95 protein-coding genes (1 of these 95 running past the window's edge) are annotated in these 115,343 nt (G+C 63.8%); 42 read left to right on the top strand and 53 right to left on the bottom strand.

Going from position 1 to position 115,343, the window contains the following annotated elements:
- The 4 genes from ACFX5Q_RS14605 to ACFX5Q_RS14590 form a co-directional block, all read right to left on the bottom strand.
- Positions 1-247, bottom strand: partial view of an alcohol dehydrogenase family protein gene (locus tag ACFX5Q_RS14605; RefSeq protein WP_404278954.1) — the 5' end (the start) only. The gene continues 863 nt to the left of window position 1, outside the view; only the first 247 of its 1,110 coding nucleotides appear in the window; its start codon is at positions 245-247; its stop codon lies beyond the left edge, outside the window.
- A gap of 9 nt (positions 248-256) precedes the next feature.
- Complete coding sequence (locus ACFX5Q_RS14600; protein ID WP_404278952.1) at positions 257-1,636, bottom strand: aspartate aminotransferase family protein; 1,380 nt, start codon at positions 1,634-1,636, stop codon at positions 257-259.
- 33 nt (positions 1,637-1,669) lie between these two features.
- Entirely contained in the window at positions 1,670-3,163 is a 1,494-nt protein-coding gene (locus ACFX5Q_RS14595; RefSeq protein WP_404278950.1) for an NAD-dependent succinate-semialdehyde dehydrogenase, read from the bottom strand.
- A gap of 128 nt (positions 3,164-3,291) precedes the next feature.
- Positions 3,292-3,783: an Lrp/AsnC family transcriptional regulator gene (locus tag ACFX5Q_RS14590; RefSeq protein ID WP_404278948.1), complete on the bottom strand. Its 492-nt coding sequence runs from the start codon at positions 3,781-3,783 to the stop codon at positions 3,292-3,294.
- Between the two features lie 83 nt (positions 3,784-3,866).
- Here ACFX5Q_RS14590 and ACFX5Q_RS14585 point away from each other — a divergent pair, with 83 nt between their 5' ends.
- The 10 genes from ACFX5Q_RS14585 to doeB all read left to right on the top strand — a co-directional run bounded on the left by ACFX5Q_RS14585 (position 3,867) and on the right by doeB (position 13,653).
- Entirely contained in the window at positions 3,867-5,252 is a 1,386-nt protein-coding gene (locus ACFX5Q_RS14585) for a PLP-dependent aminotransferase family protein (protein ID WP_404278946.1), read from the top strand.
- Between the two features lie 158 nt (positions 5,253-5,410).
- Entirely contained in the window at positions 5,411-6,196 is a 786-nt protein-coding gene (gene ehuA / locus ACFX5Q_RS14580) for an ectoine/hydroxyectoine ABC transporter ATP-binding protein EhuA (protein WP_006206685.1), read from the top strand.
- A gap of 147 nt (positions 6,197-6,343) precedes the next feature.
- On the top strand, positions 6,344-7,177 hold the full coding sequence (gene ehuB / locus ACFX5Q_RS14575) for an ectoine/hydroxyectoine ABC transporter substrate-binding protein EhuB (protein ID WP_404279056.1): 834 nt from the start codon (positions 6,344-6,346) through the stop codon (positions 7,175-7,177).
- A 167-nt stretch (positions 7,178-7,344) separates the two neighbouring features.
- Complete coding sequence (gene ehuC, locus ACFX5Q_RS14570) at positions 7,345-8,004, top strand: ectoine/hydroxyectoine ABC transporter permease subunit EhuC (protein WP_404278944.1); 660 nt, start codon at positions 7,345-7,347, stop codon at positions 8,002-8,004.
- The gene (gene ehuD / locus ACFX5Q_RS14565; RefSeq protein ID WP_404278942.1) at positions 8,004-8,663 is read left to right on the top strand and encodes an ectoine/hydroxyectoine ABC transporter permease subunit EhuD; all 660 of its coding nucleotides are present in this window, start codon (positions 8,004-8,006) and stop codon (positions 8,661-8,663) included. The genes ehuC and ehuD overlap by 1 nt, the downstream gene beginning before the upstream one ends.
- A 6-nt stretch (positions 8,664-8,669) precedes the next feature.
- Positions 8,670-9,443, top strand: a complete 774-nt coding sequence (gene eutA, locus ACFX5Q_RS14560; RefSeq protein ID WP_404278940.1) for an ectoine utilization protein EutA — start codon at positions 8,670-8,672, stop codon at positions 9,441-9,443.
- Positions 9,444-9,447: 4 nt separating this feature from the next.
- On the top strand, positions 9,448-10,440 hold the full coding sequence (gene eutB, locus ACFX5Q_RS14555) for a hydroxyectoine utilization dehydratase EutB (protein ID WP_404278938.1): 993 nt from the start codon (positions 9,448-9,450) through the stop codon (positions 10,438-10,440).
- Positions 10,437-11,429, top strand: a complete 993-nt coding sequence (eutC, locus tag ACFX5Q_RS14550) for an ectoine utilization protein EutC (protein ID WP_404278936.1) — start codon at positions 10,437-10,439, stop codon at positions 11,427-11,429. The genes eutB and eutC overlap by 4 nt, the downstream gene beginning before the upstream one ends.
- A 38-nt stretch (positions 11,430-11,467) precedes the next feature.
- On the top strand, positions 11,468-12,646 hold the full coding sequence (doeA, locus tag ACFX5Q_RS14545; RefSeq protein WP_404278934.1) for an ectoine hydrolase DoeA: 1,179 nt from the start codon (positions 11,468-11,470) through the stop codon (positions 12,644-12,646).
- Between the two features lie 5 nt (positions 12,647-12,651).
- Positions 12,652-13,653: a N(2)-acetyl-L-2,4-diaminobutanoate deacetylase DoeB gene (gene doeB, locus ACFX5Q_RS14540; RefSeq protein WP_404278932.1), complete on the top strand. Its 1,002-nt coding sequence runs from the start codon at positions 12,652-12,654 to the stop codon at positions 13,651-13,653.
- 81 nt (positions 13,654-13,734) lie between these two features.
- Here doeB and ACFX5Q_RS14535 read toward each other — a convergent pair whose 3' ends face one another.
- Together ACFX5Q_RS14535 and ACFX5Q_RS14530 are read right to left on the bottom strand one after the other, a co-directional pair.
- Positions 13,735-14,952, bottom strand: a complete 1,218-nt coding sequence (locus ACFX5Q_RS14535; RefSeq protein WP_404278930.1) for an NAD(P)/FAD-dependent oxidoreductase — start codon at positions 14,950-14,952, stop codon at positions 13,735-13,737.
- 13 nt (positions 14,953-14,965) lie between these two features.
- Entirely contained in the window at positions 14,966-15,730 is a 765-nt protein-coding gene (locus tag ACFX5Q_RS14530) for an HpcH/HpaI aldolase/citrate lyase family protein (protein WP_404278928.1), read from the bottom strand.
- A gap of 194 nt (positions 15,731-15,924) precedes the next feature.
- Between ACFX5Q_RS14530 and ACFX5Q_RS14525 the strand changes: the two genes are divergently transcribed.
- The 18 genes from ACFX5Q_RS14525 (at position 15,925) to ACFX5Q_RS14440 (ending at position 35,958) form a co-directional block, all read left to right on the top strand.
- A complete protein-coding gene (locus ACFX5Q_RS14525) occupies positions 15,925-16,746 on the top strand; it encodes a shikimate dehydrogenase family protein (RefSeq protein WP_404278926.1) in 822 nt (273 codons plus the stop codon).
- Positions 16,739-17,545 (top strand): SDR family NAD(P)-dependent oxidoreductase, encoded by an 807-nt coding sequence (locus ACFX5Q_RS14520; RefSeq protein ID WP_404278924.1) that lies wholly within the window; start codon positions 16,739-16,741, stop codon positions 17,543-17,545. The genes ACFX5Q_RS14525 and ACFX5Q_RS14520 overlap by 8 nt, the downstream gene beginning before the upstream one ends.
- Positions 17,546-17,556: 11 nt before the next feature.
- Positions 17,557-17,904 (top strand): RidA family protein, encoded by a 348-nt coding sequence (locus ACFX5Q_RS14515; RefSeq protein ID WP_404278922.1) that lies wholly within the window; start codon positions 17,557-17,559, stop codon positions 17,902-17,904.
- Between the two features lie 76 nt (positions 17,905-17,980).
- Entirely contained in the window at positions 17,981-18,769 is a 789-nt protein-coding gene (locus tag ACFX5Q_RS14510) for a FadR/GntR family transcriptional regulator (RefSeq protein WP_404278920.1), read from the top strand.
- 291 nt (positions 18,770-19,060) lie between these two features.
- Positions 19,061-19,774: an SDR family oxidoreductase gene (locus tag ACFX5Q_RS14505; protein ID WP_404278918.1), complete on the top strand. Its 714-nt coding sequence runs from the start codon at positions 19,061-19,063 to the stop codon at positions 19,772-19,774.
- A gap of 11 nt (positions 19,775-19,785) precedes the next feature.
- A complete protein-coding gene (locus ACFX5Q_RS14500; RefSeq protein ID WP_404278916.1) occupies positions 19,786-20,535 on the top strand; it encodes an SDR family NAD(P)-dependent oxidoreductase in 750 nt (249 codons plus the stop codon).
- A gap of 77 nt (positions 20,536-20,612) precedes the next feature.
- Positions 20,613-21,563 (top strand): LysR substrate-binding domain-containing protein, encoded by a 951-nt coding sequence (locus ACFX5Q_RS14495; protein ID WP_404278914.1) that lies wholly within the window; start codon positions 20,613-20,615, stop codon positions 21,561-21,563.
- A 73-nt stretch (positions 21,564-21,636) separates the two neighbouring features.
- Entirely contained in the window at positions 21,637-22,674 is a 1,038-nt protein-coding gene (locus tag ACFX5Q_RS14490) for an amino acid ABC transporter substrate-binding protein (protein WP_404278912.1), read from the top strand.
- A 57-nt stretch (positions 22,675-22,731) separates the two neighbouring features.
- Complete coding sequence (locus ACFX5Q_RS14485; protein ID WP_404278910.1) at positions 22,732-23,895, top strand: ABC transporter permease subunit; 1,164 nt, start codon at positions 22,732-22,734, stop codon at positions 23,893-23,895.
- A gap of 9 nt (positions 23,896-23,904) precedes the next feature.
- Positions 23,905-24,978: an amino acid ABC transporter permease gene (locus ACFX5Q_RS14480; protein ID WP_404278908.1), complete on the top strand. Its 1,074-nt coding sequence runs from the start codon at positions 23,905-23,907 to the stop codon at positions 24,976-24,978.
- 11 nt (positions 24,979-24,989) lie between these two features.
- Positions 24,990-25,745, top strand: coding sequence for an amino acid ABC transporter ATP-binding protein (locus ACFX5Q_RS14475; RefSeq protein ID WP_404278906.1), 756 nt, complete (start codon positions 24,990-24,992; stop codon positions 25,743-25,745).
- A gap of 68 nt (positions 25,746-25,813) precedes the next feature.
- Positions 25,814-27,238, top strand: a complete 1,425-nt coding sequence (locus ACFX5Q_RS14470) for an FAD-binding oxidoreductase (protein ID WP_404278904.1) — start codon at positions 25,814-25,816, stop codon at positions 27,236-27,238.
- Positions 27,239-27,358: 120 nt separating this feature from the next.
- Positions 27,359-29,029, top strand: a complete 1,671-nt coding sequence (locus tag ACFX5Q_RS14465) for a thiamine pyrophosphate-binding protein (protein ID WP_404278902.1) — start codon at positions 27,359-27,361, stop codon at positions 29,027-29,029.
- Positions 29,026-31,122 carry a hydantoinase/oxoprolinase family protein gene (locus ACFX5Q_RS14460; RefSeq protein WP_404278900.1) on the top strand — a complete coding sequence of 699 codons (2,097 nt, stop codon included), beginning with the start codon at positions 29,026-29,028 and terminating at the stop codon, positions 31,120-31,122. The genes ACFX5Q_RS14465 and ACFX5Q_RS14460 overlap by 4 nt, the downstream gene beginning before the upstream one ends.
- Entirely contained in the window at positions 31,119-32,738 is a 1,620-nt protein-coding gene (locus ACFX5Q_RS14455) for a hydantoinase B/oxoprolinase family protein (RefSeq protein WP_404278898.1), read from the top strand. The genes ACFX5Q_RS14460 and ACFX5Q_RS14455 overlap by 4 nt, the downstream gene beginning before the upstream one ends.
- Entirely contained in the window at positions 32,735-33,937 is a 1,203-nt protein-coding gene (locus ACFX5Q_RS14450) for a pyridoxal phosphate-dependent aminotransferase (protein WP_404278896.1), read from the top strand. The genes ACFX5Q_RS14455 and ACFX5Q_RS14450 overlap by 4 nt, the downstream gene beginning before the upstream one ends.
- A gap of 3 nt (positions 33,938-33,940) precedes the next feature.
- The gene (locus ACFX5Q_RS14445; RefSeq protein WP_404278894.1) at positions 33,941-34,756 is read left to right on the top strand and encodes an NAD-dependent epimerase/dehydratase family protein; all 816 of its coding nucleotides are present in this window, start codon (positions 33,941-33,943) and stop codon (positions 34,754-34,756) included.
- The gene (locus tag ACFX5Q_RS14440) at positions 34,753-35,958 is read left to right on the top strand and encodes an NAD(P)/FAD-dependent oxidoreductase (RefSeq protein WP_404278892.1); all 1,206 of its coding nucleotides are present in this window, start codon (positions 34,753-34,755) and stop codon (positions 35,956-35,958) included. The genes ACFX5Q_RS14445 and ACFX5Q_RS14440 overlap by 4 nt, the downstream gene beginning before the upstream one ends.
- Positions 35,959-36,020: 62 nt before the next feature.
- Here the strand turns inward: ACFX5Q_RS14440 and dhaL (ACFX5Q_RS14435) are convergent, their stop codons facing one another.
- The 8 genes from dhaL (ACFX5Q_RS14435) to ACFX5Q_RS14400 all read right to left on the bottom strand — a co-directional run bounded on the left by dhaL (ACFX5Q_RS14435) (position 36,021) and on the right by ACFX5Q_RS14400 (position 45,160).
- A complete protein-coding gene (gene dhaL / locus ACFX5Q_RS14435; protein ID WP_404278890.1) occupies positions 36,021-36,677 on the bottom strand; it encodes a dihydroxyacetone kinase subunit DhaL in 657 nt (218 codons plus the stop codon).
- A 63-nt stretch (positions 36,678-36,740) separates the two neighbouring features.
- Positions 36,741-38,837, bottom strand: a complete 2,097-nt coding sequence (locus ACFX5Q_RS14430) for a bifunctional sugar-binding transcriptional regulator/dihydroxyacetone kinase subunit DhaK (protein WP_404278888.1) — start codon at positions 38,835-38,837, stop codon at positions 36,741-36,743.
- A 160-nt stretch (positions 38,838-38,997) separates the two neighbouring features.
- Positions 38,998-39,657, bottom strand: a complete 660-nt coding sequence (gene dhaL / locus ACFX5Q_RS14425) for a dihydroxyacetone kinase subunit DhaL (protein ID WP_404278886.1) — start codon at positions 39,655-39,657, stop codon at positions 38,998-39,000.
- A gap of 11 nt (positions 39,658-39,668) precedes the next feature.
- The gene (locus ACFX5Q_RS14420) at positions 39,669-40,661 is read right to left on the bottom strand and encodes a dihydroxyacetone kinase subunit DhaK (protein ID WP_006206719.1); all 993 of its coding nucleotides are present in this window, start codon (positions 40,659-40,661) and stop codon (positions 39,669-39,671) included.
- Between the two features lie 22 nt (positions 40,662-40,683).
- Positions 40,684-41,454 (bottom strand): SDR family oxidoreductase, encoded by a 771-nt coding sequence (locus ACFX5Q_RS14415; RefSeq protein WP_404278883.1) that lies wholly within the window; start codon positions 41,452-41,454, stop codon positions 40,684-40,686.
- A 62-nt stretch (positions 41,455-41,516) separates the two neighbouring features.
- Positions 41,517-42,503, bottom strand: coding sequence for a substrate-binding domain-containing protein (locus ACFX5Q_RS14410; protein ID WP_404278881.1), 987 nt, complete (start codon positions 42,501-42,503; stop codon positions 41,517-41,519).
- Positions 42,504-42,636: 133 nt separating this feature from the next.
- Positions 42,637-43,641 (bottom strand): ABC transporter permease, encoded by a 1,005-nt coding sequence (locus ACFX5Q_RS14405; RefSeq protein WP_404278879.1) that lies wholly within the window; start codon positions 43,639-43,641, stop codon positions 42,637-42,639.
- A gap of 40 nt (positions 43,642-43,681) precedes the next feature.
- Complete coding sequence (locus ACFX5Q_RS14400; RefSeq protein ID WP_404278877.1) at positions 43,682-45,160, bottom strand: sugar ABC transporter ATP-binding protein; 1,479 nt, start codon at positions 45,158-45,160, stop codon at positions 43,682-43,684.
- Between the two features lie 94 nt (positions 45,161-45,254).
- On the opposite strand from ACFX5Q_RS14400, the gene ACFX5Q_RS14395 reads away from it, so the two are divergent.
- From ACFX5Q_RS14395 to ACFX5Q_RS14380, 4 genes are all read left to right on the top strand, one after another.
- On the top strand, positions 45,255-45,422 hold the full coding sequence (locus tag ACFX5Q_RS14395; RefSeq protein ID WP_404278875.1) for a hypothetical protein: 168 nt from the start codon (positions 45,255-45,257) through the stop codon (positions 45,420-45,422).
- Positions 45,419-46,816 carry an FAD-binding oxidoreductase gene (locus tag ACFX5Q_RS14390; protein ID WP_404278872.1) on the top strand — a complete coding sequence of 466 codons (1,398 nt, stop codon included), beginning with the start codon at positions 45,419-45,421 and terminating at the stop codon, positions 46,814-46,816. The genes ACFX5Q_RS14395 and ACFX5Q_RS14390 overlap by 4 nt, the downstream gene beginning before the upstream one ends.
- Positions 46,817-47,091: 275 nt before the next feature.
- Positions 47,092-49,641, top strand: a complete 2,550-nt coding sequence (locus tag ACFX5Q_RS14385; protein WP_404278870.1) for a caspase family protein — start codon at positions 47,092-47,094, stop codon at positions 49,639-49,641.
- Positions 49,638-49,958 (top strand): hypothetical protein, encoded by a 321-nt coding sequence (locus ACFX5Q_RS14380; protein ID WP_404278868.1) that lies wholly within the window; start codon positions 49,638-49,640, stop codon positions 49,956-49,958. The genes ACFX5Q_RS14385 and ACFX5Q_RS14380 overlap by 4 nt, the downstream gene beginning before the upstream one ends.
- Before the next feature lie 258 nt (positions 49,959-50,216).
- Here ACFX5Q_RS14380 and ACFX5Q_RS14375 read toward each other — a convergent pair whose 3' ends face one another.
- Positions 50,217-50,798 (bottom strand): DUF6931 family protein, encoded by a 582-nt coding sequence (locus ACFX5Q_RS14375; protein ID WP_404278866.1) that lies wholly within the window; start codon positions 50,796-50,798, stop codon positions 50,217-50,219.
- Between the two features lie 182 nt (positions 50,799-50,980).
- Between ACFX5Q_RS14375 and ACFX5Q_RS14370 the strand changes: the two genes are divergently transcribed.
- Positions 50,981-51,517, top strand: coding sequence for an OmpA family protein (locus ACFX5Q_RS14370; protein ID WP_404278864.1), 537 nt, complete (start codon positions 50,981-50,983; stop codon positions 51,515-51,517).
- Positions 51,518-51,579: 62 nt separating this feature from the next.
- Here ACFX5Q_RS14370 and ACFX5Q_RS14365 read toward each other — a convergent pair whose 3' ends face one another.
- The 8 genes from ACFX5Q_RS14365 to tagH (ACFX5Q_RS14330) form a co-directional block, all read right to left on the bottom strand.
- Positions 51,580-53,223 (bottom strand): caspase family protein, encoded by a 1,644-nt coding sequence (locus ACFX5Q_RS14365; RefSeq protein WP_404278862.1) that lies wholly within the window; start codon positions 53,221-53,223, stop codon positions 51,580-51,582.
- A gap of 211 nt (positions 53,224-53,434) precedes the next feature.
- Positions 53,435-55,798, bottom strand: coding sequence for a M23 family metallopeptidase (locus ACFX5Q_RS14360; RefSeq protein ID WP_404278860.1), 2,364 nt, complete (start codon positions 55,796-55,798; stop codon positions 53,435-53,437).
- A complete protein-coding gene (locus ACFX5Q_RS14355) occupies positions 55,795-56,205 on the bottom strand; it encodes a DUF1036 domain-containing protein (protein ID WP_192182784.1) in 411 nt (136 codons plus the stop codon). Before ACFX5Q_RS14355 ends, ACFX5Q_RS14360 begins: the two co-directional genes overlap by 4 nt.
- 165 nt (positions 56,206-56,370) lie before the next feature.
- On the bottom strand, positions 56,371-58,824 hold the full coding sequence (locus ACFX5Q_RS14350) for a protein kinase (protein WP_404278858.1): 2,454 nt from the start codon (positions 58,822-58,824) through the stop codon (positions 56,371-56,373).
- The gene (locus tag ACFX5Q_RS14345; protein WP_404278855.1) at positions 58,824-59,603 is read right to left on the bottom strand and encodes a PP2C family protein-serine/threonine phosphatase; all 780 of its coding nucleotides are present in this window, start codon (positions 59,601-59,603) and stop codon (positions 58,824-58,826) included. The genes ACFX5Q_RS14350 and ACFX5Q_RS14345 overlap by 1 nt, the downstream gene beginning before the upstream one ends.
- 153 nt (positions 59,604-59,756) lie before the next feature.
- Complete coding sequence (tssM, locus tag ACFX5Q_RS14340) at positions 59,757-63,308, bottom strand: type VI secretion system membrane subunit TssM (RefSeq protein ID WP_404278853.1); 3,552 nt, start codon at positions 63,306-63,308, stop codon at positions 59,757-59,759.
- A 25-nt stretch (positions 63,309-63,333) separates the two neighbouring features.
- Positions 63,334-64,857 carry a type VI secretion system protein TssL, long form gene (tssL, locus tag ACFX5Q_RS14335; protein ID WP_404278851.1) on the bottom strand — a complete coding sequence of 508 codons (1,524 nt, stop codon included), beginning with the start codon at positions 64,855-64,857 and terminating at the stop codon, positions 63,334-63,336.
- A gap of 315 nt (positions 64,858-65,172) precedes the next feature.
- Positions 65,173-66,216 (bottom strand): type VI secretion system-associated FHA domain protein TagH, encoded by a 1,044-nt coding sequence (tagH, locus tag ACFX5Q_RS14330; protein WP_404278849.1) that lies wholly within the window; start codon positions 66,214-66,216, stop codon positions 65,173-65,175.
- 290 nt (positions 66,217-66,506) lie between these two features.
- Between tagH (ACFX5Q_RS14330) and ACFX5Q_RS14325 the strand changes: the two genes are divergently transcribed.
- From ACFX5Q_RS14325 to ACFX5Q_RS14315, 3 genes are read left to right on the top strand one after another with little or no spacing between them, the layout of a single operon-like run.
- Positions 66,507-68,834 carry a type VI secretion system Vgr family protein gene (locus tag ACFX5Q_RS14325; RefSeq protein ID WP_404278847.1) on the top strand — a complete coding sequence of 776 codons (2,328 nt, stop codon included), beginning with the start codon at positions 66,507-66,509 and terminating at the stop codon, positions 68,832-68,834.
- 1 nt (position 68,835) lies between these two features.
- The gene (locus ACFX5Q_RS14320) at positions 68,836-69,270 is read left to right on the top strand and encodes a DUF6484 domain-containing protein (RefSeq protein ID WP_404278845.1); all 435 of its coding nucleotides are present in this window, start codon (positions 68,836-68,838) and stop codon (positions 69,268-69,270) included.
- 7 nt (positions 69,271-69,277) lie between these two features.
- A complete protein-coding gene (locus ACFX5Q_RS14315; RefSeq protein ID WP_404278843.1) occupies positions 69,278-70,441 on the top strand; it encodes a hypothetical protein in 1,164 nt (387 codons plus the stop codon).
- 30 nt (positions 70,442-70,471) lie between these two features.
- Here ACFX5Q_RS14315 and ACFX5Q_RS14310 read toward each other — a convergent pair whose 3' ends face one another.
- The 18 genes from ACFX5Q_RS14310 to tssA are packed head-to-tail and all read right to left on the bottom strand — an operon-like array spanning position 70,472 to position 90,315.
- Positions 70,472-71,476, bottom strand: a complete 1,005-nt coding sequence (locus ACFX5Q_RS14310; RefSeq protein WP_404278841.1) for a hypothetical protein — start codon at positions 71,474-71,476, stop codon at positions 70,472-70,474.
- A gap of 32 nt (positions 71,477-71,508) precedes the next feature.
- Entirely contained in the window at positions 71,509-72,594 is a 1,086-nt protein-coding gene (locus ACFX5Q_RS14305; RefSeq protein WP_404279054.1) for a DUF2169 domain-containing protein, read from the bottom strand.
- A gap of 6 nt (positions 72,595-72,600) precedes the next feature.
- Complete coding sequence (locus ACFX5Q_RS14300) at positions 72,601-73,089, bottom strand: hypothetical protein (RefSeq protein ID WP_404278838.1); 489 nt, start codon at positions 73,087-73,089, stop codon at positions 72,601-72,603.
- Positions 73,089-73,481: a hypothetical protein gene (locus ACFX5Q_RS14295; protein WP_404278836.1), complete on the bottom strand. Its 393-nt coding sequence runs from the start codon at positions 73,479-73,481 to the stop codon at positions 73,089-73,091. Before ACFX5Q_RS14295 ends, ACFX5Q_RS14300 begins: the two co-directional genes overlap by 1 nt.
- A 6-nt stretch (positions 73,482-73,487) precedes the next feature.
- Positions 73,488-74,321, bottom strand: a complete 834-nt coding sequence (locus ACFX5Q_RS14290) for a DUF4150 domain-containing protein (RefSeq protein ID WP_404278834.1) — start codon at positions 74,319-74,321, stop codon at positions 73,488-73,490.
- A 2-nt stretch (positions 74,322-74,323) separates the two neighbouring features.
- Positions 74,324-74,866: a type VI secretion system-associated protein TagF gene (gene tagF / locus ACFX5Q_RS14285; protein ID WP_404278832.1), complete on the bottom strand. Its 543-nt coding sequence runs from the start codon at positions 74,864-74,866 to the stop codon at positions 74,324-74,326.
- A complete protein-coding gene (gene tssM, locus ACFX5Q_RS14280; RefSeq protein ID WP_404278830.1) occupies positions 74,848-78,387 on the bottom strand; it encodes a type VI secretion system membrane subunit TssM in 3,540 nt (1,179 codons plus the stop codon). The genes tagF and tssM (ACFX5Q_RS14280) overlap by 19 nt, the downstream gene beginning before the upstream one ends.
- A 1-nt stretch (position 78,388) precedes the next feature.
- Positions 78,389-79,717, bottom strand: coding sequence for a type IVB secretion system protein IcmH/DotU (icmH, locus tag ACFX5Q_RS14275; protein WP_404278828.1), 1,329 nt, complete (start codon positions 79,715-79,717; stop codon positions 78,389-78,391).
- Between the two features lie 4 nt (positions 79,718-79,721).
- A complete protein-coding gene (tssK, locus tag ACFX5Q_RS14270; protein ID WP_404278826.1) occupies positions 79,722-81,056 on the bottom strand; it encodes a type VI secretion system baseplate subunit TssK in 1,335 nt (444 codons plus the stop codon).
- Between the two features lie 39 nt (positions 81,057-81,095).
- A complete protein-coding gene (tssJ, locus tag ACFX5Q_RS14265) occupies positions 81,096-81,548 on the bottom strand; it encodes a type VI secretion system lipoprotein TssJ (protein ID WP_006204793.1) in 453 nt (150 codons plus the stop codon).
- 3 nt (positions 81,549-81,551) lie between these two features.
- Positions 81,552-82,937 (bottom strand): type VI secretion system-associated FHA domain protein TagH, encoded by a 1,386-nt coding sequence (tagH, locus tag ACFX5Q_RS14260; protein ID WP_404278823.1) that lies wholly within the window; start codon positions 82,935-82,937, stop codon positions 81,552-81,554.
- Positions 82,934-84,001, bottom strand: a complete 1,068-nt coding sequence (gene tssG / locus ACFX5Q_RS14255) for a type VI secretion system baseplate subunit TssG (protein ID WP_404278821.1) — start codon at positions 83,999-84,001, stop codon at positions 82,934-82,936. Before tssG ends, tagH (ACFX5Q_RS14260) begins: the two co-directional genes overlap by 4 nt.
- Complete coding sequence (gene tssF, locus ACFX5Q_RS14250; RefSeq protein ID WP_404278819.1) at positions 83,965-85,839, bottom strand: type VI secretion system baseplate subunit TssF; 1,875 nt, start codon at positions 85,837-85,839, stop codon at positions 83,965-83,967. The genes tssG and tssF overlap by 37 nt, the downstream gene beginning before the upstream one ends.
- 1 nt (position 85,840) lies before the next feature.
- Complete coding sequence (tssE, locus tag ACFX5Q_RS14245; protein ID WP_404279052.1) at positions 85,841-86,596, bottom strand: type VI secretion system baseplate subunit TssE; 756 nt, start codon at positions 86,594-86,596, stop codon at positions 85,841-85,843.
- Complete coding sequence (locus ACFX5Q_RS14240) at positions 86,583-87,038, bottom strand: type VI secretion system tube protein TssD (protein ID WP_006204798.1); 456 nt, start codon at positions 87,036-87,038, stop codon at positions 86,583-86,585. The genes tssE and ACFX5Q_RS14240 overlap by 14 nt, the downstream gene beginning before the upstream one ends.
- A gap of 47 nt (positions 87,039-87,085) precedes the next feature.
- On the bottom strand, positions 87,086-88,591 hold the full coding sequence (gene tssC, locus ACFX5Q_RS14235; RefSeq protein ID WP_006204799.1) for a type VI secretion system contractile sheath large subunit: 1,506 nt from the start codon (positions 88,589-88,591) through the stop codon (positions 87,086-87,088).
- A 3-nt stretch (positions 88,592-88,594) separates the two neighbouring features.
- Entirely contained in the window at positions 88,595-89,134 is a 540-nt protein-coding gene (gene tssB / locus ACFX5Q_RS14230) for a type VI secretion system contractile sheath small subunit (protein ID WP_192182804.1), read from the bottom strand.
- A gap of 8 nt (positions 89,135-89,142) precedes the next feature.
- Positions 89,143-90,315, bottom strand: coding sequence for a type VI secretion system protein TssA (gene tssA, locus ACFX5Q_RS14225; RefSeq protein WP_404278815.1), 1,173 nt, complete (start codon positions 90,313-90,315; stop codon positions 89,143-89,145).
- Between the two features lie 334 nt (positions 90,316-90,649).
- Here tssA and tssH point away from each other — a divergent pair, with 334 nt between their 5' ends.
- Positions 90,650-93,433, top strand: a complete 2,784-nt coding sequence (gene tssH / locus ACFX5Q_RS14220) for a type VI secretion system ATPase TssH (protein WP_404278813.1) — start codon at positions 90,650-90,652, stop codon at positions 93,431-93,433.
- Between the two features lie 172 nt (positions 93,434-93,605).
- Here tssH and ftsZ read toward each other — a convergent pair whose 3' ends face one another.
- Positions 93,606-94,613, bottom strand: coding sequence for a cell division protein FtsZ (gene ftsZ / locus ACFX5Q_RS14215; RefSeq protein ID WP_192182807.1), 1,008 nt, complete (start codon positions 94,611-94,613; stop codon positions 93,606-93,608).
- Positions 94,614-94,939: 326 nt separating this feature from the next.
- Between ftsZ and ACFX5Q_RS14210 the strand changes: the two genes are divergently transcribed.
- Positions 94,940-95,905, top strand: coding sequence for a hypothetical protein (locus ACFX5Q_RS14210; protein ID WP_404278811.1), 966 nt, complete (start codon positions 94,940-94,942; stop codon positions 95,903-95,905).
- Here the strand turns inward: ACFX5Q_RS14210 and ACFX5Q_RS14205 are convergent.
- The 3 genes from ACFX5Q_RS14205 to ACFX5Q_RS14195 are packed head-to-tail and all read right to left on the bottom strand — an operon-like array spanning position 95,820 to position 100,709.
- Positions 95,820-97,349 carry a hypothetical protein gene (locus tag ACFX5Q_RS14205; RefSeq protein WP_404278809.1) on the bottom strand — a complete coding sequence of 510 codons (1,530 nt, stop codon included), beginning with the start codon at positions 97,347-97,349 and terminating at the stop codon, positions 95,820-95,822. The genes ACFX5Q_RS14210 and ACFX5Q_RS14205 overlap by 86 nt on opposite strands.
- A 60-nt stretch (positions 97,350-97,409) precedes the next feature.
- Entirely contained in the window at positions 97,410-98,543 is a 1,134-nt protein-coding gene (locus ACFX5Q_RS14200) for a glycoside hydrolase family 5 protein (protein ID WP_404278807.1), read from the bottom strand.
- 3 nt (positions 98,544-98,546) lie between these two features.
- Positions 98,547-100,709 (bottom strand): GumC family protein, encoded by a 2,163-nt coding sequence (locus ACFX5Q_RS14195; protein WP_404278805.1) that lies wholly within the window; start codon positions 100,707-100,709, stop codon positions 98,547-98,549.
- A gap of 312 nt (positions 100,710-101,021) precedes the next feature.
- Between ACFX5Q_RS14195 and ACFX5Q_RS14190 the strand changes: the two genes are divergently transcribed.
- The gene (locus tag ACFX5Q_RS14190; protein WP_404278803.1) at positions 101,022-102,365 is read left to right on the top strand and encodes a lipopolysaccharide biosynthesis protein; all 1,344 of its coding nucleotides are present in this window, start codon (positions 101,022-101,024) and stop codon (positions 102,363-102,365) included.
- Positions 102,362-103,456 (top strand): glycosyltransferase family 4 protein, encoded by a 1,095-nt coding sequence (locus ACFX5Q_RS14185; RefSeq protein ID WP_404278801.1) that lies wholly within the window; start codon positions 102,362-102,364, stop codon positions 103,454-103,456. Before ACFX5Q_RS14190 ends, ACFX5Q_RS14185 begins: the two co-directional genes overlap by 4 nt.
- On the opposite strand, the gene ACFX5Q_RS14180 is transcribed toward ACFX5Q_RS14185, so the two are convergent.
- Positions 103,442-104,920 carry a hypothetical protein gene (locus tag ACFX5Q_RS14180; protein ID WP_404278799.1) on the bottom strand — a complete coding sequence of 493 codons (1,479 nt, stop codon included), beginning with the start codon at positions 104,918-104,920 and terminating at the stop codon, positions 103,442-103,444. The genes ACFX5Q_RS14185 and ACFX5Q_RS14180 overlap by 15 nt on opposite strands.
- Positions 104,921-105,211: 291 nt before the next feature.
- Between ACFX5Q_RS14180 and ACFX5Q_RS14175 the strand changes: the two genes are divergently transcribed.
- A complete protein-coding gene (locus tag ACFX5Q_RS14175) occupies positions 105,212-106,366 on the top strand; it encodes a GNAT family N-acetyltransferase (RefSeq protein WP_404278797.1) in 1,155 nt (384 codons plus the stop codon).
- Between the two features lie 76 nt (positions 106,367-106,442).
- On the opposite strand, the gene ACFX5Q_RS14170 is transcribed toward ACFX5Q_RS14175, so the two are convergent.
- The 4 genes from ACFX5Q_RS14170 to ACFX5Q_RS14155 form a co-directional block, all read right to left on the bottom strand.
- On the bottom strand, positions 106,443-107,669 hold the full coding sequence (locus tag ACFX5Q_RS14170) for an FAD-dependent oxidoreductase (RefSeq protein ID WP_404278795.1): 1,227 nt from the start codon (positions 107,667-107,669) through the stop codon (positions 106,443-106,445).
- Positions 107,666-108,616, bottom strand: coding sequence for a WecB/TagA/CpsF family glycosyltransferase (locus tag ACFX5Q_RS14165; RefSeq protein ID WP_404278793.1), 951 nt, complete (start codon positions 108,614-108,616; stop codon positions 107,666-107,668). The genes ACFX5Q_RS14170 and ACFX5Q_RS14165 overlap by 4 nt, the downstream gene beginning before the upstream one ends.
- Before the next feature lie 276 nt (positions 108,617-108,892).
- Positions 108,893-109,699 (bottom strand): SapC family protein, encoded by an 807-nt coding sequence (locus ACFX5Q_RS14160; RefSeq protein ID WP_404278791.1) that lies wholly within the window; start codon positions 109,697-109,699, stop codon positions 108,893-108,895.
- A 104-nt stretch (positions 109,700-109,803) separates the two neighbouring features.
- Positions 109,804-109,959, bottom strand: coding sequence for a hypothetical protein (locus tag ACFX5Q_RS14155; RefSeq protein ID WP_404278789.1), 156 nt, complete (start codon positions 109,957-109,959; stop codon positions 109,804-109,806).
- A gap of 130 nt (positions 109,960-110,089) precedes the next feature.
- Between ACFX5Q_RS14155 and ACFX5Q_RS14150 the strand changes: the two genes are divergently transcribed.
- Positions 110,090-110,209, top strand: a complete 120-nt coding sequence (locus ACFX5Q_RS14150; protein WP_404278787.1) for an invasion associated locus B family protein — start codon at positions 110,090-110,092, stop codon at positions 110,207-110,209.
- Between the two features lie 107 nt (positions 110,210-110,316).
- Here the strand turns inward: ACFX5Q_RS14150 and ACFX5Q_RS14145 are convergent, their stop codons facing one another.
- From ACFX5Q_RS14145 to ACFX5Q_RS14135, 3 genes are all read right to left on the bottom strand, one after another.
- Positions 110,317-111,654 (bottom strand): HlyD family type I secretion periplasmic adaptor subunit, encoded by a 1,338-nt coding sequence (locus ACFX5Q_RS14145; protein ID WP_404278785.1) that lies wholly within the window; start codon positions 111,652-111,654, stop codon positions 110,317-110,319.
- Between the two features lie 19 nt (positions 111,655-111,673).
- Entirely contained in the window at positions 111,674-113,347 is a 1,674-nt protein-coding gene (locus tag ACFX5Q_RS14140) for a type I secretion system permease/ATPase (RefSeq protein ID WP_404278783.1), read from the bottom strand.
- A 193-nt stretch (positions 113,348-113,540) separates the two neighbouring features.
- On the bottom strand, positions 113,541-115,343 hold a 1,803-nt coding region (locus ACFX5Q_RS14135), incomplete at its 5' end, for a VCBS domain-containing protein (protein WP_404278781.1).

Raw genomic sequence — 115,343 nt, 5'->3', positions numbered from 1 at the left:
TCAGCGTGTTGCCTTGGCGCCTCCATGTCGACACCGCCGCCGCATCCTCCTCGGTGCCATAGGCGCCCTGCCGCACCCAGACATCGGTGTTGTTCATGCCGCAGGCGCTGACCTTGACCAGCACTTCGCCGGCGGTAGGCGAGGGCACCTTCACATCGGTGCGGTAGACGAGCTTTTCCGGTCCGCCATGGCCGGTGAGCAGTACGGCTGACATGGTTGCGGGGAGGGTTTTGGTCATGGCGTTCATGGGTCGATATCAGAGATTGGCAAATACGCTCTTCACCGCATCCGCCGTCTTCGAAACGACGATGTCGGCTTCCTCGCGGGTCAGGCACAGCGGCGGTGCGAAGCCGAGGATATCGCCCTGCGGCATCGCACGGCCGATGACGCCGCGTTCGGCGAGTGCTGTCGCGATCTGCGGACCGATCTTCTGCGATGGATCGAAGAAGGCGCGGTCGTCGCGGTCCTTGACGAACTCGACCGCCGCCAGCATGCCGTCGCCGCGAACTTCGCCGACATGCTTGTGGCCGCCAACGGCCTTGGCAAGCTCGGCGCGGAAGTAGGCGCCGGTCTCGCCGGCGTTCTTCACCAGATCCATCTCGTCGATCAGTTCGAGATTGGCGACAGCCGCGGCAACGCAGATCGGATGCGCGGAATAGGTCCAGCCATGGCCGAGGGAACCCAGCTTGTCGGAACCCTGCACCAGCACCTGCCACATCTTGTCGGCGACGATGACGCCCGACAGCGGCGCATAGGCCGAGGTCAGGCCCTTGGCGATGGTGATCAGATCCGGCTTGAGGCCGTAATGGTCGGAGCCGAACATCGTGCCCAGCCGGCCGAAGCCGGTCACCACCTCGTCGGCGACCAGCAGCACGTCGTACTTCTTCAGCACACCTTGGATCTTGTCCCAATAACCGGCCGGCGGCGGCACGATGCCGCCGGTTCCGAGGATCGGCTCGCCGATGAAGGCAGCGACCGTATCCGGCCCTTCGGCGAGGATCATCTCCTCGAGCTTGTCGGCGCAGTGCTGCGAGAACTGCTCCTCACTCTGTGAGCGGTCGGCGCGGCGGAAATAGTAGGGCGCCTCGGTGTGCAGGATCGGTGCGCGCGGCAGGTCGAAGGCGTTGTGGAACAGGTCGAGCCCGGTCAGCGACCCGGTCATCACGCCGGAGCCGTGATAGCCGCGCCAGCGCGAGATGATCTTCTTCTTCTCCGGCCAGCCAAGCACGTTGTTGTAGTACCAGATCAGCTTGATGTTGGTCTCGTTGGCATCGGAGCCGGAAAGGCCGAAATAGACGCGGCTCATGCCCTTTGGCGCGCGGTCGATGATCATCTTGGCAAGCGTGATCGAGGCCTCCGTGCCGTGGCCGACATAGGCATGATAGTAGGCGAGGTTCTTCGCCTGGGCGGCGATCGCATCCGATATCTTCTGGCGACCATAGCCGACATTGACGCAATAGAGGCCGGCAAAGGCATCGATGCTCTTCTTGCCATTGTTATCCCAGACGGTGACGCCTTCGCCGCCGGCCATGACGCGCGCCGGCGATTCACCCCGCGCGTGCATGCCCATATGGGTCGAGGGATGGAAGAAGTGGTCGCGGTCCCAGGCGGCGAGTTCGTTGGACTGTTCGAGCATTTTTTTGACTCCTGAAAGGAAGGTCGGCGCAGCCTAGGCTACATCGAGACAAAGGTATTTGAGATCGGTGAAGGCTTCGAGCCCGTGGCGAGACCCTTCGCGGCCGATGCCGGACTGCTTGACGCCGCCGAACGGGATCGGCGCGCCTGTGATCTTCACCCGGTTGATGGCGACCATGCCGTAGTCGAGCGCGCGGCCCAGGCGCAGCTGCCGGGCACCGTTCTCGGTCACGACATAGGCGACGAGACCGTACTCAGTGGCATTGGCGCGCGAGATGACCTCCTCCTCGTCGACGAACGGCGTCACCGCCGCGACCGGACCAAAAATCTCCTCGCGCATGATCAGCGCTTCGTCGGGCACATCAACAAGCAGCGTTGGTTGGTAGAACAGCGGCCCCGCCGCATGGCGCTTGCCGCCCGCCAGGCACCGCGCGCCGAGGGCAAGGGCGTCAACGACCTGCTCTTCGACTTTGTTGACGGCACGCTCGTGCATCAGCGGTCCGATGTCGGTTTCATCAGCCAGACCATTGCCCGTCCGCAGCGTATCTATTCGCTTGGCGAAGGCGGCGCAGAAACGATCGTAGATCGGACGCTGCACATAGATGCGATTGGCGGCCAGGCAGTCCTGGCCGGAGGTGGCGAATTTGGCGTCGAGCGCGATCGCCACTGCCTTGTCAACATCGGCGTCGTCGAACACGATCAGCGGCGCGTGGCCGCCGAGTTCCATCACCAGCCGTTTCATCGTCGGCGCACTCTGCGCGGCGATCAGCCGGCCGATTTCGGTCGAGCCGGTGAAGCTCATGGCGCGGACGCGGGCGTCCTCGCACATTGCGCCGACGATAGTGCGGGCATTGCCGGTGAGGACGTTGAAAACACCGGCGGGCAGGCCGGCGCGCTCGCCGAGTTCGGCCAACGCCAGCGCCGACAGCGGCGTTTCAGAAGAGGGATGCGCAACAATGGTGCAGCCGGCAGCAAGTGCCGCTGCAGCCTTGCGCGTCAGCATTGCCGACGGAAAGTTCCACGGCGTGACGACGCCGACGACGCCGAGCGGCTCGCGCCGCACCATCATCTCGGCGCCAGGCAAATGGCTGGTGACGCTCTCGGCGTTGAGGCGTTTTGCCTCTTCCGCATACCACTCGACGAAGGAGGCGGCGTAGCCGATCTCGCCGAGCGACTCCTTCAGCGGCTTGCCTTGTTCCAGCGTCATCAGCAGCGCCAAATCCTCCTTGGCGGCGATGATCAGCTTGAACCATTTTCGCAAGATCTTCGAGCGCTCCTGCGGCAGCAGCGCCCGCCAGGCCGGAAAGGCGCGCGAGGCGACATCGATCGCTTTCGTCGTCTGCCCGGCATCGAGCGCGGCGACGAAGGCGACGGTGGCGCCGGTCGCCGGATCGGTGACCTCGAAACTCTCGGCCGTGTCGCTCGCCGTCCAGTGGCCGTCGACATAGGCGAGGCCGCGCAGCAGCCGGCGGTCGGCGAGGCGGTCGAGCGCTTCATGGCGGTTCGTGCGGGCAAAATGCGCGGACATCGATGGTCTCCCGGTGCCGAGGCGATGCGGAAAGACTATTCGCGCGGTTGAGACAGAGAGACTGTTTCGGCGTCGGCACGTAGAGAGATTGTCTCTATTCGCCCCGCGAAGCAGACGTTCTCTCTGCCTCACGCCTGCAGCGGCAGCAGATCGGCCACCGGCAGCACCGTCTCGTCCTTCACCGTCTTGGTGACGATATAGGTGAAGTAGCGGTCGATGCCGATCTCGCGCTCGAGCAACTCGTCGACCAGCCGCTGATAGGCGTCGATGTCGCGCGCCATCACCTTCAGCACATAGTCGACGCCGCCGCCGACTGACCAGCAGGCGACGATCTCCGGAATGTCGCGGATGACGCGTTCGAAGCGGTCGAAGTCGGCCTGGCGGTGGCTGGCCAATGTCACCTCCATCAGCACGGTGGCGACCGGGGCGACGGCGCGCATGGCGATCGAAGCATGGTAGCCGGAGACGATGCCGGCCTTTTCCAGCTTGCGCAGCCGCATCCAGCACGGCGTCGGCGACAGGCCGACCTTGTCGGCCAGCGCCAGCTTGGTGATGCGCCCGTCGCGCTGGATGGCGTCGAGGATTTTGAGATCGATCGGATCGAGTTTCGCTGCGGCCATGGGCGTCCACTTTTTGCTGCACGCCACCATGGGGGCGCATGATTTCGATTGTCAATTGCACTGATTTCGATCTCTAATAAGTCATGACATTGTGGCAACCCGATCCCGCGCTCATTCGCCGCCCGGCCTACCAGTCGCTCGCCGACCAGTTCGCCCGCGCCATCCATGACGGGCGGCTGGCCAACGGTGCCCGGCTGCCGACGCATCGCCGCCTGGCCGACGAGCTGAAGCTGTCGGTGCAGACCGTCAGCCGCGCCTATGAGGAATTGATCCGCCGCGGCCTGATATCAGGCGAGATCGGCCGCGGCAGCTTCGTGCAGACGCAGCGCCGCGAGCCGGAGCCGCCCTATCTGCCGGAGCGGCTCGGCGAAGTCATCGACCTCTCGATCCTGAAGCCGGTCTGCGAGCCGATGCATCTGGAACGGCTGAAGCAGGCGCTGGGCTGGCTGGCCGAGAACCTGCCGTCGAGTTCGGCGTTGTCGTTCCGCCCGAATATGGTGTTCCCGCGCCATCGGGCGGTGGCGGTGGAATGGCTGAGGCTCTGCGGCCTCGAAGCCTCGCCGCAGAACATCAGCCTGACCAATGGCGCCACCGCCGGCATGACCGTGGCGCTGATGAGCGTGGCGCCGCCCGGCTCGACGGTCGCCACCGAGGCCATCGGCCACCACACGCTGGTGCCGCTCGCCCGTTACCTCGGCTTCAACCTCGAGGGTCTGCCGATCGATGGCAACGGCCTGATCCCGGAAGCGCTCGACGAAGCCTGCAGGCTCTCCGATATCCGCGCCGTGTTCGTGCAGCCTTCGGTGATCAACCCGACGGCAACGCTGATGGACGCCGTGCGGCGGGAGCAGATCGCCGCGGTCGCGCGCAAGCACGACATCGCCATCATCGAGAACGATGTGCTCGGCCCACTGGTCGAGAACCGGCCGCCGCCGGTCGCCGCCTTCGCGCCCGAGCGCACGCTCTACGTCACCTCCTTCACCAAGATCACCGTGCCCGGCCTGCGCATCGGCTATCTCGCCGCGCCCGACCGCTATGTCGCCGCCGTCGCCAACCGCCATCTCGTTTCCAACTGGATGGCGACGCCGCTGGTAGCCGAGATCGCCACGAAATGGGTGACCGACGGCACGGCGATGGAGTTGGTGCGCTGGCAGCGTGACGCGCTCAGGCGGCGCCAGGATATCGCCGCGGAAGTGCTGGCCGGCGTCGACTATCGCGTCCACCGCGACGGGCTGCATCTGTGGCTCGAGCTTTCCGGCGACCGCGCCGAAGAGAGCTTTGTCTCGCAGGCCCGTCTGCAAGGGGTGGCGATTGCGCCGGGAACATCCTTCCGCATTGCCGACGCGCCTTGGCACCCCGCCGTGCGCATCTCGCTGGGATCGACCACCGAAGGGGAACTGCGCGCGGGCCTGAGCGTTGTCGCCAAGCTTCTGCTTGGCGATCCGGAACATCTCCTGCTTGCTATCTGATGCATACCGCCTAAAAACCGCAGCGCGCTTTTGGGCACAGATTGCCCTGAAATTGGGCGGCGCCGGAAATATTGTCATGATATTATTTTCCTAATTGACATGATTTCGCGCGTTCCGCATCGTTAAGGGCATAGGCTTCTCCAGAACGGGGAAATTGATTGCCCGCACCCATCATCAAGGTCGACGCCATTTCGAAAAGCTTCGGCGCCTTCAAGGTGCTGGACGGCCTGTCGATGCAGGTCATGCCCGGCGAGAAGCTGGCGCTGATCGGCCCGTCCGGCTCCGGCAAGACGACCATCCTGCGCATCCTGATGACCCTGGAGAAGATCGACGGCGGCCATATCCAGATCGACGGCGAACAGCTCTATCACATGGAGCGCAACGGACAGCTGCTGGCCGCCGACGAGCGCCATCTGGCGAAGATGCGGCAGAAGATCGGCATGGTCTTCCAGCTGTTCAACCTGTTTCCGCACAAATGCGTCATGGACAACGTCACGCTGGCGCCGATGCTGACCAAGGGTGTGGCGCGCGCCGCCGCCGAGAAGCGGGCGATGGAATTGCTTGAGATGGTCGGCATGGCCGACAAGGCGAAGGCGATGCCGGCGCAGCTTTCCGGCGGCCAGAAGCAGCGCGTGGCGATTGCCCGCGCACTGGCGCTGTCGCCGAAGATCATGCTGTTCGACGAAGTCACCTCGGCGCTCGACCCTGAGCTGGTCGAGGAGGTGCTGAACGTCATGCGCAAGCTCGCCGCCGAGACCGACATGACGATGCTTCTGGTCACCCACGAGATGGGCTTCGCCCACGACTTCGCCGACCGGGTGCTGTTCTTCGACCGCGGCAGGATCGTCGAGGAAGGCAAGCCCGACGAGATTTTCCGCCACCCCAAGCAGGAGCGCACGCAGGGGTTCCTGAAGAAGATCATCGCGGCCGGACACCGTGTCTGACCGCTATGCAACGGGCGGCGAACGCCGTCCCGAGGCGATGAAGTCGTCCTTAGAGGCGGCGAAGCCGTCCTCAGGGCTTAAACGCCCAAATCGAGCAAACCGAGAAGACAGAACAAGGAGTTGGGAACAGTGAAAAAACTTGGCATTCTGGCCGGCGTCGCCGGCCTTGCACTGACGGCCGTTCTTGCCGCCTCGAGCGCCGGCTCGGCCGACGACAGCAAGCTCGAGCAGTTGAAGGCACAGGGCTTTGCCCGCGTCGCCATCGCCAACGAGCCGCCCTATACGGCGGTCGCCGCCGACGGCAAGGTCTCGGGCGCGGCCCCCGACGTGGCGCGCGAGATCTTCAAGCGCCTCGGCGTCGGCGATATCGTCGCCTCGATCTCAGAATATGGCGCCATGATCCCCGGCCTGCAAGCCGGCCGCTTCGACGTCGTCACCGCCGGCCTGTTCATGAAGCCGGAGCGCTGCGCGGCGGTCGCCTATTCCGAGCCGGTGCTGTGCGATGCCGAGGCGATGCTGGTCAAGAAGGGCAACCCGAAGGGCTTCAAGAGCTATGAGGATGTCGCCAGGGACACGACCGCGACCATCGGCGCGCCGGGCGGCGGTACCGAGGAGAAGCTGGCGCTCAATGCCGGCGTGCCGCGCGAGCGCGTCATCGTCGTGCCGGACGGCCAGAGCGGGTTGAAGATGCTGCAGGACGGTCGCATCGATGCCTATTCGCTCCCCGTCCTGTCGATCAACGACCTGGTCAAGAAGGCCAACGATCCGAACCTCGAAGTCATCGCCCCGGTGCAGGGCGCGCCGGTCTATTGCGATGGTGCGGCCTTCAAGAAGGGCGACGAGGCGCTGCGCGACGCCTATGACGTCGAGCTTGCCAAGCTGAAGAAGTCGGGCGAGTTCGCCAAGATCATCGAGCCCTACGGCTTCTCGGCAGCAGCGGCGATGTCGACGACGCGCGACAAGCTCTGCGCCGCGAAGTAGGGCGCGCCTACTTCCTTCTCCCCGTTCACGGGGAGAAGTGGCTCGAAGAGCCGGATGAGGGGCGGCACCATACTTCGGTTGGTTCGCGCTGCCCCTCATCTGCCTGCCGGCATCTTCTCCCCGTGAACGGGGAGAAGGACCCAAGAACCGCCAACGTTGGAACCCAGATGACCCAGTGGTCCGGCTATCTCGGTCTGATATTGCAGGGAGCGCTTGTCACCATCGAGCTGACGCTGATGGGGTCGGTGCTCGCTCTGATCATGGCCTTTCTCGCCGGTATGGGGCGGCTGTCGCGCTTCTTCGTGCTGCGGGCGCTCGCCACCGCCTACATCGAATTCTTCCGCGGCACCTCGATCTTCGTGCAGCTGTTCTGGGTCTATTTCGTGCTGCCTCTTGCCGGCATATCGCTGACGCCGCTGCAGGCCGGCGTGCTGGCGCTGGGCTTGAATGTCGGTGCCTATGCGGCTGAAGTGGTGCGCGGCGCCATCCAGTCGGTCGGTCGCGAGCAGTATGAGGCTTGCATCGCGCTCAATCTCGGCCGCTGGCAAGGCATGCGCCATGTCATCCTGCCGCAGGCGCTGCTGGTCATGCTGCCGACCTTCGGCAACAACGCCATCGAGCTCCTCAAGGCGACCTCGGTCGTCTCTCTGATCTCGCTCGCCGACCTCACCTTCCAGGCGCAGGTGGTGCGCTCGCAGACCGGCAACACGCTGATGCCGTTCACCACCATTCTCGTCATCTATTTCGTGCTGGCGCTCATCATCTCCTGGGGCGTGCGCTCGCTGGAACGCCGCATGGCGCGCGGCCTCGACGGAGTGCGCGTGTAATGGACTGGGATTGGAACTTTGTCAGAGAGATCCTGCCGACGCTGATCCAGGGGGTGAAGATCACCATCCTGGCGACGCTGCTAGGCTCGGTGCTGGCGGCGATCGTCGGCCTGGCGATCGCGCTGGCGCGGCGCTCGCCGAACCGGGCCGTATCGCGCAGCGTCGGCTTCCTTGCCGAATTCATCCGCGGCACGCCGCTTCTGGTGCAGCTCTATTTCATCTTCTACGTGCTGCCGGATTTCGGCATCCTGTTGCCGCCGCTGGTTGCCGGCATCATCGGTCTCGGGCTGCACTACGGCACCTACACGGCGGAAGTTTATCGCGCCGGCATCGACAATGTGCCGCGCGGCCAATGGGAAGCCGCCAAGGCCTGCAATCTGAGCGCCGGCCAGACCTGGACCCACATTATCATCCCGCAGGCAATCCCTCCGATGATCCCGGCTTTGGCCAATTATTTCATCGCCATGTTCAAGGAGACGCCGCTGCTTTCGGCGATCACCGTGCTGGAGCTGATGAACCAGGCCAAGAGCGTCGCCAACACCTACTACCGCTACATCGAGCCAATGACCCTGGTCGGCGCCTTCTTCCTCGTCATCAGCCTGTTCTCGGTCGTGCTGCTGCGCTGGCTGGAACATCGCTACGGCAAGATCGAAAGGTAGCTTTTCATGAAACCGCTGCCCGAGATCAGACTGATGCCGACCAGGCCGGCGCTCGACGCGCGTCCGTTGGAGAAGCGCGTCGGCCTGATCATCCTTGCCACCGACCACACCAGCGAACCGGATTTCCGCCGCATGGTGGCGAGCGACAGGATCGGCGTCTATATCGCCCGCATCCCCTACAAGAATCCGACCACGCCGGAGAATTTGCGCAAGATGCAGCCGGAGCTGTCGGCCGGCGCGGCGCTGATCCTGCCGGACGAGCCGCTCGACGCCATCTGCTATTCCTGCACTTCGGCCTCGGTGGTGATCGGCGATGCCGAGATCGAGGTAGCGGTGCAGGTCGCCAAGCCGGGCGTACCGGTGGTGACGCCACCCATGGCTGGCGTGCGTGGGCTGAAAGCGCTGGGCGCGAAAAGGATCAGCATCCTCACCCCATACACCGTCGAGACCAGCCGGCCGATGGCGACCTATTTCGCCGAGCGCGGCTTTGACATACTGAGCTTCACTTGTCTTGGCTTCGAGGACGACCGCGAGATGGCGCGTATTGCGCCGGCCTCGCTGGTCGAACTGGCCCGGGAAGCAACGCATGCAGAGGCCGATGCGTTGTTTGTCTCCTGCACGGCACTGCGGGCAGCCCTTGCGGTGCCCGGCATGGAACAGGCGATCGGTCTCCCCGTTGTCACCAGCAACCAGGCCAGTGCCTGGAACTGCCTGCGACTTTGTGGCGACGACAAGCAGCGTCCCGAATTCGGCCGGCTGATGACGCTGCCGCTTGGTTGATAAGATGACAGAGGTCACGCTTCAGCATATTCGCGCAGCGCGCGACCGCATTGCCGGCAAGGTCGAGCAAACGGTGACCGCGCTTTCCCTGAGTCTTTCCGAGCACTTGGGTGCACCGGTTTACCTCAAGCTCGAACACCGCCAGACCACCGGCAGCTTCAAGCTGCGCGGCGCCTCGAACGCCATCGCCTCGCTAAGCCCTGAAGAGAAGTTGCGCGGTGCTGTCGCGGCCTCGACCGGCAATCATGGCCGGGCGCTCGCCCATGCGGCAAAGCTCGAAGGCCTGCGTGCGGTGATCTGCATGTCGCGGCTGGTGCCCGAAAACAAGCTCGACGCCATCCGCCGCCTCGGCGCCGACATCCGCATCGTCGGCAACAGCCAGGACGACGCGCAGCAGGAAGTCGAGAAGCTGGTCGCCGAACAAGGCCTGGTCATGCTGCCGCCTTTCGATCATCCTGACATCGTCGCCGGGCAGGGGACGCTGGGTCTGGAGATCATCGAGCAGGTTCCGGACGCGGCAACGGTGCTGGTGCCGCTGTCCGGTGGTGGGTTGGCTTCGGGCGTTGCGGCTGCCGTCAAGGGCGTCAGCCCGAGGACAAAGGTCATCGGCGTTTCGATGGCGCGGGGCGCAGCGATGAAGGCGAGCCTTGATGCCGGCCGCCCGGTCGAGGTCGAGGAACTGCCGACACTGGCGGATTCGCTTGGCGGCGGCATCGGCCGCGACAACCGGTTGACCTTTGCCATGTGCCGCGACCTGCTCGACGATGTCGTGCTGCTCAGCGAGGATGAGATCGCCGCCGGGATCCGTCACGCCTATGAGCAGGAACGAGAGATCGTCGAAGGCGCCGGTGCGGTCAGCATCGCCGCGCTGCTTGCCGGCAAAGTCAAAGCCAGCGGCCCCACGGTGCTCATCCTATCCGGCCGCAACATCGACATGACGCTGCACCGGAGGATCGTCTGCGGTGAAGTGCCATCAACCGTGGAGCGTGCCGCATGAGCCGGATGACCATCCTCACCGAGGCCGAACTGCGCACAATCGTGAAACTCGATCTCGACGCCGTCGCTTGTGTCGAAAATGCCTTTCGCGCGCTTGCCACCGTGCCGGTGGCGATGCCGCCGATCCTGCGTCTCGACATCCCCGAGCATCGCGGCGAGGTCGACGTCAAGACCGCCTACGTGCCGGGCATTGACGGCTTCGCCATCAAGATCAGTCCCGGCTTCTTCGACAACCCAAAACTCGGCCTGCCCAGCGTCAACGGCATGATGGTGCTGTTGTCGTCAAAGACCGGACTGGTCGAAGCATTGCTGCTCGACAATGGCTATCTGACCGATGTCCGTACTGCCGCCGCCGGGGCGGTGGCGGCCAAGCATTTGTCGCGGCCGGACTCCTCCGTTGCCGCGATCTTCGGTGCCGGTGTGCAGGCCGGGCTGCAACTGGAAGCGTTGCGCCTGGTGCGGCCGATCGAAGAAGCCCGCATCTGGGCGCGCGATGCCGCCAAGGCGGAAGCCACCGCGGCCGGCCTACGCAAGAAGCTGGGCATCATCGTGCGCGCCGAGCCCGATGCTGCAAAGGCGGCTGCCGGCGCCGACATCATCGTCACCACCACGCCGTCGACCGAGCCGCTGATCAAGGCCGGGTTTATTGTGGCCGGCCAGCACATCACCGCTATGGGCTCGGACGCCGAGCACAAGAACGAGATCGCGCCGGCGATCCTGCGCATGGCCGATCTCTATGTCGCCGACAGCGCCAAGCAGACCCGGCGTCTCGGCGAATTGCATCACGCCATCGCCGCCGGCGTGATGGAAGCCGACGCCGATGTCACCGAACTCGGCCAGATCATCGCCGGCGAAAAGCACGGCCGGCGCTCGGCCAGCGACATCACTGTTGCCGACCTGACCGGCACCGGTGTGCAGGACACCGCAATTGCCACACTGGCTCGCGACCGCGCACGGGCCGCCAACGCCGGAACCATTTTCGAAAGCTGATACTGGCCGCGAGGCCCAAAAAACGAGGATCAAGAACAATGCAGCCAAACCTGAAATTCTCGCGCGGCGAATATGCGGAGCGCCTCGCCAAGACCCGGAAGGCCATGGAGGCCAAAGGCGTCGATCTCCTGATCGTCAGCGATCCCTCCAACATGGCATGGCTGACCGGCTATGATGGCTGGTCGTTCTATGTGCATCAAGCTGTCATCGTACCGCCGTCGGGCGAGCCGGTCTGGTATGGCCGCGGCCAGGACGCTAATGGCGCCAAACGCACCGCCTACCTCGCCCACGACAACATCGTCGGTTACGCCGACCACTATGTGCAGTCGACCGAGCGCCATCCGATGGATTTTTTGGCCAGCGTGCTTGCCGATCGCGGCTGGGGCAAGCTGACCGTCGGCGTCGAGATGGACAATTACTGGTTCTCGGCGGCTGCCTTCGCCTCGCTGCAAAAGCACCTGCCCAATGCCCGTTTCGTCGACGCTACCGCGCTGGTCAACTGGCAGCGCGCGGTCAAAAGCCCGACCGAGATCGACTATATGCGCAAGGCCGCCCGCATCGTCGAAGCCATGCACCAGCGCATCGTCGACACAATCGAGGTCGGCATGCGCAAATGCGATCTCGTCGCCGAAATCTATGACGCCGGCACGCGCGGCGTCGACGGTATTGGTGGCGACTATCCGGCGATCGTGCCGCTGCTGCCATCGGGCGCCGATGCCTCGGCGCCGCATCTGACCTGGGACGACAAGCCGATGAAGTCGGGCGAGGGCACCTTCTTCGAGATTGCCGGCTGCTACAATCGCTACCATTGCCCGCTGTCGCGCACGGTTTTTCTCGGCAAGCCGACGCAGGAATTCCTCGATGCCGAGAAGGCGACGCTGGAAGGCATGGAGGCCGGCCTTGCCGCGGCCAAGCCCGGCAACACCTGCGAGGACATTGCCAACGCCTTTTTCGCCGTTTTGAAGAAGTACGGCATCGTCAAGGACAACCGCACCGGCTATCCGATCGGCCTGTCCTATCCGCCGGACTGGGGCGAGCGCACGATGAGCCTGCGCCCCGGCGACCGCACCGAGCTCAAGCCCGGCATGACCTTCCACTTCATGACCGGCCTGTGGCTGGAGACGATGGGTCTCGAAATCACCGAGTCGATCCTGATCACCGAGGCGGGCGTCGAGTGCCTGGCCAATGTGCCACGCAAACTGGTGGTGAAGGATTGAGCCCGATGTCCAGTCTTCGTCCGTCGCCGATCGCGCCGACCGTCGACTTCGAGCGCGACGGCGTCCAGCACGGTTTCCTGCGCTTGCCCTACAGCCGCGACGACTCCGCCTGGGGTTCTGTGATGATCCCGATCTGCGTCATCCGCAACGGCAAGGGGCCGACGGCGCTGCTTACCGGCGGCAACCACGGCGACGAATATGAGGGGCCGCTGGCGCTCTATGACCTTGCCCGCACGCTCGACCCGAAAGAGGTCAGCGGCACCGTGATCATCGTGCCGGCGATGAACTATCCGGCCTTCCGCGCCGGCACGCGCACCTCGCCGATCGACAAGGGTAATCTGAACCGCAGCTTCCCCGGCCGCCCCGACGGCACCGTGACGGAAAAGATCGCCGACTACTTCCAGCGCGAGCTTCTGCCTCGCACTGACATCGCGCTCGATTTCCATTCCGGTGGCAGGACGCTCGACTTCGTGCCGTTCTGCGCCGCCCACATCCGCCCCGACAAGGTGCTGGAAGCCAAGGGTTTTGACGCGGTCGAGGCGTTCTCGGCACCGTGGTCGATGAAGATGCTGGAGATCGACGCGGTCGGCATGTTCGACACCGCCGCCGAGGAGATGGGCAAGCTGTTCATCACCACCGAGTTGGGCGGTGGCGGGACGTCCCGCGCGGAGACCGTGCGGATTGCCCGGCGCGGCGTGCTCAATTTACTGCGCCATGCCGGCATCGTTTCTGGTGCGGTCGAGAAGGTCAGAACCCAATGGCTGGATATGCCGTCGGGCGAATGCTTCTCCTTCGCCGAGGACGACGGCATGATCGAAACGATGGTAGATCTCGGCGAGAAGGTGGAAGAGGGGCAGGTGCTGGCCCGCATCCATTCCGTCGGCCGTACCGGTGTCGCGCCGCACGAGATCAGGGCCAGGATGTCGGGCTTGCTGGCGGCGCGGCATTTTCCTGGCTTGGTCAAGGCCGGCGATTGTGCAGCCGTCGTGGCCGTGTTGGTCGGTTGATGATCTCCGATGAAGGCCCGTCAGGGCCGAGCAATCGTCGTACACGGATCTTTCGCTGACGCGCCCGCGCAATTCGGAAATTCAGATCACCGCTTCCTCGAGGAAAGGCTCGTTGCGTGGGATCCGTTCATAGCCGAAAGGCGACAGGTCGAGCGTCTGGAAGGCGCCGTGAACGATCAGTTCGGATACAGCGCGGCCGACAGCCGGCGATTGCTGCAATCCATGCCCGGAGAACCCGTTGGCGAACATGAAGTTCGTCACCTCAGGGTGGAAGCCGACGATGCCGTTGTGGTCCAGCATGTTGTATTCATAGTGGCCGGTCCAGCTTGTCTGGACCTTCAAGGCATCGAACGCAGGAATGCGATGCCAAAGCGCAGGCCAGATCCGCTCTTCGAATTCCTCATGATGCATCTCGAAATCGTCGTAGTCCGCCGGGCCATCGTCGAGCGGCGTGTTGCCGGTCAGGAAAAGCTCCCCCTCCGGCCGCACGAACGTGCCTGAGAGGTCGATTACGTTCGGCATCCGGCCGGGGATCGGCGTGGCGCTCGAAAAGACGAAACTGTATCGCTTGTAAGGCGCGACCGGGATCGACAGCCCTGCCATGGCGGCCACCTGCTGGGCACGCGGACCGGCCGCATCGACAAGGGTTCCGCACGAGATGGTCTGGCCGGTCGCCAGCCTTGCCGCGACGACCTTTCCGTCCGCGACGTCCAGTCCGGTTATCGCGTTGTCCACGTACTCCACGCCTGAGCCGCGCGCGGCGCGGCGAAAGCCGTTGAGCAGGCCCATCGAATCGAACCAGCCTTCGTCGCGCGATCCCCAGGCGCCGCCGCCGAGATCCTCGACGTTGAGCCAGGGAAAGCGGTCCTTCAACGGGCCCTGCTCGAGGAACAGAGTGTGGGCGCCGAGGCTACGCTGCAGGTCGACGCGCGCACGGGCCGCTTCGACTCCCTCGGGTGAGCAGCAATAGAGATAGCCATGTTCGCGGAAGCCGAGATCGGGCGCCGGCTCGCCCTTGAAGAAGGGCGCCATCCGCTCGGCAAAGCCCCGGATGATCTCGACGCCGAACTGGCTGATCTTGACGTTGATTGGGTTCGAATATTGCTGGCGGATCGCGCTGGTGGACAGCGCTGTGGAGGAGAACTCGTAGCTGCTGTCGCGCTCGACCACCAGGACCGATGCGCTTGTGCCGAGGGCCTGGCTGAGCCAGTAGGCGATCGACGACCCGACCGCCGCGCCACCGACGATGACGATGTCGTAGCCGGTGCGGGCAGGGGTTTTGTAGGGCGGAATGGCCATGGCGCGCTTTTCGTCAGTGATTGAAGGAAGCGATCAGGGCGTCGGAGCCGCGCGCCAGAAGGCCAAGATCCGAACCGACCGCGACCATGGTGAAGCCATCCGCAATATAGCGGTCGGCATCGGCCTTCACGGGCGCCAGGATGCCGCTTGCCTTGCCGGCCCTGGCGGCCGCCTGCCGCACCGACGAAATCGCCTGCTGCACGTGCTCGGCGCCGGGATTTCCCATGGCGCCCATATTGGTCGACAGGTCGCCGGGGCCGACGAAGAGGACGTCGACGCCGTCCACCGCAGCAATATCTACCGCGTTGGCAACGCCGGTTTCGCATTCGATCTGCACGGCCAGCAACTGCTGCTTGCGCGCATTGGCATGATAGCCTGCGACGCGGCCGAAGGCATTGGCGCGATGGCCGACGGAGAAGCCGCGGAAGCCGAGAGGCGCGTAGCTCATCGCGGCGACAATCGCGCGGGCCTGGTCCGCCGAGCGCACATTCGGGATCATCAGGCTGCGGGCGCCGATATCCATTGCCTGCTTGATCAGGTTTGGGTCGTCCGACGGCAGGCGCACGACGCCTTCGCAGGCAAAGCCGCCAAGCACCTGGAGCTGCGCCATCACGCTGCGCAAATCGTTCGGGCTGTGCTCGCCATCGATCAGCAGCCAGCCCGCGCCGGAGCCCGCGACCACCTCCGTAGTCAGGGCGGACGCCAGCGAACACCACAGGCCGATATGCGGCTGTCCGTCAGCCACGGCCGCCTTCAAAGGATTTGGGCGCTCCTGCATTTTCGCCAGACTCCGGTAAAACATGGATTGAAATTTGTATGATGTCATATATCATACCTGCATCGGGCCGCAACAGATCTTGCAGGCCGTGTCACAAAAAGAAAGGTGGTGCATGAGGATCGGCTTTATCGGGCTGGGCGTGATGGGCGCTCCGATGGCGCGCTGAGCGGCCACGAATTGTCAAACGAAAGGGTATGAATACAATGCGCGGAACCGGCAAGGCGGATATCTTCGTGATGCTGGCCCATCCTGTGGGCCATGCGAAAAGTCCCGGAATGTTCAACGAAATCTTCGAACAGAAGGGCCTCGACAGCCTGATGGTGCCGTTGAGCTGCCGTCCCGAGGATTTCGAGACATTCTGGGCAGGCATTTCCGCTGCCGAGAACATCCGCGGGGTGATCATTTCGGTGCCCTACAAGACGGCGGTCTATCATAAATGCGCCGCCGCGCATGATCGGGCAGCGCGCGTGCAGAGCGCCAATTCGGTGCGCCGCCAGGCCGACGGAACCTGGTATGCCGACAATTTCGACGGCGTCGGTTTCATCGACGGATTGAAGGCCGGCGGCCATCAGATTGCCGGCCGGCGCGTCCTGCAGGTGGGGGCAGGGGGCGCGGGCGCCTCGCTGGCCTATTGCCTCGCCGAAGCTGGTGCCGAGGAGATCCGCCTGGCGGACATCGATGCCGACCGAGCCGGGAAACTGGCGGGGCTGGTTGCCAAGGCGTTTCCGAACTGTCGCATCGAGGTCGGTGACGCCGATCCCTCGGGCATGGATATGGCGATCAACGCGACGCCGGTCGGTATGCACGCCGGCGATCCATTGCCGCTGGATGTCAGCCGGCTGACCCCGGACATGACGGTTGTGGACATCATCATGGAACCGGCCGAGACGGCCTTGCTGCGCGCGGGACGCGAAAGAGGCTGCCGTGTCCAGCCGGGGCGCCCGATGATGGATTTCCAGGTCCGCGGCATGTCGGAATTCTTCGACATCGAGCGCAAGGACCGCGGCAATGGCTGAGGCGCAAACGGCCGTCGTGATCGGCGGCACCTCCGGCATCGGCCACGCGATTGCCTTGCGCTTTGCCGAGGAGGGCTTGTGTGTCGCCGTGTCGGGGCGCGATGCGGCGCGCGGCCATGCCGTCGCCGCCGCGTGCGAAGCCGCAGGGTCTCCCGCCGCCCGCTTCTTCGAGACGGATGTCGGGGATGCCGCGTCGGTCGAAGCGCTGGCACGGTCCGTCGAGGTGGCGTTCGGCGTGCCGCACGTCGTCGTCAACTGCGCCGGCATGCTGCAGAGCGGCAAGCGGGTCCTCGACCAGGGCCTGGACGAGGACGAGAAGGTGTGGCGCGTGAACTATCGCGGCACGTTGCTCGGCTGCCAGGTGTTCGGCAGACTGATGGCGGCCGCGGGAAGGGGCGCCATCCTGAATGTCGGCTCGCTTGCTTCATTCGCGCCGCTTTCGCTTCCGGCCTATACGCCCGGCAAGCACGCGGTGCTGGCGCTGACGCAAATCCTTGCCGCCGAACTCGGCCCGCAAGGGGTGCGGGTGAACGCGGTCGCGCCCGGCTACACGCTCTCGGACGGGCTGAAGGCCAAGATCGCCAGCGGCGAGCGCAACCCCGACGCGATCAGGGCGACCACGGCGCTGCGCCGCTTCGTCGATCCGCGCGACGTGGCGGAGGCCGCCCTGTTCCTGTGCTCGGAGCGCGCCGCGTCGATCACCGGGGTGACCTTGCCGGTCGATGCCGGCTGGCTCGTCCAGGCGCCTTATGCGCAGTACCTGCAGGGCAACCCGATCCGTCCCACTCCCGGTGCATGACGAGAAAGCCAATGAACGCTATCCAGCGGTTTGCATTCGACACGCGCATCCATCATGGCGTCATCCATAATGGCACGCTCTACTTGACCGGGCAGGTCGCCACGCCCGGCCAGTCCGCGGCAAACCAGATGCGTGAAGTGCTCGGCAAGATCGACGCGCTGCTCGCCAAGGCCGGCACCGACAAGAGAAGCATCCTGCACGTGCAGATGTGGCTGGACGACATCCGCGATTTCGACGAGGTCAACGCGGTCTGGGACGCCTGGATGCCGAAGGAGCATGCGCCGGCTCGCTCGTCTGGCGAAGGCCGGATGGCGAAGCCTGGCATGCTGGTCGAGTTGATCGTGACGGCGGCGGTTTGAAAGGCCTTGCCGGTTGGGGCATCATCCCGGCATTCGGACCTTTCATTTGGCATCCGGGCATGGTGGAAGGAGACCGATGACCAAGCGCAAGCCACTTTCCACCGTCGTGGCCGAAAGCCTGTCGGAGAAGATACGCTCGGGCAGGCTGCAACCCGGCGCGCAGTTGCCGACCGAGGCTGAGCTTGGCGCCGAATATGATGTCAGTCGCACGGTTGTGCGCGAGGCGGTTGCGCGGCTGCGCTCCGAAGGCATGGTGATTCCCCAGCAGGGCCGTGGCATGTTCGTCAGCGAGGCGCCGGCGCCGCGCAATTTTTCGATACCGCAGGACGCGCTCAAGACCTTGCCGGAAACCGTGTCTTTGCTGGAATTGCGGCTGAGCGTGGAAGTGGAGGCCGCCGGCCTTTGCGCCGAGCGGCGGACGGAGGCAGAGGCCGGCACCATTCGCAGGCTGATGGAGCAGGTTGACGCCCGTAATGAGGATCCCGGCGCGGTGCCGGTCCACTACGATTACGATTTTCACCTGGCCATCGCCAAATCCGCGCGCAACGAGTTCATCCATGGCTTCCTGGAGTATCTGCGCCCCGTCATCGTGCCGCGCTTCCAGCTTGGTCACGTGGTGGTGCCCGAACTCAAGGATGCCTACTACGCGCGTATCCACAGCGAGCACCGGAAGATCGTCGAAGCCATCGAGAAGCAGGATGGCCGCGCCGCGCGGGACGCCATGCGCAAGCATCTTCAAAACAGTCTCGAGCGTGTCCGTGCTCTTGCGCTGGCCTCCGGCGTCGAAACGACGGATGCGGCCCAGAAGGCCGCCGCGGCCTCTCTTTTCTCCGATCTGAAAGGGACGGCTGCCCCGACGCGTTGATCATGCGGAAGCGGTCTTGCCAACATGTGCCGGCAAGCCGTTTCTCGACCAAAGGCAAAGCCAGGTTTTTCGCTCAAGACGGTTGGTCGTGGGCGATTCCGCGAAGGAAAAAGTCGGACAGTACCTGCGAGATGCCTGACTTTTGCGGGCATGCAGCATTTGCGGACCGCAGTGCAGCAATGTCGTGGCATTGGTCGATGAGAAAGCTTATCTTTCCTTTTTCCTGGTTTTCTTGGTTTCACTGTGCCGGCCAAAGCCACACACTGATCTCCAGACAACGGGGAAGCCTACGTGACGACAGCCTTCATCACAGGAGCGACGAGCGGCATCGGGCGAGCGATGGCGGTGGCGCTCAGCGAGGCCGGCTACGATGTCTATGCCGTCGGCCGCAGCAAGAGCGCGCTGGAGGAATTGCGGGCCACGCGACCCGGAATCACGCCCATCGCCGTCGACGTCACCGACCGGGAGGCGCTCGAGGCTGTGGTGAGCGATCTGCACATAGACGTGTTGATCAACAATGCGGGTGTGATGCCGCCGCTCGGCAATTTCGCCGACATGAAAATATCGGACATCGACGCGACGCTGGAGGTCAACCTCAGTTCGGCGATCATGCTCACCCGGCTGGTCGTGCCGCAGATGCGCGATCGCGGGGCAGGGCACATCGTCTTCACCGGCTCTTCGGCCGGCCATGCCGCGTTTCCAAATGTAGCCGTCTATTCCGCGACCAAGGCGGCGATCGCGGGTTTTGCCGCAGCACTGCGGGCCGACCTCTCCAGCCATGGCATCCGCGTGACGGAGATCGTGCCGGGTCGGGTCGAGACGCAGCTCTACAAGGACATCCTCGACGCCAAGGCCCGCGCCGCCATGTATGCCGGCAATGTCGCTGTCCAGCCCGAGGACGTGGCCCGGATGGTCGTGGCCCTGCTTGGTTTGCCCGCCTGGGCCGACGTTACCCGTTTCGACATCATGCCAACCCGCCCGACCACGCCGAGCGGCAGCAAGTAGGGACATAGGACATGAAGGGTCTTTCGATACTCATCGTGGGTGGCGGTTCCGGCCTCGGCGCGCTGCTGGCCCGCATGGCGGTCGACGAAGGTGCCGCCAAGATTGGCATCATCGACATCAACCTTGAGGCGGCTGAAGCAGCACTTGAACCGGCAAGCGCGAAAGGCCTGCCGACGGCCTTTGCCAAATGTGACATCCAGGTCGGGCCGCAGTGCCACGCCGCCTTCGATGCAATCGCTTCGAAGCTGGGGCGCATCGACACGGTGATCAACTCCGCCGCGATCTATCCCCGCCGCCCGCTGCTCGAAATCAGCGACGCCGAATGGGACGCCTCCAACGGCATCAACATCAAGGGCACCTACCACATGATGGTCGCGGCCGTCCGGCATATGCAGTCGCAGGAACCCAAGGCCGAGATTCGCGGGCGCATCGTCAACCTGACGTCGGTGGACGCCTTCAAAGCGCATCCGCAGAACGCCCACTATGCGGCGACCAAGGCGGCGGTGGTCAGCCTCACCCGCTCCTTCGCGCATCACGTCGCCAAGGACGGTATTCTCGTCAATTCCGTGGCTCCCGCCGGCATGGCGACCGAGCGCGCGGCCGCTCTCGGCTTCCTGGAGGAACTGGCCAAGGCGAGCCCGCTGGGCCGCGGCGCGCAGCCGACGGAAATCGCCGAATGGGTGCTGATGGCCGGTGGCCCCAAGAACACCTACATGACTGGTGAAAACATAATCGTTTCAGGCGGTTACATCTACGCTTGAGGTCAGTGCGCTGGCCGCAGTGACCGTGACGTGCCGTGCACAATGGAGTTCGAAAACCGGAAGGAGCTGAACGAACGATGACTGGCAAGCCGCGCCTTCCGCCGCTGAATGCCCTGCGGGTTTTTCACGCGGTCGCGCGGCACAAGAGCTTTCGGCAGGCCGCCGACGAATTGCTGGTGACGCCTCAGGCTGTCGGGCAGCAGATAAAGCTGCTGGAAGACACGCTGCAGGTGACCCTGTTCGAGCGCAAGGGGCGCTCGATCGAGTTGACCGAGTCGGCGATCCTTTTGTCGCACTACGTCAAGGCCGGCTTCGACGAGTTTGCCGAAGGGGTGCGCCGGGTCACCAAATCCACCTACCGGGATCGCATCAATCTCAATGCGAGCCCGTATTTCGCCACCCACTACCTGCTGCCGCGCCTGTCGCTGTTCCGCGAGATATTGCCGGGCGCCGATCTTCGGCTGACGACGATGGTCGATCTGCCCGACTTCGGACGCGACGATGTCGATATGACAGTGCAGTGGGGGTATGGCGGCTGGTCCGACTACGACACGACGCTGCTTGTGCCGGACCCGAAGATCATCTGCTGCACGCCGGCGATCGGCGGGCAGATCGGATCGGCGAAGGACCTGACCCGCTTCACGCTGCTGGACACGGTGAAGTCGAAGCGTCTGTGGCCTGACATCCTGCGGCACCTCGGCGTCGAGCTGGCGGACGGCGACCGCAGCATCGGCTTCGACGACGCCGCGACGATGCGGCGCGCGACGCTGCAGGGCATCGGCATCGGGCTCGTGTCGGTCATGGATGCCGAAGAAGATTTGCGATCGGGCGCGCTTGTCGCGCCGCTTGGGCGCGACGTGCTCGTCGACATGAAGGAGGAGGAAATACCGGGCTTCTACCTGGTCGTGCCCAGAGGGCACCTACGCGTGAAAGCTGTCGCTGCCCTGCACCGATGGCTGACGCAACAAGATTGGGGCAGCGATCTGAAGATCTCTGCCCTACCGAAGCCGACCCCCCTTCTCGAGTGAAGGCGGCTTTCAACCCGGGCCAGACAGCCCCAACAACATAAAAATCCAACAACCTCAACAGCGGAGAATGACTATGCAGTTTCTCAAATGGGGGGCGGCTGCCGCCCTTGCGCTCAGCCTTGTCCAGATTTCAGCGCCGGCTCAGGCGGCGGGCGGCAAGACGCTCGAAACCGTCAAGGCGCGGGGCGTGCTCAATTGCACCGGCCATGACGGCTCGTATCTCGGTTTTGCCGAAGTCGACGACAAGGGCAATTGGAAGGGCATGGACGTCGACCTTTGCCGGGCCGTGGCCACCGCCGTCTTCGGTGATCCGGCGAAGCTGAAGATCGTGCCGATCAGCTGGGCACAGCGTTGGCCGTCGCTTCAGTCGGGCGACGTCGACATCGTCATCAAGGCTTCCGGCGGCACGCTGAGCCGCGACACGGAACTGGGGCTGCAGTTCTCGATGTCGTACTACCTCGGCACGACCAAGGTGATGGCGCACAAGGAGCTCAACCTGAAGTCGCTCAAGGACGCAGAGGGCGGCACGATCTGCATCCCGGCGGGCACGACCATCGAACAGCAGGTCGCCGCCTACAGCCAGAAGATCGGAATCAAGCTCGAGCCGGTCGTCATCGAAAAGACGGAAGAGCTCGAACAGGCCTACTTCTCCGGCCGGTGCGACCTCTATGCGCAATGGGGTCCGGTCCTGGCCATCGCACGCGTGGCCAAGGGCAAGGTCGAAGATCATGTGATCCTGCCTGACGTGATCGCGGTCGAGCCGGAGGTCATGATCCTGCGGCAGGGTGACGACAATTGGGTCGACGTCGCCAACTGGACGCTCAGCGCCCTGCTGTTCGCGGAACAGGAAGGCATCACCTCCAAGAACGTCGACGAGATCAAGGCCAAGCCGACGTCGCCGGCGGTCGCCAAGTTCCTCGGCGCCGCACCGGGCATGGGCAAGGGTCTCGGGTTGCCCGACGATTGGGCCTACAACGTCATCAAGAAGGTAGGGAACTATGCGGAGATCTTCGATCGCGATCTCGGCAAGGACTCGCCCTACAAGATGGATCGTGACCTGACCAATCTGTGGACCAATGGCGGCGTTCTGTTCCCGCTGGTGGTCGACTGACGCATAGCCGGCTCCGCCAACGCGGAGCCGGCCCTCCCTCCCAGGAAAGGTCGGTCGATGTTTAAGCTGCTGAGAAATCAGAAGGTTCGCAACGCATTGCTGCAGGCGCTCTATGTCGGCGCGCTTGGAGCGCTGGTTATCGCCGGCACCCTGATCGCGCGACAGAATCTCGCTGCCCAGGGCGTTACCTCGGGTTTCGACTTCCTGTTCAAGTCGACCGGCTGGGATTTGGGCTTCTCGCTTCTGCCGGCATCGGCCAATGATCCCTATTGGTGGTATTTCCTGATCGGCATCCTCAACACGCTGTTTCTTGGCAGCTTCGGTCTCGCGCTGGCGACGCTGGTCGGAATGATCGTAGGGCTTGCGCAGACGTCCGCGAATGATCTGGCGAAGCTGCTCGGCCGCACCTACGTGGACGTCTTTCGAAACATCCCTCTGATCCTGCAGGTGTTTTTCTGGTATGCGCTGATTACGCACCTGCCGACGCCGCGCAACGCGCATGAGGGCTGGGGCATGCTGCTCACGAGCCGTGGGCTCTACATGCCGTCGCCGAACGTCGGCGGGCTGGCACTGCTGGCGGCTTCGTTGGCCGTGGTCGCGGCCATCGTCCTGCCGATCTGGCTGGGCCGGACATCCCTGCTCAGCCGTCCGTTGGGTCAACGAACCTCGGTGCAGCTTGCCGCCGTTGCAGCCGCGCTCGTATGCGCGGTTCTGTTTCTGTTTGTTGGTCGCTTGCCCGACACGCCGTTGCTTGATCTGCCCTCGCTGCAAGGCCTGAACCTGCGAGGCGGCCTGCGCATCCCGCCGGAGTTTTCCGCACTCGTCGTGGCCATCGCGATCTATGGCGGTTCCTATATCGGTGAGATCGTGCGCGGTGGCTTCAAGGCCGTCGGCAAAGGCCAGGTGGAGGCCGCCAGTTCGCTGGGGCTCACGCCCTGGCAGGTTTTCACGCTTGTCCGGCTGCCGCTTGCGCTGCGCGCCATGCTGCCGATCCTGGCCAACCAGTATGTCTGGCTGATGAAGGCCACCACGATGGGCATAGCAGTCGGCTTCACCGACTTCTTCATGATCACGGCGCTGACGATCAACCATTCCGGCCAGACCCTCGAAGCGATCGGCATTTTGATGGCCGGCTTCCTGATCATCAATCTGAGCCTGGCGGCTCTGTTCAACCGCATCAACAAAGCGATCGCCCTCAAGGGCAATCAACTGAGGGGATGAGAGATGGAAATGGTCGTTGTCGCTCCGCCTGCCTCAGGAAAACTTGAGGATCTGAAGAGACGCTTCTTCGCGACGCCTCTTCAGGCCGTGGTTTCACTGCTTTCTCTCTCGGTGATTGTCTTTCTGGTCTGGAAGCTCTTGAACTGGGCTGTCTTCTCCGCGGTGTTCGATGCCAGCGGAGGGGCGGACGCCTGCCATGCGGCGTCCGGAGCCTGCTGGTCGGTCATCGCCGCCCGGTGGCGCATCATCTTTTTCGGTCTGTACCCCTATGAGGAACAATGGCGCTCCGCGCTGGCCTGCGTCACGGTCGTGGCCATGACAGTGCTGAGCTGCATTCCCGCCTTCTGGACGGGACGTCGCATCGCGCTCGTCTGGGGGGTCGGAGCGGCCGTCTTCTATGTGCTGATGAAAGGCGGTCTGCTCGGCCTGAGCTTCGTCGGCGAGGAAATGTGGGGCGGGCTTGCGCTGACGCTCTTCATCTTCGTAACGACCTGCCTGATCGGCTTTCCGCTGGCAATCTGTCTTGCCCTGCTGCGCCGCTCCGAACTGCCCTGGATATCGCGCACGACGGGCCTCATCATCGATGGCGTCCGCTCGCTTCCGCTGATCTCGATCCTGTTCACCTTCGCGATCGTCCTGCCTTTCGCGCTGCCGCAGTGGCTGCAGGGCGACAAGCTGTATCGGGTGATCCTCGGCTCGGCGCTGTTCTTCTCCGCCTATCAGGCCGAGATCGTGAGGGGCGGCATGCAGGGGGTTCCGCGAGGACAGGAGGAGGCCGCGATGGCGCTCGGCCTCAGCTATTGGCACCGCATCAGCCGCATCCTCCTGCCGCAGGCGATGCGCAACGCGCTGCCGGCCACGATCAACCAGTTCGTGATCTCGTTCAAGGAGACGTCCCTGGTGGTCATCGTTGGTTTCTTCGAGATCCTGGCGTCAGGCAACGCCGCCTACGGAACCGGCGAATGGCGGTTCGCCTATGTCGAGGTCTACGCCTTCATCGCCCTCATCTATTTCGTCTTCGTCTTCAGCCTGTCCCGATACGGCGCCTTCCTCGAACGGCGCATGTCGGTCGGCGAGCGATAAGGAGTTTCGTGATGACCGTTCCAACCACGCAGGAAATAGCCGTCCGCGTCGAAGGCATGAGCAAGTATTACGGTACCTTTCATGCGCTGCGTGACATCAACCTGACCGTCGCGCGCGGCGAGAAGATCGTCGTGTGCGGCCCCTCCGGCTCTGGCAAATCGACGATGATCCGCTGCATCAACCGGCTGGAGGAACACAATGCCGGCAGCATCATGGTGCTTGGCACGGAACTGAACGATGATGTCGGAAACATCGACGAGATCCGGCGCGAAGTCGGCATGGTGTTCCAGCACTTCAACCTGTTTCCGCATATGACGGTGCTGGAGAATTGCGTGCTCGCGCCGATGCTGGTGCGCAAGATGCCCCGCGCTGAGGCGGAAGCGACGGCGCGGCGCTATCTGGAAAAGGTCCGCATCCCCGAACAGGCCTTGAAATATCCCGGCCAGCTTTCAGGCGGCCAGCAGCAGCGGGTCGCCATCGCGCGTTCGCTGTGCATGCAGCCGCAGATCATGCTTTTCGACGAGCCGACATCCGCACTGGATCCGGAAATGATTTCGGAAGTGCTGGATGTGATGGTCACGCTCGCCTCCGAGGGCATGACGATGATCTGCGTCACCCATGAGATGGGCTTTGCGCGGCGGGTTGCCGACCGGGTGATCTTCATGGATGCGGGTGAGATTGTCGAAGAGGCGCCGCCGGAGATCTTCTTCACATCGGCCAAAAGCGAACGAACGCAACTGTTCCTCGCCCAGGTTCTGGGGCATTGATCGGGGTTCCATGCCGTACGGGTGCGATGCGGCGCATCTGAGCCTCTCGAACTCACACAGATTATCCCATGACCGATCCCGTCTCTGCCTTGTCGAATGTTCTTGGTGCGAAAGGCTGGCTTTCGGGCGGTGACGTCGAGCCCTATCGATGGGACTGGCTGCGCCGCTACGGAGCGAATCCGCTGGGCGTCGCCCGTCCGGCAAACACGCAGGAGGTGGCGCGGGTCGTCGAAATCTGCCATGAGGCGGGCGTGGCGGTGGTGCCCCAGGGCGGCAACACCGGCCTGTGCGGTGGTGCCGTCGCGCACGAAGCCGGCGCCGTGATCCTGTCGCTCTCCCGCATGGCGGCGATGGAAAAGCCGGATCTCGCGAGCGGTTCGATCGTTGTCGAAGCCGGCGTGGTCCTAGCCACACTGCACGAGGCCCTGGAGCCGCATGGTCTGATCTTTCCGATGCATCTCGGTGCCGAGGGCAGCGCCCGGATCGGCGGGTTGATCGGCACCAATGCCGGCGGCAGCCACGCCTTGCGCTACGGCATGATGCAGGACCTCGTCCTCGGCCTCGAAGTCGTTCTCGCCGACGGCACGGTGTGGAACGGGCTGCGCTCCGTGCAGAAGGACAATGCCGGCTACCAGTTGCGCAAGCTGTTCTGCGGCTCGGAAGGCACGCTGGGCATTGTGACGCGCGCGGTGCTGAAGCTTTTTCCGGCGCCCAAGCAGCGGACGACGGCGCTGCTCACCTTCGCCGATTGCGGCGCGGCGGTCTCTTTCGGCACGTATCTGAGGGGCGAAGCGGGCGAATTCCTTTCCGGCCTTGAGTTCTTTTCCGATTTCGGCCTCAAGCTGGTGCTGAAACATATGGCGGACCTTTCCTTTCCGCTGGAAACCCGGGGCGGGGTTCACCTTCTGGCTGAACTCGCGTCGAGCTCGGCCCGGGTTCCGCTGGATGACATCCTGACGGCGGCACTGGAGTGGGGCATGGAGCAGGAGCTTGTGATCGACGGTGCGCTTGCAATGTCGGATGCCCAGAGGGCGCACTTCTGGCATCTGCGCGAGGAGCAACCCGAAGGCCAGCGGCTGGAGGGACAGCAGCTCAAGCACGACATTTCGGTGCCGCCAGGCAAGATCGCCGAATTTGTAGAGGCCGGGGAAGCGGCGTGCAGCAAGATCCTGCCGGGCGTGCGCATCAATCCTTTCGGCCATCTCGGCGATGGCAACATCCACTACAATCTGAGCCCTCCCGAAGGGCAAAGCGACTTTGCCGACAAGGCGTTGGAGCTCGGCCAGGCGCTGGCCGCGCTGGCCACTGATATGGGCGGCAGCTTTGCCGCCGAGCATGGCCTCGGCCGCTCGAAGATCGTGCTGGCCGACACCAACAGAAGTCCGGTGGAGCGAAACTTGATGGCGGTCCTTAAAGATGCCCTGGATCCGTCGGGCGTGATGAATCCGGGCGTTCTGATCTCTTCCGTCAGGCAAAGAAAAACTTTCCAATAGATGAGATTTCTTGATTTCGCCGCGTCTCGTCAACGTGCAGGTTCAAAACGAAAAGTGGCCCAAGCTCGGCAGGCGACAAAGTATTCACGCCCATCCGCCGGGCATTGAGAAAGTTGATCCATGATGCGCAATGGCGGCCAGCTTCTTGTCGAGTGCCTGATGGCACTGGGCGCGACCAAGAGCTTCGGCGTGCCCGGAGAAAGCTACCTGGCTGTTCTTGACGCCTTGCACGATACCGAAGGCAGACTGGATTACGTGCTCTGCCGCAACGAAGGCGGTGCAGCGTTCATGGCTTCCGCCTATGGCAAGCTGACCGGCTCTCCGGGTATCTGCTTCGTGACGCGCGGCCCCGGCGCCACCAATGCCGGCATCGGCGTCCATACCGCCATGCAGGACAGTTCGCCGATGCTGCTGTTCGTCGGCCAGGTGGGCACCGACATGAAGGGCCGCGAGGCATTCCAGGAGGTTGACTATCGCGCGGTGTTCGGCACGCTGGCGAAATGGGCGGTCGAGATCGACGAGGTTTCGCGTCTTCCCGAGATCGTGGCGCGGGCATGGACCACGGCGCTGACGGGACGGCCTGGCCCGGTCGTCGTGGCGCTGCCGGAGGACATGCTGACCACGATGACGAACGCCGCTCCGCTCAGTGGTCCGGCTGCAATGTTCGAACCCGCTGCTGCAGTGGAGGCGGTTGCCGCAACCCAAGAAATGCTTGCCGCGGCGCGCCGGCCGGTGATCCTGATCGGTGGCACCAACTGGACGGCCGAAGGACGCACTGCGCTGCAGACCTTCGCCGAGGCTTCCGACATTCCGGTGGTGGCAGCCTTCCGGTTCCAGGATCAGTTCGACAATGGCTCGCCGGTTTTCGTCGGCGAGGCCGGTGTGGGCATGGTGCCGCACGTTAAGGCGCTGATCCGCGAAGCCGACGTGATCTTGGCCATCAATGTGCGCTTCGGAGAAATGACGACCGATGGCTACACCTTGCTGTCGGTGCCCGAGCCAAGCCAGAAACTGATCCATGTCCACGGGTCGGACCGCGAGATCGGCAAGGTCTACATTCCTTCCGTCGGCATCCATGCCGGCCCCAATGCTTTCGCCAAAGCGCTGACCCCGGTCGAGGGCGGGTGGGCCGAATGGCGTGCCAAGGCCAGGGCAAGCTACGAAGGTGCGTTCAAGGCACCCGCCCAGCCTGGTCCGGTCGACATGGTCGAAGTCAGCGCATGGCTGCGCAAAAACCTGCCCGACGACGTGATCCTGACCAACGGCGCCGGCAATTTCACGGTCTGGCCGAACAAGTTCTTCAAGTTCGGGCCGAAGGCGCGGCTGCTCGCGCCGCAGTCCGGCGCGATGGGCTACGGCCTGCCGGCGGCGATTGCCGCCAAGGTGGCGTTTCCCGACCGCACCGTCGTCTGCTTCGCCGGCGACGGCGATTTCCAGATGAATTGCCAGGAGCTCGGGACTGCCATGCAGGCCGGCGCGCAGCCCATCGTGCTGATCCTGAACAATGGCATTTACGGCACGATCCGCGCGCATCAGGAGCGGCACTATCCGGCGCGCGTTTCGGGAACGAATATCGAGAACCCGGATTTCGTCGGCCTTGCCAGATCCTACCGCTTCCATGCCGAACGCGTCGAACCCACCGCGGATTTCGCTGACGCATTCGAGAGGGCGCTGGCATCGCCGACTGGTGCGGTTCTGGAACTCGTGATTTCCCCCGAGGCGCTGACCCCGCGCCAGACCCTCTCCCAGATGCGCGAGGCGGCACTTGCTTCGCAGAAGGCCAAGGCATGACCACCAGGACAGACGACATCCGTCTCGGCGCAGACATCGGCGGGACGTTCACGGACATCGCGCTCGACGTGCGCGGAACGATCTTTTCGACCAAGGTGCTCACCACCTATTCGGCGCCCGAGCAGGCGATCCTCGATGGCATCGCCATCGTGGTGCGCGATGCAAAGATTTCGACAGCCGACATCGGCATCGTCATTCACGGCACGACATTGGCGACGAACGCGCTCATCGAGCGACGCGGCGCCAAAACGGCGTTGGTGACGACCGAGGGTTTTCGCGATGTGATCGAGATGCGGACCGAGAACCGCTTCGAGCAGTATGACCTCAACCTGAAACTGCCGATGCCGCTGATCCCGCGCGAGCATCGCTTTACCGTCAAGGGCCGCATCGGCGCCGAAGGCCAGGAATTGCAGCCGCTGGACGAGGCCGCCCTGGAAGAGATCGCCGACCAGATCGCCGCGGGCGGTTTTGGCGCGGTCGCGATCGGTTTCATCCATTCCTACATGAATCCAGCGCACGAGCAGCGGGCTCGCGAAATCCTGGCGCGAAAACTGGATATGCCGATTTCCGTCAGCGCCGAAGTCTCGCCGCAGATGCGGGAGTTCGAGCGTTTCAACACGGTCTGCGCCAACGCCTATGTCCGCCCGCAGATGGCCAGCTATCTCGCCCGGCTGCAGACGCGGCTGAAGGACATGGGCGCGGACTGCCCGGTCTTCATGATCCATTCGGGAGGCGGGCTGATCTCGGTCGAAACGGCGTCCGAATTTCCGGTGCGGCTGGTCGAATCCGGTCCGGCTGGCGGCGCCATCTTCGCCGCCGATATCGCCCTGCGTTTCGATCTGGATACCGTCGTCTCCTACGACATGGGCGGAACGACCGCGAAGATTTGCCTGATCGAGGATTATGCGCCGCAGACGGCCAGGACCTTCGAGGTCGCGCGCACCTACCGGTTCTGCAAGGGCTCCGGCATGCCGATCTCGATCCCGGTGATCGAGATGATCGAGATCGGGGCGGGCGGCGGCTCGATTGCCTGGGTCGATGCGATGGGACGCATCCAGACCGGCCCTGAGAGCGCCGGTTCCGAGCCGGGGCCGGCATGCTACGGGCGTGGCGGCAAACGGCCGGCGATCACCGATGCCGATCTGGTGCTGGGCAAGCTCGACCCCGACAATTTCGCGGGCGGCGCCATCAAGCTCGATGCTGCGGCCTCGCAAGGCGCGATCACGAGCGATGTCGGCGCACGCCTGTCGCTCAACCCGCTGTCGGCGGCGTTCGGCATCAGCGAGGTGGTGGACGAGAACATGGCCAACGCCGCCCGTGTTCACGCGGTCGAGAACGGCAAGAACATCTCGGACAATGTCATGATCGCCTTCGGTGGCGCAGCACCGCTGCACGCGGCGCGGCTCTGCGAAAAGCTCGGCCTCGACCAATGCCTGGTGCCGCAGGGTGCCGGCGTCGGCTCGGCGATCGGCTTCCTCAAAGCGCCCTTCGGCTATGAGGCGCTGGCGTCCAAACTGATCCGGCTTTCGCAGTTCAAGGCGGATGAGGCGAATGCGCTGCTCGACGATCTGAAAGCTTCGGCCGAGAGCTTCGTGCGTGCCGGCACCAGCGGCAAGATCGTGCGCGAGATCACCGCCTTCATGCGCTATGCGGGCCAAGGCTGGGAAATCCCCGTTGCTCTGCCCGACAAGCCTTTCGCCGGAGACGCCGCCGTCACCCTGGCGGATGCCTTCCGCAAGAATTACGAGCGCTTTTTCGGCCGCGCCATCGATGGGCTCGACGGGCTCGAGATCGAGGTCGTCACCTGGTCCGTGAAGGCAAGCGACGAGCGGCCCGCCTCCGCAAAGCACAAGATCACGACCGGCACGCGCAACGTGCCGGTCTCGGTGACACGGGAGGTCTTCGATCCGGGTACCGGGACGATGCAGACTACGGCGATTGTCGAACGCACCAGCCTTTCGGCAGGCGACCGCGTGAAGGGGCCGGCCGTGATCGTGGAGCGCGAGACATCGACGGTCGTCACCACACCATTCGACGCCGTCATGCAGAGCGACGGTGCCATTCTGATGATCCGCAAGGAGAGCGCGGCATGAGCGACATTGGCGAAATCCGCATGCAGGTCATGTGGAACCGGCTGATCTCCGTCGTCGAGGAACAGGCGCTGACCCTGCTGCGCACGGCCTTCTCAACTTCCGTGCGCGAGTCGGGCGATCTGTCCGCCGGCGTGTTTAACCCGCGCGGTGAAATGCTGGCGCAAGCGGTGACCGGCACGCCCGGGCATGTGAACACCATGGCCGAGGCCGTGCTGCAGTTCATGAACGAGATTCCGCGCGAGGAGATGTACGAGGGCGACACCTACGTCACCAACGATCCCTGGCAAGGCACCGGCCATCTCCACGACATCACGATGGTCTCGCCCTCGTTCCTGAATGGCGAACTCGTCGCCTTCTTCGCCTGCACCGCGCATGTCGTTGATGTCGGCGGGCGGGGCTTTGGCGCCGACGGCAAGTCGGTCTACGAGGAAGGCATCCAGATCCCAATCATGAAGTTCGCCGAGAAGGGCGTGGTCAACCGCGATCTGGTGAAGATCCTGCGCTGCAACGTCCGCGAGCCGAACCAGGTTGTCGGCGATTTCTATTCGCTTGCAGCGTGCAACGAGGTCGGCCATCGGCGGCTTGTCGGCATGATGACCGAGATCGGCCTGGCATCGCTCGATGGTCTCGGCGCGTTCATCTTCTCGCGCACGCATAACGCCATGCTGGAACGGATCAAGGCTCTGCCGAAGGGGACATGGTCCAACGAACTGGTCACCGACGGCTACGACGACCCGGTCAAGCTGGCGGCGGCCGTTTCGGTGCATGACGACCATCTCAATGTCGACTTCTCCGGCAGCGCGCCGATGAGCCGCTGGGGCATCAACGTGCCTATCATCTACACCAAGGCCTATGCTTGCTATGCGCTGAAATGCGTGGTGGCGCCCGACATTCCCAACAATGCCGCCTCGCTGGCCTTCTTCACCGTGTCGTCGCCTGTCAACATCCTGAACGCGGCCCGGCCGGCGCCGGTATCGCTGAGGCATGTCATCGGTCACATGGTTCCTGACCTCGTGCTCGGCGCGATGGCCCAGGCGCTGCCCGGCAAGATCCTGGCGGAAGGTGCCGCCGCGCTGTGGAATATCCATATCTCGGCCCGGCCGGTTGCCGGCGGTGCCGGCCGTCGCGCCGAGGTGCTGATGTTCAATTCAGGGGGCATGGGCGCCCGTCCCGAACTGGACGGATTGTCGGCAACAGCCTTCCCCTCCGGCGTTCACACCATGCCGATCGAAGCGACGGAGCACACCGGTCCGATCGTCATCTGGCGCAAGGAACTCCGGCCTGGTTCGGGCGGTGATGGCGAATTTCGCGGCGGTCTTGGCCAGGTTCTGGAAATCAGCGCCCTTGACGGACATGAGTTCGAGTTCTCGGCCATGTTCGACCGCGTCAAGCATCCGGCAAAGGGCCGCAATGGCGGCAAGGACGGCCAGGCTGGCGTGGTCAAGCTGGATGACGGCAAGCTGATGCGACCGAAGGGATGGCAGCATGTGCCGGCGGGACGTCGGTTGATCCTGGAGTTGCCGGGCGGCGGCGGCTATGGCGATCCGGCCAAGCGCAGCGCCGAGGCGAGGGCGCAGGATCAATCCAGGGGATATGTTACGGAGGACGGCAAATGAGCTACATCTCCTCGCGCCTTTCCGTGGTCAAGCCGTCGGCGTCGATGGCGGCCTCCCAGGCCGCCAAGGCGCTGCGGGCCAAAGGCGTCGACGTCATCGACCTTGGCCTTGGCGAACCGGATTTTCCGACGCCTGCCCACATCACCGAAGCGGCCTATGCGGCCGCCAAGGCGGGCCAGACCCTCTACACCGCAGCCGCAGGCACGCCGGAAGTGCGCGAGGCCGTGGCCGCGAAATTCAGGCGCGAGAACGGGCTGGACTACGCCGCTGATGACATCGTCATGGCCAACGGCGCCAAGCAGATCATCTTCAACGCCTTGATGGCGACGCTGGAAGGCGGCGACGAGGTGATCCTGCCGGCGCCCTATTTCGTGTCCTATCCCGAGATGGTCAAGCTCTTGGGCGGCACGCCGGTCGTCGTCGAATGCCCGGAAGCGACCGGATTCAAGCTCACGCCCGAACTGCTCGAGCGGGCGATCACGCCGAGGAGCAAATGGCTGTTCCTGAACATGCCGGGCAACCCGTCGGGCGCGGTCTACTCCGAGGCCGAACTGAAGGCGCTTGGCGCAATCCTCGCCAGGCACAGCCAGGTGCTGGTGCTGTCCGACGAGATCTATGAGCACATCATCTTCGACGGTCGTGAATTCGTGTCGTTCGGCAAGGCCTGTCCGGAGCTGAAGGACCGAAGCCTGATCGTCAACGGCGTCGCCAAGGCCTATGCGATGACCGGTTGGCGTGTCGGCTACGCCGCCGGGCCGGCGCCGCTGGTCAAGGCGATGTCGACCATCCAGAGCCAGTCGGTCACCTCGGTATGCTCGATCGCCCAGGCGGCGACGGTCGCCGCGCTGAACGGCCCGCAGGACGAGGTGGCCCGGTTCCGTCAAGCCTTCGAAGCGCGCAGGAACCTGGTGGTCGATGGCATCAGGCGCATCAACGGCTTGACGCTGCCGCCACCAGAGGGTGCTTTCTATGCCTATATCGGCTGCGCCAGCCTGATCGGCCGCAAGACGCCCAAGGGCGTCGTGCTTGAAGACGACACCGCGGTTGCGAGCTATCTCCTGAATGAGGGCCGCGTCGCTTCGGTGCCGGGCGCCGCCTACGGACTTTCACCCTATTTCCGCATCTCCACCGCCACCAGCGAGGAGGTGCTTGCCGAAGCGATCGCGCGGATCAATGCCGCCGTCGCACAAGTGGAGTAGACCATGCCCCAATACGAACGCATCCTGATCACCGGCGCGGCCGGCCGTCTTGGCTCGGAGCTGCGTAAGGGGCTGGTGCCGCTGGCAAAGACGATCCGCCTGGCGGGCCGCGAACCATTCGGCGATCTTGCTCCGCACGAGGAAGAAGCGGTGTTCGACCTTGCCGACATGGAGGCGACGATCGCGGCCACCAAGGACTGCGACGCGATCGTGCATTTCGGCGGCGCGCCGCTCGAATGCGCCTGGCAGACGATCCTGGATTCCAGCATCCGCGGTTCCTACCATATCTATGAAGGGGCGCGGAAACACGGCGTCAAGCGCGTCATCTACGCCTCCTCGGTGCACGCTATCGGCTATCACGAGGTCGAGGCGCATATCGGCGTCGATGCGCCGGTGCGGCCCGACAGCCTGTATGGCGTGTCGAAGAATTTTGTCGAAAGCCTGAGCCGGCTCTATTGGGACAAGTTCGGCATCGAGACGGTGTGCCTGCGCATCTTCTCGTCATTCCCCGAGCCGGCCGACCGCCGCATGCTGTGGTCGTACCTTTCCTTTGCCGATTGCGTGCGCCTCGTCGAAGCGTCGCTGACCGCGCCGCGCGTCGGCCACACGATCTCGTTCGGCATCTCCGACAACAGGTTGAAGATGGTCGACAACAGCGGCGCGAACCATCTCGGATTCTATCCGCAGGACAGCGCGGAGCCGTTCCGCGCCGCGGTCGAGGCGAGGACGCCGGTTCTGGATCCGAAGGCGCCGTCGGTGAAATATCTGGGCGGCTGGTTCTGCGAACTCGGCCATCCGGACGACGAGCCGAAATCGTGAAGCAGAGCTACGATGTCGTCATTATCGGCGGGGCCGTGATCGGCTCCGCCGTTGCCTATTTCCTGGCTGCCAATCCGGACTTCTCAGGGACCGTCCTGGTGGTCGAGATGGATCCGACCTATGCGAAGGCGTCGACGTCGCTGTCGTCGTCGTCGATCCGCAACCAGTTCTCCAATCCCATCAACGTCCGCATCAGCCAGTTCGGCACGGAATTCATCCGCAACTTCGCCGACACCATGCAGGTGGGATCCGACAGGCCTGATCTCGCCTTTCACGAGGGCGGCTACCTGTTCCTCGCCAACACCGAGGAGCAGGTGCAGACATTGCGCGAGAACCATGCCGTGCAGCAAGCCTGCGGCGCGGATGTGGTGCTGTGGCAGCGCGATGAAGTGGCCGCCGCCTTTCCGCATCTAAACGTCGACGACATCCTGCTTGCCTCCTATGGCCGATCCGGCGAAGGCTGGTTCAACAACACCGGCCTGATGTACGGCTTCAAGAACAAGGCGCGGTCGCTGGGCGTCGAGTACGTGACCGACGAAGTGGTGGCCATTGGCCGCGAGGGCGGTAATATTACAGATGTCACCCTGAAATCCGGGGCGGTGGTATCGACCGGCGTGTTGGTCAATGCTTCCGGTCCCCGGGCGGCGCTCACCGCCCGCATGGCGCGGCTCGATGTTCCCGTGGAACCGCGCAAGCGCACGTTGTTCGTGTTCGACTGCGCCCAGTCTCCCGAGGGGTCGGCCACCGTAAACCAGGGCCGCCTGCCGCTGATGATCGACCCGTCCGGCGTGTTCTGCCGGCCGGAAGGCCGCTTCCTCCTGACCGGTTGTCCGCCGGTGGAAGATCCGTGTTCCGACTGGGATGATTTCGAGCCGCGCTACGACGAGTTCGAGGAGATCATCTGGCCGGCGCTGGCCGCGCGCTCGCCTGCATTCGAGGCGATCAAGGCCGTGAACCAGTGGGCCGGGCACTATGATTTCAACACGCTCGACCACAATCTGATTGTCGGTCCCCATCCGGAGGTCAAGAACTTCATCTTCGCCAACGGCTTCTCCGGACACGGTCTGCAGCAGGGGCCGGCGGCCGGTCGCGGCGTGGCGGAGCTCGTCGTCTATGGCGGCTTTCGAACGCTCGACCTGTCTGAGGTCGGCTACGAGCGCATCGTCGAGAACCGGCCATTCCTCGAAAAGGCTGTTATCTGACCCCGGCGTCGATCTTGTTGGGCTCTGACTTGCTGCACGAATCTCCGAGGCCACGCCGAAGTCTATCTTGCCGGTTCGCCTTCGCCAAAGGTGTCCTTCATCGCCCGCAGGATGATGACGGCCGAGGCGGCACCCGGGTCCATGTGCCCGAGGGACCGCTCGCCGAGCCTGGCCGCCCTGCCGCGGGCCGCGACCATCGACCGCGTTGAATTCGCGCCGGCTTCCGCAGCCTCCAGGATGCTGTTCCACATCTCCAGGCCTCCGGCCGCGCGGGCGCGTGCGTTGACGGCCGCTTCCGTGGCCGGGATCCAGGCATCCAGCATCGTCTTGTCGCCGCGCTGTCCCTTGCCGCGCTCCTTGATGCCGGTTGTCATAGCCTCGACGATCATTGCCTGATCGGCGGCTGAAAGGCATTCATCCTGTTTGAGCGCTTGTGCCGCTCGCCGGAAGGCGGTGGCATAGAGCGGTCCCGTGGATGCGCCGACGGCATCGAGAAAGGCCGATGCGGCGGCCGTGAAGACCTCCGACGGCAGCGTGTCGTCGAGGTTGAGCTTGGCCAGTTCCGCATTCACCGCCATGAAGCCGAGCGACATGGTGATGCCGTGGTCGGCGTCGCCGATGGCGCCATCCAGATCCGAGAGGTGGTCCTTACCCGCCTCGATCGCAATCGATATGCGATAGAACATCCTGCTCAGGCGTCGCGCCGCGTTGTCCGACATCGTGTTCCTCCCAGTTCAAGCAGGATGCCGCCCGTCTTCACGGGGGCGCCTATCTCGCTATCTTCAACCAACCCGCAGGACGGCCGTGTCGCAAGGGTGATGCAACAATTCTGTAAGCTCGGCGTCGAGATGCATGACCGTTATCGACGCACCGACCATGTCGAGCGAGGTGCAGTAATGTCCCACCCAGTTCGCCTCTATCGCGATGTCCTTGGCGCTCAGCCGCTGCTCGACACGCCTGAACAGAATGTACAGTTCCATCAGCGGCGTTGCGCCAAATGAATTGACCAGCACCGCGACGCGGTCTCCCGCCGCCGGCTTCATTTCCGAAAAGATGCGGTCCATGATCCGGTCGGTGATCGCGTCGGCGCTCATCATCCTTTCGCGGATGACGCCAGGCTCGCCGTGGATGCCCATGCCGATCTCGATGTCGTCGGGGCCGATCTCGAAATTGTGGCGGCGGGTCTGCGGCATGGAGCAAGGCTCCAGCGCGACGCCCATGGTGAAGGTTCGCGCGTTGGCCTTGCGCGTCACGGCCTCACACGCGTCGAGCGACAATCCGCGGTCGCAGGCGGCCCCGGCAATCTTGAACATGAAGAAGTTGCCGGCAACGCCGCGCCGGCCTTCTTTGTCCTCGAGCGGAGACGAGGCGATGTCGTCCGTCGTCACCACCGTGCGAACCTCGATATTGTGTTCCGCCGCGATCTCGGCCGCCATCTCGAAATTCATCACGTCGCCGGCATAGTTGCCGTAGACGAAGAGCACGCCTTGCCCCCCCGATGCGGCATTGGCGCACTGGAAGATCGTGCCGGGAGGCGGTGACGAAAAGATGTTGCCGACGGCAACGGCGTCGGCGAGGCCCTTGCCGACATAGCCGAGAAAGCAGGGCTCGTGCCCGGTGCCGCCGCCGACCACAAGCCCGACCTTGCCTGGCCTCGGTCCGGTGCGGGCGACGAGGGCGCGATGCGACCCCTTGATCGGCATGACATAGGCGGCATTGGCCTTCACCACGCCGTCGAGCATCTCCTCGACGACATCATTGGGGTCGTTGAGGAACTTCTTGATGTGGGTGCGGAAGTGGCTGGGCAGCGCCACCGTGTTGTCGACCCTTGGGCGTTGCGAGAGCTTTTGGTCGAGTTCCGTCACGCCGTCGGCATTGAGGATGCCGCGGCCGGTGGCGGCGTCGGTGATGAGCACATTGACGTAGCCGCCGCGCAGCGCGGCAAGGATCGCCGGCACCTTGTCGAAACCGCCGGCGACCGCGATCCGCAAGTTGATGGCCTTCAGCATGTCGAGCGATATGCCGATCGTCCGGTCGTCCAGCGGGCCGGCAACAGGATTGCCTTGCCCGTCGATGAAGCGGCCGGCGACGACGCCGACGGCATCCTTGGCGAGATATTGCTGCAGCGAAACCGATTCAAAGAAGCCGCTGGTGTGGATCGTCGAGTTCGGACGCAAGGACGAAATGCCGAACAGCGCCTTGTTGGCTTTGGCTAAAGCGCCGAACTGGCTCTGGATCAGCGGCTCGCGCAACAGCATATCGCGAACCTCGACCATGGAAACGACCGCGGGCGCCGTGATGTTGATCAGCTTCGCCTTGACCGCGCCGGCGATGGCGGCGGCGCAGAGCTCGGGCGTATAGGCGAAGCTGGCGGCCGTTCCGCCGGTGGCCTGGACGATGGTGACGTCCTGAAGGCCGGGCACCGATGCCTGCTCCGCGATCGCCAGGATCGTGCGCCCCCAGGCAACGGCGAGCGTGTCACCGGATTTCAAAAGCTTGGCAAGGGCCTGCGCGGCAGCTCCGCCAAGGCGGTCGATCAGCGGTCGCGTGTTGTCGTCGCTCGGCACGACGAGGCAGTCATGCAGGCCGAAGTGACGTTTGAGCTCCTGCGCGATCGACAGCGAGCTCAGCCGTGACGGCTCGAGCGAGATGTTGACGATGCCCCGGGCGCGGGCATCGGCGAGGTAGCTGTTCACAGTTGCCCGCGAGATGCCCATGATCTCGGCGATGTCGCCTTGCGTCATGTGATCTTCGTAGTAGAGCCAGCAGGCCCAGACATACGGGTCGTCGCCATAGCGCAGCGGAATGGGTTCGGACGCAGCCTCGGCTCCCGCTCGCACGGTGCCGTTCTTGCGCGCCGATGATGTCTTGACGGTCATGCTGCCAAGTTTCCCCGAATCCAAGATCGATCGCCAAGATGAGCGTAAATGGCAGAACACTCAATCTTGGCCTGACGGCGCCTGGTCCGATCCGGCACCAACCCGGCTTCCGGCTGGAAATCAGCCGGAAGCCAGTGCTCGGCAGGAGCCTTTCCCGTGTTCAGCCTCCAGCGGTCGCGGACAGCAGTTTCTGCTTGGCGCCGTGCGCCAGGGTTTCCAGGATCAGGGCGCAGGATGTGGCGCCGGCGTCGAGGACACCGACCGAGCGCTCGCCGAGCCGGCTGGCGCGGCCGATCTTCGCCAAAAGATCCCTGGTGCTGTCGCGACCTTTTTCGGCCGCGACGACCAGTGCATCCAGGGCTTCCGGGAACGGCTTGCCGCCGGCATTGGCGGCGTCGAAGGCCTCGATGGCCGGGACGAGCGTATCGAGCAGCGTCTTGTCGCCGACCTTGGCCGAGCCGATTGACTGGATACCGTCGAGACCGTTGCTGAGCATGGCGCTGAATGTCCCGGCATCGATCGATGAGGAACCTTCGATCGTTTCGGCGAATTGCGTGAACATGACGCCATAGAGCGGACCCATCGAGCCGCCGATCTCGGTCATCAGCACGGTGCCCAGCGTGTCGAAGGCCGTGGCCAGCGACATGTCGTTGCCGCGGATCCTGTCCGCCGCCATGCCGAAACCCTTGGCCATGTTGACGCCGTGGTCGCCGTCACCGATCTTGCCGTCGATCTCGCTGAGATAGGCGCGGTTCTCGATGATCCTGTCGGCCAGCGAAAGAACGATGTCGCCGGCGGAAGCGTTGTCAAACTGCTGCATGCGCCTGTTTCCTAAAGCCTTGCCGGACAATCGACATCGACGTCCAGCAATCGTTTCAGCTCGGTGTCGAGCGCCATGACCGTGAGCGTGGCGCCGACCATTTCCAGCGAGGTGAAATAGTTGCCGATATAGGTCTTGTGGATGGTCAAGCCGCGTCCAGTGATCTCCGTCTCGATCGTGTCGTTGAGGATGTAGAGCTCGTTGACCGGGGTTGCGCCGAGGCCGGACACAAGCACCGCCACTTCCGTGCCGGCGGCGAGACCGTGGTCGTCGAGGACGACCTTGACCATCTCGCGGGCTATTTCGGCTGCCGGCTTCAGCGGCTCGACACGCACACCCGGTTCGCCGTGATGGCCGATGCCGACTTCCATCGTGCCCGGCTCGATCAGGAAATTGGGATGCCCGACCGCCGGCAGCGTGCACGGGCCAAGGCCGACGCCGATCGAACGGCAATTGTCGATCGCCCGTTGCGCGATCGCCTGCACTTCCTCTAGGCCGGCGCCTAGCGCGGCCTTGGCGCCGGCGCATTTCCACATGAAGATCTCGCCGGCGACGCCACGGCGCTTCTCGCGCTCTTCCGGTGGCGCCGAACAGACGTCGTCATTGGCGACAACGGTCGCGATCTCGATGTCTTCCTTGGCCGCGAGCTTTATGGCCATTTTCACGTTCATGTTGTCGCCGGCGTAATTGCCGTAGAGGCAGACGACACCCTTGCCGCCATTGGCTTCGCGCGCGGCGTCGAGGAAGCTCTTTGCGGTCGGCGACGAGAAGAGCTCGCCGACCGCGACCGCGTCCAGCATGTTGCGGCCGGTGTAGCCGATGAAGGCGGGCTCGTGGCCGGAGCCGCCGCCGGTGATCACGCCGACCTTGCCGCCGACCGGCGCATGGCGGGCGGCGATGACGCGCGGGTTGCTGCCCAGCCTGACCAGGTCGGCATGCGCCTTGACGAAGCCCTTGACCGTATCCTCGACGACCTCGTCGGGGTTGTTGATGAACCGCTGCATTGTTACTCCGATCCTTCGCCGCTCAGACAATGGTGTAGCCGCCGTCGACCAGGAGGTCGGCGCCGTTGATCATGTCGGCGCCGTTCGACGCCAGGAACACTGCCGCCGCGGCGATCTCCTGCGGAAACGCGAAACGGCCGGTCGGAATGCGCTGCTTCAGCGCCTCGCCGCGCGGGTTGTCCCAGGCCTTCCTGCCGAGGTCGGTGAGCACCACCGTCGGCGAAATCGTGTTGACCGTGATGCCGTGCTTGCCCCACTCGGCGGCGAGCGTCTTCGACAGGCCGATGACGCCAAATTTCGAGGCGCAATAGGCAGCATGCTGGTCGATCGCGACGCTGCCGGCCTGCGAAGCCATGTTGATGATCTTGCCGCCCTTGGCGGCCTTGATCAGGGCGCGCCCGGCGGCCTGGCAGACAAGGAACGTCCCCTTGAGATTGATGTCGATCGTCTTGTCCCAGGCGTCTAGGGTGAGTTCCTCGGCGGGAGCAAGGATGGCGACGCCGGCGCTGTTGACGACGATGTCGATAGCGCCGAAAACCGCTTGCGCCGCGGCGAACACCGCCTCCACGGACTTTGGATCGGCCACATCGCAGACGAAGGATTTCGCGCCGTTGCCGAGTTCGTCGGCCTTCGCCCGCGCAAGCGATTCATTGATATCGATCACGCCGACGACGGCCCCTTTCGCGGCAAATGCCGACGCAATGGCACTGCCGATGCCGGAGGCGCCGCCGGTGACCAGGGCGACCTTGCCGCCCAGCGAAAAATTGAGATCGACGTCTATTGAATCGGTCATGGTTTTCTTCTTCCAGTCCTGATGGAAAGTGGGGCGGGCGGTCAGCCCGCCCCACGGTTGTATCACTTGCGCGTCGCCAGAAGCTGGTCGACGTTTTCAGCCGTCACCGGCGTCCACGGGACATTGTAGATCTTCTCCTTGCCGTCGTTCCACGGCATGTCCTTGTAGGTTGTCCAGATGTCGGACTGAGGCTTGTAGTCACCCTTCTTGGCATTGAAGATTGCGAGGTCGAGCGCGCCTTGAGCCTGGGCGCGCGCGTCCTGGAGGATCGAGGTCATCTCGCCAGCCTTGACGGCGTGGAGCGCGTCGGTGATGCCGTCGATGCCGGCAATGGCGAAACTCTTGACGTCAAGGCCGGCGGCCTTGATCGCCTCGATCGCGCCGAGAGCCATTTCGTCGTTCTGGCCGATCACGCCGTTGATCTGCTTCGGGTGGGCCGTCAGCCAGTTCTCCATCAAGGTCTGGGCTTCGGCGCGCGACCAGTTTGCGGTCTGGTCCTCGAGAACCTTGACGTCAGGGCATTCGGCAAGCGCCTTCTTGTTGCCTTCGAGGCGGGAAATCTGCGCGGACTGGCCGACCGGCCCTTCGAGGATGACGACGTTGCCCTTGCAGCCGATCTTGTCGAGCACGGTCTTGGCTTCCATGTAGCCCGAGATCGTGTCGTCTGATCCGACATAGGAGGTCAGCAGATCGGAATTGACGCGGGTGTTCGAGCCGATGACCGGAATGCCGGCGTCGGCGGCCGACTGTACGGCGGCGGCGCCGGCGTCGACGTCGATCGGCGCGAAGATGATCGCGTTGTATTTCTGCGTGACCATCGTCTTGAACTGGTCCTGCTGGACCAGCGCATCATAGCGGCCGTCAAACACCGTCAGCTCGACTTCGCCGCTCTTGACGGCCGGGTGCTCCTGAAGCGCCGCCGCCCAGATCTGCATGAACTCCGCATTCAACCCGTAAGGAGCGGCGCCAATCTTGATCTTCTCCTGCGCCATCGCAGACGAGGCCAGCAGCGCGGTCGCGGATGCGAGCGCAATCATCCATCTTTTCATTTTGTTACCTCCACTAAGTGAGCGACCGACATGGTTCGCCTTTCAACGGACGCGCGTGATGCAGGTCCGGTGCCTGAAGGGGGCTGTCGAGCATCGATATTGCCAAAGCGGAATCCGCTTTGGTTCCAAAGCGCTAAGCCCCGTAGTTCCTCTTCTGATCGAGCATCACGGCGCCAACGATCAGGGCGCCCTTGAGCACTTGCTGGTAGTAGGATTGGATACCCATCAGATCGAGGCCGTTGTTCATGACGCCGATGATCAGCGCCCCGATCAATGTGCCGGTGACCCGGCCGACGCCTCCGGAAAGGCTGGTCCCGCCGATCACCACCGCCGCGATCGCGTCCAGTTCGTAGGCGATGCCGGCCTGGGGAAGCGCCGAACCGGTACGCGCGCTGAGCAGCATTCCGGCGAAACCGGCAAGCCCGCCGGAGATGACATAGACGACGAACTGGATGCGGGTGATGTTGATGCCCGAGGTCCTGGCCGCATGCGGGTTGCCGCCGACGGCATAGATGTAGCGGCCGAAACGGGTCCGGTTGAGGATCCACCACGAGACGGCGAACACGATCGCCAGAATGAGGACGGGCGCGGGTATGCCGAAGACGTCGCCCGTGCCGATCCAGCGGAAGGCCGGCGTCAACGCGGGAACGGGACGGCCGCCGCCGTAGATGAGGGTCAGCCCGCGCGCGGCCGAGAGCATGCCCAGCGTCGTCACGAAGGCCGGCACCGAAAACCGCGACACGATCAAGCCGGAGACGGCGCCGCAGGCGATGCCGACCAGCAGGCCGATGCCGGTCCCCAGGGCGACGGGATAGGGCGCCCCGGAAATTCCGGCGGTCGCGGAGCTGGTGACGAAACTGGCGCTGACGATGCCGGCAAGCGCCACAACCGAGCCGACGGAGAGATCGATGCCGCGGGTCAGGATGACGAAGGTCATGCCGATGGCGAGGACACCGTTGATCGAGGTCTGCAGCAGCACGTTCGAGATGTTGCCGGCGGTCAGGAAGAACTCGTTCGAGACCGACAGAACCGCCACCAGGATCAGGAAGGCGAGGAAGATGCCGTATTCCTGGATCAACAGCCGTCGCTGCTCGGAACCCAGCCAGCCCTTCGCCTTCTTGTCGTCGCCAACCGACATTACTGGCTCCTCTGCCATTGAGCGAACACCCTGTCCCGGTTCAGGTTGATAGGTGAACGAGTGATTGGGCATCCGTTTCCTCCCGGCTGAAGATCCCGGCGCTTCTGCCGGCCCGCATCACCATGATCCGGTCCGACATGCCGAGAACTTCGTCGATTTCAGACGAGATCATCACCACGGTACCGCCGGCGGCGGCGAAGTCGCTGATGATCCGATAGATTTCACGCTTGGCGCCGACGTCGACACCGCGGGTCGGCTCGTCCAGCAGCAGGACTTTCGGGTTGCGCAGGAACCATTTGCCGAGCACCACCTTCTGCTGGTTGCCTCCCGAAAGACCGGAGACCGGCATCGTGTCGCGCGCCGCCTTGATCTGGAACTGATCGCGCATGTCGCGGCTTGCCCGCGCCTCGCGAGCCCGGTCCATGGCAAAGGCGGGGCTCATTTCGGGCAGGCTCGCCATGCAGATGTTTGCCCGCACGGAATCGGAGAGATTGAGGCCGGTCAGCTTGCGGTCCTCGGTGACCAACGCCAGGCCAAGCGCCATGGCGTCCGCCGGCTTGGAGATGGTGACCTCGGCGCCGTCGACCGCAACACGTCCCGCCGACGGTTTGTCGAGCCCGAACAGGCAGTTGAAGATTTCCGTTCGCCCGGCGCCCATCAGGCCGTAAATGCCGAAGATCTCGCCCTTGCGGGCCGAGAAGGAGATGTCCTCGATCTTGTTCGGGCAAGAGAGCGCGGCGACCTCGATGCCGATTTCCGGCGTCGGCACGTTGGTTTTGACGTACTCCTCCGACAACTCGCGTCCGACGATCATGCGGATGAGGCCGGGCCGGTCGATTTCGGCAAGCGCCCCGCTGCCGACATAGGCGCCGTCGCGAAAGACCGTGTAGGAATCGGCGATCTGGAAAATCTCCGACAGGCGGTGGGAAACATAGACGATGCCGCGCCCTTGCGCCTGCAACCGGCGGATCGCGTCGAAGAGGTGTTGGGCCTCCCGCTCGCCGATCGCCGACGTCGGCTCATCCATGAAGATGACCTCCGCGTCGTGGCTGAGCGCCTTGGCGATCTCGACCAGCTGCATCTGCGCGACCGAGAGGTTCATCATGTAGCTTGTGGCGCGAATATCGAATTCGAGATCGTCCAGCAGCTTTTGCGCCGACCGATTCATGGCCCGGAAATCGATGCCGCCGAAGCGCGCCTTGGGCTCGCGGCCGAGATAGATGTTCTCGGCGACCGTCATGTGGGGAACGGGGCTGAGTTCCTGTTCGATGATGGCAATGCCCGAGGCCAGTGCGTCGGCCGGGCTTGCGAATTCCACCTCCTTGCCGCGACGGCGGATGGCGCCGGAATCGCGTTTGAAGATGCCCATCAGGATCTTGAGGAAGGTCGACTTGCCGGCGCCGTTGCCGCCGCAGAGCGCATGAACCGTGCCGGCCCGAAGCTGAAAGCGGCCGTCGCGCAAGGCGGCGACGCCACCAAAGGACTTTTTAAGCCCTTCCACCTCGAGCAAAAGCTCCACGCCGTTCTCCTCCCAGACATCAGGCACCCCCCGTTTTGGAGGCTGATCGACACCGGAACTCTCGTCTCCATATGTCGATGATGACAATAGTCAGTTGATGATCGACAAATGTCAAGTTAATGATTTTGCGATGTCTGGATTGACGGTTTTCCGCCGCGCGTCCAACCTCATTGGCAAACGTAAATTCATGCCGCTGACCAAGGCTCTGCCCCCAGGCAGGACGCCGGGAACAGGCTTCTTCCAGGACATCCAGACCCTATGACGCGACCGGTGGAACAGCTTCTTTCCCAGCTCCATGCGCGGTTCGATACCGCTTCTGTCCTGGTTGGTGACGCGGTCGACCCGCGTTACTGCGACGACCTTTCCGGAAAGAATGGAGTGCGCCCGGAACTCGTCCTGCGTCCGCGGATCACGACGGAGGTGTCCGAGATGCTGCGGCTCTGCAACGGCATCGGCCAGCGGCTTGTCGTCCATGGCGGCCGCACCGGACTTGCCGGTGCGGCGCGCGTCGAGTCGGGCGAGGCGGTGCTGTCGCTGGAGCGGATGACGGCGATCGAGGCGCCCGACCGCGAGGCGGCGACGATCGTCGCCGAAGCCGGCGTACCGCTGCAGGTGGTTCAGGACGCGGCCGATGCGGCCGGCTTGCTGTTCGGCGTCGATATCGGGGCGCGGGGAACGGCCACCGTCGGCGGCAATGTCGCCACCAATGCCGGCGGCATTCGCGTGCTGCGCTACGGCATGTACCGCGCCCAGATTCTGGGTCTGGAAGCGGTGCTGGCGGACGGCTCGATCCTGACCTCGCTTAAGGGCCTGCCCAAGGATAATTCCGGCTACGATCTCAACCAGCTCTTCATCGGCAGCGAAGGCACGCTGGGCGTGGTCACGCGCGCCTGCCTGCGGCTGCACCCGAAGCCGGCCACGGAGGTCAACGCCTTCTGCGCGCTGGCCTCGCTGGAAGCGGCAATCGCGCTGCTCGGACTGCTCAAGCAAAGGCTCGGGCCGTTGCTGTCGGCCTACGAGGTGAACTTTTCGCCGCTCTACGGCGCCATGGTTGCCGGCATGCAGGCGCCGGCGCCGCTGCCTGCCGGTTCGCCCGTCTATGTGCTGGCCGAGATACAGGGCACCGAGCCGGACCGGGACGGCGAGCGGTTCGCCGCGGTGCTGATGCAGGCCGTCGAGGAGGGCGTGATCGACGACGTGGTCGTCTCGCAGTCGCCGCGCGAGTTCCGCGCGCTGTGGGACGTGCGGGAAGACGCCAACCGCTTCCTGTTTTCGATCGAGGGCCTGGTCGGCGTCGACATCAGCATCCCGCTGGCGCGGATAGCAGCGTTCCTTCGAGATGCGGAAGCGGCGATCCGCACTGCTGACCGCAATGCCGAGATCTACGTCTTCGGCCATCTCGGCGACGGCAATCTCCACTATCAGGTGCAGACCAGCGAGCCGGCATTGGCCTATGACATCGTCTATCGGGGCGTGGCCGCCGCCGGCGGCGGCGTCTCGGCCGAACACGGCATCGGCCTCGACAAGAAGAAATGGCTGCACCTGGTGCGCAGCGAGGCCGAGATCGCCGCCATGCGGCGCCTGAAGGCGGCCTTCGACCCGAACAACATCCTCAATCCCGGGCGCATATTCGACGCCGCGCCCCGAGGTTTCTAACCCCGGCAGATCGAGCATCGGCTTGGCTCTATGTCGACGCGTTGCGCTCCAAATGCATGAAGGACGGCGCCGGTACGCTCGAACCCGCCGACATCATTGCGGACAGCCCGGCTCTGAGCTAATTTAGAGCCTGATCAGACGAGGAATGTGCCCGCTGTCGCGACGGCTTTTCTCTCTCTTTTTCTGTCTCGGCAGACTGTGACCTCTTTAACAGACCTCGATACCGCAAGCTGCATTCTTGTGGTCTTCAGGTAATAGCAGTTAAGGAATCTGCCATGCTCCGATGCTGCGCGTTCATTGCAGCCTTGATCCTCGCGGGCTTCTCGACGTTTGAAGCTCGCGCCGATCGAAGGGTTGCCTTTGTCATCGGCAATTCCGATTACCGGTACAATCCGGCGCTGAAGAACCCGGACAAGGATGCCGAGGACGTATCCAAAACGTTTCGGCTGGCCGGTTTCGAGGTCTTCGTCGCCAAGGATCTTACCAAGCTGCAATTCGAGGAGCAGTTTCGCAACTATCTCTCGGCGGTGGACGGCGCGGATCTGTCGATCGTCTACTATTCAGGCCATGGCTTTCAGGTCGGTGGCGAAAATTTCCTGATCCCCGTGGATGCTTCGCTGAGAAATGCGGCAGACATAGAGGTCCAGGCCATCAAGCTGAATGACGTGTTGCAGCAGTTGCGCGCGAAGTCGAAGATCCAGGTGATCATCCTCGATGCCTGCCGCAACAATCCGTTTCCGCGCAAGGACTATTGGCTGAGGGACCAACTGATCACCGCCGGCAACACCGGCCTTGCGCAGGTGAAAAGCTCGCTGAACACGCTGATTGCCTTCGCCACCGAACCCGGGGCGGTCGCCTATGACGGCACCGGCGACCTCAGCCCGTTTTCGGCGGCCTTCTCGCATCGCGCGCTCGCGCCGAACCAGGAGATCCGGACGGTCATGGCGGCTGTGCGCCGGGATGTGGTCGAGGCCACGAAAGGCGTGCAGGTTCCCTGGGAAAACTCCTCGCTGATCGACGACGTCGTCCTGATGCGGCGGAGCAGCCGTCTCTCGCTGCCACCGGTGTTGGAGAAAATCGTGCCGTCCGGGGTCGGACCCGTTGCTCTGGACCTGCCGGAACCGGTCGACGTCGATGGCGGATCAATTACCGTCAGCATCGAGAGGGCGCCTGCGCTCGGACGCCTGATGCTGGACGGCAAGCCAGTCAAAGTGGGCGAACAGATCCAGGGCAAGGATCTGCCCCGCCTGAAGATGGATGTGCCCAAGGCAGTCGGTGCGCCGGAAGAGGTGGACATGCTGGCCTATGCCACGCATGACAATTGGGGCGGCCAATCCCAGGGCATCATGGTGTTCCGCGTCAAAAGCGGGCAAGGGGCCGAAGGCGAACAGATCATGGCCTCGCTGGAGGCCGAGCAGAAGCAGCAGGTGCTGGAGCGGGGCATTCACATCACCGGCGCCGCCGAGGCAATCGAAAATCGCGAGATCAGCATTCCGGTCGGCGTCGGCCCGGTTTCGCTGAAGCTGGATTTCCCGACAAAGGATCCCGCGGTCAGCCTGAAGGTGGCGAGCTATCCGGCAACGGGAACGCTTTCGCTGCCGGATCGGACACTGACACCGGAATCGAGCCTGATGGCCGGTGAAGTCGACCGACTGCGCTATGAGCCCCAGATCGGCGCCGGCGCGCCGGTCACGGTGGGTTTCGAGATCCGGGCAGACAGCAGTTCGTCGAAACCCGCCACGATGAAATTGTCGCCGACGGTCGACCCCTGCGATACGGCCGCCGGCGAACCGCTCGACCTGCAAGGCGTCGTCCCCGGCCTGCTGCCGAATGAAATCGGCGACAAGGCGGTGGAGGTCTGCGAGGCCGCGGTGAAGGCTTATCCGGATGTGTCGCGCTTTCGCTACGAACTGGGGCGCGCGCTGCTTGCTGCCGGCAAGGTCGAGGAAGCGAAGACGGTCATCGAGGAGGCCGCCAAGAAGGGACATGTCCGCGCCGTGTTCGAACTCGGCTACATGTATGCGACTGGAACCGGAACGGCCATCGACCGCACGCAGGCCAACGCCCTCTACAAGGCGGCGGCCGACAAGGGCGATCCCTACGGGATGATGGCGTGGGGCCGCGCCTTGTTCAACGGCTACGACGTCAAGCCCGATACGGCCAAGGGCCTGGACCTGCTGCTCAAGGCGGCGGCGATGGGGCACACCTATGCCATGAACGAGCTCGCCTCGATCTTCACCGATGGCCGCAACGGCGTCCCCGCCGATGCGGCTCGTGCCGTTGCCTTCCTCGAGGCCGGCGTGCAACGGCAGGACATGTATTCGATGAACCTGCTCGGCCGCAATTACCTCAGCGGCCAGGGCGTGGAGAAGGACCCGAAGCAGGCGCAGGCGCTTTTCCAGAAGGCCATGGATCTCGGCCAGCCCTACGCTCCGGCCAGCCTTGCGCGCATGTACCGGGACGGTGCCGGCGTAGACCAGGATCTCGCGGAGGCGCAAAGACTGTTCGAGCTGGCAACCGCGCGAGGCGATCACTCCGCTGCCTGGGATCGCGCGGCTCTCGAAATGCAAAAGGGCAACAAGGTCGATCAGGCCGTCGCCGTGCGTTTCCTTGCATTCGCGGTCGCGCTCGATCTGCGCAAGGAGTTGCCGGACGCCCCGAAGATACTGGCGCAATTCGGAGCGAAGCCGAAAACCGCGGCGCTGAAACAGCTGCGACAGGAACTCAAGTCGAAAATTCCCGCGTCCGGTTCGCTGGACACTCAACTGGTCAATGCGGCCAGGCGGGTTTGGGAAGAAGCCAATCCGCGTCGGGATTTGTTTTGAGCAACTGGGAGGCAATGGTGGGCAGGACATCGAAGCAGGCAATCATCGGAACAATTTTGTCCGGCCTTGTGGCAGGGCTCATGGGCTGCACGTCCCTGGTGCCCCAGCCTGAACCTACGCCGCTGGTGGCGAAGCCCCAGCCGAAGGTCGTTCGCACGGTGCCGCCGCCAAAGGTCTTGAAGAAGAAAAAGGTCACCACCAAGAAAGTGGTCGAACCGGTTGAGGAGGTCCAGCCGGTTGAAGAAGCCCCCAAAAAGCCGCCTGTCATTCCCGCTATTGGTGGTGGCGGTAGCGGAGGCGGAGGCAGCAGTTGGTGATGAGGTTGACGCTGCCAGGCGTGCGCTCTGGAAGGCGACGTTTCCGCCGTAGGCGGTGAGAGTCCAACCTTCAGCGGAGGCTGCCACCCGGAGACAGCCTCCGCATGCCAATATCAGCGTTGCGCGCCATCCCGCAACTCAGGTCCGAGCGGGTGTTTCAAATTACGAAAGATCGGCGGTCTCGGCCGGCATCGCGTGTGCCGATATCGATACGGAAGTCTGTTGTCTTGGGCGTTCCATGTTCGAAATCGGGCAGAACTAATACGTGGCCGCTGATTGGTGCAGCGCCTCGATTTCCGCCATCTGGATCCCCATCTCGACAAAGGCGGAGAGAACGGCAAAACGGTCATCGAGCGCGACGCGCGCCAGCCCGGCCAGAACCCCTGCGTTGACGGCATGGGCGGCCGGGAAGGGTTGCAGGTCCGATGCTGCAGCCGGGTCCGTGGCCGCCGGGCCGATATCATCCCATCCCGCGGCCAGGGCGATCCAGCCGCCCGGCGTTACCGGCTGCATTGCGGCGGCCGTGCTCACCGCCGCGCGATGCTGAGGACTGTCGGGTTCGCCGACCCGATCGCGAACCAATGCGAGCAGTTCCTGGTCATTCCCGTCCAGCAGTTCGGTCAGGTGGCTCAGGCACTCATGCGCCCACCAGAGTGCGGCCCGCTCGGGAAGCAGATAGGCGCAGAACGTGATCGCCTCCTCCGGCACGCGGCCGGCGAGGAGGGCGCGACAGAACTCGATCGAAGCCTGTTCGGTCGGCGCCGTGCGCATGTCCCTGGCAATAGCGGGACAAGCCATGAAAAGATCCCGTGCCGTTCTGAATCGGAGCCCGTTGGCCATGGCCGCCACGCTTTCCCCCGGGGAATATCCGCCACTCAAGCGCCCGGCGAGGCGCGGGTCAAGTCTCTCCTTTGGCTAGGCCGCGGCCGGCCGGCCGCGTGCGTTTGTTCACAGACAATCGCCGCAAGATTTGGTATAGTCCGCGGCTGGCAAAATCGGATGCTCAGACAGGAGTAACCGCAATGCATTTCGGCAGTTCAGCCCTCGTGTTGGCGGTCGTGGTTTTTGCGACCCACGCCTCCGCCGATCCAACTCAGAAATCGGAAGACATCGTGAAGTTCTTTGCCGGAGCCGGCAATCTCGGCGCGGCGCGCGGCATCTGCGTCGGCACCGAGGAAGAGTGCGGCAGCAAGAGCGAGACGAACAAGGCGCCGGCCAAGAAATCCAGCCTCGACATGCTGATCAATTTCGGACTGGATTCCGCCGAGCTCGACGCGACCGCCCGCTCCGAGCTCGACGAGTTCGCCAAAGCGCTGAAAGACAGCCGGTTGAGCACACTCAGCTTCGTCGTCGAGGGCTACACCGACGCTTCAGGCTCGGCCCGCTACAATGATGGACTGTCGCAACGGCGGGCACAGTCGGTGACCGCCTTCCTGACGTCCAGCGGCGTCGAGGCAGCCCGCATCAAGGCGATCGGGATGGGTGAAAACAATCCGCGCGCCCCCAATCCCTATGATCCGGTCAACCGGCGCGTGGAGATGCGCATAAAAGCGCAATAGCCAACAGCCCCGGCAACGTATCGTGCGCCGGGGCTGCTGAAAAGGCTCCAGAGGCCGGTCTGTCAGTTCTTGTTGAGCGCCCCGCCGACAGCCACGCCGGTGCCGAAGATCAGCGCCTTGGTCAGGAAGTCGTTGTTGTTCTCAGGCGGCGGGGAGTCTTCCCGCCCGACCAAAGTATCGCGGTTGGTGCGCTTCTTCTGAACGACCTGCTGTTGTTTCTTGCGGGGCTTCTGTGCCACCGGCTTTTGCGCGCGGGCCTTCTGCACCGACTGCTTCTTCGGCGGCGCCGGACGGGCCTGATCGGCGGAATGTCTGGCGCGCACGGCGTCCATCATCGGATCCGTCTGGATGACCAGGAACGCCAGTTGCTCGCGCGTCAGGAAGGTGGTGGGCGGCAGACCGTTCTTCTCCTGCCAGTCGCCGATCGCCTGGCGGGTCTTAGGCCCGATGTTTCCGTCAACGCGGCCAAGTTCGTTGCCCAGCGCTTCGACGCGCAACTGCAGGTCGATGCGCCCCTCGCGATCGAGACCGATGGCGCTTTCCGTCAGCTCGGAACCGAGCGCCTGCTTCATGTCGTCCGAAATGCCGACCGAAGTGCGCCCGGCAGAGCCGGAGTTGGCGTTCGCCTCGTCCGTATCGACTGCAGCGACTTGCCGGTCTTCGGCTTTGGGGTCGTTCAATTCATCGATGCTCAGCCGCGCCACGGTGGCGAAGCGGCCGCTTGGAAACTGCTCGAGATAGGCTTCGTAGAACGGCACCGAGTTGCGCTTGGAGGCTTCATCCCAGAGGCGCTGCTCGACCTCCCAGGACGGAGGCTCACCAACCACCAGGGCGGGAGCGGCTGCCGCCGCGGCGCCGGCTGCGTCGGTGGCTGGCTTTGCCGCAGGCGCCGCCACGACGGGTTTGCCAATGAAGACCTCGCGCCCCAACGACGCGTTATGCCACGGGCGCTGGCGACCTTTGGTGGTCTCGGTCACTTCGCCGCGCACACGCGTCAGCGCGCTCTGGATCTCAATGCCTGGCTCGGTCAGGTGCCTGGCGAGTGCGGTGGAGTAGGGACTGTTGACGCCGTTGCCGTCGAAGGCGATGGCGCCCGGATCCGTCGCGTAGGCAATCAGGATGCCGCCGGTGCCGACGCCTTCCGATCTTGCTTCGATCGGCGCCAGGCCGGAGCCCAGCGAGCGCGACTTCGGCAGCGAGGCAGCCAGCGTCCTGGCGAGCGGGTTGTCGCGGCAGGCATCGAGGATGATGACGCCGACCGCCGGGTCGGACGGCAACGCCGCCATGAACTCGTCGATCTGGACGGTACGGGTCTTGAGGTAGGCGGGCGATGTCAGTTCGGCGTCGACCGGAATGAGGAAATTCTTGCCGTCGACCTGCATGCCGTGGCCGGCATAGAAAATGACGGCAAGGTCGGCGTCGTAGGATTGCTCGGTGAACCGGCTGATCAGGCTGTGCATGCCGGCGTTGTCCTGATCCACCCCCTCGATCACCTCGAAGCCGGCATTGCGCAGGGTCGATGCGATGAGGTGGGCATCGTTGGCGGGATTGGGCAAGGCAACCGCGTGGACGTATTTGCTGTTGCCGATCACCAGCGCCACGCGTTTGGCGTCGGGCGCGGCAGCATCGGGTGCTGCAGCCTGGGCGCCAAGCGAGGCCAGGACAAACAGGATAATTCCGCTCACAAGGACGGCGAACGCTTTCATGGATCGGCCCTCCGCCCCGCAGGGCGCGCTATTGATGTCTGCGCATGCTAAACTTTCACTAGCGACACAGTCGCTTCTGCCAAAACGGCTCTTGAACGTATGTGATCTCGACCACAGTTTTGGTTCACAAAGAGCCCGAAAAAAGTTCGTTATTGTAACACTTGGCGGCGGGAACACCAACGGTGACGGCGAACCGCTGCAACGAGCAGGTTCAAAGCGTCTTCTGAATCGAGCCTATGAGGGCCGTGACGGCCAGCTTGTATTTTTCGAACTCCGGCGATGTCTGGCGGACTTCCACCGTGGTCGTTCCCTGGCCCGTCCCGGTCGTCGGCGGGAGCTTGCGGCCCATCTTCCTTTCGGCCCAGTCGACGACGTAGCTGGCGGACTTGCCGGTGAGAAACGGGTTGGCCTGGATGACGGCCGACCCGAGCACGGCGCTCAATTGCGACGACCCCGGCGCTGCCAACACCTGATGCGCGCCTTCCATGCCGAGGAAATGGCAAAGATAGAGCCGGCCGGCGGTGATCTGGTGGCCGCGGGCCCTGAGATAGGCTTCGCCTTCGCGCGCCAGGTTGCGCACCATCTCGCGCGAAAGCGTGGCGTCGTAGCGCAGCGCAAGCAGATCGGCGGTCGACAGCGTGCGGGCGAGATCGGGACGGTAGGTGTTCATCATCCTGATCCAGGTCTTGGATATGAACTGGCCGGCGCCGGTCGCCGAGGAGAGCGGATTCTTGGCGCGCGCACTGCCGCCACTTTCGACATGAACGATGCGGTCGGTCAGCGTTTCGACGGCAGGATCGCTCGTTGTTGCGATCGCCGCGGTCACTGTGCCGAGCGGATCGATCGCCTGGCCGTTCTGATAGAGTTCGAAATGCAGATGCGGTCCGGTCGAGAGACCAGTGGTGCCGATATAGCCAATGATGTCGCCGGCCTTCACCTTGGTGCCGACACCGCTGGCGATCGCGAATTTCTGCATATGCGCGTAGCGCGTCTCGCGCCCGTTGCCGTTCGCGATCTTCACCAGATTGCCGTAGCCGCCGCCGTCGCCCTGGAAGGTGATCTCGCCATCGAAGGCGGCCGCGATGGGCGTGCCCACTGGAGCTGCCCAATCGACGCCCTTGTGGATGCGAACCACGCCCAGAATTGGGTGCTTGCGTGGGCCGAAGGTCGAGGTCATGACGCCGTTGACCGGCGTCACCATGCCGTTGGTGACCGTCAGCGAGCGCACCTGATCGTCGCCGCCGACGCAGGCGAACTGGCCGTCGCTCTGCTGGAAGACGAAACAGTCGAGGCTTTTTTCCGTACCTTGCACACCGACATACAAGACCCGCCCGTCGGTCTCACTCTTGCCGCGCGGCGTCTGCGAATAGATCAGAACCAGACGCTGGTCCTCGCTGGCGAAGGCATCCAGGTCCTGTCCTCGCGACAGATACATGATCGCTTCGCCGATCACGCCGGTCGGAACCTTGTTGCGCGCGGCCGTCGAATAGATTGCGTCGAGCAGGCGATACTGCCGTTTGTGCGTGCCTTCCTCCTGTGCCCCCGAATAATTGAACAGATCTTCGCGCACCCAGGGGTCGACACCCGATACGAACGCCCCCGCCGCGCTGCGCGTCAGCGTGCCGACAAAGACATTCTTGGCGTAGATCGAAACCTGCATCAGCGACATCGTCGCCGTCTCGCGCGTCGGCCTGAAACCGCGCATGGCGACGACATAGCCCGGTTCCAGGCCGTCGCGGTTGAACAGGCTTTTGAGGGCTTCTCCCGCCTGCCTGGCATCCTCGGCGGAGAAATGCGCGTCGAGCGCAACGCTGTCCAGGCTGCGGTCGTTGAGGATCTTCACGAATGTGTCTTCGGTTGCCTCGAAGCGCTGGTACTCGCTGGTGACGGTCGCGACGCTGGTGTTGTTTTCGATCTGGGTCTTCTGGAACGCGGGAAGGGCGACCTCGCCGGCATCGATCGTTTCGCCCCAACCGGCTTCGGGATCGTCGGCATCAGCCTGCGGCTGCGCAGTTGCCGGCGTCTCGCCCGCTGCCGGCGATGGCTGAAGCTCGTTCTGCAGGTCGCTGGCTGGCGCGTCGCTGGACGGCACGTCGCCGGACGGCGGCGGCGCGGTCTGCCGCTGCGCCTGGAAGAATGCGAAATCCTCTTGCGTCGACGGTATGGTGGTCATGAATTTCTCGCTGGCGCTGAGCATCACGTCCGACAGGATCTCGATCTGCGGAGAGACGCCGGCCTGATCGAGTTCCGCCGGCCGCGCAATCGACTGGGCCTTCGACGAGGTGTCGGCGTCGGGGGCAAGAGTGATCCACATCGGGTCCCCGGCAAGATCGATGATGGCGGGCACGTAGACCGACGCGTCGGCCGGCACGTCGTCGGCGCCTTCGACGGCGTGCAGGTCCTCGTCCTCGTCGCCGAAGGACCAATAGTCCGCGGTGAGATAGAAGCCGACGCCCAACGAAATCACCGCAAGGACCGCGAGACCGGCAGCGAGCCTCAACCACAGCCGTCGCCTGCGAAGCGCCAGGCGTGCCTGCTTCTTTGCCTTGAAGCTGGTGTCGATGCTGTGCGTCACGGATTGCGTCCGGTCAGGAAAAACGTCCACCGCGCCTGTTCGAGCGTGTCGACTTCGAGAAAGCCCGCGGCGATATGGCCGCGCTGCCAGCATTCATCGATGCCGCGGATCGAGAAGCGCCGCCGCTCGATGCACATTTCGGTCGACCCGTTCAGGATCGCATGACCGAAGACGTCGGTCGCGTAGATGTAGACGTAGCGGTTGGTCAGCTCCTCGCGGATGACGTTCACGCACTGGTTCGCGCCGATGGTCCACCAGCCGTCGGTCTGGTCGGCATTGTCGACCTTCTGGCCGACGGCGAGATTGACGACATCAAGCGTCTGGTTGCAGACGGTGAATTCGGCGCGCGCGGGATTGGATGACAGGATGGCCAGCAGTGCCGCGCCCAGGATCACGGCAAGCTTCATGCGACCCGTCAGCAGCGCTCTATCTCTTTGTTTTGACGCAATTCCGGACGGAAAACCGCTACGCACTTTTCCTGGAATTGCTCGATCCCAATCACGCTGTTGCTTGGGCGAGGGGGCGGGCGGGAAGGAAGAACGCATGCGGCGGAGTTCCATCGGGCGCCCATGCTACCCGCCGAGCCGGAAATATTTGGCGGTGGCGGAGAATTCGGATCCGCTGGTCTCGATCTCCTCGAGAATTTTGGGCAGCACCACTGAGGCCGGCGTCGGCGCGGAGAAGGCCGCCGCCTGGATGTCCCGCGGGCCGGTGATCACCAGGATGATCTGCGGCACGGCCTTGCCGGCCGCCTTGTCGGCGGCGCCGAGGCCGATCGGGATCTTGAAGGTCGCTCTGTCCGATTGCACGACCATACGGTCGTCGAGGTTGAAGGCCATGCCCTTGTGGTCGATCAGCAGCACGCTGGAGATCAGGCCGCCATGTGTCACCAGCGTGCCGCCGATCGGGGAGCCGTCCGGCACCGATGTCCGGTCGAGAACGAGCTGCGGCTTGTCGGTGGCGGTCCGGCCTAGAAAGCTCAGGAAACTGGTGATCTCGCACTGGGTTGGTTCGATGAGGCGGACGCTGATGTCAGGCTCGACATGGAACCTCGCCTGAAAGTCTTGCAGCATGCGCTCGAAGGGCTGGACTTCCGTGCCAAAGCCCTCGATCGCTGCGGATTTGTCGGTCGCCGCGGTCAGGGTCGCATAGAAACAGTCGCCGCCGCTGAAGTCGCGCACCCAGGAGGCGCGCAGCGCCATGGCGCCGACGGCCGGCGGCACTTCCGGCTTGGGCACGTTCAAGGCGACATCCGTGTCCGGCGGGTTGGCTACAGGTGGTTCTGCCGGTTGCGCCGGTGCGGTCTTGGCTTCCGGCTGGGCTGTCTCGGGTTCGGGTACTTGCACCGTTGCATTGGGCTTCGCCTGCTGGTTGGCCGGTTGCTCGGGCTTCTGTGTCACCACGATCTCAGGCTGGGGCGGAGGTGCAGCTTTCTCGGCCGGTGCCGGGGCTGGAGCGGTCTTGGCGGGCGGCGGGGCTGGAGCGACCTTGGGTGGCACCACCGTCTCCTGGCTGTCGCGGGTCACGGTCTCCGGCTGGGGTGCCGGCGGCGCTTTTTCGGTTGGCGCCTGTTCGGGCGGCGCTTGTTCGGATGGCGCTTGCGTCTCGGTTGCCGTCGGCTTCGGGGTTTCCTCGACTGGTGGGAGAGGTTCGGCCGGCTGTGCCGGCTCTGGCTTCTGGCCGGCCGCGGCATCTGACGGACTTTCAGCTGGCGGCGCCGGTGTCTGCGCTTGAGGCTCCTCCGGCGGCGTCGGCTTTACCGGTTCCGGCGTGTTGGACGCGCTATCGGTCGGGGCTGGTTTTGGTGCCTCCGGCACCGAAAGCGTTGTCTTGCCGGCAGGCGGTAGCGGCGCCGGCGTCAGGATGCCGCTGAGATAGACGCCTGCCCCCGATACCACGGCCAACGCCGCCACGGCGGCGATCGCGATGTTTCGGGTCGTTTTGGGCTTTGTGGCGACAGGGCGCGCGACCGCGCGTGGGGCGGCCGCCGAAGGTCGCGGTTCGGACAGATGCGCGGGTCGCACGTGCGGAACGAAGCGCTGTTCTCCGGGGGCCCTTGAAGGCTGCTCCTGGGTTCTGGGCCCAGGCGCCAATGTTCCTCCAGCTCGTGGCAAGCCCGGCCGCTCGCGCGGCTTAAGCGAGGCCGGCGGCGCCGTCGCTTCGCTGTCGGTTTCATCGCGAGTCATCCTGGCGATTTCGGCCATGCTGGCCGGCCGGTCGCGCGGATCCGGCTGCAGCATCGCTTCGACAATGTTCCTGAAATCGGCATCGATGTCGGAGAGGTCAGGGACGGTCCGGCGCTTTTCCACGATCTCGAACTGGGAGCCACTCATGTCGATCGGTTTGCCGCGCAGCGCCGCGGCCAGCACCAGTCCCAGGCTGTAGATATCGGACTGCTCGCTGACATCGCCGCTGTAGAGGCCAAGCTGCTCGGGCGAAACGTAGTTGTACTTTCCCGCGAACTTTCCGCCGATCAGCGTCTCGCCGCCCACGGTCGCCGAGCGCGCGATGCCGAAATCGATGATCTTGGCGCGGTCGACCCGGCCGCCCGGCAGGATGATGTTATCGGGAGAGAGGTCGCGGTGAATGGCTCCCGCCTGGTGCACAGCACTTAGGCCGGAGGCGAGGCGATGGCAGAGTTTGCGCACATCCTGCAGCGCCATGGCGCCGCGCCGCATGACATCGAACAGCGATTCACCGTCGACGAACTCCATGGCGAGGTAGGGGCGGCCGATACCGGGATCGATGGTGAAGACGTGATAGCGAACGACCGCGTCATGCGACAAATGATTGAGGATCGACGCTTCCTTCTTGAACAGGGACAGGATCGTCTGGTCGCGGGCGAATTCGGGCAGGACGATCTTGATCGCGACATGGTCGCCGGTCTGGATGTTGTGGCCACGGTAGACCTCGCCCATGCCGCCGAATGCAATGCGCTCGTCGAGTTCGTAGATGCCGCTGAGTTGCGTGCCCACGCCGGTGCTGGTCAGGTTCGGCGAGATTCGCGTCTTGTCGTCGGGGCTCATCAGCCTCTATTCCCCGCTCTGGACCGGTCCGGATGCAGCGTCTGCCCGTTGCGCGCATCTCCGATCTTCACCAGCACGATGGTGACATTGTCCGTTCCGCCGCGCGCCAGCACCGTTTGAAGCAGGCTTTCGCATGCCGCGCGCGGTTTGCTCGACACCGCCGCGGCTTCTATCTCGGCGTCGCTGACATGCGCCGTCAACCCATCCGTGCCCAGCACGAAAATGTCGCCCGGCATGAGCTCGCCTTGCTGGAAATCGATGACGACATCATCGCTGACACCGACCGCATGGGTGATGACATTGCGGCGTGGCCAGGTCAGCGCTTCGGCTTCGCTGATGACGCCGCGGTCGAGAAGCTCCTGAACCTCGGTATGGTCCTTTGAAACCTGCGAGATCGAGGCGTTGCGGATCAGATAGATACGGCTGTCGCCTGCCCACAGGCAGGCAAAGCGCCCATCCATCGCCAGAAGGGCGGCGAAGGTCGAACCGATGGTTATGCCGCGCGTTCGCGATATCCGGCGGATTTCGGCATTGGCCCGGCTCAGCCTGTCCTCGAAGCGTGCGCGAAGGTCGGGCGCCGAGCTGGCTATGCCGATCGTTGCCAGATGATCGACGATGCTGGCCGAAGCAACCTCTCCGGCTTCATGTCCACCCATGCCGTCGGCCACCACCCAGAGGCCGGTTTGCGGCTCGACCAGATAGTTGTCCTCATTGTGCTCGCGCACACAACCCTTGTGACTGACGCCGAAGCTTTCAAAGGGAAGGGCGACATTGTTCAATTTGCCACCAAGCGCTTCTCAGGCGTCCTCTGTGGCGCACCGTCGGGCGCTCGCGCGCGCCAGTCTGCCACAAGCGTGAACATTAGAGTACCGAAATCAAGGCCCGTGGGTCCGTGGGCCGGGGAGGGTGTCGTCACAAGCTGGAAGGTCATCTCAAAACGCTTTCGGACAGCTGAACGCGGAAAGTGCGGGAAGAAGGAAGGGGACGGGGCCCGAGCCGGCCTGCAACGTATAGGCGACGTCGCGTCCGCCGATCACGAAGCGCGCCTCCATATTGCCTTCGCTGCCGGTGACGGCCGCCTTGTCCAGCAGCCGCTTCAGCGCCCACGGACCATCGAACTTGATGGCGGATTCGCGGCCCGGCATCTCCGGCGTGAGGCTCAAGCTGGCGGACGAGGACGCCGTGCCGTTCGGCCAGGACAGCGTGCTCGGCGTGTTGCCCGCCTGGCTGCTCTGGACGGTCTGTCCGTCGACGTCGAGCACCGCTTGATCGGCGTCGCCATGCAGCGAAAACGGCGTGAAGGTGAGGCTGATCGAGGGCACCGATCCGCCCAGCGGGAAAAAGGCGGCGCGGATTTCCGCCGCCAGCTGGAAGTCCTTCAAGGTCGACTTCGAGAGGTCGCGTCCGAAGCGCGCATCCTGTTTCCAGTTCCAGTCCTGGCCGGTCATGTCGATCATCGATGCGAGGTTCTGCGCGAAGAACCGGTCCATCACGCCGCCCGGCGCGAACAGTTTGGCGAAATCCGCCATCGCAATGTCCTCGGTGCCGTTGCTGGCGAAGGGATAGCGGCCGTTGACAGCCTCCTCGCAGGGCTGCGTGACCGTCTGGTCGAGCGCCTGATTCAAATTCGCCACCGAGGTCTCGGTGACGTTGCCCTCGAACTCGTCGGCCGTCGCATTGACCATGCGGGCAAGCTGTTTTGGCAGACGCGAGACATTGGCGCGCAGCGTGGCGATCTGAAGCTGCAGGTTCGCGTTGATGCGTTCCGTCTGCGAAGGGACGTCGGCCGCCAGTTTCAGGCTCTGGTGGATGTCGCGGAAATTCTGGGTCAGCGCATCGATCGGCCGGCGCCCGGCGGGACCGCTCACCAGAGCTTGGAACGACCTGAACTGCGCCTCGATGTTGGCGCCGGGATGATGCTGGCCCTGTGTGCCCGCGGCCCCTGTGCCGGCGCGGCTTTGCGATTTTCCGCTGCCGATCTGCAGGCCGATGCGAGCCAGGCCCCTGGCGAAATCCGCAGTGTCCTGCGGCTGGTTTCGAGCCGTGCCGGTGTCGGCCTCGCTCCCAGGGTCGGGGTCTCGGGTCAGGGCCGTTTCGTCGGCGATCGCGGTAAAAAGACGGTCGATCGGCGAACCTGGCGAGGAGGCAGCGGACAGCGCGATGTAGTCCGGCTTGTCCTTCAGCATCGCCTTGAATCTCAGTTGGTCAAGAATGGCGTTCCATGCCGCGGCGAATTCCTTGCCGTAGCGGTCGAGCAATTCGGGGCCGAGCTTGGGCAACTCCTGGTCGATGCCCCCCTGTTCGCCGCCGCCGCCCAGGACCCACTGGTCGTCGACCAGCATCTGCGCCATGCGCGAGAGCTGCCCGAGGTAGAAGTCGGTGAAGCCGGCATGCGTGTAGAGACCGGGAACGCGAAGATCCGACAGCTCGCTGCCATCGATGCGTTCGAACAGCAGCTGTGCTTCCGGGCCGGCTTTCGCGGCGACTGAAAAATCCTGCAAGGCCGCCGCGTAAACCGCCGATTTGATCAATGCCGTGGCACGATCGGCAAGGCTCATGCGTCCGAGCGAGCGCTGCGCGGCTTCGATAAGCGGCTGGTTGAGTTGGAAGACCGGATCATAGGCATCGTCCAGCGCAAGCATAGCGCGCAGATGCTTTTCGAGCTGCGCCCGTCCCTCGCGGTTGTTTTCGCCCGGATACCGGTTCTGCTCCCAATCCTGCTTCATCCAGGAAACGATCAGCTCATCGTCGACCTTAGGCGCCTTGCCGCCCAGCATCAGATAGATTTTCAACGGTTCGTAGAGCGCGGCCGGATCGGCCATCTTGGCCTGGATCGTCCGCTCGGCCTGGATGAGGAGGCGCGAGCGGAACGTTCTCTCCAGCGCCTGCCTATAGGCCGCCTTTGACGCAGAGAGCAGTCTTTCGCGCTGGCTGAGGCCGAAGCTTTCCTCGACCGATGCCGGCATGTCACCCGTTTCATACCCTGCAGGCAGGTTGCGCAGCTGGTCGAGCGGGCCGATGACGTTCTCGAGGTCGACGTCGGTGACCGTCGTGCTTTTGAGCAGCGCGTCCGCCGTCTGGCGATATTGGCTGATGGCTTGCGTGGTGGAGGCGATCAGCGACCTGTTGGCGGCGAAGCTCAGCGCCAGCGTGCCCAGCACCGCGGCCGCGATCAACGCAATCGCGCCAAAGCCGCCATATCTGGCGAACGCCGCACGCCGCTCCGCTGCCCTGTCGTAGGAGACCCAGCCGGACTCGGCGAAAATGACACCGGTCAGCAGGTCATGCAGAAAGAAGCTCTTGCCGGTGCCGGAAAGATGCGCCTGGGAAGCGCTGCCGAAACTGCGGCCGATCGTGCCGAGCAGCTGATCGATCGGCGTTCCCTCCTGCGTGCCCGAGGAGAAATAGAGGCCGCGCAGGGTGACGTTCACCTGGCTGCGCGCCGGATCGAATGTGCCGGTGACAAACCCGGCAATTCGGCTCCTCAGCGCGGCGAATTGCGCCGGAAAGCCGAAGATGGCGATGCGCGCGACCGGATCGGCTTCTTCCTGCAGGCGGTCGGGGATCTCTTCCGCCAGTCGGCTTGCCAGCGCGTCGAATTCCGCGGCGGCCTCGCCGACCATGTTCTTGTTGCGATCCGCCGTCTGGAATGTCGCGCCCCAGACCTTGCGTCGGCGCGCCTCGTCGAAGTCACCGAAATAGTCCATGAAGCCTGAGACAAGGTCGGCCTTGGTGAAAAGCAGATACACCGGAAACTGGATCTTCAGTGTCTCGTAGACTTCGCGCAGACGACTGCGGATCTCCGTGACATGGGCCTCGAGTTTCTGATCGTCGAGGCTGATGAGATCGGCCAGACTAATTGCCAGAATGACGCCGTTGATCGGTTGCCGGGCGCGGTGTGTCTTGAGCAGCGACAGAAAGGCGAGCCAGCTGCTCTTGTCGCGTTGCGCGTCGGACTCCTGCATCGTGTAGCGCCCGGCGGTGTCGATCAGCACGGCCTCGTCGGTGAACCACCAGTCGCAGGACCGCGTGCCGCCAACGCCGGCCACCGGCTGGGCATCGCCCGAACCGGCAAGCGGAAACTTCAGTCCCGAATTGACCAGCGCCGTCGTCTTGCCGGCGCCTGGCGGGCCGATGACGATGTACCAGGGGATTTCATAGAGGAAATTGCGCCTGCCACTCGAGCGCTTGAGTGTCGCGATTGCCTCGGTCATGCGTGCTTCGAGCACCTGCGCGTCGTCAATCCTGTCGCGGCTGCCGGCAATTGCGGTTTCGAGCGCCTTTTGCGCCTTTCGCGTTCGCCAGAAACGCCAGCCCCAGGAGAACGCCGCGATCGCCACGATCACGCTGATGATCGTCGCGCGCAGCCAGACGGGCCCCAGCGGCCGCGAGTCGGCGAAACGGATCAATGGCCCGGCAAACCACACGGCGGCCGAAAAGCCGGCCAGCGTGAGGATGCTGACTATCCGCAGCAGCCAGGTCATCGGCGGCGCCTCCAGCGGGGCGCGCTCACAGTGTTTCCTCGCGCGGGATCATCACGTCGACGCGGCGGTTCCTGGCGCGGCCTTCCGGCGTCGCATTGTCGGCGATCGGCTCGTCTTCGCCCTTGCCGTCGACTGCGATGCGCGAAGCGTCCTTGAATTGCGGTGCGATGATGGTTTCGACGGCCTTGGCCCGGGCGACGGAGAGGTCGAAGTTGGATTTGAACGCACTCGATTTTTTCGGCTTCACATTGTCGGTATGGCCGACAATTCTGATTGGTCCCCGTTCGGGGTCCAGGGCCGCGCCGATGTCCGCGGCAATCGCGTTGAATTCGGGCTTCACCTCGGCCTTGCCGGGCTGAAACAACACAAGATTGTTGATTTCCACGACGATGAAATCGCCCTTCGTGCCGACGCTCAAGCCGCCGCCCTCGATCTCCTTGGCCAGTGCCGAGCGGATGCGGTCGAGCTGGGTGCCGGCGGCGGGGGCGGGCGGGGCGACTTTCACCGGCTTGGTCAGCGGCGCCACACTGGCGCGCTCTATGGTGATCGGCGTCGGCGGATTGAGCGCCAGCAAATCGCCGGCGAGCGCGTCGCCCTCATCGGTGATGACCACCCGCAAGGCGAAGAATGCCGCCGTCAGCAGCGCTGTCGCGGCGGCGGCGACGGCCCAGAGCGGCAGCCGGGCCGAAGGCTGCGCCATCGTTGCCGCCAGGCCTTGCCAATGGGGCGAAATATCCTCGCCGTCCCGCGGCTTGAAGTAGCGAAGCGTCTCATAGACGTCGCGCCGGACGCGTTCGAGATTGTTGTCCTCGCGCGGCAAGCCGCGATACTGGCCTTCGAAGCCGAGCGACAGGCAGGCATGCATCAGTTCGAGCAAGTCGTAATGCGTTTCCGGCTTGGCCAGGATCTTGTTCAGCGCCTCGTAGAAGCCGGTACCGGCGGGTTCGACATGGAAGAAACGCAACACCATGCCGTGCCGCGCCCAGGTCTCCTCCTTGGGCCAGGGCAGGTTGCCGACGAGATCGTCGACCGTTTCGCAAAGAGCAAATTTCGCGATCCGCGCATCCTCATCGGCAACGCCGGATTTCTCTATTGTCCGGCCGAATTTTTCGATCGCTTCGGCGATGTGTTCGGCAAGCGGCTCCGCCTCTCTTTCGACCGGGATAAGCCTGAGCTGGCCAAGCAGCATCAGCAAGGGTGCCGCCGCGGCGAGGATCGGGTTTTGAGCCGCATATTTGACGCTGTCGGCGGCATCGATCAGCACAGCCTGCTGCACGGCGGGCGCCGGCTGGACCGGGGGAGCGCCCGCGACACTGCGTGCGCCTGCGGTTCCGGGTGGCGCCCCTTGATAGATCACGGTTCCGGAGGTCCAGCCCACCGGCGCATGGCTGCCGACGCCAGGATCGAAGACCGTTGATTGCTTGACCTGCGCCGGCTGCCCGCCATCGGCACCGGGTTCCTGGGGAACCGGCGCCGGTTTACGCTCGCGCCGCGGCGCGCGAATGACGGTCTTGCCCGCGGGGCCGAAAGGATCGTCCTTCGAACTCATTGCCGATCCGCAGTCCACGTGCGGCGCCTGCGTTCGCGCCAGAGTGGCGAAAAACGGTCCCTGGTCAGGTGTAGGAAATGCGCGCTCCGCTGACGAGGGCAGTGTCCGGAGGAAGAATGGCTACAGAACGCTATCCCGCCGTAACATGACATTTGCCGCAGACCCCCAGGTCAATCAGCCGTACCCGCTTGGCGAACTGTCGTATGTGATCGTAATCTCAGAGATCGCCGATGGGAAGGACGCAGTAGGCCTTCTTAGCGGGCCATGCATTGGGCATGGTTTCCGGGTTCTTGCGGCGGGCTTCAAATTGCCAGTCTATTTCTGCTTGTCGGCCTTGGCATAGGCCTCGCTGAAATAGGCCAGGAACACATCCAGCATGCCGTTTTCGTGGGCTTCCTCCATGCTCCGCCATGTCGCGACAAGGGCATCCCAGGCCTGGCTCTTCTTCGACGTGAAAGAGGCAGGCGGCAGTTTCCTGGCCACCGCTTCGGGCGACAGATCGTCGAGCAGCCGGGAGAGCGCGGCCTGCATGGCGGCATAGGTGGCGAATTCATGCGTCTTCAGATCGCGGAAGGCGTCCTCGACGCTGTGCCTGGCGTCGAGATAGCCGGCCCTGCGCCGTGCGAACATGATTTCAAGGATGTCGTCGGTTCCAGGCACGAACTTCAGGGGATTGTTGTCCGTGGCGCTGATCATCGTGCGGTGCGTGCTCTTGGCCAGGATTTTCGCGGCGGCACGGGCTTTCAGCAGCATCGCTAGTTCCTCGACCACCGTGCGCAGCACCGCGCCGATTTCAGCGGCAACCTCATGCGGGTCCCGCGATTGAAGCAAGTCCGGCGAGATGCCGGCCGCGATGGCGATTTCGCGCAGCAGCTCGTCTCTCGTCGAGGCGAGGGACACGGGCTGCAGCGACGGTGCCGCCACCGGCGCTCGCTCCACCGGGCTGAAAGAAGGCCTGTCCGCGAAATCCAGCGGCCGGCCTGTTGGGCTCGGCATTTCCCGTTGCGTCGAGCCATGGCCTTGAGGATGACCGGTCGCGGCGTGTTCGTCGTCGATCGATACGAAGATGACATAGCGGCCGATCAGCAGCCGGTCGCCATGAGCGAGCCGATGTGGGCCGGCCATGCGCTGGCTCGAACCGTTGATGAAGGTCCCGTTGCGCGAGACGTCGTAAAGCCAGAACGCACCTGCCTGGTAGCGGACCTCGCAGTGCCGGCTGGAGATGAACTTGTCCGGGTCGGACAAGGTCCAGTCGCAATTTTCGCGGCCGATCTCGAAGCTGCGGTCACGGGCAGCGTAGCCGGGCGAGATGTCGGCGGGCAGGGCGTCGACGTTGTTGATCTGGAGACTGATGAACATCTGCAATAGCCGCGGACCGCTGATCGATACTTCGCCATTCTAGCAGCTTGTGAGCATGGCGGGACAGCCGCGTTTCAGCCCGCCGATCGCTCGAGCCTTTTACCGGTTTTAACCTCACTTCAGGGCAAGGTTCGGTCGCCGCTTGTTCTTTTTGGCCGGCGGGAAAACATATGCTAGGCTGAACAAGGCCTTGTGTGACGGCCCAAGAAGCTTCCGAACGTGATGCGCTTAACATAGCGGGAACTTCAAATCCATCACACTGGCGGCCGCGTCCTGGAGGGGCACGACCCATGCCGAACGAACGTGCCACGGTTGTGCAGACGCCGGTTGGCGCCGAACTGTTGACGTTTACCCATCTTGTCGGGCGCGATGAGATCAGCCGCTGCTTTGCCTATACAGTGGGTTTCGTCAGCACCAGCCAAGATGTCGATCCGCTGAAAATGCTGGGAGGCACCGTTTCGGTCGAAGGCGAATCCGATCCAAAACGCTGGTTCAGCGGGCTGATCTCCGAGTTTCGGCTGACCCGCATCGAGGACCGGCTGGCCTACTACGAAGCGGTCGTCAGGCCGTGGTTCTGGTTTCTCGGCAACACGACGGATTGCCGTATTTTCCAGAAAAAAAGCGTTCCCGACATCGTCAAGGAGGTCTTCAACGAATCCGGCATCGCGGACTTCAATCTGCGCCTGCAAGGGTCTTATCCGCCGCGCGAATATTGCGTGCAATATGACGAGACCGATCTGGACTTCGTGCAGCGGCTGCTCGAGCATGAAGGCATCCTGTATTTCTTCGAGCACGATGAGGGCAAGCACACGCTTGTGCTCACCGATGCGATGAGCAAGCTGAAGCCGGCGCCGGGCTACGACAAGGTGCCGTATCATTTCGAGGGCCAGGGCTCGCGGCGCGACGTCGAATACATCACGGAATGGATTCCGGGCAGTTCGGTGCGGCCAGGCGCCTACGTCCACACCGACTATGATTTCGAGAAGCCGGGCGCCAGCCTAATGGCCAAGTCCGCCCAGCCGTTCAGCCATAAGCAGGCCGCGGGCGAGAACTACCGCAACCCCGGTGCGCATCTCGATTTGGGGCGGGGCGACACTTTAGCTGCGATCCGGCGCGAGGAAATTCAAGCCGTTCACCAGCGCATTTCAGCGGTCGGAACGGTGCGCGGCCTGTTTTCGGGCTGCACGTTCAACCTGGAAGGCTTTCCGCGCGAGGACCAGAACCAGGAATATCTGGTGGTCAGCGCCGAATACAGGCTGTTCGACCCCGGCTACAGGGCTCTTTCCGACGTCGACAGCGAGAACTTCAAGGTGATCCTCGGGCTGGCGCCGACCGCCTTGCCCTATCGCCCGCCACGCATCACGCCGCGGCCGATCATGCGCGGGCCGCAGACGGCGACGGTCGTCGGCCCGTCCGGGCAGGAAATCTTCACCGACAAATATGCCCGTGTGAAGGTGCAGTTCCACTGGGACCGCCTGGGCAAGAAGGACGAGAACAGCTCCTGCTTCGTGCGGGTCTCGCAGACCTGGGCCGGCAGCAACTGGGGCTTCATCCAGATACCGCGCATCGGCCAGGAGGTCATCGTCGACTTCATCGAAGGCGATCCCGACCTGCCGATCATCACCGGCCGGGTCTACAACGCCTCGCAGATGCCGCCTTACGGACTGCCGGGCAACGCGACGCAATCCGGCTGGAAGTCGGACTCCTCACTCGGTGGCGGCGGCTACAACGAGCTGATGTTCGAGGACAAGGCCGGCTCCGAACTGGTCAATTTCCAGGCGCAGAAGGACCACAAGCTTCTCATCAAGAACGACCGCACCAAGCTGGTGCAGCACGACCAGTCGGACCGGATCGACCACGACGCCAAGCACTCCGTCGGCCACAACCTCGACGAGGACGTCGGCAACAACAAGACGGTCAAGGTTGGCGTCGACCAGACCACGAATATCGGCAACAACGATACCGAGACGGTGGGGGTCAACCGCTCGCTGACTGTCGGGTCGAACGAGACGATCGGTATTGGGGCGAACTCGACGGAGACGATCGGGGCCAATCACACGCAGACCGTGGCGCTGGTGCAGACGATCACGGTGGGCGCGGCACGTGTGGATTCAGTGGGCGCGGCAGAAACCCGAAGCGTTGGCGCCGTCCAGACGAATCAGATCGGCGCATCGCGCTCGATGACGGTGGGGGCCGGACAGACGCACACGATAGGTGCGGCGGACAGCTGGACAATTGGCGCCGCCCAGAGCGTGAAGGTCGCCGCCGACCAAAGTTTCGCTATCGGTGGTGCGCAGTCGTCGCAGATCGGCAAAGCCAGGTCGGCAAAAATCGCCGCTGACGACGCGACCGATGTCGGAGGCGGTTACGCGCTCAAAGTCGGCAAAGGCAGCGGTATCCAGATTGCCGAAGACAGTACCATCAAGGTTGGCAAGAAGCTGATGATCGATGCTACCGACGAGATCACGCTGGTATGCGGCGACGCTTCGATCAACATGAAAAAGGATGGCACGATTTCCATCAAGGGTAAGGATATCCGCATCCAGGGCAGCGGCGATGTCCAGGTCAAAGCTGACGGCGACGTCAAGATCAAGGGTAGCAATGTCTTCAATAACTGAAATGACTGGACGCGACGAATCGGTCGAACGCATCGACGGGGTCGTCATCGGGCTGTTGATCGGCTTCGAGGATGGCGCGCCGCTGGTGGTGTTCGTCGGCAATCCGGGCGAGACGGCACTCAGGGCCCGCAGCCTGGCGAGGCTCGACTCCTCGTCAGTAGGCGCGGAGGTGGCGTTGCTTTTCGAAGGCGGCGATCCAGGCCGCCCTCTGGTCGTCGGACGCATCGTGGAACCGACACATACAAGCGAACAAATGCAGGTGGTTCGCGACGGCGAAACGGTGACGCTGAATGCTAAGGAGCGCATCGAGCTGCGTTGCGGCCTGGCCTCCATCATTCTGGAGAAAAACGGCCGCATCTCGATCCGCGGCAGTCAATTGAGCAGCCAGGCAAGCGGCGTGAACCGTGTGCGGGGTGCAGCTGTTCACCTCAATTGAGAAGTCCATGCAGCGGATTGCCACGATCCCGGCGATTATCGAGCAGCATGTCGAGGATGCCGCGTTCCTGTGGCACCGTCGTGCGCGGGAGATCGACGGTCCGGTGATGGGCGCCTTCGACATCGGCCGCATCGACCAGCGGCTCGACGCCAATCTCGACGGACTGTTCGCAGCCGGCCAGGCAGCGTGGGACCTCGCGGCGGCACGCTTTGCCGACTACCAGGAGCCGCCCGAACTGTTTCTGTTGGGGGCTCTGGCGTTCGAATGGCAATCCGCGCCCGCGATCAAGTTTGCCCTTGAGAGCGCGGGGCCGCTCGGGAAGCGCGGGCTGTCGGCGCTGTCTGGCGCGGTTGCGCGTAGCGCGCCGGACAAGTTGAAGCCGTTCGTTGCTCGCTGGCTGGATTCGGCAGTCGCAATGGAGCGCGCGTTGGGGGTCGGCGCGCTGCATCATCACGGGGTCAATCCCGGGCCTAGGCTCAGGGAGTTGCTGACCGACCGCGACACCGAAGTGCGCCGCAGGGCGCTGAGGCTTGCGGGTGCGCGGCGGCGTCGGGATGTAATCGCCGAAGTTGTGGCATGTCTTGAGGCGCGTGGCGCAGAGGAACGGCTGGAGGCAGCGGTAGCGGCCTGCCTGCTGGGCGAGGCGCGGCTGGCGCAGCCCGTTCTCGACAAGATGTTGGTCGGCTACCCGGAGCTTGCGGGAGCAGTGATGGAAATCCGGCTACTCACCACGCCGTCGATTGCAGCGCGGAAGTGGTGGCAACAATTGGTCTCCTCCGCAGCAACGCGGGAGGCGGCAGTCGCGGCGAGCGGACTGCTGGGCGACATGGCGGTTATGCCCTGGCTGATTGAGAAGATGCAGTCGCCGGAACTCGCTTATGCGGCGGGGCTCGCGTTGCGCGACCTGGTCGAGATTGACTTTAACGACACGGACGTGTTCGTCACGGAACCGGCTAAGCTCGGGCCGGAGTTCGAGACTACAGAGGCGACGCCGCTGCCCTCCGCTTCGCAGGCCCAAGCTTGGTGGGACAATGGGAGAGGCCCGACGAGGTTCGACAAATTCCAGTCGATGCGGCGGCTGAAACTGGACGCCATGAGGGGAGCGCTTGCCAACGCGGAGATCGCGCTGACCAACTGGCGGCGTTCACACCCGATTCCGGCGTGGATGTGAAGACCCGTCCAGGTACTCAGGACAACGCGATCATGCGCTGACCGTGCTTACAAGCGCGGCGGCACGCATGCCGGCTTCCGATGTGGCTTCGCACATGGCGACATGGCCGGGGGCATAGGCCTTGGCGAAGCTGTCGGCGGCAATAAGCAATGTGAGCGCGCCGGCACCCGCGCCGATGTCGCCCATCGTCATCGCGGGATAGGCCATGGGAAGGGTCTCGCGGCGCGTCCGGTAGAAGCGTGGACGCCCGATCAAGCCCTCCCAGGCGCTATACCGTTCACCATTGTCGTTGCTGACAATAAACTTGATGTCAGATTCAGTTGGGCCCTTGCCCTCGATCGCGGCGCGGCAGGCAGCCACCAAAGCCCGGCCCTGGCTGTGGTTTTCCGACAGCACGGAGTTTTCCTCCAACGCAGCGCCGACACCGTGAATGGCGCATTGGGCGGGCAAATTCTGACCGGTCGAACGGCGCAGGCAGACGACGGCGGCGCCTTCGCCCGGCACAAGGCCTTGCGCATTGTCCTCGGCCTTCAGGCGGTTGGCGGCCATAAGACGGGCGATATCCTTGTCATTCACCAGGCTGTCGACGCCACCCAGCAGAACCTGCTCCACTCCCGGCGTTGCGAGAAGGTCCGCCGCCCGCCCCAACAGCCCGATGCAGGCCGCCGCGCCTCCGTCAACCACGCGCGAGGTGGGATGGAACTTTTCGCGCAGACTGTCTTGCAGGCCGGCAAGAAACGCGCTTGCCGGCTCCTCCGAGAAAGCCGGATGTTCCCGGAATGCCTCCGGCGTCACCAGCAGCAGAGCGCTGGCGCCGGCCGCAACACCGCCCTTTTCCAGCGCCTCGCCCACCGCGCGCGCAGCCATGCTTGTGAGCCACGCGTTTTCGGTGAGGCGAAGAGAATAGTGCGAGGGTATGCGCGAAACGGTCTGATCTTCGCCGAACGGGTCGGTGAGGGTACGCCGCTCGAACGCGGAAAGACTGGCCCGGATTGCCGCTAGCGTCTGGCGCGCATTGAGGCCGGCCGGCGTCACAGCGCCACCGCCCATAACGTAGATCGGAGCCTTCAGCCCAGCCATGTCGCCCTCTCGGCAATCAGCCCGTCGTCTCCGCGTGGGCTGAGATAGGCCTTGCGCTTGCGTCGCGCGAGGAGAAAGGCAGGCGTCACATGGCCGAAGACGATCTCCCTGAGAGCGGGCGTGTTGCGCCTGGTGACCATGGACAAACGCGACTTCAGCGTGACGCGGCGCAAATCGGGCTCGATGATAACCGTGTCGATCCGGAAGGGACGATCCTCCACACGGTCGTCGTAAAGAAGGCGGATCGGAGCCATGACACGCGGCAGGCGGAAGTTCCACCGGTCATCCGGCGTCATGCCGATGACGCTGACCTCTTCGCCTTCGTTCAGCTGCTGCAACTGCTGATCGGCGGGCGCGCAGAGATTGTGGCGTGGATCGAAATCCCTTGGCGGAAGAGGCCACTGATTGTCGATCCAAGCCTGATCGTAAGTGCCCGCTAACGGCAACCTTGGATGCCAGCCGCGGCCGATTACTCCAAACCCGGCCGGCCTTGGCTGATCAGATGGGCTACGGAAAGGCTCATTCGCATAGGTGACATTGGGTGCATGCGTCTTCACAGTCTTGTCCGCGGAGCGGGCGTGATGGAAGCCGACGCCAAGCGGATTACGCAGATCGGTCCTGCCGTTGTCGTCGGTACCCCCATAGGCGCGCTCATAGATAATCGGCATCCTGGAGAAGGGGTGTGGCTGGCCGTACCCGCCCGCATCGTAGAGGCGATCGCCGGTCACGTTGAGCACCTTGCGGATGCTGGCGAGCTTCAACCCGACCTGCATTTCGTGGACGCGCCCTTCGTGAGGCGCATATGCCTGGCCGTTCAAGACAACGTCGATCCCCGGTTTGGTCCACGCGATCTCCCCTTCATAGCGGGTTGACGAGCAGGCAGGATCGCCGAATGGCACGTCGCCGAAGCTCACTGGCAGTTGCTCCACGGCCGGCTGAAATTGCGTGGCATCTTCCCGCATATCGAAGCTGGCCGAGAAAACTGCCAGGAAAACCTCGTTGCCGTCGGCATTTGCCTGGACAAGGCTGCCGGCAACGAACGGCGTGCGATTCTCGATCCAGACCGCAAACATCATGGATCAGCACCAATTGCCATTTTCGTCCTGGCCGATCGGCCAATAGGGCATGCAGGCGACGAGCTTGACCAACTCCATCTCGTTGGCGTCGATCAGCCATTGCAGCAGGAAGATCTCGGCCGCGACGCCAGTTTCTTCGCCCGCAGTGACGTTGACCGTGACGCATTTCAGCCAGTAGCGACGTATCACCCAGACCACATTCGGACTGGCTGCGGCGCCTGCTATACGGTCATTGAAGGCTTTCTCGAGGGCCTTCTCGCGGCTGCCCTGGAGCCCTTCTTCGGTGGAAATGATGTCTGTCCACCATTCAGCCGCAATATCGTAGGCATCCGTCAACTCGGCCACATACTCGACGAACAAGGTTCTGTGCATCGTGCTGGCCTCGTCGTGCTTGCGAGCGACGCGGATATCCGAAGGCGGGGCGACATCACGAGGCTGCGCGAGCAGGCGCCTGATGCCGAGTTCGGAACTGTAGCGTGTGATCAGTGCCACTATTCAACCTCATCGTCGGGATTCATGGCCATTGGCACGAAGCAGAGGCCATCGATGATGGGTTGAAGCTCCGGGGCAAAATGCCGGACGTTGATGATGAGGATTTCGACAGGCCACTCGAAGCTCTGGCTTCGGCCGCTGCTATCAACGCCCCACTTCTCTTCCGGCTCGTCGCCCTCAGGGACTTGCGCATTGTTCCAAGCCACAATCTCAAGATAATGCCTGCGGAAGATCGCCAACACCCGCGGGTGCCCCGCGATCCCCGTCGGCCAGCGCTTCCAGACAGCCTGCCCTTCGTCTGCGACCATGTCCTCCCACCAATCCTCCAACTCGGGCTGGATGGTGAGCAGTTCGCCGATGTAGCTGTCTCTTATTTCTTCTATACCGCGCATCGCTCGTCATCCAAGTTTCACTGGGATATCGTCGATAAAGTTCTTGGCATAGCTTGCGGCCGGAGAGCCTTGCGATGTTGAGCACCTACCACAATGGGGTTTGACCGACTCTGGCGTCGAAAAATGGGCCAAAAATGCGTCGGGCGATTTCTGCATGTTACACCCACCCATCTCCCATGCGACACAAAGCGGCGGTTGATGATCATGGACCATCTCCTGCTTCATCTCGTCCTTGGGAGGAGTTGGAACCAGCTTGGAGTGGCGACCCCGTCTGGTCTTTTTGCATTGCCAACAGGGCTTGCCGTTCACCTTGGCAGCTTGGTCATCGGTGCGTTTGGGACGGTGCGCAACCCGGTCATATTTTTTCGCACACTTCGTGGTCTTTTGATCTTTGGTTAACGTCGCAAGAAACTTGTTGAATGCGGCCGGGTTGATGCAATTGGGCGGCGGATCGCTGGCGGTGTTCTGGTCCATTGTGTCGCCATGACGGTCGACGCCCTTGCCTTCCGCCTTTACTGTGAACGACCACAGCTTGAAGACGCCCTTCCCCTTGATCTTATGGGTTATGACTCCCGCGCCTAGGCCTTGGGTGGCCGGCTCATTACCGGTGCTGGTCGCAATTTCCGACGCATTCTCTATAGCTGTCGGCTCGCCATCGATCTTGACGCTCTTGGTGCCCTTGGTCAGGTCGGATGATGACAGCATATTGACGTAGGGTACCGGAATCGGTCCCGCGGGCGGGGATGGCGGCGAGAGACAGACATCGCCGGGCGCAATGCCTTGGCCGTTGCTGCCCTTGTGGAAAAAGCCCATCTTCTCGGCATAAACGCTGAGACCCATGGTCAGAACTCCTGCGGCACGGCACGCGCCGCGCGCATCGCCGGCAGGGCGTTGTCCGCGAGGTCATGAATGTCAGCGAAGGCAAGTTCACGCACCTCCCAGTCATCCGTCCAGAAGACTATGCGCTTCATTGTGGAGAACTCTCTTGGCGGTTCCAGCGCCCGCAGGCGCGACACGACATACTGCGGGTCCCAATATTCCTTCACAGTCAGTTTGGCGATGTTCGCCATGCCCTGGAACCATGGATCCGTTGCCTCTGGTATCGCGCCAACGCCCACAACAGCGAACGGATAGCGGCGTCCGACACGGTCCTGGCTCATGCGCCAGGCGCCGGCGCAGGGTTGTTCGCCAAAAATCGCGCCCTGGACGACGAAGCGCCAGACTCGGTCGTCGAGGTCCTCACCCTCGTCCGGCCGCGCGCGCAACTCCATCGACATCCACCGGTCCCAGCGGTCGATGAAGGTGCGTGGCAGGTTCGCGGCGACGAAGTCTCCGGTCGCCGGGATCTTGCCGAAAAAGCCGGTGCTCATATCTGCGGCGGACATGTGAATTTCTTGAACATCTCCAGATTGTAGGGGTTCTCGACGCTCGCGGCCTTGAGCTCGAAATCGGCGTACATGCCTTTCGTGCCCAGGCGCAGGCTGTAGACGTCGGAGAGCGAGGTTCCGGTGAAGCGGCCGCCCTTCAGCATCCTCAACCAGGCCCAGCTGCCGGTTTCGTTGAGCATGATTTCGGGCGAACCATCGATGGGCTGGAAGGCGAGCGAGATCACTCCGGTGCCGTCCTTGCCGGGCCAGGTCATCGGTTGCGGCCGCGTCGCGTTGTTGTAGTAGACGAGGCTCTGGCCATCGAGATTGAGCGTCACGCGCGTGACGTTGGGAGACAGGTCCTTCGGTTCGAGCGTGAAGCTCATCACCGGGCCCGTACCGCCGGGGAAAAGATCGTCGCGGATGCGCCTTGCCTGTTCGAATGCCGCCAGCGCCGCAGGGTCGAGGCCGAAGTCGGCGCGCCATTTCCAGGGCTGGCTGGCGGTGTCGACATAGCTGATCAAATGATCGTTGGTGAAGGCGTCGATCAGGCCGGCCGGTCCGAACAGGCGGGCGAAATCGCGGACATTGACATCTACCGCGCTCTCCGGGCTGAACGGATAGCGGTCGTTGAGTGCCGCCTGGCAGAACGGCAGGATGTCGGCGCGCCAGATGGCGTTGAGCTCCGAGGTGACCGCCTTCTGCGTCAGGCCGCTGGTGTCGCCGGCTATGCCGCCCAGCCAGTCGTCGATCGGATCGGGCAGGATCTGCGCCTGCCTGGCGACGGCTCCGGTCAATTCGGCGAGCCCGCCCTGTTTCTTGATGGCGTCCTGCGGATCCGGATTGGCGGTGACGGTCTGCAGCACGTTGGAGAGTGCCGTCAGCGCCACAACGGCGGCGTCGAGCGCCGGCGGCTGGCCGTCGACCTCTGCGATCGCGCCCTTGAGCGGCTTGAAGTGTTCGGCCACCAGGCTGCCGGTCAGGTCCACCTGGTCGGCGGAGCCGGCGCGCGGCAAGAGCTTTGCCCCGGTCTTGACGACCTTGCCGAGCTTGCCGAGCTTGCTGAGCAGTTTCGAGCCGCCCTTCGCGGCCGCCTTGTTGTCTCCCGCGGGCGCCTCATCCGATCGGGTCAGATCCGTCTCCTGGATCACCGCCGTCAGCAACCGCTTCAGCGCGGAGTCGGCGCTTGAAAGGTCCTTCAGGTTTTCGCTGGCGACATTCAGGTCGCTCAGTGGCGCCAGCCTCATGTCGCGCAGGAAACTGTCCCATTGCGCGATGTAGTCGTCGTAGTAGAGCTTCAGAATGTCTTCCGACAGTGCCGAGACCGAGGTTTCGGAATTCTCCGAGCAGCCGCCGGCAAACACCGCGCGATCCAGTGCCGCCTGTGCCGCCACATCCTCGACCCGGTCGAGAACGGCATCGTGGAAGCCGGCATAGGTGAAGGCGCCTGAAACGCCGACGCGAAGCGTCTTGTCGGAACGGCGGGCAAAGACCTTGGCGCCGTTGGGGCCGGCGAAATTGGCGGGGATCCATTCCTTGACCGCGGCCACTTCCGGGTCGGCCAGAAGCTGCTTGTAGGCTCGCTGCGGCAACGAAATCGTGCATACCGTCTTCAGCGCCTCGGCGACCAGCGCCTTGTCGGGCGCTATGTAGTTGTCGTCGACCGCCATGCGGCGGATCGCGGCAAGCTGATGCTCCTCCGCATCGGTGGTTGGGAAGGGCGGCGCGGGCGCGAATTCGGGCAGGCTGTTCACCCACCAGTTCTGGGCGAAGTCGGCATCCATCTGCGACAGGCCGGTCATCATGCGATAGGTCTTCAGCGCGCCGAGCATGAAATCCGGATCGCGGATCTGCCGCCACATCGTCGCCTCGAGCAGCGCCACCATGTGCGGCTCGAGAACATTGCGCAGCGCGTGGTCGTAAGTGTCGGCCTGGGCCCGCACCAGTTCCGCAGAGGCCGAAGGGCCAAGCAGATCCTGGACTGCATCCGGCGGCGCCGTGCGCGCGATCGCCACCTCGTCCATGGCGCCGAGGGCGCCGTCGATGGCGGGCTGCTCCACCGATGGCGGGTTCTCGCCGGCCGTGGTCAGCGGCGCCTGCAGCGCCTCGAACTGGCCGGCCTGCGCCGTGATCGCGTTGCGGTTGTCAAAGTAAGACCAGGTGAACAGCCCGCCGGCAAGCAAGGCCGCCGCCGTGCATGCGGCGGCTGCGCCGCGCCAGATCCAGGTTCGGCGGCGCTGCGCCAGCGGGTCAAAGGTACCGAGACCGGCCTCCTTGAAGATGACCTCGGTCAAAAGGTTCTTCAGGAAGAAGCTGCGTTTTTCGATCCTTGGCGCCGGCATGGCGCGTCGCGGCGGCAGACCGAACGAGGACGACAATGCCGCGGTCAGCCGGTCGATGGGCGCGCCTTCCTGGGTCGCCGACGTCAGATAGAGGCCGCGCAGCCAGGCGGCTTCTTCGTAGCGGCTTTCGCCGAACATCGCCTCGATCAGCACCTGGATCGGTTCGGAGAGGCTCGCCAGCTGGGCAGGAAAGCGGAAGATCTCGGCGCGCGAGGCCAGCTTGTCCTCGTCCTCGAGGCGTGGCACCAGCCGCCGCTCGAGTTCGGCCGCCAGCGTGGTGATTTCCCGTTCGATGGTCTTGGCGTCGACGCGCGCATCGAGCGCGAAGGTCGTCCCCCACACCTGCTCGCGGGAGGCCGTCGACAGGCCGCCGAAGAAAGGCTCGAAACCCTTGATCAGGTCGGCCTTGGTCAGCATCAGATAGACCGGTAGCCGGATCTCGAGCCGGTCGTTGAGCTCGGCCAGCCGGCGGCGGATCTTGCGGCCATGCGCCTTGATCGCTTCGTCACCCTCGGAAAGCGTGTCGATCGACAGCGCGACGATCACCCCGTTCAGCGCGCGGCGGCCGCGGTGCTTCTTCAACAGGTCGAGGAAGCCCAGCCATTCCGCCGCATCGACGTCGAGCTGGCTTTCCTGCTGGACATAGCGGCCGGCGGTGTCGATCAGGACCGCGTTCTCCGAGAAGAACCAGTCGCAATTGCGGGTGCCGCCAACGCCTTGCAGATCGTCGGTGAGGTCGATCGGAAAGGTCAGACCGGACTGCCTGAGCGCCGTGGTCTTGCCGGTGGCCGGCGGCCCGACGATCACATACCACGGCATCTCGCGCAGGAACTTGCGCCCGCCCAGCTTGCGCCGTTTCAGTTCGGCCATCACCTCGGCGAACTTGGCGCCGACGGCGGCGACGTTCTCTTCGCCGGGGCCGAGCGGCTTTTCCACCACGGGCGCGGCGATCTCGGCCACAAACAGGCGGTTGGCGCGGATGGCGCGACGCTGGGCGACGATCAGCCAGATCAGCCAGAAGATGACCAGCAGCGCGATGATGACGATGCGGACATTGTCCGAGGCAAATGGCTCATAGGCGCCGACCTTGACGATCGGGCCAAACACCCAAATCACCAGCGAAAGCAGCGTGATGCCGATCAGCGTCCACAGCCAGCGCGATGTCAGGACCGCCCAGAGGAAGCGCAGGATGAACATGTCACAGCCTCTTCTCGACCAGCACCTCGACGCGCCGGTTCAAGGCCCGGCCCTCGCGCGTGCTGTCATCGGCCACCGGGTCGGTGGCCGCGCGGCCTTCGGAACGAACGCGGTCCTGCGGCACGCCGTTCTGCACCAACATCTCGGCAATGGTCGCCGCGCGCTCTTCCGACAGCCGCTGGTTGGTGGAGAGCGGGTTGGATCTCTGCAGGGGAATGCTGTCGGTGTGGCCGACCACGGTGATCTGCCCGATCAGTTCCTGATTGGCGAGGATCACCTTGGCGATCGAGCCGATCAGCGGTTCAAAACCTTCCGTCAACGTCGCCCGCGACGACTGGAACAGTTCGGGATTCGAGGCCTGGATGACCAGCCTGGCCAGCGAGACGCTCTCGGTGCCGCTGAGCGCCTTCTTGAGGTCGCCCGGCGCGCCGGCCTCGAATTCCGGCAGCAGCGCGAAATCCACGCTCACCGCCTCCGGTGGCGGCTCTTCGACCTTCGGCGAGGCGCGGGTGATGTCGGCGCGACTGGGCGGCGGCAGCGCGCGAACCAATGCGGAAAGCTCGACTGCTTGGCTGCTCAGTCCCATCGACAGCCCGACATGGATCGCGGTGGCGATGACGGCCGCGGCGAGCGCCATCACCCAGATCGGAACGATGAAGCGCTGCGGCTCGTCGGAGGCGATCACGCCTTTCCAGTTTGGCGACAGCGGCGCGCCTTCGGCGTCGGCGTCGCGCAGGAAGCGTGCCGCCGCCACGCGCACGGCATTGATCGAGCGGTCGCCCGAACGACCGGGCACCCGGTACTTGCCGCGGAAACCAAGCGCCAGGCAGTGATATTGCAGCTCGAGGAGTTCGCGATCCCGATTGGGGTGGCGTTCCAGTTCGTCGAGACGGGTGAAGAACTGCGTCCCGGCATCGACGTCGCCGCGCAGCATGACCACAAGCGGCTGGCGCGGCCATGCGCTGGCGCCGCCCCACGGCGTGTTCAGGGCCAGGTCGTCGAGCAAGGCCGCGACCACCCACGCCGCCTGATCGGCCCGCTCCATCGAGGATCCCGCCGCCATCGCCGTGTCGCGGGCGCGAACCAGTTCGTCGAGCAGCCGGGTGCGCAACGCTTCCGGGTTTTCCGGCGGCAGCGCGCTTTCAAGCTCGGGCGCGAATTCGAGCAAGGGCGCGAAGGCGTTGACGAGCGCATTCGGGTGCGCTCGCGCGCGCTTGACCGGCACACCCGGCAGCAGCGGCGCCATCGGCCGCGGCATCGGCGAGCCGGTCAGCCGAATGCGGGTGCGTTCGCGATCCTCCGACAGTCCGAAAGGATCATCCCGGCTCATGATCTCACCTGTTCACCGAGTAGCAGTCCACCTGCGGCTCGCTCGGCAATACGCCGGAGACGCCGATGACGAAGCCGGGAGCATCGAGCAGCGAGGCCCAATGCTCGCTCTTCTGGTCGAGTTCCAGGCACAGCCGGTCGCCGTCATAAGGGATTTCGCGGGGCTGCGAATGCAGCGGCTTCAGCGGAATGCCCGGCAGGCGCGATTTCCACAGGCCCTCGAACTGGTCGGCCGAGCCGACAGTGGCCTGATTGACGAATATCTTGCGCAACGCATCCTCAGACAGCTCCGAGCCGACCCGGATGACGATGCGGCTGGCGACCAGCAGCTTCGGGTTGTCGATGCGGATTTTCCAGACATTGGTCGAATGCCGCATGACGGGCAGCGCGCGCGATTTCGGCTCGATGTAGCGCAGGCTGAGGATGAGCGAGCGCAGCGCATCCGCCAGCGCCGAATAGGCGGGGCCGGGCGCCATGTGATCGTAGGCCGGCAACTCGCCCAGCCGTCGCGCGCTCGAACCGTAGGTCGCCATCGAACCGGCGAGACCGGCAAGTTCCAGGTAAAGCTCGGCCGGATGGAAGACATCCTGCGCCAGCATGTGCGCCAGCCGCGGGCGGGCCGCGTTGGCGAGGTTGAGCATCAAAAGGTCTTCGACGCTGCGCCCCGGTCCGCCGAGCACCATCTTGCCATGCGCCTCGGCGATCTGGTCGAGCCCGGTGACGACTTCGAGAAGCAATTGCCGGTACCAGGCTACGGCACCTGTTATCAGCGTCGGCGGCAGGAATGTCTCGTCCAGCGAGACGCCGCCATCGGCCCGCACCCCCTTGACGTCGGCTATCGGCAGAGCGGTGTAACCACCGACCGACTTGCCGGGCGCAAGCAGCAGCGCCTGCGGGCGGGCGATTTCGATTTCTTCCGCGTCCGACCCACCCTGAACGGCATCGCGGACCGAAACGATCCGCCCATGGTAGCGCGCTCCGGCCGAAGGCGCGTGCGCCGGGTCGAAGCCGACGCCGCCGGCAGGCTCGAGCGGCAGGGCGACGAGTACGGCTCCGGCACCGGTGTCGGCGGTGACCGGCAGCGGTCGCGGCGCGTCCATCAGATCCGGAATGGAGAAAGGGGTGCCGTCCGGGAAGATGCCCCGCGCCGACAAGATGGACACCTGGCCGGCATCGAGCAAGGCCTGGTCCAGCGTCAACTGGGTGAAGCCGAACGTGTGCAGTTGCCCGGCCTGCAATGCGCCGCGCACGGTCGCCTCGAAGAACCGGTCCTGCTGCTGGAAATGCTGGGTCCGCAGAAACAGCCCTTCGGACCACAGCACCCTGTTTGCATCGCTCATGCCGCTACTTCCTGCATCGAGCACCCCTTGCCCTGGCCGCTAGGCGGATATGCCGCCGCTGCCAAGCGTGACGTTGACGGTGAATGTCGAGCCGGCAGAGACCGACTTGGTCGTCCGCCAGTTTCGCCCGCCAGGCTCGCGAATGAGGGCGACGAAGCCCAATGCAGCCGCGTCCGGCTCGACGGTGATGGTTTTGGACGCGGACTTTCCCGGTCCGACTGAGACCTGGTCGGAGCCGATGAGGTCGCCCCCCAGCGCCGAGCCGGCATCGCCCTGCAGGGCGAAATAATCGGCCGAATTGAACTTGCCGGTACTGCGCAGCCGCATGATCAGGACCGTCACCGGCCGATCGCCGCCGCCTGGTCCCGGGTTCATGCCGGCCGCGCCGGTCAGGTTGACCGTGATCACGGACGGTTTCGGCGGGCCGCTCTGGCAAGCCGCAAGCAGCCCGGTCGCACCCAGGGCAATGACAAATTCGCGTCGGTCGATCATGTTTCACTCCTCCTCATATGCGTCACGAAAATCGGCGCCAATTTCGCCAAGGAAGCTCTTCTCCGCGCTCTCGGCGATTTCACGATGGCGTTTCTGGTAAAGTTCCCACAGCTTGGCGCCACGCCCGCCCGAAAGCAGGGTGCCGATCGCGGAATTCGATTTCAGCTCTTCCTCGATCATCGCCGGGTCGAAGCGGTCGATCATCTGGCGCAGCGCTGCCTGCACGCCGCGCCAGGCTCGCACGTGATGCTGCGCAAGATCGCGGACCGCATCGGCGATCGCCGCTTCGCCGGCAAGAAATCCTGGGCTGCGCTCGGCGATGATGGTCACGATCGCGTCGTCGACGGTCGGCAGGAATTTGAGCGGATTGACCTCGGAGGCCCCGACCATCGTCTGGGCGACGCGGGCGTTGCCCTTTTCCTCGGCGCGCTTGCGCAGAAGCTGCATCAGGCCTTCCATCATCAGCCTGTATTCGCGACCGAATTTCTCCATTTCGGCGATGGTGTCGCGTCCGGGGAAATCGGCTTCCTCGACGCCCATTCCGCGCAGGAATGCGCTGCGAAGCGCCATGTCCTCCTGCGGCGCTGCTGCCGGCGGGCGGGCAGGCCGGGAAGCGGCGGCCGGGCGTGGCGGCGGAGGTGGCTCCGGCGCCTGCACCGGCAAATCCCACGGGTTCGTCGGTTGCGGCCGTTCGGCGGCGCGCTCTCGCTGGCCGCCTGGCGAGGCGCCGTTCGCCGAAGCGGGTGGCTCGGCCGGCCCGAAGCCGAAATCGTCCTCGAATGAAGGCGGCTTCGGCGAAGCAGGCTCGGCCGCGCCGTTGAGCGATGGCACCGGGTCGAGGCTGAACGGGTCGTCGAAGGCCGGAGAATTGTGCTGGTCCGCGTTGGCGCGCTCGAAGGCTCCCGGCACAGGCTGCTCAAACGGGTTCGGCAGATCGGCCGGCCGCGGCCGTCGCGGCTCCTCTTCGGTCCTGGCCGAGAAGAAATCGTCGCGGCCGATGCTCACCGGCCCGCGCGACGGAGGCGGCGACCGTTCCGGCATGGCCCGGCTGGCGGCGGGCGAGGGGCCGGTCGGCGTCTGCAGATCGACATGCAAGACATAGTCGCCCAGCCGCAGCCGCATGCCGCTTTGCAGACGGGTCGATTTGCCGGCGCCGAGCGGGCTGTCGGAATCGTTTATAAACAGCCCGCTGCTCGACGTATCGGTGACGAAGTACCCATCCTGCCCGCCCGAGATCTTGCAATGGGCACGCGAGACGAACATGTCGGGATCGTCGATCTGCCAGCCCGCGTCCGCACTGCGTCCGATCACCAGCTCACCCTCGTCCAGCCGGGTCTGCCGCACCGCCTGGGTGCGTGGGCCTTGCTCCAGCGTCAGCAGCAGACTCATGCCGCGACCTCCGCCATGTCCGGCCGCCATCCAACGATCGTCCGCAGCCGCAGATCGTCAGCATCTCCCCTTTCGGCGGGCCGCGCAAGCCAGGCGGTCCGGGCGAGCTGGACGGTTCCGATACGCGGCGGCGGTACAGCTTCGCGCGCCAGCACGATGCGCAGATCGACGTCGAGCGTTTCCCCGATCATCTCGCGAACCGCCTGTTTGAACAGTTTCAGACGCTGGCCGCCCGGCAGGAACGCCTTGAAGTCCTCAAATCCGAGCGGGCCGACGCGCAATTCGATCCGGCTTTGGCGGCTGAAAACGCGAGGGCCGATCGTCGCCCCGCGACCGAGTGCTGCGTAGGCCTTGGCCACGCGGGTCTGGAATGTCGCCGGTATGGTGATCCAGACAGCGACGAACTCCTTGATCTGGACCGGCACCTTGAACGCTTCCGCAAGGAACAGCGTCAGCCGCTCCGGGCCGTCGACCTGGCTGGCCAGCGATCCGGCCTGGCGAAGCTTCACCGTGTCGAGATCGGGATCCTGGGTGCCGGGAAGGCCGATACCCGCCATCGCCTGGAGCATGGCGCGGACGCGGCCACCGACAGCGCGTTCGACCTGCACCGCCGGATGCGCATCCGCCCATGCCCGATAGTAGAGGGCGATCATGCGGTGCTGAAGAATGTTGACGAAGTCCACGAACGTCGTGTCGCTGGTCTGCTGCGCCTCGGCGCCGGTGAACCAGCGCTGCGACAGACGATCGAGCACCCAGCGCGTCAAATGCAGCGGCATAGGCCCCTCAGGTCCCAGTAGGCCGAGATTTGCCACCGTGACCCGCGCTGGTGTCTTGTCGTCTGCCTCGCGGAAACCTACGACGTCCCTGGCCGAGAAGCTGAGACGCACATGCTGTCCCAGCCTTGCCGGCTCGCGGGCCGGCTGGCCGGTATAGCCGAACAAGCCGCCCTTCTGTTCGAGCCGGCGCAACAGCTCGAAGAAGTCGAACGCCTCGGACAGCCTCCCGGCCTGGTCTGGCTCGACCTTGTCTAGATCAGGTAGCGATTGCCGGGCGTCATCGGCCATGGCACATCCTCCTGCTTCTGCAACAGCCGCGTGCGGGTCCGCACGAAGCCGTTTATGCCGGCGTGGCGGGCAAACAGCCGGGCAAGCAGGCCCGAAAGCAGCAGCGTGCTTTGCCCCGCCAGGACCGACTGGTCCACATGCAACGTCACTTCCGTGCCGCGTCCAAAGCACATCGGCCCGTCGATCCGCAGCCGTTCGATGATCGGACGCGAGTCGATGCGGACGATCGAGTACACGTTGCGGGCGAGGCTCGGATCGCCGCGGTCGGCATAGAGATCAAGCAAAGCGTGCAGCGGGTCAACGCCACGACCTTCCTTGGCAAGGCTGAGGAAGTTGAGCGCGAGCTGCGCCACGAGCCGCCAGGCAAGATTGTCGGTCCGGGATTCTCCTTCGGCGCCGACCGGCAGCGCCGCTGGGATCGCCGGCTGCGGCGGACGCAACGCACCGAGAAGCCTGACCGTTTCGACCGGATCGGCTGTCTCCAGGGTCAAGGTCGGGTTGTCGTCCAGGATCGGCAGATCGCGATTGGTGCAAAGGGCCATGATATCGAGACGCTTGAGCGGCCGGTTCGCCGGGCTTGCGACCGGACGCGAAACCGCCAGGAACACGTCGTCGCCTGTGTAGGAGGTGCGGGTCAGGCCGTCGCGGCGTTCATCCTCGGTCGCCCGGCGAGGGCGCCGTTCGGTCGAATAGACCCAGCCGCTGCCGCGGTTCTGCCCCAGGCTGAACAGTTCGGGGATTTCGGCGTCGTTGCCTTCCGTGTCAGCGTCCTCGACACGGGTGACCCGATAGATTTCGAAGTCGCGCGCCCTTGTGCGGTCGGCATGCAGCACCTGTCGCGTCTTGCGCGCATCGAGTTCGATGACGTTGCACTCTCGTTCGAAGAGATTGATGATCGGCGTCGCGAAGAGTTCGAAATCCGCCGGCGCCAGGTCGGCAAGTTCAGGCACCGGGCGCCGGAACAGGAAGATGACCTCGATCCCGGCCTCGCATCTGCGCACGACCGGCTGCAGCCCTGAAACGCGCACATAGTGGAAGCGCTCGGGCATCATGAAATATTCGCGCAGCAGACGGTAGCCTTCGAATGTCGGACGGGTGCGCGGCATCAAGGCTTCGTCGTCGCCGATGCCGACCATTTCGGGCTCGGGCAGGGGCGATATCGGATTGGTCTTGCCTTCCGCGCGTGCGCCAACCGCCGAACAGGCGCCGAAGATGGCGTCAAAGATCAGCGGCGCCTTGGTGCGCCCGGCGAAATAAAGATCGAGCCGGTCGATCGCCAGTTCGTTGAGCTTGCCCTTTCCGGTCCGCGCCAGTGCGATGCGCAGCGCCGCCACGCCGGCAGTGCCGCCGACCGGCCCGATGCCGGCTGCTGCCAGCCCGCTGCGGTCCTGGAAATAGCTGACCGAAGTGACCGCGATCGGCCACAGCATGACCTCCTGCCCGGTGGTGAAGGTGCAGCGCGTCGAAAGGCCGGGTTGCAGGCTGGAGACCAGCCGCGTGCCACGCTTGACGACATGGCCGGCAATCATCGACTGGACCTGCTGGCCGGGTTTCAACACTACCATCGCGGTTGCCGGCGCCGGCGTGACCAGATCGGGATAGAGGACGTCGAGCACGCTGCGCGAGAAGCGCGAGCGTTCTGCATCGACCTTGAGCCGGGTGCGCGCGGCAAGGAAGGCAACGCCATCCAGCAGCCGCTCGACATAGGGGTCGGGGCAGGGCACCGTATCCAGCGAAAGATTGCGCGCCACCGCCGGATGCATGTCGGCGAATTCCGCTGCGAGCGCGCGGATATGGGTCAGTTCCTCCTCGTAATATTCTACGAAGACCCGATCCATCTCAGCTTTCCCTAAGCTCGGTCCGCGCCAGGCCGTTGTCGAGATTGATCGTCGTGCGCAGTCGCATCCGTTCCGGTGTCGGCGTCATGATCAGCACGGCGTCTATCTCGATCTTCAGGCCCGCGGTCTTGTCGCCGAGGGTGACCGTCACCGTTGTCGCGCTCTCCTTCAGGCGCGGCTCGAACGTGGCAAGGACGGAGCGGATCTCGCGCGCCAGCACATCGCGGTCGAAGTCCCGCGACGAACGGCCCGAGAAAGAGGGCACGCCATAATTGACCACGCTGCGGCGCACTTCCGGAAAATCGGCGAACGATGGCGGGTTGTCCATTGCCTGTTCTTTTTCGAGGTCGGAAAAAAGCGGCGTGGCTTCGAATCGTTCGGTGTTGAACAAGGCCTCGATATCGCGCCGCACGGCTTCTCTCAGCACGCGTGCGGACACCACCACGCCGCGGCTTTCGATCTCCGCGCGGTGCTGGGTCTGGAAGATCAGCCGGTGCAGGCGCCGTTTCTGGTCCGGCGTCAGCTCCGCGTCGGCGTCGATGTGCCGCGCGCTGCCCGCAACGAGGGTTTCCAGCCGGTCCGCGCCGAGCTCGTCCTGCAACAACTGGCGCAGCCCGTCTATTTCGGAGGTCAGGCCCGGCAGGTCGTTGACGAGGCGGTCCCAAAGAGAGGGTTGGACCGCCTCGCGTTTCGCGCGCGAACTGCCTGTTAGCTGCAGCTTGTTCGCGCCGGGCCGCCGGGCCTCACTTGCCGACATAGACATCCATTTCGATTTCGTCGTCCTTGTCATAGACGAACTTGATCTTCTTGTAGGCGAAGCTGACCTCCTCCTCGATCAAGTCTTCCTCGTCCTCGGCCTGCTTCATGTCGTATTCCATGATCGAGGCGTCGGTCAGGGTAACGACCAGGTAGTCGCTGGTCTCTCCGTCGATCGTCCGGCGGGCGGAGAACACGACTTCGTCCAGCGCCTTGTTGTCGAACAGCGCCTTTTTCAGATAGGGCGAGGCCTTGTCATAGTGTTTGGTGAACTTGATCATGCCCAGGGACACGCGGCCACGACGCGAGAGCGAATTCGGATCGTACGGAGCGACGATCTTGTAATCGACGCCATGGATTTCGATTTCGTCCTCATGGCCGTCACGAACGCTTGGGCCCTTGATATCCGGAACCTTAAGAAAGCCATCGATTTTCACTGCCATTGTCTTTCTCCACCGCTTTCAAACAAAACAAGATGTGGTTGCTGCAATCACGTCTTCACGGACGGTAGTTCCGACACCAGCCTGAGCGAGGCGTTGATGCCTTCCAGCTGGTAGTGCGGACGCAGATAGAAGCGGGCATTGTAATAGCCCGGCCGCCCCTCCACGCTGTCGACCTGGACCTCGGCCGCGGCAAGCGGGCGCTTGGCGCGCGCCTTGTCGTCGGCGAAGGCCGGGTTGGCCAGCACGTAGCGGTTGATCCACTCGGTCAACCAGATCTGCATGTCGGAGCGTTCCTTGAACGATCCGATCTTGTCGCGCGCAATCGCCTTCAGGTAGTGCGCAAAGCGCGAAACCGGGAAAAGATAGGGCAGGTTGGCGCTCAGCCGCTCGTTCGACTGGGCGTCGGGATCGACCAGGCGTCCGGCGCGCGTCTCGTCGTCCTGCAGCGAATGCGCGCCAATGAAAGCGGCGAGATCGGTGTTTTTGCGGTGCAGGATGGGCATCAGGCCGAGCTTGGCCAGTTCCGCCTCGCGCCGGTCGTCGATGGCGACCTCTGTCGGGCATTTCATCGCGATCGAGCCGTCGTCGGTCGGGAAGGAGTGCACTGGCAGGTTGAGCACCGTGCCGCCGTTCTCGACGCCGCGGATCTGCGTGCCCCAGCCGTAGAGCTTATGGCTGCGATTGATGTTGACGCCCATCGGAAAGGCGGCGTTCATCCAGACATATTTGTTGTGATCGGCCTGCACCTCTTCCTCGAAGGTGAAGCCCTTCACCGGAACGGTGTCCGTACCGTAGGGAAGGCGCGCGAGCACACGCGGCATAGTGAGGCCGATGTAGCGCGCGTCCTCGCTCTCGCGCAGCGATTGCCACGAGGCATAGGCCGGGTTCGACACGATCATCTGCAGGTCTTGCGGGTTTGGCAGTTCCTGCCAGCTGTCCATGCGGAACAGGCGCGGCGAGGCGGCGGCGATGAACGGCGTATGCGCGGAGGCGCAGATACCCGAGATGTTGCGCAACAGGCCGACGTCACGCGGATGGTTCGAGAATTCGTAGGCGCCGATAATGCAGCCGATTGGCTCGCCGCCAAGCATCGAATACTCGTCCGTATAGACTTTCTTGAAGATCGGGCTCTGGTCCCACATCTGGCCTTCGTAGTCTTCGAGCGTGTCGGCCAGCTGCTCCTTGGAAATGTTCATCACCCGGATCTTCAGCTTCTGATCCGTCTCAGTGTTGTTGATGAGATACCAGAGGCCACGCCAGGTGCCTTCCATTTCGCGCACTTCCGGTGCGTGCAGGATCTCGTTGACCTGCTCGGTCAGCATCTTGTCGATGCCCGCGATTAGCGACTTGATCGACTTGATCGCGTTGGACGAAATGGTTGTGGTCTCGGAGCGCGATTGCGCTGCGAGCGCGAGGTTGCGCACGAGCTGCTGCAGCTTTTCGCTGTCGTCTTTCTTGACCTTGAAGTCCTTCTCGAGGAGTCCGCTGAATTCCCCGAGGTCGATGCCTTCCGCCTCGGCGACGGCTGGTGCGGTTTTTTGCTGTTCGGCCATGATTTACTCTCCAGCCTTGTCGTCGTCGGACATTGCCTGGCCGGCGATCTTGCTCAGAAGCGGCTCATTGTTCAGCAATTGCGCGATGCGCTTTTCGGCATCGACGCGGCCGTCCATGAAGCCGAGCAGTTCCTCGAGCTGACGCCGCATCTTGAGGATCTCGGCCAATTGCGGAACCTGCGCGGCGATCTTGTCCGGCGCGAAATCGCCCATCTTGGTGAAGGTGAGATCGAGCGCCAGTTCCTCGTCGCGCTCCTGGCCTTCGACCTGTGGCAGCGTGTTCTTCACGCGTGCCTTCACGCGGGGCCCCAGCGCTTCCATGAATTTGGGGAAGCGGTTGGCGTCGGTCTCGACGAAGGCGCGGTCGAGCACCGACTTCGAGGCTTCCTTGGTTTGCGATGCGCCGGAAAGGTCGGCCACCACGCCCATGACAAACGGCAGTTCGATCGTCGTCGGGCTGCCGTAGGTTTCCACGTCGTAGGCGATCTGCACCCGCGGCGCGCGATTTCGTTCGATGACCTTCGCTTTGCTTTCGGCTGGCATGTGTGTTGCTACCTTTCATCCTTCTGAGCGGCCTTCTTGGCGTCGGGAACGCCGGCCAGGAGCCGGAATTCCTTCAGCCCCGAAGGGGCGAGATCTTCCATCAGTTCAACAAAATCCATGTGCACCATGCGGCGCACGCGGCGGGCCAGATGCGGGATCGGGCTCGACGGTTCGGTGCGGTCGTAGAAGGCGACCACGAGGTCGAGACATTTCACGACGTCGTCGCGCGAGGAGATCCGGTCAGGCAGGCCAGTGCTGCCGGGCTCCGCGTAGCTTGCCACACCTGCCATCGTATCGGCTCCATGACCGTTTCGAGCAGGCATTGCCGGTTCGGCCGGCGCCGGGGCCGGCTTTGCCGCGCCATTCGCAGCGGCCCCGGCGGCCGCGTTGCGTTCGAGCGTCGTCAGCAAACGCTGCAGATACCGCTTTAACTCCGGGACGGGGGCACCGCCCTCGAGACGGGCGTTGAGTGCGGCCTCGACCGCGTCGAGGGCCGCGATCGCGGCGCGGGCGTCGGCGACGAGCGACGTCATCTCGGCGCCGGCTTGATCCACTTGCGCCGCGCAGCCGCTGCGCACCCGGTTGAGGAGTTGGCTGTGGGCACCGGCCAGCGCCGCCTTTTCGGCCGTATTCAACCCCGAGGCGGCTTCCTGAAGCATGACGCGCTCGTCAAGTGCTGCCTGTTCCAGATCGCGTCCGCTGATCGGCCCGATGCCGCGCGGCGCAAAAAGCGTCATCTGACGCAAATCCGCCAGCAAACCGTCCTGACCGTTTTGTAGGTCGGCCAAGGCGTTGAGACGGCGCAAGGCGGCATCGCGTGGCGAAGCGCCCGGCCGCAACGCCGGATGCATCGTGTCCCAATACTGGTCGATGCTTTGTGCAATAAGGCTCAGTCCAAGCGTCAGCCCGGCCAGTTTCTCTTCATTGGCCAGCGCTCGCGCGACAACGACAAGCAGGCGCAGGTCACGGCCATGGCTGCGCAGTTCTTCCGCCTTGTCGAGCACGGCAGGCCAGTCGACCGGAATGGTGGATTCGACCGGCTTGTTGTGACCCTCCTGGACGACCTTGACCTGGGGTTCGGTGAGCCGCTCGATCTCGTGAAAGGCCGGATCGTTGCGCAAATCTCCCCCAGACGGGTTTTCACCGTCCAAAGGATTCAGCCAGAGTGCGAGATCAATCACACGAACCCCCAGCAAGCGGCCCTGAGACCTGCGTGATCAAACATCTATCACACTGCGTCACTTTATCACAATTCAACAGCTGCTCAAAAACTAACGGAAGCTAAACGCGACCATTCTCGCTTGCGGGAACCTGGCGTGTTTACCGAACTCCGTATGTGAAATGCATCGCATAGGCGGGGGCAATTTCATGTTTGTTTTCGCGGAGATGCGGGGCGTTTCGTGAAATGCCAGACGTCGGCCGACTCGACGTCCGGGCGGTTCATTCGTCGTGTGCTTTGTCAAGATGCTGCTTATGTGGCAGGGTATCGGCTGGCAGGTTTCAGGAGCAGGTTCGATGGAACAGCGCCGGGCATCGCAGAGCTTCAAGCGCAAGGAACTGGTCGCTAAGCTCAACCCTGTCGGCGTCCGCGCCTTCAAGGCTGCGGCCGACACGGCCAAGATGCGCGGCAATCCCTATGTCGAACTCGTCCATTTCGTCCAGCAATTGGTGCTTTCGGAGCGCTCGGACGTGCAAATGATCGTCGCCGACGCAGAGATGGATGTCAGCCGGCTAACGGCCGACATGACGCGCGCTGTAGATAAGCTTCCCTATGGCGCGACTTCGGTGGAGGAGTTTTCCGACCATATCTTTCACGCCATCCAGGAGGGCTGGAACCTGGCGGCGCTGGAATTCGGTGTCGAAGAGGTGCGCAGTTCGCATATCCTGCTTGCCTGCCTGAAGACGCCGGTGCTGGAAGGCCTTGTGTCGAAAATCAGCGCCGAATTCGACAAGATCGATGCCGACGCCGTCATCAAGCGCTTTGCCGAGGTGACGGAAGGGTCGCTCGAAGCGGGCGACGCTCCGACGGCACCCGATGCCGAGACGCCGATGAAACGGGGTCCGGGCGGAGACTCTGCGCTGGCCAAATATGCGACCAACCTGACCCAGCGTGCCGGCGACGGCAAGATCGACCCGGTCGTCGGCCGCGATCCGGAGATCAGGCAGATCGTCGACATTCTGATGCGGCGTCGCCAGAACAACCCGATCCTCACCGGCGAGGCAGGGGTCGGCAAGACTGCCGTGGTCGAGGGCTTTGCGCTCCGCATCTCCCAGGGCGACGTGCCGCCAACGCTGCAGAATGTCAGCGTGCATATGCTCGACGTCGGCCTGATGCAGGCGGGCGCCAGCGTGAAGGGCGAATTCGAGAAACGGCTAAAGGCGGTCATCGACGAGGTGCAGTCCTCCGAAAAGCCGATCATCCTGTTCATCGACGAAGCCCATACGCTGATCGGCGCCGGTGGTGCCGCCGGAACCGGCGATGCCGCCAATCTTTTGAAGCCGGCGCTGGCGCGCGGCGAGCTGCGCACGATCGCGGCAACGACCTGGGCCGAATACAAGCAGCATATCGAAAAGGATCCGGCGCTGACGCGCCGTTTCCAGGTGGTCAAGATCGATGAACCGTCGGAGGCGGTGGCCGTTCTCATGCTGCGCGGCGTGGCGGGCGTTCTGGAGCAGCACCACAAGGTGCAGATACTGGACGAGGCGATCGAGGCGGCGGTCGGCCTGTCGCACCGCTACATCCCGGCCAGGCAACTGCCGGACAAGGCAGTGAGCCTGCTCGACACCGCCTGCGCCCGCGTTGCGATATCGCAGCACGCCACGCCGGCCGAGGTCGAGGACATTCTGCGCCGCCGTCAGGCGCTGGAGGTCGAGAACGGCATCATCGGCCGCGAGGCTGCGATCGGCATCGAGGTGACCGGGCGGCAGGCACGGGTCGACGCGGGACTGGCCGAGACCGAAGGCACGCTTGCCGCCGCGCAGGCACGCTGGGAGCGGGAAAAGGCGCTGGTCGCCGAGATCCTCGACCTGCGCGCCAGGCTGCGCGGCGAGGGCGTGCCGCTCGATGCGGTGGCGGCGGAGGAGGCCGCCGGCGAAATGGCGGCTGCGGATGCGGCCGGGACGGCGGTGTCCGAGGCCAAGGCGTCCGACACCGAAACGGCTGAGGCCGAGCCGGAGACGACGGCGACAGCCGGGTCGCCCGCGCCCGATCCGGCTGCCGATCTCACGCGGCTGCGCGAACTGATGGCGGAACTCGCCGAAGCGCAAGGCGAGACACCGCTGATCCTGCCGTCGGTCGACCGCAATGCGGTGGCTGCCGTGGTGCAGGATTGGACCGGTATCCCGACCGGACGCATGCTGTCCAGCCAGACCGAAAAGGCGCTGCGGCTGGCCGGCACCTTGTCCGAGCGCGTGGTCGGCCAGGACCATGCCATGGAGATGATCGCCAAGCGCGTGCAGACCAGCCGCGCCGGCCTCGGCGCGCCGGAAAAGCCGGTCGGCGTGTTCCTGCTCTGCGGCCCGTCTGGCGTCGGCAAGACCGAAACCGCGCTGGCGCTGGCCGAGACGCTCTATGGTGGCGAGCAGAACCTCATCTCGATCAACATGTCCGAATTCCAGGAGGCGCATACCGTCTCGACGCTCAAGGGCGCGCCGCCCGGCTATGTCGGCTATGGCAAGGGCGGCATCCTGACCGAGGCGGTGCGGCGCAAACCCTATTCGGTGATCCTGCTCGACGAGGTCGAGAAGGCGCATCCCGACGTGCACGAGATCTTCTTCCAGGTCTTCGACAAGGGCATGATGGACGACAGCGAGGGCCGGCGGATCGATTTCAAGAACACGCTGATCCTGCTCACCTCCAATGTCGGCTCCGAAGTCATCATGGACCGCACCAAAAACGGCACGATGCGGGCTGGGCTCGACGATCTGGACACGGCGCTGCGCAGCCCGCTGCTGAAGGTGTTTCCGGCGGCCTTCCTTGGCCGTGTGGTGACCATTCCCTACTATCCGCTCTCGGATCAGATGATCGAAGCGATCACCCGCCACCAGTTCGCCAAGATCGCGCGCCGGCTGCGGGCCACCAACGATGCCGAACTGGTGATCGGCGACGGCGTCATGGACCTGGTCAAGGCGCGCTGCACCGAGATCGAATCCGGCGGGCGGATGATCGATGCCATCCTGACCAACACGCTGCTGCCGGAACTGAGCCGCGGCGTGCTGAACCGCTCGCTCGAGGGTGAGAAGCTGACGAAAGTGACGGTTGGCGCTTCAGCGGAAGGGTTTACTTACTCTTTCGAGTAGGCATTTCTTCTGGAATATCTTCCTACCGTAGGAAATGGGTGTGGCTGTCACTAGAGCGGTTCATCGTTTCACGGCCACGCCGAACCGCTCTATCTCTTTGTTTTGACGCAATTCCGGACGGAAAACCGTTTCACACTTTTCCTGGAATTGCTCTAAAGACTACGAGCCACGTTCAGTTCGTATGGATTTCCGATCCCGCAAAGGACGGTATCTCAAGCCCGTGGCGCAGGCCCGTGGCGACGACCGAGACCCGGAATTTTCCAGCCAGCGCCCGGTCGAATATGGCGCCGACGATTATGTCGGCGTCGGCGTCGACCTCCTCGCGGATGCGGGTGGCGGCTTCGTCGACTTCGAACAGCGTCATGTCCATGCCGCCCGAGATCGAGACCAGGACGCCCTTGGCGCCGATCATGGAGGCTTCGTCGAGAAGCGGGTTGGCGATTGCCGCTTCGGCGGCCTTCTTGGCGCGGTCTTCTCCGGCGGCTTCGCCGGTTCCCATCATGGCGCGGCCCATGTCGCGCATCACTGATTTCACATCGGCGAAGTCGAGGTTGATCAGCCCTTCCTTGACGATGAGGTCGGTGATGCAGCCGACGCCCGCATAGAGGACGCGATCGGCCATGGCGAAAGCGTCGGCGAAGGTCGTCTTGGCATCGGCGATCCGGAACAGGTTCTGGTTCGGAATGACGATCACCGTGTCGGCGCACTCGCGAAGCCGCTCAATGCCTTCTTCCGCCGATTGCATGCGGCGCTTTCCCTCGAAGGTGAAAGGCTTGGTGACGACGGCGACGGTCAGGATGCCGGCCTTGCGCGCGGCATGCGCTATGATCGGCGCCGCACCCGTTCCGGTTCCACCGCCCATGCCCGCGGTCACGAAGCACATATGCGTTCCGGCAAGGTGATCCATGATCTCGTCGATCGATTCTTCGGCTGCCGCGCGGCCGACCTCGGGCAGGGAGCCGGCGCCCAGGCCTTCGGTGATATGGGCTCCCAACTGGATCAACCTCGACGACTTCGACATGGTGAGGGCCTGGGCGTCGGTGTTGGCGACGATGAACTCGGCGCCCTGCAGGCCCTCGGCAATCATGTTGTTGACCGCGTTGCCGCCGCCACCGCCGACGCCGACGACGGTTATTTTCGGCCGCATCTCGGAGATTACGGGCCTTGTCGCGGTGTTCATTTGCCGTTTCTCCTGGAACGGACCCGGCGCAGGGGTCGACAGATATCTATTGGCGGCACGGGACAAAAACTTGCTGGTGGGCGAATCAGAACCCGATGGCCATGAGACAGGGAATCAGAGGCTGGACACCACCGCAAGTCCGATGTGCCTCTTGAGGAGCCTGATCGATCCGACGGGCCGATGGCCGGCGGGGCGGCCGGTCGGCGTTTGAGGGGCGGATGGGTGATTTTTTCCCGAAAGGGGGCAGGGATTGTTAATGGTTATATACTATTATGGCTTCGGGGTGAAATATATCTAATTAACTTGGCAGTATTCTTGAGTTGATTATGGCCGTACTTGGCGCGCCCCCTCCCGACCTTAAGTGTCGCCCAATCCAGGAAAGTGATTGGGACAAAGTGGTCGATTGCCTGCGCAGGGGCTTTCCGATGCGCAGCCGAAACTACTGGAAGCACGCGCTGACCCGTTTGTCGCAGCGGCCCGCGGTTGACGATTTCCCGCGCTACGGCTTTGCCTTGGAGACATCCGGGCGGATCGTGGGGGTCGTGCTCACCCTCTATGCCCGCTACCAAGGTGGCGAAATCCGCTGCAACATTTCAAGCTGGTCCGTGGACGCAGCGTTCCGTCCCTATGCCATGAAGCTGATCTGGCCGGTTCTCAAACGCAGGGACGTGACCTACACGAACATTTCGCCGGCACCCTCGACCTTGAACGCCAACAAGGCGCTCGGATTTCGCCTGTTTGCCAGCGGCCAGTTCGCCTTCCTGCCCGCCTTGAGCCCGGCGCAACCGTCATGCCGCGTGCTCGAAGTCCGCTCTGACCTCGCCGAAATGGCGATGCTGTCCGATAGCGAGAGATATATACTCCTGGAGCATGCCGCGCTGGGTGGTCTCTCGCTGATCGGCATTCGCGACGAAATGGCCTTTCCGTTGGTGCTGAGGTCGCGCCGGATATTGCACGGTCTCGTCCCTTGCTCGCAGATAGTCTATTGCCGATCTCTCACGGATCTGAGCCGCTGCGCCGGCGCGATGGGGCGCTTCATCCTGCGACGCGGAACCCTGCTTTGCCTCGTCGACGCCAATGAGCCTGTCCCGGGTCTGCTCGGCCGGTATTTTCCGAGGAAGGGGCTGAAGTACTTCAAAGGGCCGAAAACCGCCTTCGCCCGGCGACCTGACGTTCACCGAACTGGTGATATTCGGTCCCTGAAAGTTAGCCTTGCAGCCCGGCCCTTGCCGCCGCCATCTCACGCCAGCGCGTTCCCAGCGAGACACCGACGAGCAGCAGGCAGAAACTGAGAGCGAGAGGCGAGTAGAATGCCTCTTCCTGCAACACGGCATTGGCCGAGATGGTGACAATGCCGACGAAACCAAACAGGAAATTCAGGTCGCCGGTTTCGATCAGCTGCCGCCGCGCCGCCACGGCGAGCGCTGCCAGGAAGCCGAAGAAAACCAGGCTGCCAATTCCCATCTGGTACAGCATGACGCCGACGGCGCTTTCGACCGGGATCGACGCGGCGCCTTCCGCCTGGGCGGTCGACCAGCTGAGATTGATGCTGGTGCTCGACAGATTGCCGCCCAGCCCCAGTCCCTGGCCAAGCGGGTTGGCCAAGAAGTCGCGTATGCCCGCCGCCAGGCCGAGCACGTGATAGTCGCCATGCGTGGCGCCATAGGCAATTGCCGCGGTTGTCCAGACCAAGGCCAGGGCGACGACACCGGAAAGCGTCAGGCCGGTGCGGGAAGGGCTATGGAACAGCCGTACGCAGAGCGCGACGAGCAGCATGAATGTCGCGCCCTTGGAGCCGATGACAAGCAGCAGCGGCAGAGCGGCGATGGGCAGCAGCCAGCGACCCCTGAAGAGCAGCCAGGCCGATATGATGCTCAGCGCATAGGCATAGCTGATCGAATGAAAGTTCGGACCGCCTATACGAAAGACGCTGGGCAGGATGTCGTTGAAGAACGGCGTGTTGAAGAAGGTCGTCGTCATCACGTCCTCAAGCCCGCGGAAAACGAAGCCGGTTTCCTTGAGCGCCTTCTCCCACACGCCGGTCTCGATCTGCCGCGCGATGTTGCGTTCGATGTAGAGGTCGCCATGAAAGAGGCCGAGGAAGTTCATCGTGAAGGTCAGTTCCACATAGCCGTAGATGACCGCGCCACTGCCGAGCCAGAGCATGCTCTTGCGCAGGTCGATGGGATAGAGGCTGGCCGCCAGGACCGCGATGTGGAAGCAGGCGAGGGGCGTGATCGTGTTGCGGAAGTAGACGACCGCGTCCTTGGGACCGCCATGCACGACCCCCAGGGCGAAATAGAAACAGATCGTCCCGCACAGCACGATGCTCAGCAGCAGCCAGGCGCGCAATTCGGGCAAGGCGCGCACGCGGTGCTGAAACGACGCCGCCAGGAAGATGCAGAAGGCGGTCATCAGGATGATGAAGTTCGTACCGCGCAGCGCGTCGAACGTATCGTTGTCGGGTATGTAAGGCGTGTACCACGCCACCATCATGTTCTGGTAGAGAAAGGCGCAGATGATCACGACAGGAATGCCCGCCGGCACCGCGTTCGAAACGATCAGCGTCAGTATGAACGTCGCGACAATCCCGAACGGCGTCCACACCGCAAAGGCCGAAACGCCGAGCGCAACGACGATGAGCGCCATCGAGACATGCAGCAGGGCCTCGGCGCTCGATGCGTCCGGAGCCCGCGCGCTTAGCCCGGCATGCGGATATGTCCCTGTGATGCTCATTGCCGGTCCGCTTTGATCCTCGCCTGCGCCAGCCTGCAGCCTTGACGTCTGTTGTCCATTTCAGTCGCCGTCTCCCAGCAGGGCGGCAATCATCTGAGGATCGAACCCCTCGGTGCTTTGCCTGCTGGCGATAAAGCCAAAACCCTGATCGAGCTCCCAATGAGCCCAGCCGATGTGGTTCGCCTCGGCCGCCTTGCGCACGGCACGGGTCCAGGCCGCGCGGCTTGCTGGATCCACGCAGAAATTGAGCACGCCGAACTCGTTCAGGATGACCGGGCAGTCATGGGCACTGGACCAGCGTCCGAGCTTGGCAAAGTCCGCAGCGATCCGCGCCTCTGTCCAAGGATCTGACAATTCCTTCTCCACCAGGGAGGCAGCCTCTTCGTCGCCCGCAGCCCGCAATCTGGAGACAAGCGCGCGCACCTGCGGCATGTCCATTGTCGCGGGAAAGGGCAGGTTGGCGATGCGGGCGAGCGGCGATGTATCCCAGTTCTCGCATTGATGGGTGAACGCCATGGGCGCGTAGTAGTGGATGGCTGCAATCTGCCTGTCGTCGACCAAGGGCGGCGTGTCGGCTATTTCCCATATGCCCTGGAAGCGTGCCGGGCCCCAGACCAGCGTGTGGAGCGGACATTTGGCCCGCAACGTCTCGGCGAGCTGTTGGCGCAGCTCAAGCCATGCGGCGCGCTCCATCGGCGGCTCGTTCAACAGTTCCGGGTAGACCGAATTCGTCGGCAGGTCGGCGATGACGGCGCGCAGGGCCGTCCAGGCCAGGACCACCCGCCTGGCCGCATTTGCCGGATCATGCTCGAAAGCCGCACGAAGATCGCCGGACGGATGCATGTCCACCAGAACGGCGAAGGCCAGCCCGACAAGCTCTGCGACCCCGTCGCGGATGCGGCGGAGCACCGCCCGGTCGCCTGCCGAGACAAGATCGCCGTTCACCGGCAGGCGGATTGTTTCGAACCCGGACTGCCGCAGCTTTTGCAGCGTCGCCGTGGCGGGAGCGGTTCCTGCTTCGCGTTCGAACCATCCGGGAAGATTGAAGCCACGCGAAGGAACGGGGCGAGCGGCCGTTGCCGGCAGCGCGGTCGAGACGGAGAAGGGGAGGGTCGTAAGCAAAGCCCCGCCAGCAAGTGCAAGCGCATGCCGCCGTGACACTGTCAGCGGCGATACCAGCTCAACCGCCCGCATGGATCAACTCCTTGCGAGGGAACTGCGGCGCAATCCGCCGGCCCCAGACGCGACATCGGGCATTGCCTTTGCGCCGGCGGGCTGTGCGCTGTCGATCACAAGAGTGGCGCTGCGTTCGATCTGGCCGGCGCCGAGATGCTGCTCGAGCAGGGCGGCGGTCCCCGACGCAGACTCGGATGGGCTTAGCGCGAAAAGCATCAGATCGGCTCTTGCAAAGATCTCCCGATCCCAACCGTTCTCACCAAGGGATGGGGCAATCACGAGCACGAAATCGAATGCGCCCCCGGCTTCGGCCAGAATGCCGCGCAAGGTGTTGCGATCCCGGAATTCTGCCCCCTTCTCCACGGCCGGACTGCATACGACGGTGCGCAGGCCGCTCGCGCCATCGATGAACAGGCCGGGTCCGTAGCCAGCACGGTGCGGCTGGCCTCCGATTTCAACCACAAGCACATTCTGCTCGGCTTGCTGGAGACCAATCCCGACCATCGCGCCCGCAAGCCTTGCGTCGACATTGCTGCGCGTGGAGGAGACCAGAAGCACGAAGGGTTTGGGGTGGTCGCTAAGGCGCAGGAGTATTTGCCGCATAAGCTTCAGCACGCCCAGCGAAAGCGCGTCGCTGCCGGCTTGAAACAGTGACTTCCTCAGCACCTTGATGCTTGAATGCGCCGCACCGCCGGCGACCCCCGGCAGGCGGTACTCGCCGAAATTGGCTGGCAATGGACGAGACATGGCAGGTGCGCCGTCCTTTTTCGGCTCTTTTGGCTGGGTCGCCTGCGGCACCGCTTCGCGAGGGCTTCGCGGGTCATCCTCCGGCTTGCGGACCGGCCCCAGCGCGATGGCGATACCGCATCCGGCGATGAGGCCCAGAAAGGCGCTGACCGGCAGGAGCAGGGCGGGCTTCGGCCAGGTCGGCTGCAGCGGCGCGGAGGCGGCGCTGATCGTGCGCGCCTCGGATGTCTGGACGCCTTGCATCTGCGACGTTTCCTGCGCGCGTTTCAGGAAATCGTCGAGCACGGTGCGGGCGGCCTGGGCCTTAGAGTCCAGTTGCCGCAGTTGCACCTGTGCGATATTCGAGTTCGTGGACTGCTGGCGCAGGGCCTCGAGCTTGGCCTGCAGCTTCGCCACATTCTGGGCGGCGAGATCGTAGCTGGCCTTCAGCTGCTGTCTTATCCGCTCCGCCTCGGCGGCCATCAGCCGGTTCATGCGATCGAGCTCCGACCTGAGCCGCGCAATGGCCGGATGACGAGGCCCATACATGGTTTCGAGATTGGCGAGCTCTGCCGCGCGCTGGTTATAGTCGTCGCGCAATTTGACGGCGGAATTGGAGAAAAGGATTTCCGCCAGCTTGGCCAGGCCGGCCGGCGAGGTGCCTGCGGCCAGCGCCTGATTGTATCGGTCCCGCGCCTGATCGGCGTCGCCCTGTGCGGTTATCAGCTGCGCCGTCAGTTGGTCGAGCTGCGACTGCAACGTGCCGCCATCTGCCGACCCCAGGATCTCGTGCTCCGACTTGAAATCCTCGACCGCGCGCTCGGCGTCGCTGACGTCCTTCTGAAGACCCTTGATCCTGTCATTGAGGAGAGAATTCACGTCGCTGTTGGCGGTTTCGCGTTCTCCGGCGAGGCCCGTTCTGTAGCGATTGACGATGGCGTTGGCGATGCGCGCGGCCTTGTCCGGCGATGGCGACGTGAAGGAGACATTGATGACATAGGTCAGTCCTTCACGGTCCACCGATACCGCTTTTTGAAAGCGCTTGAAGGCCGCGTCCGGTGAGGGGCCGCGGCCCGCTCCAAACATCGACAAGACACGCGAGACCAGGCCTATGCCTGAAAATTCCGGATCGTTTTGAAGCCCCTCTTTGTCGAACACTTCTTCCAGCAAGTCCTGCGATTCGATGACGAAGACCTGGCTTGCGATGGCGGCGCTGTCGGCGCCGATCCCGGGAAGAACGTCATTGAAATTGGTCGCGCGCGAATCGCGCGGGTCGATCAATATCGAGGCGGTCGCCGTGTAGCTCGGGCTCGTCATGGCAAGATAAAGCAGTGCTAGCAGCAGCGCCGCGCCGGCGATGGCAAGCACCATGACGCGTCGCCCCCACAGGACTGCCCATAGCGGTCCTATGTCGAACAAAGGTGGAAGCGTGCGATCGTCGGTTCTGGCTGGCGTCATCGGTTTCCTCTGCAGAGCGCGCCTTCCGGCCTTACTCTACACCGCCAGTATTCAGAATTATCGTTAGTCTTCCGTTAAGGTTACCGCGCCCGATGCTCAAATTAACAAACTGGTGACGGTAACCATGCGGAGCGTTCGCGCTGGCGCGATCGCAGGCTTTTGCTCTATTGAGAGACAGGTTTCAGCGTCGGCTCGCCTGCCGCGGGGGTAGGGCATCGCCGAACGCCACAGGGGCCGAAGTTGGATGAAAATATAAGCAATCGCAGCGCGATACCAGGCGCCGACACCCGTCCTGCAGCCGACGATATGCGCATGTCTATCGCTACGCTCGCCAGGAACGGCGCCGTGGCGGGCGTGATCAAGCTCGCCAGCGCCGGTCTGTCCTTCCTGATGTTCGTGGCCGTGGCGATGGTCATGGACGGAAGGCAGTTCGGCCTCTACAGCGCAGCCTATGCCGGCGCCAGCCTCGTCTCTTTCTTCGCTTCGGTGGGTCAGCAGAGCACCGTGCTGAGATTCTGGCCGCAATATGTCGGGCTCAGTGACCACAGTTCGGCCCATGGCATGATGGCCCGCGCCATTCTCGTCGCGCTTACCGGGCTCGTTGGCTCCAGCCTGCTCATTCTCATGGTCGGATTCTTGCCGTTCATCGGGAAAGGCACGCCGGAATGGCTTTCGCTGTGCGTGGCGGCTGCGGTCCTGTCGTTCGCACTCGGCTGGTCGGAATTCACGTCCGGCGCTTTCCGCGCCAAGAACAAGCTCATATCCGGCCTGTTGCCGCGCGACATCATCTGGCGTGCGGGCACGATTGCCGCCATTGCCGCTTGCCATTTCATGCATATCGAGATGAGCGCAGTCGCGGCGACCTATCTGACTGCCTTGCTGCTCATCCTTTCGGTTGTTCCGCAGACGCTGCTTCTCGTGCGCGACACGGCGCGCGCCAATCGCGGCCCACTCACCGAGGGGCAAAAGAGGGAATTCAAGATCGTGACGCTTGGCCTGTGGGGCGTCACCTCGCTGCCGCCGGCGCTCGGCCAGGTGAGCACGCTGCTTGTGGCGGTGATCCTGGGACCTGAGGCGGCCGGCGCGATCTTCGTCGCCGATCGGACCACGCGGTTCGTGGCGCTTGCGCTCAATGGAATCAATCAGGCGCTCGCGCCACAGATTTCAAGCGCCTTCTACAGCGGCGACAGGGCGCATGTTCAGCGCATCACCAATCTCGCCGCGCTTGGCAGCTTTGCCATTGCACTCTGCGTGCTTGCAGCGTTCTGGATTTTCGGCGGCTTTATCCTGTCCATGTTCAATCCGACCTACGACACGCCCACCATGCGGGCAACACTCGTCATCTTCGGCATAGGCGCAACCTTTGCCACGGCTTGTGGCCCGATCGAGATCCTCCTGCAGTTGACCGGCCTGCAGCATGCGCTGTTCAAGGTTCTGGTTGTCGTCAACATACTGGGGCTCGGCGCGACGGCGGTGACGACGTATCTCTTTGGACCCATTGGCGCGGCAGTCAGCATCGCCGGAACGGTCATCGCCTGGACCGCCATTGCCGTGTCGATCGCACGGCGCAGGATAGGCATAAATCCATCTGTCTTCGGCTTCACGATGGCAAGAGCTGCGCCCGTTCCTGGTGTGATGCTGAAAGGTCGTACGTGAAGCTCATTCAGGTACAGACCCAAGCGGAGGCCGCGGGCGCGCAGCGTATTTCCGACATGGTGGGCGAAGGCTTGCGGGCGCGCGGGCACGAGGTGCGCACCGTCTTCATGTACCGCAAGACGGACGCCTTCGATGCCGATCCTTATGCGGATTTCATCCTCAGCGAGAGTCCAAAGGGATTGCCTGGGCAGATCCGGGCTGCCATTGGTCTCGCGACCTATCTGCGCAAGTCGCGGCCGGATGCCGTCATCACCTATCAGCACTACGGCAACATCTTCGGCACGATCGGCGCCCGCCTGGCGGGCGTAACCCGGATCATCGCCAACCAGAGCGGTTCGCCGCACAGCAAAGGGGTGATGGGGGTCCTCTCCCAGATCGACAGGCTGATGGGCGTGGTTGGCCTCTACCGGACGAATGTCGTCAACTCGGCCTGGACGGAAGCGCAATTCAGTCACTATCCGCAAGCCTATCGGCGGCGCTTGCGGCGCATCGATCATGGCGTTGCCGCGCCGCCTGAAAACTTCGACAAGGCGGCGGCACGCGCTTCCTTTGGCTTGCCTCGGAATGCATGGCTCGCCGTCTCGTCCGGCCGGCTGACGCAACAGAAGAACCAGATTGCGCTCGTTGGGGCGCTCGATCAGCTGCCTGATATCCATGTCGCGATTGCCGGTGTCGGGCCGGAGCGCGACACGCTTGTCGCCTTGGCCAAAAGCCGGGATGTGGCGGACCGGCTGCATCTGGTCGGCGAAGTCCCCCCGTCGCGTATTTTCGAGTTCCTGGCGGCAGGCGACATCTACGCGTTTCCGTCGTTGAACGAGACCTTCGGTCTTGCCTGCGTCGAAGCGGCAGTTTGCGGTTTGCCTGTCGTGGCGAACGACCTCGCCGTCATGCGGGAGGTGCTTGCTACCGAGGATGGCGAGACCGCGGCGATCTTCGTCGAGGACGACGCCACCGGCATGGCCAAGGGGCTGGCCGACTTGATGGCCGGGCCGGAAATCATGGCCAGGCTTTCAGCGGCAGGGCGGCGGCTCAAGGACAAATACGCGCCGGCCAGGATGTGCGCGGGCTACGAGGCGCTACTTCTTTCCTGAACGTCTTCGCACCGCCGCTATGCCGTCGATCGCTTCCAACGCGCCCGATCGATTGAGCGTGTGGATTTTCGGATAGGGCCAGTCGCCATCCGTGTCGATCGGCCGGGGCGCCGAAAGCCGCACCGTCTGCTGGTCGAGTTCCAACAATTCGCATAGGCCGAGCCCGCCGCCATAGCCGAGCGTTCCGTCCTGGACCGGGAGCAACACATGGCCCTCATCGATGCGAACGAAAGCACCACCTGGACGAGCCATGCGATGGTCGATCATGACAGGGTTCATAGGGTGGGGTTTCCACGGACCGGCGAGTGCGGGAGCGCAGAAAACCACCAGCGTGTCGGAGGTGCTGCCATAGCCATCGCGATCGGTGGCGAACAGCCAAAGCAGCCCGCCATGCTCGAGCAGCGTCGCGTCGGAAATCTCGCCTTCGACCAGCACGGTCTCGGCGATCCAGCGGTCCGGGAAGGCCGAGGCACGGTAGAGCGTGAGCCTGCCGCTGGCGCTCGCCTCGGGAAGCATCCAGATCTCGCCGTCGCGCTCGAACACCTGCGGATAGGAGAGGTGGTGCGGCTCTTCCAGAACGACGCGTGGCGCCTCGGGAGCGCCGGCTGCGTCAAACGGGACGACGGAGATGACGGCCTTGCCGGTCGCATGGGGATAGTCCTCGACGAAGAGGAACGACCGGCCCTGCCACTGGAACGGGAACGGATCGGCATAGAAGTGGTCGCCCGGGTCGGGCAGGACCGACCAGCCGGGGCCAAGCCCGGCCGTATTCGCGATGCCTGGCGCATCGGTAAAGCGGTAGCCGACGCGCCAATGCGCATGACGGAAACCTATGCGCCGGATGATCTCCCGGCCAAGCCGCGGCAGCGCCGAGCCCAGATAGGCTGACACGAACTGCATCGCCGTGCCGCCACCGCGGACTTCAGACATGCGTTCGTTATTGACAAGCCGGCCTTCAGCAAATGCCCGAACCACCGAGACGAGCAAGGTGATGGCGCGGGCAAGCACGTCCTCGGTGCCGAGTGCCGCCGATTCCCGCTTGTCCACCATCGGCCGTGCCCAGCCCACCAGCGTCTTCTTGTCGAGGACGGCTTCGATCAAAGGCAGCCTTCCGGCCGCGACCGCGATTGCCGCCGAGAGATCAGATGCGGATCCGTCGAACAGGAGGCCAACGGTCGGGACATCCGATGGGGCAGCGTGGCCGGCGAGGTCCAGTCTTAGCGCGGCGGACCGGTGCCCGCTTCGTGCCTCGATCTCATGCGGCGAGGCGGCAAGGTTGGGGCGGCGCCGTCGAAACAGGCGCTGTTCAAAGGCAAAGGTGGCTTTTGCCGCCATCGGCCAGTTTGCTGCTCCGGGCTGATGGCGCACAGCCACATCATGGCCGTCCGCCTGAAGCCGCTCTATGGCGACCTTCTGCCACAGGCGGGGGCTCGATTGCGGAACAATCACCTCGATCGACAGCATGTCATTCCCGTCCGGCTGTAATGGTGCTCGGGTTCCAGACACTTGAAAAGAAATGATTTGACCGAAAAAGCTTACATTGGAGTTACGTTCAAAGTCCGACTGCGTGATTCACGAGAAAATAAACTGTCGACCGACCCATCTCGAACCTGCCACGGAGGGCGCATTCTAAGACAGATTTGCAACCATGGATCGATCTTTCGCATATACCAAGTTTCTAACAATCCTTGCGATTCGCCTTGACGCGGAACGCAAGACGTCGTCGATAGATCAGGCCCAGCCGGTTCGGATCACATGTTTGAAGTCACTGCCGAGGATTCGTTCGATTTCCGTTCGAAGGAATATGCCGAACTCTTCGCCAGTTCGGCGGCGACGGCTTTTCAACATCCCATATGGCTGAGCCAGCTCTATGAGAGGATCGTACGGCAAGGCGCTGCCACGCCACTTGTCATCGTCGTGCGAAACGGTGCGGGTGGAAAGCTCGCGATGGTTTTGCCCCTGGTCAGGCGCCGGTACACATTGCTCAAAGTGGTCGAATTCGCCGACATGCGCGTTTCCGACTACGTATCGCCAGTCGCCGACGAGGAGACCTTCTCGCGCATCGTGGCGGACAGTCGAGCCGTTGCCGCGATCCGAAGGCATCTGAAGCCTTACGATCTCCTGCGCATCGGCAAACTGGCGGACCGCTCATTGGCGATCGAGCGGCTCCTTGGCATCGACAAGCGCGAAAGCATGGGCATGAGCGCTTACTCCAGCAAGCTGGAGCCGACATTCGCCGCCTGGCGCGAGCACCAGCTCGACCAGTCCTACCGCAAGGAGCTCGACAAGAAATCCCGGCAGCTTGGCCGAATAGGAGAGGCGCGCTTCGCATGCGCTGACAACGTCGCTGCCATCCGCACGACTTTCGATGCGCTCAAAGTCTATCGCGGCAAGCGTTTCGATGGCAGCAACGGCCCCGCCGACCTGCTGCAATTGCCGTCCTATTTCGATTTCTATCTGGCTGTGGCGACCGAAGGGTGCGGCGGTTTTGCTCGCACCTACACTTTCTGGATGAACGATCGGGCGATCGCCGGCGCGCTTGGCCTTGAGCACCGCGGCTCGCTGCTTGTCATTCTGGGCGGGTTCGACGAGGCCGGCTACAGGAAGCAGTCGATCGGCAGCCTGATGTTCGAACAGATCGCCCGCGACTGTATCGAGCGCGGCGACCATTCCCTCGATTTCACCATCGGCGACGAGCCCTACAAGCGCATCTTCGGCGGCCGGCCATCGCCTATGTGGCAGATCTTCCGAGCCGGCAGCCCGCTCGGCCTGGCGGCGCATCTGACGGTCGAGAAATTGCCGGCGGCCAAAGCGCTGGCGCGGCGCGTGCTCGGTTCGCACGGGAAGAAGGCCGCCGCTGGTCATGTGGTGACGTCGCCAGCCTCCACCGACGAAGTGGCTGGGCCTTGAGGTCGGAACGAGCCCAAGGCGCGCCTCCCAAAACCACTGCGCAGTTTGTGCGACAGATCGGCTGATTGGCCTGCGATCACGCCACGGGTTCGACCGCGGGCTTTCTGAGGTTGCGCAGCCTGGCGGCGAAAGCGGGGCTTAGATTGTCGATCTCGTGCATGATGCGGCGGCGGCTGAAGTGAATTTGCCGGCGCGCGCGCCAGCGCAGGTCGGTGTCGATGGTCAGGCTGCGGCGAAAATGCGCCAGCTGGAGACCATGCTCGTCCATCGCCTGCTTTACCGGATCGGCGTAGAAGGTCGCGATCTTTGCGGCGGCCATGCCGGGTGAGGCCAGCCATTGCGGCACATGCACCGTGCATAGGCGCTCGACATCGGTGAGCAGCCGGCTGACGCCCGTCCCTGCGGCCGGACAGGATGTCTGGTAGGCATCGCCGATCAGGACGGCGCCGTCGCGCACGCAGTTCTCGGCGACGGTGATGTCGGTGAGCCAGCTCTCGACCCGGTCGATCACTTCGAAATCGCCGAATGCCTTGACCAGACCCGGGAGCGTTTCGATGAGCGTTTGCCTGGGATTGTCGCGCAGCGCCTTGACCCAAGGGTCGCGATGCTCGCGGAAAACGAAGAGATTGGCGCGGGTGACTTCGGCGGCGGGGAACAGGTTCAAATAGTCGATGCCGTCGGAAACCCGTTCGCCGTAATAGGTGAGGGCGGGGTGCCGGAAGGCGCTTGCTCCCACCGGGCGAAGATTGAAGCCGAAGGTCAGCGACTGCCGCTGGTGGACGAACTTGCGCTCGATGCCAAGGTCGCGGCGCAGAATGTCACCCATGCCGGTGGCCAAAACGAGAAGCCGCGCCGTCACGTCGCCGTGTCCGAGGATCGACACACGCTGGCGTTCCGGGCCTGCCTCCAGTCCGCTCACCCGACCAGCGATGAAGCGCACGGTGTCGGGCAGTTCGGCCCGCATTGCGGCGACGAGGTCATCGTAGAAAATGCCGTAGTGCCGGGCGTTCGTGCGGTCGAGCAGGCGCCCCTTGCGAATGTTGACGATTTCGTCGAATGCCACGGCCGCTGCGGAAAGCCCGTCCAGAAGGCCGATCCGGCGCAGTTTTTCGATCTGGTCGCCGGCGATCTTCTCGACGCGGAATTCGCGCGGAAAAACCTGATGGCGGTCGATCAGCGTGACGTGATAACCGGACCGCCCGAGCACGTTTGCCGCCAGAGTGCCGGAAAGCCCGCCGCCGACTATGACGACCTCCGTGTCGGTTCCGGCAGGCAGCGGACGGTGGAGACGCTCTGCTGTCATCTGGAATACCTCAATATGGCGTAGATGGCCTGGGGACTTGTGGTGAAATAGCGCCAGAAAAGCCGGCGCGGCTCCATCAGCGCGCGCCACAGCCACTCGAATCCGGCCTTCTGTACCCACAGGGGCGCGCGCCGGACCTTGCCGGCGATATGGTCGAAAAGCCCGCCCGACGTCTTGATCACCCCGACATTCTGGAGTCGCGATGCAAAGTCGCGGACGAAGATCTGCTCGCGCGGAACACCGAGGCCCAGCCACAAAATGTCGGGCGCAAGTGCGTTGATCTCGTCGAGCTTCTTTTCAAGCGCCTGGCCGGCAAGGAAGCCGTGGCAGTGCCCGACGATGCGCAGGCCGGGGTATCTGGCTTTGACACTCGCAACGGCCTTGTTGTTCTCGGCCTCTGTCGACCCCAGCAGGTAGAAGGTCGTGCCTTCCTGTTCGGCAAGCTTGGCCACGTCGTGAAAGAGGTCAGTGGTGGCTACCCGCTCCGGCAGATGCGTTCTGCACAGCAAGCGTGAGGCGAAGACCAGCGGCTGGCCATCGGCGAAGATCTGGTCGGCTTCGCTGAAAAGCACGGCTACGTCCACATTCGCGCGAGCTTGGGCGATGACATCGCCATTGGCGGAGGTGAAATAATAGGGACGGCTGCTGCGGATATGCCGCCGTGCCGCCGCGATCATCAAGCGCGCGGCTTTTGGCCGGTCGATCACCGTGATCGGTAACCCACCAAGCTGCACGGTTGGAAGGGCGAGAAGGCTCGCCTGGAAAGCAACGGCTTCCTGCTGAGCGATATCAGCCGCGCTTGCGAGCCCGGCTGAAAGTTGACGATGCGAACGGGGAGACTGGGTTGCGGACGTCGCGGCTTGCGCGGAACCGGGAGGCCCCGATCCACTGATCGTGGCCTCATCTCTTCCAAGATCCCTTGGAGAGGTCTCTGAAATTTTGCGCATAGAAAAACTGCCCCATCCCCAGTATATCCAAACTACCCCCTTGCTTGGCACCATAAGTAAAAAAATCGGAAAGTTAAGCGATAGATTAATAATTAGTTAATATGTAAATCTTGTCTAAAAGTTTAAAGATCAAAATGGGTGGGAAGATCTGGGCCAATTTTCCAATGACCGCCGCCCAAGTGGCAGCGGCACTGTCTGTTCTGCGGCTATTTCCGTGATGTCTACAAGGACAACAAGCTGTCCGGTGCGTCTCACCTGACTCGATATCGGCCAGCTTCAGCGGCGCTGGCCGCTTATCGAGGCCTGGTAGACCAACGACGTCCAGCTGTTGGAGGAGGCGAGGTGACAGTAGACCAGCCCCAGCGCTCCTGATTTCCTGAGGTCGAGAAAGGCCTCGTCGCTCAATTTGTTGAAGGCCGGCTCGTCGATCACCCGGAAATCGGTGAGGTTGAGCACCTCGCCGCCCTCCAGCGTCACCTTGCTCTGGCGTGGCGCGAACAGTCCGTGCGCATCGACCTTATCAATCATGGCGCGGGTCGCGTTGAAGTCGACCTGGAATTGGTTGCAGAAGGTCAGCGCCTGTTTCGTCGCGTCCGCTGCCTCGGTCCCGTTGAAGAATGGAGCGATCTTGCCGCCGTCCTCACGGAACGGCGCCAGCAGTTGGTCGACGACGCGCTGGCTCGCCCGGTCGACGCACAGTGTCAGACGACCGGTCGTCGTCGTCTCGTCTGCGAGAACGAAAGGATAGCGGCGGACATTGGCCGGAACATAATGCGGTTCGGTCCATTTGCCGTCGGCATCGACGAACAGGTTCTCGTTCTGGCGCAGGCCGGTGATGATCACCGGTGCCTTGGCGGCGCCGATGAAGACGATGGGATAGGAGCGCATCGCCGCCGGCATCTCCGACGCCACCACCGGAATCGCGTGCGCCGAGCGGGCGAAGCCAAAGTCGGCCCGCGCGGCCAGCCCCAGCGAGCCGTGCCTTATCGGGTTGAGCGCTTCCGGCCTGGAGTAGAACAGCGGCGAGGCGGCGCCCGCCGCGTTTTCCGCTGCCGGTGCCGTTTTTGTGTCGCTGTCAGCCATCGTCCGTCTCCCTTTTGCCGCCATCCGATCGCGTTGGCTCAATTAACGCATGATACCGAAAATCGAAAATCGTTTGTTTCGCTGAAACTTCAGTTGGCAAAGGATCATGCATAAAATCGAAGTAATGCGGGTTTACCGATCTGCAGTGCCAGGTTTCGCAGAAACTCACCGAATCCAAGACGGGCCAGCGGGTGCTCACCATGACCGTCCGTCGCGAGAAAACCAATGGCGGCCTGGCCGTGCTGCTGGCGCTGCCACATGGCTGTTCCTGCCCTCCGGCGCCTCCTACCAGATCGACACCGGACAGAAGGCAACGGTTGCCATCCAGACCAGCGACCAGAATGGCGCCTACGCCGCCGTCCCGCTGACGCCGGAACTCTCATCACGGCGATGAAGGCGGGGACCAATCTCAACATCGGCATGAAATCGGTGACGCGCAAGCCGGTGACCATTCCGGTTTCACTGTCCGGCTTCACGGGGGCGATCGACAAGCTCGAAGCAATCAAATAGCCGCGAAGAGCCTCTGCTTCGGGGGCTGCCACCAGCGTGCCGCTGGCCTCAAGCCGACCGGGAAGGGCCACTGCTTGGCCTCCACGAACGACAGCGCGGGCAAGGTTCTATTTCTGACGGAAGGCGGAGTGAAACGAGGTGAGCAGCGGGCCCAATATGTAGTCGAGGGCGGTGCGCTCCTCGGTGACGATCATCACCGAAGCCGGCATGCCAGGATAAAGTGCGATCTGCGGTGCCGCGGCCAGTTCGGCCGGATCGACCGCGATGTCGGCGACATAGTAAGGGAAGCCGGTCTTGGCGTCGGTGATGCGATCCGCCGAAATGCGGGTGACGCGTCCATGGATGATCGGTATCGAACGCTGATTGTAGGAGGTGAAGCGAACTTCGGCCGTCATGTCGGAGCGCAGGTTTGATATGTCCTCGACGCGAACCTGCGCCTGGACGATCAGCGAATTCTGCGTCGGCACGATGTCGAGAATCGTCTGGCCCGGAGCGACGATCGCACCGATCGAAAAGACGCTGAGATCCATCACCTGGCCATCATAGGGCGAGCGGACTTCGGCACGGTCCATGGCGGCCTGGGCGGCGAACATCTTGGGCACGAGGTCTGCCAGGCCCGATTGCGTGTCGATCAGCATGGCGGAAAGCTTGGCCCGGCGCTCGTTGGTCAACTGGGCGATCTGGCTTTCCAGCTCGGCCTTCGACTGACGGCTGCCGGCGATTGCCCCCAGATTCTCGTCGATCAGGCCCTGCAGACCGGAGGCTGATCTGTCCAATTCCAGAATGCGCGGCCGTGTCGTCAAGCCGGCCTTGAGGAGCTTGGACAGGCTGACCTTTTCATCGATCGTCGATTGCAGCTGGGCCCGGTACGATTCGACGCGAGCCTGCTTGCCCTGGATCTGCTCATCAAGCTCGGCAATCCGCCGCTGCAGGATCTGCCTGGCGCCGGCCATCGAGGCGCGCTGGCTTTCCAGATCGGCGATCTGGTTTGCCATGGCATCCTTGAGATAAGGCACGTGCTCCTTGAGGATGTCCTGCGGAAAGGCAACTGCCCCGCTGCCATCAAGCTCGGCCTTGATCCTGGCGTCGGTGGCGCGCAGGAGCGCATATTGCTGGGCGTAGAGGTTGAACTCGGAACGGATCCTGGTGTCGTCGAGGACCAGCATGACCTGGCCCGTCTTGACGATGTCGCCGTCCTTGATCCGGATTTCCTTTACCGTTCCACCGTCGAAGTGCTGAACGCTCTTGCGATTGCCTTCCACCTTGACGACCGCATCGGCCAGCACGGCGCCGTTCAGCGGGGCAAAGGCGGCCCAGCCGCCGAAGACGCCGAAGAAGGCGATGATGATCAACAGGCCGATATAGGCCGGCACCCGGATGGAATCCGGGGCCGGGATGCCGGCTTCGCCGGGCAGGCTTCTGTAAATGAGGGCGCTGTCGCTCAACGGTCACTCCTCAGGCAGGTCATTGGGTTGCCACCGCAATTGAAGTCGCACGCTGATTGAGCCGTGCCACGATCTCGTTCCTCATGCCGAAAGCTTCGACGGCGCCGTCCCGCAACAGCAGGATCTTGTCGACATTTGCCAGCGTCGACGGCCGATGCGAAACGATGATCACCGTGCTGCCGCGACGCTTGAGCTCGATCGCGCACTCGCTCAGCGCACGGTCGCCATCGGCGTCGAGATTGGAGCTCGGCTCATCGAGAACGATGAGGTTCGGCGTGCCGAACACAGCTCGGGCAAGCGCGATCCGCTGCCGGTATCCTCCCGACAGCACGGCGCCGCCTTCGCCGATCTGCGTCTCGTAGCCTTGCGGCAGGCGGATGATCATGTCGTGCACGCCGGCGAGCCGCGCGGCCTCGATCACTTCCTGGTCGACATTGGTCTTGAAGCGTCCGATGTTGGCGGCGACGGTGTCGGAAAACAGCTCGATGTCCTGCGGCAGGTAGCCGACGTGGTCGCCGAGCGCGTCGCGCCCCCAATGCGACAGATCGGCGCCGTCCAGCCTGACGGTGCCGCGGCTGGGCTGCATGACGCCGGCGAGGTGACGGGCCAGCGTCGACTTGCCGGCACCCGAGGGGCCGACGATCCCCAGCGCCTCGCCTGCCTCCAGCCGGAACGATACGTCTCGCAGAAGCACCTTCTGCTGGCTGGGTATGGCAAAGCTGACCTGCTCGACCGAAATCTTGCCGGTGGGCTTGGGCAGGTTGAACGATCTTTCGCTCTGTGCACCGCCGTCGATCAGTTTGTGAACCCTGGTCAGCGCCGCCCGCGCCAGGACCAGGTTGCGCCAGAGGCCGACGATCTGTTCGACGGGCTGCAGGCCTTTGCCCAGCAATATGCTGGCCGCGAACATAGAACCGGCCGTGGTCTGCCGTTCGATCACCAGATAGGCGCCGAGGCCGAGGATCAGCGACTGCATGGTCAGGCGCAGGAACCGGATCACCCCCGACATCAGGGCGGCGCGGTCGCTGGCTTGCGTCTGACGCCGGAGCGCCAGGCTGCGGTCGCGCCCCCAGCGGCGGATGAGGCCGTCGATCATGCCCATGGCGCGAATAACTTCCGAGTTCCTCAGGCTCATCTCGGTGAAATTGTAGTTGGCCGTCGCCAGATCGTTGGCCTGCTTGAGCGGCGCGCGCACCAGATACTCGTTGATGACCGCCATGGCGACGAGCAGCAGGGACGAGCCGAGCGCAAAGAAGCCGAGCCAGGGGTGCAGCAGGAAGATGATGGCGATGTAGATGGGCGACCAGGGAAGGTCGAACAGCGCATTGATGCCCATGCCGGTGATGACCTGCCGGAACGTGTCGAAGTCACGCACCGGCTGGCTCTGCGAGGAGCCCGACTGCGAGGTCTCGACCGACGCGGCCACGATCCTCGCCGCCAGCAGCCGGTCGAGGCGCACGCTGGCGCGCGTCAGGATCGTGGCGCGCATGAGGTCGAGGCCGGCAAGCGCAAGGAACGCCGCCAGCAATGCGATGGTCAGCATCACCAGCGTGGTTGCGCTGCCGCTGGTCACCACCCGGTCGTAGATCTGCAGCATATAGAGCGGGGAGGCGAGATAGAGCAGGTTGATCGCCAGGCTGAAGCCCGCCGCGATCAGGAAATAGTGGCGGCACGCCAGCAGGGCGTCCTTCACGATCTGCGATTTTCTGTCGAGACTCAAATACCCAGCGGAGAACCGCCCCCCTGTCCACCTGTATGCCGATACTACTCCCGATCCTTCAGCCGGCCACGCAGTCCGTCGATATTCTTGTCGTAAACCTTAACGCGCAGGCTGGATCAGGAAATGCTACGGGAAGTGAGCCGCAACGCGGCTCACTTCCCGGGGTTCAAAGCACGAAGTCGCTCGCTGTCAGTCCGAGCCCGGTACCCGTCAGCGTGATCTGGAATTCGGTGTTGCCCGCGTTTCCGTTCACGTCGGCGCGGACAATGGTGTTGCCGCCGACTTCCGACCAGGTGATGCTGTTGGCGACGGTGGCCGCATTCTGCCCTCCGAACAGGAAGGCCTGGTCGCCGGCGGCTCCGCTGGCATCGATTGAGGACAGGTCGATCTTGTCGACCCCATGCACGAAGTCGGTGATGGTGTCGAAATTGCCTCCCCCCGGCGCGGAGTCCGTGACGATTGGTCCATAGTAGAATGTGTCGGATCCTGCCCCGCCGGCGAGCGAATCGGCACCGACGCCGCCAACGAGCCGGTCATTGCCGTCGCCGCCATTCAGCGTGTCGTTACCACCTTGGCCGAACAGCGTGTCATTGCCGGCCAGGCCGAAGATCTGGTCCGCCCCGCCATTACCGTAGAGGATGTCGTCGCCGTTGTTATTCGTAGGATCGTTGAAGGTTTCGCCCGAATTGCCATTGCTGCCGGTGATAACCTGGAACGTCTCGCTGTACTGGTAGGCGGGACCAGCGGGATCGCCGACCTGCGTAGCCTGTACGGTCACCGAAACCGTCTTGCTTGGCGACAAATTGGCCGCGCTGAGCGTGCTGCCGGTGATCGAAAACAGTCCCGCGTCCGATTGCGAAGTGATGCTGTAGACAAAACTGCCGAGATCCGGGTCGGTCGCGGTCAGTGCTCCTGTAAACTGGAACGAGCCGAAACTAACGTTGTCCGTCGTGGTGCTTGGCGTGAGCTGGATGTCCGTCGGAGCAAACCGCGGCGGGCCATCGTCAGCGCCATTGATGGTTATCGAGACCAGCTTCGCCGTGCCGTCCTCGGAGAAGACGGTAAAGCTGTCGTTCAATGGCTGGCCGTCATTGAGCGCGTTGACCGTCGGGTTCGAGTTGTCGAGCGTATAGGTCCAGACACCCGCGGCGGTCACGGTGTAGGTTCCGTAGCCGAGCGCGCTGGCTGTCGCGGAATTGACGGCCTGGAACGAGTCCGTGGTATTGTCGACATCGGTCGACAGCAGATCGCCGGTCGCGGTCGGCGTGCCGCCGCCGTTGGAAGCGCCCGCTTCGACGACCGTCCCAGCCGCCGTGCCCGTGATCACCGCGGCGTCGTTGGTGCCGGTGATGGAGATGCTGATCACCTGGCTGGTGCCGTCCTCGGAGAAGACGGTGAAGCTGTCGGCGAGCGGATCGCCGTCATTGAGGGCATCGACCGTGGGATTGGTGTCGTCGAGCGTGTAGGTCCAGTTGCCGTCGGCATCGATGGCGAAGCTGCCATAGGTGGCGTTGCCGCTGTCGGGCTGGAAGACGTTGTCGGGATTGTCGACATCGCTTGCCGTCACCGTGCCGGTGGCCGTCACCGGCGCATCGGCGCCGTCCTCGTCGACCGCACCGGTGGTGGTGCCGGCGATGATGGCGGCGTCGTTGGTGCCGGTGATGGAGATGCTGATCACCTGGCTGGTGCCGTCCTCGGAGAAGACGGTGAAGCTGTCGGCGAGCGGATCGCCGTCATTGAGGGCATCGACCGTGGGATTGGTGTCGTCGAGCGTGTAGGTCCAGTTGCCGTCGGCATCGATGGCGAAGCTGCCATAGGTGGCGTTGCCGCTGTCGGGCTGGAAGACGTTGTCGGGATTGTCGACATCGCTTGCCGTCACCGTGCCGGTGGCCGTCACCGGCGCATCGGCGCCGTCCTCGTCGACCGCACCGGTGGTGGTGCCGGCGATGATGGCGGCGTCGTTGGTGCC

The sequence above is a fragment of the Mesorhizobium sp. IMUNJ 23033 genome (genome assembly GCF_044778005.1).
Taxonomy (GTDB): domain Bacteria; phylum Pseudomonadota; class Alphaproteobacteria; order Rhizobiales; family Rhizobiaceae; genus Mesorhizobium; species Mesorhizobium amorphae_A.
The sequence above is the reverse complement of the archived record's forward strand: the minus strand, read 5'-3'. Positions and strand labels throughout refer to the sequence as shown.

Bases quoted from the DNA above. Each gene is read 5' to 3' on its own strand.
- ACFX5Q_RS14375 (WP_404278866.1), bottom strand. From the start codon at position 50,798: ATGGCCAACGGGCTCCGATTCAGAACGGCACGGGATCTTTTCATGGCT.
- ACFX5Q_RS14480 (WP_404278908.1), top strand. From the start codon at position 23,905: ATGGTCGTTGTCGCTCCGCCTGCCTCAGGAAAACTTGAGGATCTGAAG.
- tssM (WP_404278830.1), bottom strand. From the start codon at position 78,387: ATGTTCATCCTGCGCTTCCTCTGGGCGGTCCTGACATCGCGCTGGCTG.
- ACFX5Q_RS14295 (WP_404278836.1), bottom strand. From the start codon at position 73,481: ATGCGCGGTATAGAAGAAATAAGAGACAGCTACATCGGCGAACTGCTC.
- ACFX5Q_RS14205 (WP_404278809.1), bottom strand. From the start codon at position 97,349: ATGAGCATCACAGGGACATATCCGCATGCCGGGCTAAGCGCGCGGGCT.
- ACFX5Q_RS14365 (WP_404278862.1), bottom strand. From the start codon at position 53,223: ATGAAAGCGTTCGCCGTCCTTGTGAGCGGAATTATCCTGTTTGTCCTG.
- tssL (WP_404278851.1), bottom strand. From the start codon at position 64,857: ATGAGTTCGAAGGACGATCCTTTCGGCCCCGCGGGCAAGACCGTCATT.
- ACFX5Q_RS14325 (WP_404278847.1), top strand. From the start codon at position 66,507: ATGCCGAACGAACGTGCCACGGTTGTGCAGACGCCGGTTGGCGCCGAA.
- tssC (WP_006204799.1), bottom strand. From the start codon at position 88,591: ATGGCCGAACAGCAAAAAACCGCACCAGCCGTCGCCGAGGCGGAAGGC.
- ACFX5Q_RS14495 (WP_404278914.1), top strand. From the start codon at position 20,613: ATGACTGGCAAGCCGCGCCTTCCGCCGCTGAATGCCCTGCGGGTTTTT.
- ACFX5Q_RS14155 (WP_404278789.1), bottom strand. From the start codon at position 109,959: ATGTGGCAGCGCCAGCAGCACGGCCAGGCCGCCATTGGTTTTCTCGCG.
- ACFX5Q_RS14590 (WP_404278948.1), bottom strand. From the start codon at position 3,783: ATGGCCGCAGCGAAACTCGATCCGATCGATCTCAAAATCCTCGACGCC.
- ACFX5Q_RS14450 (WP_404278896.1), top strand. From the start codon at position 32,735: ATGAGCTACATCTCCTCGCGCCTTTCCGTGGTCAAGCCGTCGGCGTCG.
- tagH (WP_404278823.1), bottom strand. From the start codon at position 82,937: ATGAGTCTGCTGCTGACGCTGGAGCAAGGCCCACGCACCCAGGCGGTG.
- ACFX5Q_RS14180 (WP_404278799.1), bottom strand. From the start codon at position 104,920: ATGCTGTCGATCGAGGTGATTGTTCCGCAATCGAGCCCCCGCCTGTGG.
- tssE (WP_404279052.1), bottom strand. From the start codon at position 86,596: ATGTCGGCAAGTGAGGCCCGGCGGCCCGGCGCGAACAAGCTGCAGCTA.
- dhaL (WP_404278890.1), bottom strand. From the start codon at position 36,677: ATGTCGGACAACGCGGCGCGACGCCTGAGCAGGATGTTCTATCGCATA.
- tssB (WP_192182804.1), bottom strand. From the start codon at position 89,134: ATGCCAGCCGAAAGCAAAGCGAAGGTCATCGAACGAAATCGCGCGCCG.
- ACFX5Q_RS14535 (WP_404278930.1), bottom strand. From the start codon at position 14,952: ATGGCCATTCCGCCCTACAAAACCCCTGCCCGCACCGGCTACGACATC.
- ACFX5Q_RS14475 (WP_404278906.1), top strand. From the start codon at position 24,990: ATGACCGTTCCAACCACGCAGGAAATAGCCGTCCGCGTCGAAGGCATG.
- ACFX5Q_RS14290 (WP_404278834.1), bottom strand. From the start codon at position 74,321: ATGGGTCTCAGCGTTTATGCCGAGAAGATGGGCTTTTTCCACAAGGGC.
- ACFX5Q_RS14470 (WP_404278904.1), top strand. From the start codon at position 25,814: ATGACCGATCCCGTCTCTGCCTTGTCGAATGTTCTTGGTGCGAAAGGC.
- tssM (WP_404278853.1), bottom strand. From the start codon at position 63,308: ATGACCTGGCTGCTGCGGATAGTCAGCATCCTCACGCTGGCCGGCTTT.
- ACFX5Q_RS14350 (WP_404278858.1), bottom strand. From the start codon at position 58,824: ATGAGCCCCGACGACAAGACGCGAATCTCGCCGAACCTGACCAGCACC.
- ACFX5Q_RS14305 (WP_404279054.1), bottom strand. From the start codon at position 72,594: ATGTTTGCGGTCTGGATCGAGAATCGCACGCCGTTCGTTGCCGGCAGC.
- doeA (WP_404278934.1), top strand. From the start codon at position 11,468: ATGCAGCCAAACCTGAAATTCTCGCGCGGCGAATATGCGGAGCGCCTC.
- ACFX5Q_RS14445 (WP_404278894.1), top strand. From the start codon at position 33,941: ATGCCCCAATACGAACGCATCCTGATCACCGGCGCGGCCGGCCGTCTT.
- ACFX5Q_RS14240 (WP_006204798.1), bottom strand. From the start codon at position 87,038: ATGGCAGTGAAAATCGATGGCTTTCTTAAGGTTCCGGATATCAAGGGC.
- ACFX5Q_RS14530 (WP_404278928.1), bottom strand. From the start codon at position 15,730: ATGCAGGAGCGCCCAAATCCTTTGAAGGCGGCCGTGGCTGACGGACAG.
- ACFX5Q_RS14320 (WP_404278845.1), top strand. From the start codon at position 68,836: ATGACTGGACGCGACGAATCGGTCGAACGCATCGACGGGGTCGTCATC.
- icmH (WP_404278828.1), bottom strand. From the start codon at position 79,717: ATGAGCCGGGATGATCCTTTCGGACTGTCGGAGGATCGCGAACGCACC.
- ACFX5Q_RS14485 (WP_404278910.1), top strand. From the start codon at position 22,732: ATGTTTAAGCTGCTGAGAAATCAGAAGGTTCGCAACGCATTGCTGCAG.
- ACFX5Q_RS14455 (WP_404278898.1), top strand. From the start codon at position 31,119: ATGAGCGACATTGGCGAAATCCGCATGCAGGTCATGTGGAACCGGCTG.
- ACFX5Q_RS14525 (WP_404278926.1), top strand. From the start codon at position 15,925: ATGAATACAATGCGCGGAACCGGCAAGGCGGATATCTTCGTGATGCTG.
- ACFX5Q_RS14410 (WP_404278881.1), bottom strand. From the start codon at position 42,503: ATGAAAAGATGGATGATTGCGCTCGCATCCGCGACCGCGCTGCTGGCC.
- eutB (WP_404278938.1), top strand. From the start codon at position 9,448: ATGACAGAGGTCACGCTTCAGCATATTCGCGCAGCGCGCGACCGCATT.
- eutC (WP_404278936.1), top strand. From the start codon at position 10,437: ATGAGCCGGATGACCATCCTCACCGAGGCCGAACTGCGCACAATCGTG.
- ACFX5Q_RS14415 (WP_404278883.1), bottom strand. From the start codon at position 41,454: ATGACCGATTCAATAGACGTCGATCTCAATTTTTCGCTGGGCGGCAAG.
- ACFX5Q_RS14160 (WP_404278791.1), bottom strand. From the start codon at position 109,699: ATGGCTGACAGCGACACAAAAACGGCACCGGCAGCGGAAAACGCGGCG.
- tssG (WP_404278821.1), bottom strand. From the start codon at position 84,001: ATGGCCGATGACGCCCGGCAATCGCTACCTGATCTAGACAAGGTCGAG.
- ehuD (WP_404278942.1), top strand. From the start codon at position 8,004: ATGGACTGGGATTGGAACTTTGTCAGAGAGATCCTGCCGACGCTGATC.
- ACFX5Q_RS14515 (WP_404278922.1), top strand. From the start codon at position 17,557: ATGAACGCTATCCAGCGGTTTGCATTCGACACGCGCATCCATCATGGC.
- ACFX5Q_RS14165 (WP_404278793.1), bottom strand. From the start codon at position 108,616: ATGCGCAAAATTTCAGAGACCTCTCCAAGGGATCTTGGAAGAGATGAG.
- ACFX5Q_RS14405 (WP_404278879.1), bottom strand. From the start codon at position 43,641: ATGTCGGTTGGCGACGACAAGAAGGCGAAGGGCTGGCTGGGTTCCGAG.
- ACFX5Q_RS14585 (WP_404278946.1), top strand. From the start codon at position 3,867: ATGACATTGTGGCAACCCGATCCCGCGCTCATTCGCCGCCCGGCCTAC.
- ACFX5Q_RS14385 (WP_404278870.1), top strand. From the start codon at position 47,092: ATGCTCCGATGCTGCGCGTTCATTGCAGCCTTGATCCTCGCGGGCTTC.
- ACFX5Q_RS14370 (WP_404278864.1), top strand. From the start codon at position 50,981: ATGCATTTCGGCAGTTCAGCCCTCGTGTTGGCGGTCGTGGTTTTTGCG.
- ACFX5Q_RS14190 (WP_404278803.1), top strand. From the start codon at position 101,022: ATGTCTATCGCTACGCTCGCCAGGAACGGCGCCGTGGCGGGCGTGATC.
- ACFX5Q_RS14500 (WP_404278916.1), top strand. From the start codon at position 19,786: ATGAAGGGTCTTTCGATACTCATCGTGGGTGGCGGTTCCGGCCTCGGC.
- tagH (WP_404278849.1), bottom strand. From the start codon at position 66,216: ATGTTCATCAGTCTCCAGATCAACAACGTCGACGCCCTGCCCGCCGAC.
- ACFX5Q_RS14175 (WP_404278797.1), top strand. From the start codon at position 105,212: ATGTTTGAAGTCACTGCCGAGGATTCGTTCGATTTCCGTTCGAAGGAA.
- ACFX5Q_RS14195 (WP_404278805.1), bottom strand. From the start codon at position 100,709: ATGACGCCAGCCAGAACCGACGATCGCACGCTTCCACCTTTGTTCGAC.
- ACFX5Q_RS14460 (WP_404278900.1), top strand. From the start codon at position 29,026: ATGACCACCAGGACAGACGACATCCGTCTCGGCGCAGACATCGGCGGG.
- ACFX5Q_RS14150 (WP_404278787.1), top strand. From the start codon at position 110,090: ATGAAGGCGGGGACCAATCTCAACATCGGCATGAAATCGGTGACGCGC.
- ehuC (WP_404278944.1), top strand. From the start codon at position 7,345: ATGACCCAGTGGTCCGGCTATCTCGGTCTGATATTGCAGGGAGCGCTT.
- ACFX5Q_RS14420 (WP_006206719.1), bottom strand. From the start codon at position 40,661: ATGCAGCGGTTCATCAACAACCCCGACGAGGTCGTCGAGGATACGGTC.
- ACFX5Q_RS14600 (WP_404278952.1), bottom strand. From the start codon at position 1,636: ATGCTCGAACAGTCCAACGAACTCGCCGCCTGGGACCGCGACCACTTC.
- tssH (WP_404278813.1), top strand. From the start codon at position 90,650: ATGGAACAGCGCCGGGCATCGCAGAGCTTCAAGCGCAAGGAACTGGTC.
- tagF (WP_404278832.1), bottom strand. From the start codon at position 74,866: ATGTCCGCCGCAGATATGAGCACCGGCTTTTTCGGCAAGATCCCGGCG.
- ACFX5Q_RS14210 (WP_404278811.1), top strand. From the start codon at position 94,940: ATGGCCGTACTTGGCGCGCCCCCTCCCGACCTTAAGTGTCGCCCAATC.
- tssF (WP_404278819.1), bottom strand. From the start codon at position 85,839: ATGGATCGGGTCTTCGTAGAATATTACGAGGAGGAACTGACCCATATC.
- ACFX5Q_RS14490 (WP_404278912.1), top strand. From the start codon at position 21,637: ATGCAGTTTCTCAAATGGGGGGCGGCTGCCGCCCTTGCGCTCAGCCTT.
- ACFX5Q_RS14520 (WP_404278924.1), top strand. From the start codon at position 16,739: ATGGCTGAGGCGCAAACGGCCGTCGTGATCGGCGGCACCTCCGGCATC.
- ftsZ (WP_192182807.1), bottom strand. From the start codon at position 94,613: ATGAACACCGCGACAAGGCCCGTAATCTCCGAGATGCGGCCGAAAATA.
- tssJ (WP_006204793.1), bottom strand. From the start codon at position 81,548: ATGATCGACCGACGCGAATTTGTCATTGCCCTGGGTGCGACCGGGCTG.
- ACFX5Q_RS14510 (WP_404278920.1), top strand. From the start codon at position 17,981: ATGACCAAGCGCAAGCCACTTTCCACCGTCGTGGCCGAAAGCCTGTCG.
- ACFX5Q_RS14390 (WP_404278872.1), top strand. From the start codon at position 45,419: ATGACGCGACCGGTGGAACAGCTTCTTTCCCAGCTCCATGCGCGGTTC.
- ACFX5Q_RS14200 (WP_404278807.1), bottom strand. From the start codon at position 98,543: ATGCGGGCGGTTGAGCTGGTATCGCCGCTGACAGTGTCACGGCGGCAT.
- ACFX5Q_RS14315 (WP_404278843.1), top strand. From the start codon at position 69,278: ATGCAGCGGATTGCCACGATCCCGGCGATTATCGAGCAGCATGTCGAG.
- tssK (WP_404278826.1), bottom strand. From the start codon at position 81,056: ATGAGCGATGCAAACAGGGTGCTGTGGTCCGAAGGGCTGTTTCTGCGG.
- dhaL (WP_404278886.1), bottom strand. From the start codon at position 39,657: ATGCAGCAGTTTGACAACGCTTCCGCCGGCGACATCGTTCTTTCGCTG.
- ACFX5Q_RS14430 (WP_404278888.1), bottom strand. From the start codon at position 38,837: ATGACCGTCAAGACATCATCGGCGCGCAAGAACGGCACCGTGCGAGCG.
- ACFX5Q_RS14595 (WP_404278950.1), bottom strand. From the start codon at position 3,163: ATGTCCGCGCATTTTGCCCGCACGAACCGCCATGAAGCGCTCGACCGC.
- ACFX5Q_RS14170 (WP_404278795.1), bottom strand. From the start codon at position 107,669: ATGACAGCAGAGCGTCTCCACCGTCCGCTGCCTGCCGGAACCGACACG.
- ACFX5Q_RS14465 (WP_404278902.1), top strand. From the start codon at position 27,359: ATGATGCGCAATGGCGGCCAGCTTCTTGTCGAGTGCCTGATGGCACTG.
- eutA (WP_404278940.1), top strand. From the start codon at position 8,670: ATGAAACCGCTGCCCGAGATCAGACTGATGCCGACCAGGCCGGCGCTC.
- doeB (WP_404278932.1), top strand. From the start codon at position 12,652: ATGTCCAGTCTTCGTCCGTCGCCGATCGCGCCGACCGTCGACTTCGAG.
- ACFX5Q_RS14355 (WP_192182784.1), bottom strand. From the start codon at position 56,205: ATGAAGCTTGCCGTGATCCTGGGCGCGGCACTGCTGGCCATCCTGTCA.